The organism is Exiguobacterium sp. GL_137, assembly GCF_057834585.1.
This window is the reverse complement of record NZ_CM174406.1, coordinates 611,594-726,284: the sequence shown is the minus strand read 5'-3', so window position 1 is coordinate 726,284 and position 114,691 is coordinate 611,594. Positions and strand designations below refer to the sequence as shown.

The following is a 114,691-nucleotide window of genomic DNA, read 5'->3' as shown; positions in this document are numbered from 1 at the left end:
ACTGCTCTCATGAAGGCAGGATCTGCATTCGGCATAATCGGACGTGCGTAATGAATACCCAGTTCGTCACAGACGACTTTACACTCATAATCATTATCGAACAGGACTTCCAAGTGATCGGCAACGAATCCGACAGGAACGTAGACGAATGCTTCATACCCTTTTGCTTCATAAACGTCACGCGTCAAATCTTGTACATCTGGTCCCAGCCAAGGTTCTGGCGTTTGTCCGGCTGATTGCCAGCCTGTGATCATATGTTTGACACCGGCACGTGCCGCAATCAGGTCTGCTGTCTCTTTTAATTGTTCCGGGTACGGATCACCGTTCGCGATGATTTTTTCCGGTAAACTGTGTGCGGACACGACCAAGACCGCTTTTTCTTCCGGTACCGGTAATGCATCAAACGTTTTCCGGATTTCTTTACCCCACCAGTCAATGAACGCTTCTTCTTTGTACCATGACTCAACAGAAGCCAAATGAATGCCGTGTTTATCTGCCACTTCTTTCGCCCGACCGTTGTATGAACGGATGCTGAACGTCGAGTAGTGCGGTGCAAGTACGACAGTGACTGCTTCTGTGATGCCGTCTTTCGCCATTTGTTCTACAGCATCTTCGACGAATGGTTCGATATGCTTCAGACCCAAATACAGCTTGAATTCGATTTCACCCGCATATTTTTCCGACAATTGGCGGTGTAATTCTTCCGCTTGATCAATCGTGACTTGCGCCAGTGGTGAAACACCACCGATTGCTTCATACCGTTCTGTCAGTTCAGCCAATGCTTCTGGAGACGGTTTGCGTCCACGACGGATGTGTGTGTAATAACGTTCGATGTCTTCCGGTTTATACGGCGTACCATACGCCATGACGAGTAATCCTAATGTTTTCATTTCGCTACCTCCATTTTTTCTTTCGAGTAATCATGGATATATGCAGTGAGACGTTTTAAGACTTCCGGATCCACCTCCGGGAAAATTCCATGTCCTAAGTTAAAGATGAAACCGGGACGTTTCATTCCCATATCAAGGATTTCTTTTGTTTTTGCTTCGAGAATCTCCCATGGGGCAAGCAGGTAAGATGGATCAAGATTTCCCTGTAAGGTTTTCGTCAGTCCGCGTTCACGTGCTGCATCTACCGACAACCGCCAGTCGAGTCCGACGACATCCAGCGGCAGATCGTGCCACTCTTCCGCCAAATGACTTGCTCCAACGCCAAACATGATCATCGGAACGCCCGTTTCTTTCAATTCCGTGAAAATACGCTCCATCGTCGGTTTGATATACAGAACATAATCATTCCGGCTCGTCGTACCAACCCACGAATCGAAGATTTGGAATGCCTGGATGCCGGCATCGACTTGTGCTTTGATATAATCGATGACCATATCTCCGAGTTTCTCCATTAAAGCATGCCATACATCAGGATGACCATACATCAATGCTTTCGTTTTATGGTAGCCTTTTGACGGACCACCCTCGATCATATAGCTGGCCAATGTAAACGGCGCCCCCGAAAAACCGATTAACGGCACTTCGAGACGTTCACGCAACAGTTTAATCGTCTCGAAAATGTAGGGAATATCTTCTTTTTTGAATGGTTGGAGCGCTTGAACATCGTCCATTGTCCGAATCGGATTTGCAATGACAGGACCAATGCCGCTTTTAATCTCTACGTCGACACCCATCGAAGGCAATGGCGTCATAATATCTTTATAGAGAATCGCTGCGTCGACTCCCAACTGCTTCACTGGTAGTTCTGTGACATATGCGCATAACTCAGGATCATGTGTAATCTCAAACAGTGTCCGTGTCTTCTTGATTTCACGATACTCCGCTTGATACCGACCTGCTTGTCGCATATACCAGACCGGTACATGGCTTACCTCTTCGCCACGAATGGCCCGCAAAAATGTATCATTAAATTTTTTCATCATAACTACCCCTTTATACTCGTTCTAACGCCCCAAAATAACGCACGATAAGTTTGTGAACACAGAAACATTATATCTGAAATTCAGAACGGTGTGCCAATAAATCGTTTACAAAATTACAGTTCTGTTACCCGTTCATCAAATGTTCACCGTTTCTTATAGAGTCCGAAAGCAGCATTCAACTGTCCACGGATCAAATCCGAACGTTGTTGTTCCGTTACTTTCCGTTCTTTTTCACGGATTTCGTGTGTCCGCCATCCGTCTTCGATCTTTTCCGCAACTTCTACCAATCGTTCAATGTCTGTAAACGAGTACTTTCGTGTTTTTCCGTTCGTCCGCTCTGGAAAAATCAATTTCCGTTCTTCATAGTAACGAATTTGACGTTCCGACAAACCGGTTAATTCGCAGACAATCCCAATCGTCATCACCTTCTTCTCCCGGTAATTCATCTTCGTCACTCCTTTCCTTCAAAATACCATGTCAGATTTTCTGACACAAGACGTTTCTTGGAAAGGATTTCCGTCTAAAGTAAACACATACTTTAAATTGATAAAGGAGGAACGATGATGAATTTAGAAGAAATGTTAGTTTCGGTTGATACGTTTTATGTCTTATTCGCTACCTTACTCGTCTTTACAATGCAGATTGGATTTTTATTACTCGAAACAGGAATGTTGCGGGCTAAAAATGCCGGGCATGTCGCGGTTAAACAATTAATCAGCTTCTCCGTTGCCGCCCTTGCCTTTTGGGCGATCGGCTTCGGACTGACGTTCGGAGATGGTCCAGGTTTAATCGGAACAGAAGGATTCTTCCTTCAAGGAGGGTTTTCAAGCCTTGACTGGTCAAATGTAACAATCGATGTCAAGTTCCTCTTCCAACTGTCATTTGTCGCCGTATCCCTCGCGATCGCTTGGGGTGGTTTTGCGGAACGGGCAAAACTATCCGTCTACTTGTTGTTCGGGACGTTCTTCGTCGCCATCATCTATCCGATCATCGCCCGTTCGGTTTGGGCCGGCGGCTTCCTTGGTTCTCTCGGAATGCAGGATTTTGCCGGTTCGACCGTCGTCCACTTACAAGGTGGGATTGCCGCTCTCGTCGCTGCTCTGATCCTGAAAAAACGGATTGGTGCGGAACAAACACCTTTACTCGGTCATAACGTCATCTACTCCGTCGTCGGGGCTTTCATTCTTTGGTTATGTTGGTTTGGATTCAATGCCGGTTCGACGTTAACGATCGCTGACGGATTCTTCAGCTATGTCGCCTTGACGACATTACTTGCGACAGCTGCTGGTGCTCTTGGTGCGCTCGCCATTTCCTTTTGGCACCGCCGGGTCGCAGATATCCCGTCGATCATCAACGGTGTCTTAGCCGCCCTTGTTGCCATCACTGCGGCTTGTGCCTTCGTCGAGCCCTGGGGAGCCGTCGTCATTGGCTTCCTGGCCGGAGTCATCACGTACGGAACAAGCATCCTGCTTGCCCGTCGTGTCGATGATCCATTGTGTGCTTTCTCTGTTCACGGTGTGGCCGGAATTTGGGGCACACTCGCTACCGGATTCTTCGCTTCGCCGAGACTGGTTGAAATCACAGGAATTGGACAAGCCGGACTGTTTTACGGCGGTGGATTTACACAACTTGGGGTTCAAGCCCTTGGTGTCGTCTTCGCAGTCGTCGTAGTCAGTGTCTTAAGTTATGCCTTCCTCAAGTTGCTCGACGTAACCATCGGTCTCCGGATCACACGGGAAGACGAACTGCGTGGACTCGATGTTGCCGAGCACGGACAGGCTTCTTACGACCTTCCTGCACCGGTCAACAAAGAGTTGCATCCTGAGTATGAACAGGAAGAATCGACCGAAAAAGTCAATTGAGCGGTATCCTCAAATCCCCCTTTGCCGTAATGGCAGAGGGGGATTTTTTCTTTGATACTACAGTTATTTTTTTCTGGCGTAATATTCAGCAACAACGAGTGCCAAAACAGCACCTGCGACGACGGTCGGAAAACCGCTGATCAGATACCCGATCAATGTCAAAATCAACACTTGTAAAAACGACATAATCCGAAGAACTTTCCGTTTTGAAGCCGTCGCATCTCCAAACGGCAGTAAGCGGGTCAACAGATGCGAGTCGATCGCCCGTGTAAACGGAGCCAATTGAAAGCTCGTCAGTCCGTTGAAGGCTGGTACAGCAAGAACGACTAACCATTCATTGTCTTTTCCAAGCCACATAAAGACGGCTCCGATTAAGGTCAAACGAACAATCAAACCGATCCCGTCCGTGCTTCGAATGAATTGTTTCATGTACAGATAGTCAAATGTCCGGTTACGGTCAAACCCGATTTTTTCTACCAAAAGACTTAGGAGACGTCGGCGCTTATATGTCGTCGACAATCGTGGGACATCGACAAACCAGTTTGCGATGCGGTAAAAACGGTCACGTGATTCCTGTTCCAGTGCAATCCAGTCCATCAACGGTAACTGATCCTGTTTTTTCAAATGAAGTGTCAGCAATAACAAACTCGTCACCACGATGCTGAATGAACCCATTCCCAGCATGACGAGAACGCCGGCACCGGTTGCATATAAGAGGACTATTCGATGACCGACCCCTTCGAGTTTCGATAAGTTAGCTGCGGCACCAATCATGCTTAGGGCTGCAAACAAACTGAACAATCCGATCGGTGAAGTTTCTTCTGTCCGAACGTATAAGACTGCGACAGCGAGAAACGGGATGACTGCCCGGATCATGCCAAATAGAGCATTATAGGTTCGAACCCGCTTCATGTAACCGGTAAGATGTGGCAGACTCGGAAGCAAAAAGACTTGGTCCGCTTCGGTTAAAAAGGTTCGTGTCGAGCGATAAAAGGCTAAGAAGATGAACAGACTTCCCATGACCAGATTTCCGGGGAATGACGGATCCAGTTGATCTAAAAATCGTCCGTACACGACAAGGCCGTACAAGACGACGAAATAGACGGTAAACAGCAACCCGCCGTTCGCCATATACCGGGTATATTTTGTCATTTCCGCCATAGCAGCCTGGTATCGTGTACTCCATAAAACGGAACTTGTCATCGTTCGGCCTCCTCGATGGCCGCGACATAGATATCATCAAGGGAGCCGTCCTTCAAATCGTACCGGTCTCGAAGTTCTCCGGTTGTTCCTTCTGCAGCGATTCGCCCTTCATGCAGTAAGATGAACCGATTGCAATGACGTTCTGCCGTCTCCAGGATATGCGTCGACATCAGGATTCCTTTCCCATCTGCTTTTAATTCACTGAAAATCGTTAACAATTCACGAATGGCGAGCGGATCCAGTCCGACGAACGGTTCATCGACGATCAACAACTCACTGCCCGTCACCAAAGCGCAGAGAATCATTGCTTTTTGTTTCATCCCTTTGGAAAAAACACTCGGAAACCACTCTAACTGTTTAGTCATTCGAAGCCGGGTTGCATAATGATCGATTCGTTCCTGAGCTTTTTTTTCCTCAACTGCATATCCTTGCGCCATCAAGCGCAAATGTTCACGTAAAGTCAATTGTTCATACAACATCGGTTGCTCTGGAATGTAGGCGACTTGTTTCCGGTATGTTTGTTCATCCTGTTCTAAACTGACACCGTTGATCAAGATTTCTCCTGACTTGACCGGCAACAAACCGAGGATATGTTTAATCGTCGTTGATTTTCCGGCACCGTTCAGACCGATTAAGCCGACCAGTTCTCCTTGGTTTACCGATATATTGATATCATGGAGGACTTTTTTTGCTCCATATCCTCCTGATAACTCATTTATTTTTAACAACACTCTCATCGACTCCCTTCATTAACCATCCTAGACAATTCAATCTCACTTTTCTAGTTTGAGTCATTTTTTTATTAAGAAAAGGTTTGAATACATCTTTTTACGGTAATTACTCTAAGTGTAATCGTTACATCAATATATGAAAACGACTTACAAAAATTGAAAGTAGCATTTTAAATACGAGTTTCTCTAAGAAGTAACTGGTATAATCGTCTAGCCATTTTAATTTTAACGTTTTTACCTCGCTGGTTGAAATGATTATTTTAAATGCTTTTATCTTTCAATGTGTTTACAACTGCCTGAAAACAGGTAAATCTAAAGTAAGAAAAGGAGGGTTCCAAATGGGATTCTTATGGGCTTTAATCGTCGGTGGATTAATCGGTTGGGTAGCTAGTCTAATCATCGGAAAAGACGTACCAGGTGGTATCATCGGTAACATCGTTGCTGGTTTTGTCGGAGCAATGATCGGTCAAGCAATCTTCGGTACAATGGGACCAGATATCGCTGGTTTCGCTATTATTCCAGCTATCTTAGGTGCTATCATCTTAATCTTCATCGTGTCATTGATTCTTCGTTCAGTACGTCGTAAATGATTTATTGAAATAATGATTAGTATGTAAATTTTATTGAAGGAGTGTTTTTAAATGGGATTCTTATGGGCTTTAATCGTCGGTGGATTAATCGGTTGGATCGCTAGTCTAATTATTGGTAAAGATGTACCGGGCGGCATCATTGGTAACATTATCGCAGGTTTTGTTGGTTCAATGATCGGACAAGCTATTTTCGGTTCAATGGGACCTACTATCGGCGGATTTGCAATCATTCCAGCTATTCTTGGTGCAATCATCTTAATCTTCATCGTATCGTTGATTCTCCGTTCAGTACGTCGTAAATAATTTAAACTACTAAAACTAAAAGGAGTGTTTTAAATGGGATTCTTATGGGCTTTAATCGTTGGTGGTATTATTGGTTGGTTAGCAAGTCTTATTCTCGGTAAAGATGTACCAGGTGGAGTTATCGGTAACATCATCGCAGGTTTTGTCGGTTCAATGATCGGACAAGCTCTTTTCGGAAGTTGGGGACCGTCAGTTGCCGGTTTCGCAATCGTACCAGCTATCCTTGGTGCAATTATCTTAATCTTAATCGTTTCGTTCATCCTTCGTGCGGTCAACAAACGATAATCTGATTTACTGCAAAAAAACCACTAAAGACGTCATGTCTCTAGTGGTTTTTTTGTTTGATCTGCGGATTTTTTTTAGTTACGTAACTCCAGCCACATTTTACCTGATCGTTCAATGACACGTTTTTCTGACTTGATATTCAACCACCCTAACAAATCGTCAAAAAAGCTTGATGGGTATTTCCAGACCGTCCCGACTGATTCCGTCGATTTAGATTCCGGCTTGCCGGCGACTGCTTCGAGCTCAGACGTTGTTTTATTCAAATCAATTAAGATACTTTTGACTTCATGATTCTCATACACCATTTCAAATCCGTCATATATCGTTTTGTTGGCCATCTGGTTTGTCGGAGGGCCAAATGATTTTTCTACTTCGGATTGGCTTCGGCCGATATAATCCGTCATCTGTTCGACCGTCTTACCGGTTCTTGCCTTCACTTCCGCTTCGAGCAGCTTCTCGATATCGACACCGTATTGTTCCTTCTTATCCGGTGCAATCTGTTGTGCCAGTTTAAAGACAACCGTTGTCGTTCTCTGATCTCCTATTTGAACGGTCTCAGTCGCCTGTCCCGTCTTTCCGTTCGCTTCCACGCGGGCTGACACCTCATACTCGCCCGGAAAACGTTTAATGGTTAAGGGAGCCTCTTGATCCGCATTACCTGCTGGCGCATCATCGATTGAAATGGACGCCGTTTCCGTATCAACCTTCACTTCCAATGTCTGTTTATTCAAATGCAAAGTGTACGTGTCGAACCAAAATCGTCCCGGCTGTTTTTTTAATGAAAATAAATCTTGTTGCTTAGTTCGTTTTGTTTCTTTCGGATAATTGTTTTGATCAGATTTAATTTCGGCTACAGTTCGTTCAAGCCGTTCCGGGTCTGCCTTAAACCATTTCATGAGCTGATTTGTTTCCGCAAGCTTTAACGGTTTGTTGTTGAGATACACTAATTGTTGAAACGTTTCCCCGTCTTGTTCCTGTACCGTTTTTTGAAACACTTGATCTGTCTGTTGCCGTTCGGCAGCCGGTTTGATTTGACTCCATCCAATCCAAGCAATCAGACCAGCGAGTACAATAATTCCCACGATGAGTCCGATTCGCTGATTTCGTCTTTTCTTTTTTTCATATACAGTGATGCGAGACGGCATCTTCGTTTCCCCTACCTTCTTTTTTAGGATTTCCTTTAGTTTAGAAACCCTTCATATCCTTGTCAATTGCCCGCAAGACCGATTCAGTCGAGTATACTGAAGCTATATCCATCTGAAGGAGTGAGTCCATTGCAAAAAGAAAACTGTATTTTCTGTAAGATTGCCAACCATGAGATCCCAAGCCATAAAGTTTTTGAAAATGAAGAAGTTTTGGCTTTTCTCGATTTATCACAAGTAACGAAAGGTCATACGCTTGTCATTCCAAAACAGCACGCTGATAACGTCTACGATTTATCCGCAGAAAGTGCACAGGCTGTTTTTGCAACCATTCCGGAAATCAGTCGTGCTTTACAACAGGAAACAGGCGCTGCCGGAATGAACCTTTTATCGAACACCGGGAAAGTTGCCGGACAATCTGTTTCTCACTTCCATCTCCATCTCATTCCGCGCCACGACAAACACGATGGCTTTGGTGCGAAATGGGAAGTGCACAATGAAGAGTATACGGCTGAAGAATTGGCAACAATCGCCGAATCCATTAAAAATCGTCTCTGACGGTACCCAAAACCGTTCAATTACTGACTCATTTTAGAAATATTGCCGAAATAGGTTTCTAATATCGAATTTTCGGTAAAATAATACGAAACAAATATTTTAATATCAAAAGGAGGTAAAACTATGTCGAAGCGTCCCCATCGTAACTGGGTCGCTTTTGGTGCTACGCTGTCGCTTGTGACTTTTTACGGTTTGAAGGCGCTTCGCCAAGGTACTAAAAGTGACTCTTCGAATGGTAAACAACGTCGAAATTCTTATTCTACAATCGTAACGAACGTGCAGGATTTGACGCAAGAGGGAAAGAATCTAATAGAGACAGCCAAACTTTCTGGTACGACTTTTAAAGAGGAAGTTACAAAAGATGTCTCCCAGTATCAGTCAGAGGTTCAAGAATCACTCGCACGTCTTCAGAAATTTGCTGATGAGGCAAAACAAGACGTCGATCATCTTACTCCCCAACAATAACGGTCCGCTGCTTCGATTTGTTTTTGTATAGTTTGCATTTTGCGCGTTTGAGCCATTGTCACCTTTCGAAAGGATGAGTCAGATATGGAACACGAAAAATTATATCCTGGACAAGAAGCACTGTTATACAGTCATAAAATTGTCCAATTGAGCAAAGCACTATGGAAAACGGTAGAAAAAGATTGGCAAAATTGGATCAAACCCTTTGATTTAAATATTAATGAACACCATATTTTATGGATTTCCCATGCACTGGGTGGTGCCTCGATTTCTGAAATCGCCAAATACGGTGTGATGCACGTCTCGACTGCATTCAACTTCTCTAAAAAATTAGAAGACCGTGGACTTTTGACGTTTTCAAAAAAAGAGACGGATAAACGAAATACCTACGTCCAACTGACCCCGGAAGGCGAAAGTCTGTTACTTGAGACGATTCAAGCATTCCGCCCAGAAGAGAACGGTGTTTTCCGTGCTTCGTTACCACTCCAGGAACTTTACGGTAAATTCCCAGAGCTGACAGACATATCAGCAATCGTTCGCCGTCTTTACGGCGACAGCTTCATGGACATTTTTGCCGAGACATCAAAAATGATTACAGAAGAAGCAGACCGGCGTCCACAAGACCCGGTGATCGACTCGATCAAAAAAGCATGACCTTTGCATGAATTCTTCGAGTTAACGTTCTAAGCCTTGAGGCCTAGGACGTTTTTTCTGTCTTTTGAAAGTAACGTTCCCTTTACCGTTCTGTCTCAAAACGTTGCGATGCCTCACAATTTCCCACAAAAATAGTCCTCCCCTCCTGTACTTGATGTGATAGCATGGTGTAAGAGCAAATCACTTTCGATTTTGCGGAAAGCTGTCAAGATAACGAAGATATGATATGATAGAACGGTTGAAATAAATGGTAAATTAGGGGTGTATGTATGAAAAAGAAACTTTTAAGTGTAGCAGCAGTGGCAAGTGTATTCACATTAGCAGCATGTGGTTCAAATGACGAAGCTGTCATCAACTACAAAGGTGGAGAAGTCAATAAAGCGGACGTCCAAGACGAGGCGTACCAAAAAGCAGGCGCACAAATTGCTTTCCAACAAACGATGAACAAACTGCTTGAAAAAGAATACGGTAAAAAAGTAACAGATAAAGAAGTAGAAGCTGAAGTCAAGAAAACAAAAGATCAGTTCCCAGATAAAGAACAGTTCAATACGACACTTCAAACAGCCGGTATTAAAAGCGAAAAAGAATTCGAAAAAGTGCTTCGGACACAAATGCTCTTAACAGAAGCAAAATCAGCAAAATCAAAAGTTACGGATAAAGAAATCGAAGAGCGTTTCAATCAGGAAAAAGTGGAAGTAAAAGCGAGCCACATTCTTGTTGAAAAAGAAGCAGATGCAAAAGCAATCAAGAAACAACTTGATGAAGGCGGCGATTTTGCTAAAATCGCTAAAGCTAAATCAACGGATACTGGTAGCGCAACAAAAGGTGGAGATCTTGGATACTTCACAAAAGGTAAAATGGTCGAGGAATTCGAAAATTATGCGTTCAAGGATGGCGTTGAAGGTAAAATTTCTGACCCGATCAAAACACAATTCGGATATCACATCATTAAAGTAACAGACCGTAAAGAGAAAAAAGACTTTACGCTCGAAAAAGAATCCGATCGAATCAAAAAGGCATTAGCTGAAGAAAAAGCAGCTCAAGTCAATCCAAACGACATCTACCGTTCATTGATGAAGAAGTACGACGTTAAAATCGAGAACAAAGACTTCAAGGATGCGTTTGACCTCGATAAGCAAGAACAACAACAAATGCAACAACAGATGCAACAGCAACAACAATAAGCGTAAAAATCCCTGCTTCCATCATGGAAGGCAGGGATTTTTTTGGTTATGCTTTTATTCCTATTAACGAATCGGAGCCCGTTCATATTGTTTCGGTAAACTGACCTCGTCTTTGAGTTCTGCTGCCGCATGGTAGACCCAGTACGGTTGACGCAAAAGTTCACGGGCAAGCAGGATGACATCCGCCCGTTCACTGCGAATGATTTCTTCTGCAAGCGTCGCCGTCGTAATCAGACCGACGGCTCCTGTCTTGATTCCAGTGGCTTGTTTGATTTCAGCTGCATACGGCACTTGATAGCCGGGATACACATCCGGAACTGCATTGGCAACAACCGCTCCAGAACTGCAATCGAGCAAATCGATCTTTCGTTTTAACAGTTCCTCGGCTAACGGAATATAATCCGTCGCCGTCATCCCGCCTGTTGCATGGTCTGCTGCTGAAATCCGGACCCATAATGACAAGTTGGTTTTTGCTTGAACTTCATCAATGATTTCAAGCAAAAAGCGCATCCGATTTTCCATTGATCCACCGTATTGATCTTGGCGTTTATTCGACAACGGGGATAAGAATGTATTAATCAAATAGCCGTGCGCTCCATGTAATTCGATGAAATCATAACCCGCTTGTTCGACACGAAGTGCCGCCTCGACGAATTGTTGTTTGATGACATCGATTTCCTCCACAGTCAGTTCATGCGGATGGTCGTATGAATCATCAAATCCGATTGCTGATGGTGCGACAGGCGGTTTAGCCGTCGTACTTTTCCGCCCGGCGTGCGCCAGCTGAATGCCTGCTTTTGCCCCCGCCGCTTTCACTTGATCTGCAATGCGACGAAGTCCGTCGATATGTTCATCCGACCAAACACCTAGATCACCTGCTGAGATTCGTCCGTCCGGTGTGACAGCCGTTGCCTCTAAGATGACACCTCCAACGCCCCCAACAGCACGTGAGGCATAGTGTGTGACATGCCAATCGGTTACAAGGCCATCGTCTTTCGCACTATACATACACATTGGTGCCATGATGACACGATTCCGGAAGGACAGTCCCCCGATTTGGATTGCTTCGAACAGTTTGGTTTTCATGAAGTTCACTCCTCTGATCAATTTCAAATTCTTTTGAATCACTTCAAGTCATCTCTTCATAGCTTGGGACGATAAAACGATCGATTATCTAACGCAAATGACCGTTCAGAAAATTGTCCGGGCTCGACATACTCAAGCAAACGGTCCATCATCGTCATTCGCGCATCCAGATTATCAATCAAAAATAATACTTCGGCTTCACGCATCTGTGGTGCGACAGCCGATCCCCACTCCGGACGGCCATGGTGACTCAGGACTAAATGTTGTAAGACCGTCAATACTTCTGCATCGATGTGTAACTCCGCCCCGACTTTTTCCAGTTCTGCGACCATTAATGAGATATGTCCGACAAGCTTTCCGGGAAGCGTGTATTCCGGTGTCACAGGATCAGACAGCTCCTTGATTTTTGCGTAGTCATGCAGGACGACACCTGCAATCAACAAATCACGATTTAACGTAGGATAAAGACGGGCAATTTGGTCAGCCAGTTTTAGCATCGACAGGACATGATACGATAAACCGGAATAAAATGCATGGTGGTTTTTGACTGCGGCTGGATGTGTGAAATACGCATCGAAGTCCTTGATGACCAGATGCTTGACCAGCTTCTTCATCTCGGCATGTTGCATCGATTCGATGAAGCCAAGTACTTCCGTTTCAATCTGTTCCCGCGGAAGAGGAGCCGATTGAATGTAGTCTTCCACATTCGTATCGTCCAGGACAGTAATTTGCTTCAGTTTCAATTGTGTTCGTCCTCGGTAATCCATCACTTCACCTGCCGCGTGGACGATAAACTTCGGTGCATATTTTTCAAGATCACTCGTATCCCACATCTTTGTTTCAATTTCTCCCGTTTTATCTGCTAAAATCAATGTCAGATAAGGTTTTCCGTTTGCAGCAATTCCTTTTAATGCCTGCTTGATCATGACCCGTTGATCGAGCATTTCTCCAACTGCTAACTGACCGATACCTTTCATTTCACAACACATCCTTTTTATTTATCTAGACTCATTTTGATTTGGAACTGTTACATAGTTCTCTGACTGTCAGACGTCACTCTACCATTCTACTATATAGGAGCTCAAAACATGGAATCCGACTCACTCTTTACATGGCATCGTTTTTTAACACTTGCTGAATTTGAAGAATACTTTCATTCTGAAACACCAACCGATGCCTTTAAGTTGGACTGGCTGAATCAACTCTCGACAAAAGATATGAACTTTACACGTGTCGAACTCGATTTATTGTACGGCTCCATCGTAACCTGGCAAAATCCGGCTGATAAAAGTGACCGCCGCTCCATCTGTTATTATCTTTCACCTACGGAACTGATTACAATCGGCTTATCGGAACATACGGTTTCCTTAATTGAACCGTTCGAGACTACGACCCCCTTCGAAGCTTTTTATGCCCTGTTATCACTTCAAATGAATACCTATTTCCCGGGAATCGATGCTTTTGAAACCGAACTGTTTTTGAGACAAGATGAGCTTCGGGGAAGCATCGACGAAAATTCGCTTGATAGCATTTTTGGCTTACGCGATACCATCGAAAACTGGTCCGACTTGGTCGTCCCGTTCCGTGAGCTTGTTTTAGCAGGTCCCGAAGCTTTCGTTCGGCAAAATACGTATACGGAGGCTTTACCTTACCAACTGGCTGAAAAACGGGTGCAACGTCTGTTGATGCTGATTGAACACTATCAAAAAGATATTGAAGTATTGCTCGATCTGTCGACAACCGTTTCGAACTTCAGAGGAAATGAAATCATGAAAGCTTTGACGATTTTCACAGCCGTCGCCACACCGATGATGGCGCTCGGTGCGATTTGGGGAATGAATTTTAAAAACATGCCCGAACTTGACTGGAAATACGGATATGCCAGTGCCCTCTTTTTGATTTTCCTTACGACCGGCGGAATCTTTTATTGGATGAAACGCCGCGGCTGGTTAGGAGCGCTCGTCCGGATGCCGAATAAAAAATCGCGACTAAAAAAATAGATAACAGAACATAAGTTCGTTATACTAAGTGTAACGAATTAACGGATTGAAAGAAAGGAGGAGACGATGATGGGACGAAAAATCATTCATGTCGACATGGACGCGTTTTATGCTTCTGTCGAACAGCGCGATCGACCACATTTAAAAGGTGTTCCTGTCATCGTCGGTGGTCCTCCTCATGCGCGGGGTGTCGTTGCGACCTGTTCGTATGAAGCACGCAAATACGGCATTCACAGTGCGATGCCGTCACGGCGAGCGTTTCAGCTCTGTCCGCGGGCCGTTTTTCTGCGTCCCCGTTTTGAAGTGTACCGTGCGGTCAGTGCCCAAATCATGGAGTTGTTTCTTGAGATCACACCTCTTGTCGAACCGCTGTCGTTAGATGAGGCCTATCTGGACGTCACAGAAAACAACCTGCAGATGACAAGTGCGACGCATATTGCCCAGTACATCCTGGCTGAAATCAAACGACGGACAGGTTTGACTGCTTCCGCCGGCGTATCAAACTCAAAGCTTGTCGCTAAAATTGCTTCCGGCCATCAAAAGCCAAACGGATTAACCGTGTTGCCTCCGGATGATGTTTTACCTTTTTTATCCGGATTAAAGATCGGGGATTTACACGGAGTCGGAAAAGTCACGGAGCAAACACTTCAGAAACATGGTTTCCAAACGGTCGCAGATATTCAACAATCGCCGATAGCTGAACTGCGGGGATTGCTCGGTCGGGACCGGGGAACCGAACTGTATACGATGGCGCACGGTCAAGACGAGCGAATGGTCCGTCCGCACCGGGAACGGAAATCCATCGGCTCTGAAAGTACCTTCGAAGAAGATACAGAAGATATCGATACCATTTTCGAAACGCTAAAACGCGAAGCACTGTCCGTCGTCAAAACACTGAACCAAAAAGAACTGGTCTGCCGGACCGTCACGATTAAATGGAAGACTGAAGATTTCCAGTCGCGTTCTAAACGTTATACGTTTTTAGAAGAAACGGCTGATGAAGAAACGTTACTCCGGGTGACGACCAAACTGTTTAATGAAATTGAATTTAAAGGTCCGATCCGCCTGATTGGTATGAGCGTCAGTCATCTTGAAACCCCACCCCTCTCCAAACAGTTAACGTGGCAAGACATTGATTCCTACTTGTAAAATGAATATCTATTCATTACACTTAAGTTAGTCATTTCGGATAAGGAGGAATCAGCCATGCTTTATACGATTACCGCATTTTCAGATCGAGGACAAACGTTACTGGATGATACCTTTGACGCTCCCTCCGATTCTGAGGCACGTCAAGAAGGTATCCGCCGCCTGAAAGAAGCAGACTTGGAGCACCGCGGGGCACGTGTGACCCGCGCCGGACAACTGATTCATTTTGAACGGGCTTACCTCCCACGCCTGGTTCCAACGGAAAAAACATTATAAAAAAAGCCTCGTTCCGATGAAACGGAAGCGAGGCTTTCTCATGATGTTACTGAACGTCGTCTTGATTTTGTTCCATCATCGGTGCGTATAGTTCTTCGAGTGGCTTCATGATAATCTGTGTCACTTCCGTCAACATCGTGTGCATACGTTGTTCTTCCTGCATCAGTTGACCAATCAATGGATTGTTTTGGACTTCCAGCATCTTCGCTTGTGCCGATGCCATATCCTCAGGTGTGATTTCTTCACCTTGCATTTGTTTTTGTTGTAACTCAAGTTGCACGTTGCGGAATGAAGCGAATAGCTCATTTGACATTGGATCCGCATTGACTTGCGCGTACAAATCCTTCAGTGTCGTGTATTCTGATGTTTCGCGTAGTGCACGTTCTAGCGTGTAAGCATGATCGTATAAGTTTGTTTCAGACATCTTTGAACCCTCCAATTTTGTTAAACGATAAGAAGTATCGCTTGTATCATTCCAATTAAACCACCTAATAGTCCTCCAAGCCAAGTGATAGCCCGGAATTCTCTTCTTGAAATCGACAAGACGATTTCTTCCAGATACGCGGTATCGAGTAAATCGACTTCCTCCCGAACAATCGTTTCGAGATCAAGTGTCGCCATGATTCGTTCGACTTGTTCGACTAGACGGACTACCACTTGTTTAGAAAGCATCGGAACCATTTCTTGACTGATCCGGGCTTCAAGCGGTTGCAGTAGTTGATATAATTGCGTATCCCATAATTTCGTCAATGGAATACGCGTTAAGATCTCTGATTTCATCCGCTCGATGATTTGTCGTTCCGTCTCCGCTCCAAGCAGTTCTTCAACCGGCCGCTCTAGTAACACACTGATTTCTTGTTCGACCATTTCACTGATGAACTGGTGTGTCGACTTTCCTTGTATTACCCGTTTGAGTTCCGGTTGAATCATTTCCACGAGATTGACATTAGCCAGCAACATCCCGAACATGCCTCCGCCTAATTTACTTTGAATGAACTGAGCGACTGTTTCTTCCAGTTTCATTCTTCCGGCAGGACTGTCAAAGTACTGTTCGGTCTGGTGAAGTAATGCTTCAACAATCCCGGGAACCGCTGCCTTGATTTTTGTCGTTCCGCCATCCCCGATGACTTCTGTTAAACGTGCTGTTTTAATCGAAACAGCCATCGTTGCTAGTTCCTGATCAATCCGCTGTTCCATTTGATGTTGTAACTTACCTTCCGGATTCGTGACAAATCGTTCAGCAATTTCGCGAATCGTTTTCGTCGAGCGCGTCCACTTCTGTAACTCCTGCTGAATCATCCGGGTAATGGCTTCATATACGACCGGTTGCTGAAGCCGCTTGCTGATTCCTTCCGGAGTCAATAAATGTTTGACGACTGTTCGTCCGAGATTCGCCGCTAGTTCGTCACGACGTTTTGGAATTAAACCCGGTGTAAATGGAATGCGGTACTTGCCGATATACTTTGCTTCAAGCGGACGAAATAACATCCGGATTGCAAGATGATTAGTGATTGCTCCAATCAATGCTCCAATGATGATCATTCCAATCATCTTTATGACCAAATCAACTTCTACTTGCATAGATCCTCGTTCCTTCCGATTTTGGTATTGTGGTAAAGTCTTAGTAGAACTTTTTAGGGAGGCGCCTCGTATGTTACATCAATTAACCGTCTTATTTAAGGATCATCTCTCCACCGATCCTACCGTGTACTGTACCGATAAGTATACCGTATATCAGTTAGCCGATGGACTTCGTTTCGGGATTGAAAATATGATTCTTACCCCTCGTGAACTCGACTTACTCGACCTGATTGCAGAACGGGTCGTTACGTCTGATTCCGATCAGATTGTCACGTGGCGTCATCGGTTGGAACAACAGCACAGTGAAGAAGCAGACCCGTTTCGGATGATTCATTTCTTATTTGAACAACTTGACGTCCGGACCGGCGAAGATTTGCAACAACTGCTGACTTCTTTTTTTCATCCGTCGAGTTGGATCATCCCGTTAACATCCAATCGTCTTGTCGTCATTGAACGGGAAGAGTCTGTCACAGAAAATGATTTACATGATTTTTTTACAGCTCTCCAGTCTGATTTTCTGATGGACGGCAAGGTCTTGATCGGCCAACAACGCCAATCCGGAGACCTGGCAGCTCAATTCCGGTTAGAGCAGGCTGCTTTACGTGAACTTCCCTTATTACACATTGAACGGTTCCTGCCTGCCCTGATGCGGTTGACGTTACTGTCGACAGATATCCGCGATGACTTGATCGAACGGTTCATCACACCGCTCGAACGCGAATCACGCGAGACGATTGATGCCTTTTGCCGCGCCAACTTGAATGTTTCACTGACGGCTAAACATCTCTTTTTACATCGAAACAGTCTTCAGTACCGGCTCGACCGGCTCACGGAACAGACGGAAATCGATATCCGGTCGTTCGAGGGTGCGATGTTTCTTTATACGCTTCTTCTTGTAGCATAGTGACCAAATGATAACGTTTACATTCAGGCATGTTGTCCATATGATTTTCGTACCAGTTCTCCTATACTAAGTCTTGTAAGCGTTATAGTAACCGATTACTTAATTTACAGGAGGATGTACACATGGCAGATATTCGTCTTGAGCATATTGATAAAGTTTATTCAGGAACAGCAAAAGCAGTGGATGATTTTAACCTTCATATTAAAGATAAAGAATTCATCGTTTTCGTCGGACCATCAGGTTGCGGTAAATCGACGACATTACGGATGATTGCCGGTCTCGAAGAAATTTCAGGCGGAGATTTCGTCATCGATGGAAAACGAATGAATGATGTAGCACCTAAAGATCGCGATATCGCAATGGTCTTCCAAAACTATGCCCTTTATCCACATATGAACGTATATGACAACATGGCATTTGGTCTGAAACTTCGGAAGTTCCCGAAAGACGAAATCAAACAGCGTGTCGACAATGCAGCACGTATTCTCGGACTCGAAGAATATTTGGAGCGTAAACCGAAAGCCCTCTCTGGTGGACAACGTCAGCGTGTCGCAATCGGCCGTGCCATCGTCCGTGATGCGAAAGTCTTCCTGATGGATGAGCCGCTCTCGAACTTGGATGCTAAACTACGTGTTCAGATGCGTAAGGAAATCATCCAGTTGCACAAACGTCTTGAAACGACGACGATTTATGTGACGCACGATCAGACGGAAGCGATGACCCTTGCGACTCGGATCGTCATCATGAAAGCCGGACTCATTCAACAAGTCGGAACACCAAAAGAAGTATACGACCACCCGGATAACATGTTCGTTGCTGGTTTCATCGGTTCGCCGTCAATGAACTTCCTGACAGGTAAACTCGCGGAAGACGGTCTCTTCCATGTCACAGGTACAGAAGAGAAATTTGAAGTTCCTGAAGGTAAGATGAAAGTCCTCCGCGAACGTGGCTACACAAGTAAAGATCTTGTTCTCGGAATCCGTCCGGAAGATATTCATGCTGAGTTGATCTATCAAGATACACAGACAGCTCACCGTTTCCCGGCACACATTGAAGTATCTGAGCTCATGGGAGCCGAGTCTTACCTCTATTCAAAAGTCGGTAACCAAGCGTTCACAGCACGTGTCGACTCGCGTTCACACGTCGAGATGGGTTCAGATTTAGACCTCTTCTTCGACATGACAAAAGCGCATTTCTTCGATGCAGCAACAGAAGCAACAATCCGTTAATCTTTAAGAGTTCAGTAACCGCAGTCAGGCTGTCCATTCGTGGGCAGTCTTTTTTATTGACAGACGTTCCTGTAACTTTGTATGATACTGCTTGTAGTCTTAAATTAATCCTATTCGAAAACTAGGAATTGAAATCATTTATTCATTAAAAGGAGAGAGCGCTATGAAACACGGACTAAAGCTAGCAGTAGCAGCACTATCAACAGCGGGGGTGTTAGCGGCGTGCGGCGCTTCTAACGAAGAAGCAAACAAAGACGAAAAAATCGTAACGGTCGGAACAGAAGCAACATACCCACCATTTACGTATAAAGAAAAAGGCAAACTGACAGGTTATGATATCGATGTCATGAATGAAGTCGCAAAACGTGCCGGCTATAAAGTCGAGTACAAAGCGATGGACTTTAAAGGATTGATCCCGGCACTTGATTCAAAACGGATCGACGTCATCGCAAACCAAATGGGAATCACAGATGAGCGGAAAGAAAAATATGCGTTCTCTGATGCCTATACAGTTTCCGGTTCAACAATCATCGTTAACAACAAAACAAATGACATCAAGACGCTTGACGACTTAAAAGGAAAAACAGTCGGTTCGACACAAGGTTCACTCTACGCGAAAACAGCGGAAAAAGCCGGTGCGAAAGTCAAGTACTACAAAGGTGCAAACCAAGTCTTAAAAGACCTTGAAGCAGGTCGTGTCGACGCTGCGATGAACGACCGTCTGTTTGTCCTGACAGAGCTTAAAAAAGCAGGATACAAAGTAAAAGCCGTCGGTGAGACGTTTGACAAAAACGAATCAGGTCTGATGATGGCGAAAAACAGCAAGTATGCAGAGGACTTCAACAAAGCACTCGCAGAGATGCAAAAAGACGGCACACTCGCAGATCTTGGGAAAAAATACTTTAACGAGGACATCAGTAAGTGATGGAATTGTTTACAATCGTCCGCGATAATGCGGACGTTTACGGAAAGGCGATTGGCACTACACTTCTTGCAAGTGGATTTGCCATCGTCTTTGCGCTTTTTCTTGGTCTGATTCTTGCCGTCATGCGGGATAGTCGTTTTGCCGTCTTAAGCGGCTTCGCAAGATTGTATGTTTCATTTTTCCGAGGAACGCCACTGTTACTGCAAATTCTGATTTTATACAATGGTCTCGTCGTCCTTCAACTGACCGGCTTCCAAGCGCTAGCATTTGGCCTGTCACTTCACTTCTCGGCCTACATCTCGGAATCGTTCCGGGCAGCGATTTCGTCTGTTGATCGCGGACAATGGGAAGCTGCGGATTCACTCGGAATTCCACGCCGGAAGACGTTTAAGGATGTTATCCTCCCACAAGCTCTTTCACGTGCCATTCCTCCCCTGTCGAACTCGGTTATTGATATTATCAAATCGACTTCACTCGGGACAATTGTAGCCGTTGAAGAACTGACGTATGTATCGGATCAGATTTCAGCAACAACCTATCTCGTCATGCCGTTGTTACTGTTCTCAGCTGCGATTTATTGGATCATGTCGACATTAATTCAAGCGGTGCAACATCGTCTTGAAGCCCGATTCAGTATTCCGGAATAGAATAAGTACACTTGGAATCGTTACACATTCCAAGTGTTTTTTTTAATCTTTTTCAGGTTTAATACTAGCCAACACGGGAATAATCAAGTATACTAATAAAAATCAGAATTATCTGATAACTTTAAAAGGAGCGTGGCCGAGATGAAACAAGTAATTGAAGCTTTCCGTAGACAAGATGCAGAGCAGCGGATTCCAGTGCTACGCCTCGAAATCGATTATGAGCTCAGTACGCTCTTCGATGCTATCCAGGTCCATGATCAAGCAGCTGTTACAGCCAGCAAAGAACGTTTAGATAAATATCGTCAGGAAATGCTTCGCCTCGAAGCATAACCCTATAGATACTCCCATCTCAACTCCCCCTTGAGATGGGACTTTTTTTGTAAAAAAAATAGCCCGAAGGCTATTTTTCAATCGACATCCCGTCCACGGGAAGCTTTTAAGATTTCAAACCACTGTTCACGTGACAGTTCGAGTCGGGTCGCCCGAACAGCTGATTCAATGCGGTCAATTTTTCCAGAACCGACGATTGGCATGATCCGTGCCGGATGTTTGAGCAACCAAGCATAGGCTACTTCATCGATTGCTTCTGCACCGATGTCATGTCCGATTTCCTCGAGCTTGTCGCGAAGCGGCGCAAACTGCTCATCTTTGAATAATCGCCCTCCAGCTAGTGGACTCCACGCCATGAGCGGCATTTCATTTTCGTGGCATAGATCAACAGAACCGTCTTCGAAGTGCTTCAGTTCTGCAACAGACAGTTCAAGCTGATTTGTGACGAGCATGAACGGCAGTCGTGATTGAATCAGACTTTGCTGTGCCGGTGTATGGTTTGACAAACCAAACGTCCGGACTTTTCCTGACTCTTTCAGCTCAACGAAGGCTTCTGCAATTTCGTTAGGATCCATCAATGGATCCGGACGATGGATTAATAACGTATCAATGTAGTCGACACCCAGTTCCTTTAATGAACGTGTCGCGTGTTCAATGATATGTTCTTTTGTTGTATCATAAAATGATAGTTTTTGATCCGAGAAGTAGTTTCCCTTCATCTTGATTCCTGTTTTTGTGACGATTTCCATCCGTTCGCGGAGTTCAGGTTTGAGAGCCAGTGCTTCACCGAACAACCCTTCGTTCGTATAATCGCCGTAGATGTCGGCGTGGTCGAATGTTGTGATGCCGAGAGCCAAACATTGTTCAATCAGTTCAAGACGCTGCTCTGCAGTCATTTCCCATTCGTTTAATCGCCATAAACCATGTATGACCCTTGAAAATGAAAGATCTTCTGTTAACTGTATCCGTTCCATCATTACTCATCTCCCTATCTCTATATGATGCTTCATCGTTCACTTTACATGAAATTGGTAACGGTTGCACGAGTTACGCCCTCTCATAAAAAAAACCGGCAAGAGTTTCCTCTTTACCGGTTTTTAATTGGAACGCAGGCCTTACTGAATCTGTTCCACTTCTTGCATGACTTCATCTTCAATCATCTGACGTTTACGTGTTGTCTCTGCAGCATCGGGTGATGTCACACTGAAATAGAATTTAATTTTCGGTTCAGTCCCGGATGGGCGAAGGCAGAACCACGAACCGTCTTCTAACGTAAATTTCAAGACATTTGATTTTGGAAGGTTAATCGGTGATGGTGTATGCTGTACCAAATCATGCGAAATGCTTGCATCATAGTCTTCAAATAAGACGACTTTTTCACCGGCCACTTGTTTTGGCGGATGCTCACGGAATGTATCCATGATCCGGCCGATTTGTGCTACACCGTCTTTCCCTTTTAGTGTCAATGAACGAAGTGACTCTTCAAAGTAACCGAACTGTTCATAGATGGCTTGTAACGCCTCATAGAGCGTCCGTCCTTCTTTCTTGTGATACGCTGTCATCTCAGCAGCAAGCAGGCAGGCCTGGACGGCATCCTTGTCACGGCAGAAATCTCCAATCAGGTAGCCATAACTTTCTTCATAACCAAACAGATATTCATATTCTCCGGATTCATTGTATTGTTTGATTTTTTCACCGATGAATTTAAATCCTGTTAACGTATTCTCAACATGCAAGTCGTAATGTCTTGCAATCAAAGCACCAAGTTCCGATGTGACAATCGTTTTCGCGACAAAACCATTTTTCGGTAATGTGCCTTGTGCCGCTTTTTGAGACAAGATGTAATCAAGCAGTAACGCACCTGTCTGGTTTCCCGTGAGGACGACCCATTCTCCATCCGCATCACGTGTCGCAACACCGACACGGTCGGCATCCGGGTCTGTCGCAAGCAACACATCCGCATCGACACGATCTCCGTACTCGATAGCCAACTTAAATGCCGCATGCTCTTCCGGATTCGGAGAAGATACTGTCGGGAAGGCGCCATCCGGTTTCGCTTGTTCTTCGACGACCGTTACATGCTCAAAACCATAATTCTTTAATCCTACCGTGACCGGTACAAGGCCTGTCCCGTGAAGCGGAGTAAAGACAATCTTTAAAGGTGCTGTCAACTCGTCCTGAATCGTCGGTAACACACGAATTGTTTTTAATTGTTCCTGGTACGCGTCATCCAGCTGTTCTCCGACACGAACAATCAATCCGTTCGCGCGCAAGATTTCTTCCGCTTCAAGCTCGATTAAAAGTTCGTCCTCGACTTGATCGACGTAAGAGACAAGATCATCCGCTTCTTTTGGCGGCAACTGTCCACCATCATTCCCGTAGACTTTGTAGCCGTTATATTCCGGTGGATTGTGACTCGCCGTAATGACGATTCCGCCTGCTGCCCGGAGTTCGCGCACGGCAAATGACAATTCAGGTGTTGGACGGAGTCCGTCGAACAAGTACGCTTTAATCCCGTTACTGGCAAGCGTCTTCGCTGCTTCTAATGCAAACTCCGGAGAGTAATGACGGGAGTCATGTGCGATGACGATTCCCTGCGCGACTGCTTCCGCTCCTTCTGCCTTGATAAAGTCAGCAAACCCTTGTGAGGCTTTACGCACCGTGTAGACATTCATCCGGTTCGTCCCGACACCGATCTCACCACGCATACCGCCTGTCCCGAATTCCAACTCTTTGTAAAAGGCTTCTTCGGCTGCTTTGTCGTCTGCCGCAAGCGCCGTCATTTCTTCTTTTAGTTCAGTTTCTAATCCTGCAAACTGATTCCATTTTTGATACGTCTCTTTCCATGACATGTAGTGTCCACTCCTTTAAGTTTGTTTGTACGAGATATTTGTTACGACTTGCGATAAAACGGTACCTTTCATATGATTACTTTAGAAAGGGTCAAGGTGATGTTCATGTTTCCAACCATTCAAATGACTGACTTGCAACAACTTGTCCATACGGATCAGATTCGCTGGTTTGATTGTCGCTATGATTTGCAGCAACCCGATTATGGTCGTGATGCGTTTAGGGAAAGCCATGTCGCGGGCGCACAGTATTTAGATTTATCTACTGATTTATCAGGACCACGTTCCGAAACGGGCGGACGCCATCCACTGCCTTCAAAGGAGCAATGGATCCACACGTTGGAGTCACTCGGGGTCCAGCGCGATGATTTCATCGTCCTTTATGATGATGGCTTCCCTTACGCAGCACGTGCCTGGTGGCTCTTTAAATGGGCCGGGCATGAACGTGTCGTCGTCCTTGAAGGCGGACTGTCATCTTATCTCGCATTTGACTTCCCCATGAGTACGGAATCAACTGTTTTAAAAAAATCAACTTATCAAGCCGACTTTAAAGACGACATGCTGATTCAATATGAAGAGGTTAAAAATCGTCCGGCAGAAACCTATCTCGTGGATTCCCGGTCACCGGATCGATTCCATGGTCAAAACGAAACGATTGATCCCGTCGCCGGTCACATTCCGGGGGCCGTGAATTGCTTCTTCGAAAAGGCAATCTCACCAGACCGCCGCTTGAAAGATGCGGAAGATTTGAAGGAATTGTACGCTGATCTGCTCGAAGCGGAATCTCCAATTCTTTATTGCGGCAGCGGCGTGACCGCTTGCGTCAATGTCCTTGCCTTGCACGCTTTAGGGAAAACCGATGTCCGGCTCTATGCAGGATCGTACAGCGACTGGATCAGCCAAACGGATGAAGTCGCACGATAACGTACACGAAAGTCCGATTTCCATCGGACTTTTTTTAGATTTGTACCTGTTTGATGTTCCAAATGGCATTGGCATATTCTTTAATGGTCCGGTCGCTCGAGAAGACGCCCGATTTCCCGATATTCATGATGACCATCTTGTACCATTTTTCAGTGTCCTGATAGGCACGCCCGATTCTTTCCTGTGCTTGTTGGTACGATAAGAAATCTTTTAAAATCAAGTATTCATCATTGTACGTCAACAGTGAATCATAAATTGCCTGGAACTCACCTGTCGGGAAAAGCGATCCGTCCACAAGTCCGTCGATTACGCGACGAAGTTCAGGTTGTGCACTGTATTGATCGTACGCACTGTAGCCGCCATATTTTTTATAGTTCATGACTTCTTGTGGGGTCAGTCCAAAAATGAAGATGTTTGGATCTTCCACCTCATCGCGAATCTCAATGTTCGCACCGTCCAGTGTCCCGATCGTCAAGGCGCCGTTCATCATGAATTTCATGTTTCCCGTTCCTGACGCCTCATAGCTCGCTGTCGAAATTTGTTCACTGACATCACTTGCCGGGAAAATCTTTTCTGCAAGCGAGACACGATAATTCTCAAGGAATACGACTTTCATATAAGGGCTGACATCCGGATCCGAGTTAATCAGTTTCGCTAAAGAATTGATATAACGGATGACTTCTTTGGCATAATGATAGCCCGGGGCCGCCTTTGCCCCAAAAATAAAGGTCCGTGGCGTCATTTGGAACGATTGATCTTCTTTTAGACGGTAGTACAACGAATGAATATGAAGCGCGTTAAGTAATTGTCGTTTATACGCATGAAGCCGTTTGACTTGCACATCAAAAATCGAATGTGGATCTACAACGATTCCCGTCTCATTCTCAATCAACTCTGCCAATTCTTTTTTACTCGCCAACTTGATTGCCTGGATATCCTGTTGAAGCGTGGTATCCTCTGCGAATTTCGTCAGTTTTTGTAAATCAGACGGATGATTGATCCAACTGTCCCCGATTGCTTCCGTTACACGATTTGCAAGTGCCGGATTCGATAACAGGAACCAGCGTCGATGTGTGATTCCGTTCGTTTTATTATTGAAGCGAAGCGGGAACATCTCATAAAACAAACGCATTTCGCGTTGCTTGAGGATTTCCGTATGGATTTGGGCTACACCGTTCGTCGAGTGGGTACCGACGACGGCTAAGTTCGCCATGTTGATCATCCCGTCCGCAATAATGGCAATTTCACGCATATTCGCTTCCAGATGTGGATAATTATCAAGGACATCCTTACAGAATCGACGGTTGATTTCTTCGACGATTAGATAAATGCGCGGCAATAGATTGCGGAACAGATCAACCGGCCAGCGTTCCAAAGCTTCCGAAAGCAATGTATGGTTTGTAAAGGACATGACACTTTTCGTAATCCGCCATGATTCCTCCCAAGAATATTCCTCTTCATCAATCAAAATCCGCATCAATTCAGGAATCGCAACGACCGGATGCGTATCGTTGATATGAATCGCAATTTGATTTCCTAAATGCTTCAGCGATGTGTTTCGTTTTTTATGTGACAATAAGATACTCCGGAGTCCTGCCGAGACGAAGAAATACTGCTGCTTCAGACGTAAGACTTTGCCTTCATATGTCGTATCATCCGGATATAAGAATTCAGAAATCGTCTGAATGGCTTGTTTGTGACTGAGTAAGTCTTTGTAGTTGCCGCGGTGTTGGCTTAACAGTTCATCGTCGTCATACGGTGATTCAGCACTCCATAGACGTAAGTTATTGACGATGCCGTTCTGATAACCGACGATCGGCATGTCATACGGAACAGCACGAACGATTTCTGCCGGTTCATGATGAACACGATACTTGCCGCCTTCCACTTCCTCCAACCACACGTTTCCTCCGAACGGAATATCGACCGCTTTGTCGGAACGACGGATTTCCCACATGTTGCCGTTCTTCAACCAGTTATCCGGAAGTTCGACTTGGTAGCCGTCGATGATTTTTTGCTTAAATAATCCATATTGATAGCGGATGCCGTTTCCATGGCCCGGTAAGCCGAGTGCTGCGAGTGAATCAAGGAAACAGGCTGCTAAACGACCGAGTCCTCCATTCCCAAGACCCGGTTCCGGTTCTTCTTCCGTCAAATCAGCCAAATCATAGCCGAGTTCTGAAAGACCGCTTCGTACCTCTTCTAACACATCGAGACTCAACAAGTTATTGTAGAGGAATCGACCAAGTAAAAATTCAAGTGAAAAATAATAGACTTGTTTACTTTTTTTATGAATGTAAGCTTCTTTCGTCCGCATCCAATCCGTTGTGACGTATTCCCGTACCATATAGGCTAACGTTTGATAAACGTCATTTTCTGTTGCATCATCCAACGCTTTACCATGCATGGAAATAAACCGCTCATTAAACCTCTTCTTGAACTTCTCTTTGTCTTGGAACATCTAAAAACCCCATTTCCCGTAATCCCCTTCAGTCAACAGACGGTGCGATTAAACGATAGAGCGCCAAATATTCATCAGCGGAGCGAATCCAGCTAAAGTCTTCTTGCATCGCTGTTTCGATCAGATGTTTGAATACAGGTTTATCATGATACGTCTCAATCGTCCGTTTAATTGCATCCAGGAACTCTTGCGCATTATAATTCGAGAACGAGAAGCCATTTCCCTCTAAAGTGAACTGATTAAATGGTTGGACAGTGTCACGCAAGCCACCGGTTTCCCGAACAATCGGCAACGAACCGTACTTCATCGAGATCAATTGACTAAGGCCACACGGTTCGAAACGTGACGGCATCAAGAAGGCGTCACTGCCGGCATAAATCCGTTGGGCGAGTCCGACATCAAAACCGATGTAGGAAGCTACCTTGTCCGGACGAATCGTTGACGCATGCTGGAACAACCCTTCATACTCCGCTTCTCCCGAACCAAGAATGATGAACTGTGCATCGAGTTCGAACAGATCAGGCAGGATATGGGCGAGTAAATCGATTCCCTTTTGATCGACAAGACGTGAGACAAAGCCAAATAACGGAACATCCGGATTGACCGGTAAGCCAAGTTCCTGTTGTAAGGCTGCCTTGTTCACTGCTTTACCTTCTTCAACCGTCTTCACATCATAGTTTTCTACCAGATGTTCATCCGTATCCGGACTGAACTGTCTGTAATCAATTCCGTTCAAAATTCCTCGGACGTCGACGGCACGGTGTTGTAAGACCGGTTCCAATGTTTCCCCGTAGTAGGGATCCATGATTTCATCACGGTAAGACGGGCTGACAGTAGTAATTTGATTGGCATGGACAAGACCAGCCTTCATATAGTTGACGAGACCGTTATGGGCAATTCCGTCTGCAGTGAAGTGTTCGTGACTGAGACCAAGCAGATCACCCAGTACTTCTTCCGGGAAGACACCTTGATATTGCAGGTTATGGATGGTAAAGACCGTTTTGATTTCCTGATAACGGTTGAGATGCTGATAATGAATCCGTAAGAAAGCCGGTAAGACGCCGGTTTGCCAATCATGACAATGGATGACATCCGGTACTTCCTCTGCATCGACACGTTGAATCATTTCAAGGACCGCTCTTGAGAAGTACGCAAAACGCTCCGCATCGTCATAATGACCATAAATTACACCATCGCGCTTGAAGTAGTATTCATTGTCGATGAAATAAAACGTCACACCGTCTTGTTTTAGACGCAAGACTGCTCCAAATTGTTGACGCCATCCGACCGGGACGATGAAATCAAATAAAAATTCCATCTCTTGTTTGTATTGTTCTTTAATTTGACTGTAGTTCGGTAAAATAACCGAAACTTCCGCACCCTCTTCAGCAAGCGCTAAAGGGAGCGAGCCGACGACGTCAGCTAGCCCCCCTGTCTTGATGAATGGTGTCGCTTCTGTGGCAGCAAACCATACCTTCATAATGACATCCCCTTTTAAACGATTGTTTGTTTCTTGATGACAATTGGTTCTTCAGCCGTTCCACGGATGACTTGTCCGCGTTTCACTGTTACCTCTTTGTCAAGGATCGCGTATTCAACGACTGCGCCTTCTTCGATGACTGATTTTTGCATGATGATCGAGTTTTTAATACGCGCATGTTTTCCGACTTTGACACCACGGAAGAGGATGCTGTCCGTTGCCGTTCCCTCTAGCTTACATCCGTTTGCAACAAGTGAATTCTTGATTGTAGATCCCGGTAAGTAACGTGTCGGTGGTTCGTGTTTGATTTTCGTGTAAACGTGTTGGAAGTCGTTGATTGCTCCCCACTGTTCGAGTAACAGCATACTTTCACGGTAGTACGAACGAAGGGAATGAATCACTTGTGATGTACCTGTGTATTCATAACCATGGACATGAAGTCGGTTTAATTGAGAACGAATGATGCTTTGAAGCAAATCATATTCCCCGCGACCGATTGCTTCGTCAACGAGACGGACGAACAAGTTTTTTGACAGGACAACTGTTTCCATGTAGAACGTCTCATCCGATGGTTCATACCCGCGTGAACCGATTGCCGTCACACGGTTCTGTTCACTAAAACGAATCGGACGACAATAGTTACACGGCAAATCACGCTTCGTATAAACGACCGTAATATCGGCATTGGATGATTTATGTTCACGCAGCACATCGCGATAATCAACAGCGGATAAAATATTTGATCCTGTAATCACGACGTAGTTCTCTTTACTGCGTAAAAAGAAGTCGCGGTGTAAATGGAAGTTTGATAAATCACCACGGAATTCATGGGCATCTTGTGATAAAGCCGGCGGGAAGATGTATAATCCGCCGTTTGACCGGTCCAAGTCCCACTCTTTGCCGGATCCAAGATGATCCATCATGGCCCGGTATTTTTCAAGTGTAAAGACACCGATATTCGCAATCTCATTTTGAACCATGTTTGTTAATGTGAAATCGATGAGTCGATAACGACCTGCGAATGGTACGGCAGCCAAGTTGCGGTGTTCCGTCAATTCTTTAAAGAATCCTTCTTCACCGCTCAGATTGATGACTCCTAGTAAATCTGTTTTCATCGGTACTTCCCCCTTATTGGATCGCTTCTTTGATGACTTCATTTTTCGGAATGACACTGTTCGCTTCGATGACAAAGACTTCGCCGTTCGGTGTTCCGATTGTTGCCCCGTCTTCTACGACGACGCCGTCTGCGAGAATCGCCCGGTGAATCGTGACGTCTTTACCGATCTTAACGTTCGGGAAGATGACCGAATCCTTCACAAGTGAACCTTCTGCGACGTCAACGCCGTAAAAGAGAACCGAATGATTGATTTCGCCTTCGATATGGCATCCTTCGTTGATGATCGAAGTATCGATTGAAGCATTGTTCCCGATGTACTGTGGTTGTTGATTTGGATTGACGGAGTGTACTTTCCAAGACGGTTCATACAAATCAAACTCCGGATCCGCTGCAAGTAAATCCATGTTGGCTTCCCAAAGTGATTGGATTGTTCCGACGTCTTTCCAGTATCCCTTGAATTTATAGGCACGAATATTTAGGTTTTCAAATAGCATGTTCGGAATGATGTTTTTCCCGAAGTCAAAGCTTGATTCTGCATCCCCGGCATCTTGAATCAAGTGACGTTTCAAGACATCCCAGTTAAAGACGTAAATTCCCATCGAAGCCAGGTTTGATTTCGGATTTTCCGGTTTTTCTTCAAATTCATTGATTCGAAGATCTTCGTCCGTATTCAGGATCCCGAAGCGCGGTGCTTCTTCCCAAGGGACTTCGCGAACAGAAATCGTGACGTCTGCTCCCCCTTGACGATGTTCCTCAATCATTTTTTCGTAATCCATTTTGTAGATGTGATCCCCTGACAATACAAGCACATAATCTGGATCGTATTGGTTGATGTAACTCATATTCCGGTAGATGGCATTCGCCGTTCCTTCATACCAGTTTTTCCCGTTTTGGGCTTGGTATGGTGGCAGGATCGTTAATCCACCGTTACGGCGGTCAAGATCCCAGGCACTTCCGATTCCAAGATAGCGGTTCAGTTCAAGTGGTTCATATTGCGTCAAGACTCCTACTGTGTCGATTCCTGAGTTCGTACAGTTAGATAACGGGAAATCAATGATTCGATATTTCCCTCCAAACGCGACCGCCGGTTTTGCAGTGTGTTTCGTAAGTGCTCCTAGACGTTTTCCTTCTCCGCCAGCAAGCAACATCGCGACGACATTCTTTTTAGCCATTTCGTCCCCTCCAGTTTGTGCTCTTTTTGTCCATCAATCATGTGTTTTAATTTATACAGATACTCTTATATACCCACCTTTTCTCTTTTTAATATAACATTCCTGCAAAATAGGTTTATTAAAATACAAATTTCTTAAATTTTTCTACTGTTTTCTCCATAAAAGACCGATAATAGGAATGAAATGCCGTTTGAAAGGAGTTTTCATGAGAATCACGACCGGATACACCTTAGTGTTGGCTTTAGCTTTTAGTTTAGTACTAACACTTTTTTCAGTTCGTAATCAGTTGGATCTTGCCCAGGATTTATTCCGTTGGGCAGATCAAAAAACGACTGATCGCCCCCTCGCATCGTATCAACCGATTACTGTCACGTACCAAAAAGAACGCCTCGAGCTTTATGACGGGTTACGCCGGAATGATTTGAAAGCAAATGCTTTACCGCCAAAGGTCGAGCAGGCTTTCATTGCAATTGAAGACCGGCGATTTTATCAACATGACGGTTATGATATCACCGGTATTTTGCGAGCGTTTACAGAAAATCAATCCGGCGATAACAAAGGTCAAGGCGGGAGTACCATCACCCAGCAACTGGCACGGATGACTTATCTTTCCACAGAAAAAACCTATACTAGAAAAATAAAAGAAATTTTGATTGCGATCGAATTGGAACAAAAATATTCAAAAAAAGAGCTTTTAACGGCGTATGTCAATCAAGCTTATTTTGCGAATAATATCTACGGCATCGAACTCGCAGCAACATCCTATCTTGGAAAACATGCAAAAGATTTAAACTGGGCGGAAGTCAGCTATTTGGCTTCGATTCCAAACAATCCGTCTCTTTACAATCCATTGCGGTTTCCGAAAAATACAAGCAAGCGCCAACAACGCATTTTAAAAGCTTTGCAGCAGACGCAAAACATTTCAAACAAAGCCCGGAAGCAGTCGGTCAACCTTTCGTTTCATAAGCCGACCATCCGGTATCCTGATTACATTGATGCCAGCGTATCAGAAGCAATCCGCCAAACAGCCGCTTTAAAAAATTTGAGCATGTCACAGGCTGAACAGTATTTACATCAACATGGCGCCGTCATTCAGACTTATCTTGATCCGGCAGAACAGACGCGGGCCAAACAAGCGATTCAACAACTCCCCCAACCGATTGAAGGCGCTTACGTCGGAATCGATGGAGATACACGTGGTGTAACAGCACTTGTCGGCAACAAGTCCAATGTACCGGGACAGCTCAACCGGGCGGTTCAGTCTTACCGTCAGCCTGGGTCAACGTTGAAACCATTACTTGTTTATGGTCCCTACCTTGAAAAGACGAAAAAAACATTAACGAGTCGATTGGACGGAAGTCCTGTTTGTTTTGACGGGTACTGTCCGCAAAACAGTAGCAACCGGATTCTCGGAAGCGTGACGATTGCTGATGCGATTGCTTACTCCTACAATACACCAGCCTTACGTGCTTTTTCTGTTTCGTTTAATGAAGGATTGAAGACGATCCGACCGTTCCGGTTCAGTCAATGGACGGAAGAAGATAATTCCTACAACAGTGCATTAGGCGGGTTGAAGTATGGCGTCAGTCCACTTGAACTGACTAGTGCCTATACAACCTTTGTCAATGATGGACTTTACAGTCCCTCTTCGATGATCCGCACCATCACGACGGATCAGGGAGCACTTTACCGGCATACGATGTCAACGGACCGGATCTGGTCGAGCCGGACAAACCAATTACTGCGCAAAGGGCTCCACAACGTCATGACCTATGGAACAGGACGCTTGGGTTATGATTCTAATCCTGCCTATACAGGAGGCAAGACCGGTACGACAAACGACAATAAAGACATGTGGTTTGTCGGCATAAAGAATCAACATGTCGGAGGAATCTGGCTTGGGGCAGATATTCCCCGTGCCTTCCCAAGCGAAGCGAACAGTACATTACAGGTCAGAACGTGGGCTTCGATTGTCCAATGACTTATTTCGTAAACAAAACGGCTTGTCCTAGCGAATTGAACAAGCTCAGTCCGACCCAGGTCAATCCGGCCAGTAACATGCCCCATGCCAGAAAAAGAAATACCACTAGTCCGATGGCTCCTGCAGTGGAGGTCATTTTACTGATTTGAAACACGTAAAAGAAAAAATAGATTAAAAAAGAACTTGCCAGTACGAGACAAACTAACGGGAACGATGTCATGAATGCAAAACTGATGCATCCTCCGATCAACAGGAGAATACTGCCGGGGCGTAACATACTCAATGTCGTTCCCACCTGTTCTTTGATGAAAAACGCAAACCCAAGCTGATTAATCGTATCGGAAATCAGTTTCAAAGAACTGAAGATCATGAAATAAATGATTAAAAAGCCAAGCCATACGAGCAACTTCGTGTTACGTGCACTAAGTATTTGTAGTAGCTCGTCGTACACCCCGACGTCATTCAACCACGTCAGTGCAAGCTCAGACGTAGCAATCGCAAGAGACGTACTGAACAGCAGGATGCTGATCAGAGGGGCATAACTCAATAAGTAGACGTTCGTCCGCATTTCGAATCTCCATTCATAGAAATTTCATATGTAGCACACAATTACACTTACAAGTATACTATAATAGATTATATCGGTTATTGAGACTAAAGGGGGAAGCAAAAATGGCATTTATTTTAATGGTAGGCGTTAGCCTCGCTTTCTTGACAGCGATTTTTACTGCAGGTTACAACAAAAAACCTGAAGGTAACGAATAAAACAAATCCCCCTGCCCGTTCATTCGGGTCAGGGGGATCTGTTGTTTTACAGTAGATTCGCATATCCTTGTTGCCGGAGTGCTTCATACACGATGATGGCAGCCGTGTTCGAGACATTGAGCGAACGAACAAGATTCGATTGCGGAAGACGGATGCAACGATCCAGATTCTCATCAATGACGTTTAACGGTAATCCTTTTGTTTCGCGTCCGAAAACAAAAAAGTAGTCTTCTTCAACGTTCGATAAATCCACTTGGCTTGGATATTTTTCGCCATACTTCGTGATATAGTAGAACGTCCCATCCGGATGTTTATCCCACAACTCTTCCAACGAATCATGATACCTTACATCAACGAACTCCCAATAATCAAGACCTGCCCGTTTCAACTGTTTATCATCCGTTGAAAACCCAAGCGGTCGAATTAAATGTAAGACTGAATGCGTCGCTGCGCATGTCCGTGAAATATTACCTGTATTTTGTGGAATTTCTGGTTGATACATGACGACGTGAATGGCCATTAATTCTTCTCTCCTAACTCATGCGCAAGCAGCGCTTCTTTATGGGCAATGCCACTGGCAAAACCCGTCATTTTACCGGATGCCCCAATAATCCGGTGACAGGGATAAATCAAAGCGATTGGATTCCGATTCAAAGCACCTCCGACTGCACGGGCCGCCTTTTCGGAACCAATCATTCGTGCCAGTTGTCCATAACTTGCTGTCTGGCCGAACGGAATCAATCTCAATGCTTCCAAGACACGCTGCTGGAAGACGGTCACTTCTAGCCGGCAAGGAACGTCATCCAATGCGCCCGGCTGTCCTCGTTCATATGCTTCAAGTGCATCGGCTAGAAAATCAGGCAACGGTGCCTCATAATAGGCAGCTTCGTCAAGATATTGCTTCAGACGATTCATGTCATGTCCAAAATCGAGATAGACGACTTCCTCTTCTTCCCACCCGATAACCAACTCACCAAACGTATAGGTCAATTTTTTATACGGCATGCCCGCTCCCCCATTCCTCAAGCAAACGATTCCCTTCCACTTGAACATCTTCCGCAGAATCAGTCAACAGACGCCCTTGGATATAGTCTTTTGCTTCTTGACCGGCAATCCGACCAATTGCCCAGACGGCAAGGGCTCGCATATCTTCCCGCTGATCGGTTTCAGCCATCACTCGCAAAGCCTCGAGTGCCGTCTGGTCTTGATAATGTACGAGCGCACAGACGGCGTTACGTTGAATTGGTTTTTTCCCACGCCATGCACCCGATAATGAACCAAACCGTGTTTTAAATTCACGATTACTAAGAGAAAGCAACGGAATGAGTAACGGTTTGACCTGTTCCGGATCAGGTTGCAGTTCGCTGTGTTGTGTGGCATGTTTTTTCCGGTTGTATGGACAAACTTGCTGACAGGTATCACAACCGTATAAACGATTTCCGAGGGCATATCGGAAATGTTCAGGAATCAGAGTCTTCGTTTGCGTAATGAACGAGATGCAACGTTTCGCATCGATGACACCCGGTTCAATCAGTGCATCCGTTGGACAAGCATCGAGACATTTATTGCAGGAACCGCACAACTCTTCGACCGGCTCATCCGGAGGCAGATATTGATCTGTAATCAATTCTCCTAAATAAAGATAAGAACCATGTTCCTCGCTAATGATGGAACAGTTTTTCCCGCTGAATCCGATCCCTGCCCGTTCGGCGACCGCACGATCGACCAGTTCTCCCGTGTCGACCATCGAACGTGATCGAGCTCCGGGGATCAGTTCTTGAATTTTTTCTTCCAGCAATTTCAATCGCTGCTTCAGAGCCTGATGGTAGTCCAGTCCCCAAGAAGAACGTCCAAAGATTCCGCGCCGTTCCCCTTCTTTTCCACGCGGAGCATCCTTGAGCTTACTTGGATAAGCGACGGCGATTGCGATGATGGAGACGGCATCATCCAGTAACAGCGTTGGTGTCGTCCGCCGTTCAAGATCGGGTTCTTCAAATCCGGAAGCATATCCTTTTTCTTGTTGTTGAATGAGACGCTGTTTCATCACCAAAAAAGGATCCGCTGTCGTAATACGGAATTCATCGATACCAATTTCTTTGGCATACCTCTGCAATTCTTTTTTCAACAATTCCCCCTGCATCGTATCTCTCCTTTCGCTTGTTTATCTCCATGCTAAACAAAAAGAGCAAAGTGTCAATTAAAAACGACACGTTGCTCTTTTCAGGTAAGCGGGTGAAGGGAATCGAACCCTCATCATCAGCTTGGAAGGCTGAGGTTTTACCACTAAACTACACCCGCATAATCAGGTGAATCTTAAATGAGATCGTACAAAGGTAAAAGCGGGTGAAGGGAATCGAACCCTCATCATCAGCTTGGAAGGCTGAGGTTTTACCACTAAACTACACCCGCAAGATACCGGTGGTCGGAATCGAACCGACACTCCAAAGGAACACGATTTTGAGTCGTGCGCGTCTACCAGTTCCGCCACACCGGCACAATCTCTTGCAAAACTATTCAATTAAGAATTATTGGAGGCGCCAGTCAGAATCGAACTGACGATAGAGGAGTTGCAGTCCTCTGCCTTACCACTTGGCTATGGCGCCATTTATTGGAGCGGAAGACGGGATTCGAACCCGCGACCCCGACCTTGGCAAGGTCGTATTCTACCACTGAACTACTTCCGCACAAAAAGCTGGGCTGGAAGGGATCGAACCTTCGCATGCTGGAATCAAAATCCAGTGCCTTACCACTTGGCCACAGCCCAATAATAAAAGGGCGACTGATGGGAATTGAACCCACGAATGCCGGAATCACAATCCGGTGCGTTAACCACTTCGCCACAATCGCCATAATAATAAAACAGGGGCAGCAGGAATCGAACCCGCGCTGACGGTTTTGGAGACCGTAGTTCTACCGCTAAACTATGCCCCTAAAGTGGTGGGGGGGGGCGGATTCGAACCGCCGAACCCGAGGGAGCGGATTTACAGTCCGCCGCGTTTAGCCACTTCGCTACCCCCCCACAAATGGGAAAACATTAAAAATCATATGGTGGCTTTGGACGGAATCGAACCGCCGACACGAGGATTTTCAGTCCTCTGCTCTACCGACTGAGCTACAAAGCCTTAATAATGGCGGTCCTGACGGGATTCGAACCCGCGATCTCCTGCGTGACAGGCAGGCATGTTAACCGCTACACCACAGGACCGTATGTAATAATTGCGGGGGCCGGATTTGAACCGACGACCTTTGGGTTATGAGCCCAACGAGCTACCAGACTGCTCCACCCCGCGATGATAAAAAATGGTGACCCGTACGGGAATCGAACCCGTGATACCGCCGTGAAAGGGCGGTGTCTTAACCGCTTGACCAACGGGCCATTTTATAATTGAAAATGTTATGGCGGAGAGCAAGGGATTCGAACCCTTGAGACGCTTATGACGCCTACACGATTTCCAATCGTGCTCCTTCGGCCACTCGGACAGCTCTCCATTGCATGTGGTGAAGAAGTAATAAATGGCTCCGCAAGTAGGATTTGAACCTACGACCTACCGGTTAACAGCCGGTTGCTCTACCACTGAGCTATTGCGGAACGATCGCCTGGCAGCGTCCTATCCTCACAGGGGGAAGCCCCCAACTACTTTCGGCGTTCAAGTGCTTAACTTCCGTGTTCGGCATGGGAACGGGTGTGACCACTTGGCTATCGCCACCAGACATCTATCATCTTAACATTATGTTTCCATAACGTCAAGCGCTTTTTTGAAAGGCTCGCGCCCTCAAAACTGAAGTCATCAACAATGCATCTGCTAGAACAAGGCCTCGACCGATTAGTATCACTCAGCTCCGCATGTCGCCATGCTTCCACCCGTGACCTATCTACCTCATCGTCTCTGAGGGGTCTTTCTTGATTACTCAAAGGGAAATCTCATCTTGGAGGGGGCTTCATGCTTAGATGCTTTCAGCATTTATCCCGTCCGCACGTAGCTACCCAGCGATGCTCCTGGCGGAACAACTGGTACACCAGCGGTGCGTCCATCCCGGTCCTCTCGTACTAAGGACAGCTCTCCTCAAATTTCCTGCGCCCACGACGGATAGGGACCGAACTGTCTCACGACGTTCTGAACCCAGCTCGCGTACCGCTTTAATGGGCGAACAGCCCAACCCTTGGGACCTACTCCAGCCCCAGGATGCGATGAGCCGACATCGAGGTGCCAAACCTCCCCGTCGATGTGGACTCTTGGGGGAGATCAGCCTGTTATCCCCAGGGTAGCTTTTATCCGTTGAGCGATGGCCCTTCCATGCGGAACCACCGGATCACTAAGCCCGACTTTCGTCCCTGCTCGACTTGTAGGTCTCGCAGTCAAGCTCCCTTCTGCCTTTGCGCTCTACGAATGATTTCCAACCATTCTGAGGGAACCTTTGGGCGCCTCCGTTACTGTTTAGGAGGCGACCGCCCCAGTCAAACTACCCGCCTGACACGGTCCTCCAGCCGGATGACGGCTGCGAGTTAGAGACTCTATGCATGAAGGGCGGTATCCCAAGGGTGACTCCTCCGAAGCTGGCGCTCCGGTCTCGACGTCTCCCGCCTATCCTGTACATCATGCACAAAGCCTCAATATCAGGCTGTAGTAAAGCTCCATGGGGTCTTTCCGTCCTGTCGCGGGTAACCTGCATCTTCACAGGTACTATGATTTCACCGGGTCTCTCGTTGAGACAGTGCCCAAATCGTTACGCCTTTCGTGCGGGTCGGAACTTACCCGACAAGGAATTTCGCTACCTTAGGACCGTTATAGTTACGGCCGCCGTTTACTGGGGCTTCGGTTCAAAGCTTCGCTTGCGCTAACCCATCCCCTTAACCTTCCAGCACCGGGCAGGCGTCAGCCCCTATACGTCATCTTGCGATTTAGCAGAGACCTGTGTTTTTGCTAAACAGTCGTTTGGGCCTATTCACTGCGGCTCTACTCATGTAGAGCGTCCCTTCTCCCGAAGTTACGGGACCATTTTGCCGAGTTCCTTAACGAGAGTTATCCCGCGCGTCTTAGAATTCTCATCCCGCCTACCTGTGTCGGTTTACGGTACTGGCACCTTCCACCTCACTAGAGGCTTTTCTTGGCAGTGTGAAATCGTGACCTTCGTCCCTACGGGACTCCGCATCGTTCCTCGACTTTGATGCCTGACGGATTTGCCAATCAGACGGTCTCGAAACTTACACATGCACTTCCATCCGCATGCGTCACTATCCTCCTGCGTCCCCCCATTGTTCAAACGGTGGATCGGTGGTACAGGAATATCAACCTGTTATCCATCGCCTACGCCTTTCGGCCTCGGCTTAGGTCCAGACTAACCCTGAGCGGACGAGCCTTCCTCAGGAAACCTTGGGCTTTCGACGGAGGGGATTCTCACCCCTCTTTTCGCTACTCACACCGGCATTCTCACTTCCAAACGCTCCACTGCTCCTTCCGGTACAGCTTCACAGCGGTTTGGAACGCTCCCCTACCATTCCTTACGGAATCCGCAGCTTCGGTGGTATGTTTAGCCCCGTTACATTTTCGGCGCGGCGCCACTCGACTAGTGAGCTATTACGCACTCTTTGAATGGTGGCTGCTTCTAAGCCAACATCCTAGCTGTCTAGGCAGCGCCACATCCTTTTCCACTTAACATACACTTTGGGACCTTAGCTGGCGGTCTGGGCTGTTTCCCTCTTGACTACGGATCTTATCACTCGCAGTCTGACTCCCGAGTATAAGTTGCCGGCATTCGGAGTTTAACTGAATTCGGTAACCCTGTGGGGGCCCCTAGTCCAATCAGTGCTCTACCTCCGGAACTCTCAACCTCGAGGCTAGCCCTAAAGCTATTTCGGGGAGAACCAGCTATCTCCAGGTTCGATTGGCATTTCACCGCTACCCACACCTCATCCCCGCACTTTTCAACGTGCGTGGGTTCGGACCTCCAGTCAGTGTTACCTGACCTTCATCCTGGACATGGGTAGATCACCTGGTTTCGGGTCTACGACAACGCACTATGGCGCCCCTATTCAGACTCGCTTTCGCTACGGCTCCGCCTCATCAGCTTAACCTCGCGCGCTATCGTAACTCGCCGGTTCATTCTACAAAAGGCACGCCATCACCCATTAACGGGCTCTGACTACTTGTAGGCATACGGTTTCAGGATCTATTTCACTCCCCTTCCGGGGTGCTTTTCACCTTTCCCTCACGGTACTGGTTCACTATCGGTCACTAGGGAGTATTTAGCCTTGGGAGATGGTCCTCCCGGATTCCGACGGGGTTTCACGTGTCCCGCCGTACTCAGGATCCACTCTGGAGGGAAAACAGTTTCAGCTACAGGGCTGTCACCTTCTTCGGCCGACCTTTCCAGGTCGTTCACCTACTGTCTTCCTTTTTGACTCCGTATAGAGTGTCCTACAACCCCGGAGAGCATGCTCTCCGGTTTGGGCTGTTCCCGTTTCGCTCGCCGCTACTCAGGGAATCGCATTTGCTTTCTCTTCCTCCGGGTACTTAGATGTTTCAGTTCCCCGGGTCTGCCTCACGCTACACTATGTATTCATGTAACATGTCCCATCCCATTACGGATGGTGGGTTCCCCCATTCGGAAATCCTCGGATCAAAGCATACTTACTGCTCCCCGAAGCATATCGCTGTTCGTCGCGTCCTTCATCGGCTCCTAGTGCCAAGGCATCCACCGTACGCCCTTCATACCTTGATCTAGCATTTTGGTATTCTAAGAACACACGTCTAATGACATGGTTATAAAAAATTTGATGTCTTGTTGATGTCTTCAGTTTTCAAGGTGCGAGTGTCTCTTTCGAGACTGAGAGACGAGCTCTCAAAACTGAACGATGGGCATGTCCCGTAAGGGACGTTTTCCTTAGAAAGGAGGTGATCCAGCCGCACCTTCCGATACGGCTACCTTGTTACGACTTCACCCCAATCATCTACCCCACCTTCGACGGCTGGCTCCTTGCGGTTACCTCACCGGCTTCGGGTGTTGCAAACTCTCGTGGTGTGACGGGCGGTGTGTACAAGACCCGGGAACGTATTCACCGCAGTATGCTGACCTGCGATTACTAGCGATTCCGACTTCATGCAGGCGAGTTGCAGCCTGCAATCCGAACTGGGAACGGCTTTCTGGGATTGGCTCCACCTCGCGGTCTCGCTGCCCTTTGTACCGTCCATTGTAGCACGTGTGTAGCCCAACTCATAAGGGGCATGATGATTTGACGTCATCCCCACCTTCCTCCGGTTTGTCACCGGCAGTCTCCCTAGAGTGCCCAACTAAATGCTGGCAACTAAGGATAGGGGTTGCGCTCGTTGCGGGACTTAACCCAACATCTCACGACACGAGCTGACGACAACCATGCACCACCTGTCACCCTTGTCCCCGAAGGGAAAACTTGATCTCTCAAGCGGTCAAGGGGATGTCAAGAGTTGGTAAGGTTCTTCGCGTTGCTTCGAATTAAACCACATGCTCCACCGCTTGTGCGGGTCCCCGTCAATTCCTTTGAGTTTCAGCCTTGCGGCCGTACTCCCCAGGCGGAGTGCTTAATGCGTTAGCTTCAGCACTGAGGGGCGGAAACCCCCCAACACCTAGCACTCATCGTTTACGGCGTGGACTACCAGGGTATCTAATCCTGTTTGCTCCCCACGCTTTCGCGCCTCAGCGTCAGTTACAGACCAAAGAGTCGCCTTCGCCACTGGTGTTCCTCCACATCTCTACGCATTTCACCGCTACACATGGAATTCCACTCTTCTCTTCTGTACTCAAGCCTTCCAGTTTCCAATGACCCTCCCCGGTTGAGCCGGGGGCTTTCACATCAGACTTAAAAGGCCGCCTGCGCGCGCTTTACGCCCAATAATTCCGGACAACGCTTGCCACCTACGTATTACCGCGGCTGCTGGCACGTAGTTAGCCGTGGCTTTCTCGCAAGGTACCGTCAAGGTACGAGCATTACCTCTCGTACTTGTTCTTCCCTTACAACAGAGTTTTACGATCCGAAAACCTTCATCACTCACGCGGCGTTGCTCCATCAGACTTTCGTCCATTGTGGAAGATTCCCTACTGCTGCCTCCCGTAGGAGTCTGGGCCGTGTCTCAGTCCCAGTGTGGCCGATCACCCTCTCAGGTCGGCTATGCATCGTCGCCTTGGTGGGCCATTACCCCACCAACTAGCTAATGCACCGCAAGGCCATCCCAAGGTGACGCCGGAGCGCCTTTCATCATCAGACCATGCGGTCTGAAGAACTATTCGGTATTAGCTCCGATTTCTCGGAGTTATCCCAATCCTTGGGGCAGGTTCCTTACGTGTTACTCACCCGTCCGCCGCTCATTCCCTTCACTTCCCTCCGAAGAGTTCCGTGAGCTTCCTGCGCTCGACTTGCATGTATTAGGCACGCCGCCAGCGTTCGTCCTGAGCCAGGATCAAACTCTCCATAAAGTGTTTGACTTGCTCGTTGTTGTGACTAGATGTCACATTGACGAAGCTTGCGCTTCATTCATTTTTTGTATCCGAAGATACGTTTTTTGCCTCATCGTTCAGTTTTCAAAGTTCGTCGTGTCGTTTTCAGCGACTTTAATAAGATATCACGGAATAGCTTATGCGTCAACCGTTTTTTTCTCGTTTTTTTCATCGCGTCAATGGCGTGTGCCTGTCGACATGTATTAATATACTATCTCGAGATAATAACGTCAATGCTTTTTAATCATTTTTCTTGTTATTATTTTTTTCTTCTATATATGCTTACTTTATTTAATTTTAAAAAACAAAAAACCGGTCTGTCAAACGACCGGTTCATATGTCACGAGTTCAACTCCAAGTCCTTTCGTACGTTGGTACGAAATCCGGACTAACCCTTTCCGGATGAAGAAATCAATCAAGCTACCTAAATCAACTTTCAATTCTGTCAAACGGCTTTCTTCCATCAATTCTTGCATCGTCCAAGGATGGTCGTGCTCTCGCATGACTTCGAATAAGTATCTGCCACCGGACAATACTTTCGATTGCAGTAAATGCTCTAGTCCGATCAGCGCTAAATGAATCCGTTGTTCCAATGTTTCTTCACTTAACAGTAGTTGTTCATATAATTTGTAGACATCCGGATCGTCCAGTCGCGCCTGCTCCCAAACGACGACTTCCGGATGCGCTCCTTTTTCCAATACGGACAACCGGGCCAAATGATGCAGTGCATGATGGACATGCGTATAGGCATCATAATAATTCCCGCGACTGAACAGATTTCTTCCGTCCTGAAAACGGCGCAGTAGTTTTGCGAATGACAGCGACATCTGTAAACAGCGTTCCGTTTCCGGGAAATTGAGCAGTTGTTTTTTTAAATCTGTCAAATAGTCATTCCGTTCAAAAATGATGGTCCCTTCCGACACCCAATGGACAGCGCGGCGATTCGCATTTAAAATCAACCAACGGGAAAGGACTTGTTCATGCACAAGATGTAATGAAACCCGAAGTGTATCCAAACGATAATGTTTCACTGTCCACTCGATAGAAGGATCTCGGGTAATTACTAAAAGTAAAACATCAAATTGATCGGTCAAAGAGTCTCTCGGTTGCCTTTTTTCAACAGAGATAATGCCTTGCGTCTCCGGATAAGCCGCATATTCTGAATAAATCGTTCGTGTTGCTTGTTCCATTTCCTTCTCACCCTTCTCTACTCCATACTCGTTACTCTGATCATTCGTCCGTTACCATTTTCGACAAAAAATCAATCGTTCCTGCTTCTGACTCGATCCAACAATATGCTAGACTGACTACAGGGGGAATTCATGTGAAAAAACAACGCAAGAATAAAATAAACCGCGCCCGTAACTTGGCAATGTTCCTTGTCTTTGGTGGAATGCTTGTCATGTATGGCGGTCTTTTGTTAAAACAATTCGAAATCATCATGGTCATCCTCATGCTTGTCGGATTTATAATGGTCCTCGCCAGTACGGCTCTCTATTTTTTGATCGGACTCACTTCGACGAAAGCAGCAGTCGTCACCTGCCCAAACTGCGGCAAGGAGACGAAAGTCCTCGGGCGAGTCGATTTATGCATGCACTGCGACGAACCTCTGACGATGGATCGTAACCTTGAAGGAAAAGAATTCGATGAAAAGTACAATAAACACAGTAAACGAGCTCCCCGTTAAGGAAGCTCGTTTTTTTAATGCACGTTTGATTGACACTCCGGACAAGTCCCGTAAACCTCAAGACGATGACGATCTACTTTAAAACCTGTTAAATGCGCCGCAACCGTCTCAACGTCATCTAAAACAGGATAGTTGAAGTCAACGATTTTCCCGCATCCTTCGCAAATCATATGGTAATGACGCGTCGTAACGAAATCAAAACGGCTTGAAGCATCTCCATAATTCATCTCTTCTACGATCCCTTTTTCTCTAAAAACCCGTAAATTATTATAAACTGTCGCCACACTCATATTTGGAAAACGATGTTCGAGCGCACGATAAATCTCATCTGCCGTCGGATGTGTATGTCCCGTCGTTAAATATTCCAAAATCGCATGACGTTGTGGTGTCATCCGAACGCCTGATTCACGTAAAGAGCGTACTGCATCATCTAGCATTTCGTTCGCCACGTCATCCCCTCATTTCTATCTTTCATTGATTATTAGATTGTAATCTTTATAATTAGTCTACCTACATTCTCTCTTTCCGTCAACGGCTCTGCTCCACGTTTGACGGACATGATACAATCATATCGTGATATTTTTCACGTATCAAGGATTGGAGGAATCATCATGTCAACTCATGCAAATCGCCCGACTTCCGAAGCATTATATGAAGTAGCACAACAATGTATCGTCGGAGGTGTGAACAGCCCATCCCGCTCTTATAAAGCAGTCGGAGGTGGTGCACCCGTTTATATGGAGCGTGGAGAAGGAGCTTACTTTTATGATGTCGACGGCAATCGTTACATCGATTACTTAGCAGCTTACGGTCCGATTATCACCGGTCACGGTCATCCACATATTACGGAAGCGATCACGAACGCTTCGCGCAACGGTTTGTTATACGGAACACCCCACCGTCTCGAAATCGACTTTGCGCACAAACTCCAACAAGCGATCCCTTCTTTAGAAAAGGTGCGTTTCACAAACTCCGGAACAGAGGCCGTCATGACGACGATCCGCGTCGCCCGCGCCTATACAGGACGTGAACTTGTCGTCAAATTCAGCGGTTGCTACCATGGTCACTCGGACTTAATGCTGATTGCAGCCGGTAGCGGTCCTGCCACACTCGGTTCACCTGATTCGGCCGGCGTCACTAAAGCGACAGCCAAAGAAGTCATTACCACACCGTTCAACGATATCGAATCTTACCGTCAAATCATGGCAGAATGGGGCGATCAAGTCGCCTGTGTGCTTGTCGAACCGATTGTCGGAAACTTTGGAATCGTGGAGCCTCAACCCGGTTTCCTCGAAGCGATCAACGACATCACCCATGAACACGGTGCTCTTGTCATCTATGATGAGGTCATCACTGCTTTCCGTTTCATGTACGGTAGTGCACAAGAACTCTTGAACATCCGCCCAGACATGACAGCGCTCGGAAAAATCATCGGCGGCGGTCTGCCGATCGGGGCTTATGGCGGACGCCAAGATATCATGGAACATGTTGCGCCACTTGGTCCTGCCTATCAAGCAGGTACGATGGCGGGAAATCCGGCTTCGATGGCAGCTGGAATCGCCTGTCTCGAGTTGCTCGAACAGCCCGGTGTATACGAAGAGTTCGACCGTCTCGGTGCAAAACTCGAACAAGGAATATTAGAGGCTGCTGACACACATGACGTCACGATTACGATTAACCGTCTTAAAGGTGCATTGACGGTTTACTTCACGGACGAAACAGTCATCGACTATTTAGGTGCTGAACGTGCCGATAGTGAAACGTTCGGTCGTTTCTTCAAGTTAATGCTTGAACAAGGCGTCAACCTCGCTCCTTCTAAATACGAAGCCTGGTTCTTGACGACGGCTCACACGGAAGCAGACATTGACGAAACAATTGTTGCTGTCAACCGTGCTTTCGCCCAACTGTAAATCAACCATTCATACAAAAAGGCTGTTCCGATTTTTTCGGAACAGCCTTTTTTCATTCAACGAGTTCTAGATTTTGAATCGCATACAGTTCAAAGTAGGCGCCACGTTTTCGCATTAATTCTTCATGACGTCCCATTTCTGTAATCTGACCGTTTTCAATGACGACAATTTTATCGGCATCGGTGATGGTCGAGAGACGGTGGGCGACGGTAAACGTCGTCCGTCCTTTTGCAAGACGGGCAAGCGAATCCTGAATCATCGATTCACTTTCCAAATCAAGTGCACTCGTCGCTTCATCCAAAATCAAAATCGGTGGATTTTTGAGGAATACCCGGGCAATTGCCAGACGTTGTTTTTGTCCGCCAGACAATTTGACACCCCGTTCGCCGACCGGTGTTTTATAGCCGTCCGCCAAACGTTCAATGAACTCATGGGCATTGGCCGCTTTCGCTGCCGCGACCACCTCTTCATCCGTTGCCTCGGGATTTCCCATCTTAATGTTCATTTCGACCGATTCACTGAACAGAATCGATTCCTGCATGACCATACCGATTTGATCGCGAAGACCACGTAACTTCAAATCACGAATGTCGACGCCGTCAAGCGTGATTCGCCCTGATGACACGTCGTAAAAACGGGGTATCAGACTGACCAGTGTTGATTTCCCACCGCCCGACATCCCGACAAATGCTATCCGTTCTCCCGCCTGAACATCGAGCGTCAACCGGTCAATCGCCCGTTCGCCGCCTTCTTCGTATGAGAAGCTGATATTTTCAAACTGGACGTTCCCTTTGACAGCAACCGGATTTTTCGCATTGGCTTTTTCCGTAATGTCATACGGCTCATCCAGGAATTCAAACATCCGGTCCATCGAGGCAATCGACTGGGTCAGTGTCGTCGAAGAGTTCACGAGACGACCGAGCGGTGCGTACAGACGATCAATGTAGGCAATAAAGGCGACCATCGTCCCAAGTGATTCCTGTTCGTTCAGAACGAGGAAGGCTGCTGCTCCGAAAATCAAAATCGGTGCAAAATCGGTAATCGTCGAGACGACGACGTACGTCCGGGCATTCCAATTCGTTTGGCGTAAGGCCGCTGTCAAGAATCCGTCATTTTGTTTTTTGAACGCCTGGTTTTCATGGGGTTCAAGCGCAAAACTGCGAATGACTGCCATTCCGTTGACCCGTTCCGTCAAGTGTCCTTGAAGCTCAGCAAGAGCTGCGGAACGGTCCCGTGTCAGACTGCGGAGTCGTCCGTAAAAGAACTTGACCGCGAGTGCGTAAAACGGCAACGGAATGATGGCGACGAGTGTCAGTTTCGGATCAATCGTCCACATGATAGCGATGGCAATCAAAATCGTAATCATATCGAGCCATAAATTCATGAGTCCGGTGACGACAAAATCTTTTGTCTGTTCGACATCATTGATGATCCGGGAGATGACTTCACCGGTTTTCGTATTTGAATAAAAGCGGAGTGACAATTTCTGAACATGATCGAACAGACGGTTCCGGACATCAAATAAAATTTTTGACGCCGACCACTGGGCCAGATACTGCCGAATGTATTCAAGCGGCGGTTTGATGACAAGGAATACGAAGAATCCGGCTCCGATCAAGTAGGCCAGCTCTTTACTGCGCTCCGCCAGCGGAACGGTCTGATTATCAAGTAAATTGTCAATGATGTACTTGTAGAGCAGCGGCAATCCTAACGGAATCGAAAACTTGATGATCCCGACGAACACCGTTAAGAGAATTTGTTTTTTATACGGTTTGACGAATTCCATGTACCGCCGGATGGAACCCTTCTCTTTTAACTGTTTTTGTTTTGCTTTACCCATGTATTTCCCTTCTTTCCACTAAAAAAAGACGATGGCGAACCATCATCTCCGATATCTTGTTTCGTATTCACGATACCACGTTTCCACGAAAGCTGGATTGAATGGACCTTTGCGACTGCGGATCCATTGAATCAAAATCTGAACGTTGTCCTTCAGAATACGATCAATCGCTTTCGGATAGTTCATCTCCCGGCGATGTTTTTCGTACTCGTCCTCATCCAAAATCATGTAAGACATGTCCGGATAGACTTTAATATCTAAATCATAATCAATGTACTTGACTGCTCGATCCTTTTCATCAAACGTCGAAGGTGACCCTAAGTTGCAGTAATAGTAGATTCCGTCTTCACGAATCATACAGATTACATTAAACCAGAGTTCTGTCGAAAAATAACAAATCGCGGGTTCTCGTGTCCGCCACTGACGACCATCCGATTCACTGACCATGATCCGGTCATTGAATCCAATCAATTCTTCTTCCGTCGATTTAAGCACGAGCGTTTCTTCCCAAACTCTGTGTAAGCTGCCGTTATGTTTGAAACTTTGAATCTCAATCTTGCTACTTTCTTTTGGGAATCGACTCATGTGCTACTCCTTTCTGAAGCTTTTTATTCAGTTTTTTCTATACTCTCGTGCTTATTATACCCATTTTCAGAACACATGAAAAACGAAAGGCTACTTTTTCAGGAAAATGACTGGTATTTAACTTGAAAAATGATGCAACATCGCCTGTTTCCGCTGCTGAAACATCGGCTTCAGAATAAATAAGTCCACCAACCCTTTTGGTAAATACGATTTATAGACCAAGTCATCAATCATGTAGACCCCGTCCGCCCGTTCCTCGACACGGTGAAGATGACACCAGGCTGTAAAAGGAAATGGCACCTTGACTCCGACATCCACGAACAAGTCGCTCCCGACCATTGGAATGATCGAATCCCACTTTACAAAAACCGGTGGAACACCGACCTTCAGCTGAATCGTGTTCCCCGCATATGTCCGTGTATCCCCGTTCGTCTGTACTTTCGGAAACGTCGTCATCCCCGTCAGGGCTTTGGCATCACTTAAAAAGGACCAGGCTTGCTCCTTCGTCGTCGGCACTTTCGTTTCTGTATAAAAATGATCCATTAGAGTTCCTCCTTTAATAAACGATCAATCTTCATCTGAGCAACGGAAATCGGTTGTTTTTCATATGTCTGTTCATCCATTAAAATAGTTCCTTCCGGTTGTGTCGTAACACGGTACACCGTGATATCCCAAATCCGGTGCGAAAAGATATGTTTGACACTGCCAACGCATATTCCGGGCTGTTCTTCCGTCGATTCAATCAAAGGGTACTGCCACATACCGGCCAAGAGTCCTGTATCCGGACGTTGCATGACTGCGACTTGTCCATTTTCCTCATAGACAAGGGCATCATACTGGATCGTCTGGGTTTTGCCTTTTTTGGTTTTAACGGGAAGTTCTGCTTGAACGGACCGTTCGTAAGCAAAGCAGACATCATTGACGGGACAAAGTCCGCACATCGGTGATTTGGGTGTACAGACCATCGCGCCGAGTTCCATCAAACCTTGATTGAAGCTTGACGGATCCGCGTGATCAATCAATTCATGAACAGCCGCTTCAAAGACTTTCCGTGTTTTCGGCGCCGCAATGTCGTCATAAATCCCGAGAACCCGGGATAATACACGCATGACATTCCCGTCAACAGCCGGTTCCGGATGGCCGTAGGCAATCGAAAGAACGGCACCTGTCGTATAGGGACCGACTCCCCGTAAACTTTCAAACCGTTCTTTTTCATCCGGTACGATTCCATCATATTTTTCAACAACTTCCTGAACGGCGATTTGAAGGTTCTTAACCCGGGAATAGTACCCTAAGCCTTCCCAATATTTTAAGACTTCACTTTGGTCGGCTGCCGCCAAATCATGGGGGGTTGGAAACCGTTCCGTGAACCGGTGGTAATAAGGAATGACCGTATCGACCCGTGTTTGTTGCAGCATGATCTCACTGATCCAGATGTGATAGGGGTTTTTCGTTTCACGCCACGGTAATTGTCGTTGTTCCCGTAAAAACCACTGAACCAATTCCGTTGTAAAATGCCGTTTATTAAAGTTTGTGAAATATTCTGTAACAAGAGTCAAAATATTACCTCTTTTCTATTTGATACGTTATAGTAAGTTCAATTAACCTTAAAATCAATTTACGTTTTTTATGATCCTGAATACTATGATAGAGGAGCGAATTCGCATTGGATACTGGTACGCATATCGGAATGGGACTTTGCCTCGCCGCCATTTCTACACTTGAACCGGATGTCGCTGCAAGCGCTACGCTGTTTGCGGCTGTCACGACGACGGCGTTGGTCGGTTCCCATGCTCCAGACTTTGATACTGTATTTAAATTTAAAGGTAACAGTGCCTACCTGAGACAACACCGTGGTAAATCCCATGGTTTGATTGCCTTGATTGCCTGGCCGTTGTTACTGTCGATTGTCATCGGCGCCCTGTTCGGCGTTCCACCAACTTCATTATGGCTGATGGCACAGATTGCTGTCGCCCTTCATGTCTTCGTCGATCTGTTTAATGCTTACGGTACGCAGGCACTTCATCCGTTCAAGAAGACCTGGATTGGGTGGGGCGTCATCAATACGTTTGATCCCTATCTGTTCACGATGTATTACGGTGCGTTCGGTATTTGGTTATTGACCCGTGCAACAATCGTCATTTTCCCGATTCTGATTGCGATCGTCATCATCTATTACGCGGTTCAATTTAAGTTGCGAAATGATGCCTTGGCAACGGCAGCCCGTTATTATGGCGGTGCCCACAAACTGTTTATTTCTCCCGGAATGAAATGGGACGAATGGCATGTCGCCGCACGTCTTCGAAATGAATATGCGGTCGTCAAAATCAATTCCGGGACCGTCGTCGAATGCGGCAATTTCCGGATCAAGAATGAACCGCACGGTGACGAATTATACGACATCGTCAAAGAGAACGCCGATTTACAGGCTTTCCTTGAGTTCTCTAAAATTCATACGTATACCGTTTCCCGAAAAGACGGAATCGTTGAATATCGTTTCACGAATTTACGTTACTTCACGAAAGAAGTCTATCCGTTCGTTGCTGTCGTAAGGGTCGATGCGACGTCACGTCAAATCGTCAGTTCTTACACAGGATGGGTCTTCAGTGAACGGACGTTGCAAAAAAAATTATTCGTTCCCGCTTTATGAATAAAGGACTCGCCATGCTCGGAAGACATTCTTCCGAACCGCGAGTCCTTTTTTAATTTAATGACTGGTCGTCGCGCCCGATCATCAAATGCTTGAATTTCTCATTTGTCGTATTGAAACGGTGAAGCATCGAACCGTGTTGCTTGATTTGTTGCTGAACGAAACGGACGGCAACTGCCTCACCTTGGTATTTTTCTCCCGCTCGTGCAAGTGTCGCTTCAAAATCTTCCCATAAGACTTCCACCCACGTCAAGGCTTCAAGCGGTGTCAGCGTCTCATTGACTTCTTGTAATTCTTCCGACAATCCTTTTAATGCTTCTGAACGATTTTGATCCATCGTCATTCCTCCTCTTCTTGAATCAACGCGAGTGGAATCGCCACTTCGTTGACTGTCCCTTCAAAATGCCCCCAGCCCATGACACCGTTGACGAAATGCAGTTCGAATCGTGCATCTTCTCCGGCAATCCGGTAAAAACGCCCCGTCTCAAACCGGCTGGCGTCGACTAAATAACTTTGGGCAATCGCAATCTTACGGATAATCACCTCGACTTCACTCATGTTGCCATGTTGCTCGGCTTTACGTTTCTGCTCATTTAATTTCGTCACGAGCATCTCTAATTCATATTTTGATAACTGACTCATACGTGTCTCCATAAAAAAACTCCCCCTCTTCGTCATTAGTATATACGAAAAGAGGAAGAAAAATGATGGAGTTAGCTTGATTTCAGTTCGAGATTCCGTTTACTTTGTAACGCATACATTTTGCCATAGATTTTTTGTTTTTTGAGTAACTCGTCATGCGTACCGCGTTCGGCAATCCGTCCTTGGTCGAGGACGATGATTTCGTCGGCGTCTTTGATCGTTGACAAGCGGTGGGCGATGATGAACGTCGTCCGCCCTTTCGTCAAGGTCAACAACGCTTCTTGAATCATCGCTTCCGTCTCGGAATCGACACTCGCTGTCGCCTCATCGAGCACTAAAATGGCCGGATCAAATGCCAGTGCCCGGGCAAAGCTGATTAACTGCCGTTCACCGGCCGATAAGGTCGCCCCTTTTTCGATGACCGGTTCATCAAGTCCCTGAGGAAGCCGGTCAATGAACCGGTCTGCTCCAACAGCCACGATCGCTTCCCGGATCCGCTCTTCCGAAATTGCCGGATTTCCGAGCGTGATGTTCGACCGAATCGTTCCGGTGAATAAAAATGGATCCTGCAGGACGATGCCCATGTGGTCACGAACCGCCTGTTTTGGCAGCGACGTAACATCTTGTCCGTCAATCAACAATTGACCGGATGACGGATCATAAAAACGCATCAGAAGATTCATGATCGAACTTTTCCCGCTTCCGGTATGTCCGACGAGAGCGACGGTCGCACCGGGACGGGCATCAATCTCGATTTCTTGTAAGACAGGATGGCCCGGATCATAACTGAAGCCGACCTGTTTGAATTCCACGCGACCGGCGAAACGGGGTAAACGTCCTTTTCCGACTTCTTCGCCTTTTTCATCGAGCAGTTGGAACATGCGGTCTGCCGAAACGAGTGCTTGTTGCAGTGGTGATAGTTGATTCATGATTTGAGTCACCGGTTCAAATAACCGGGAGACATAATCGATATAGGCGTATAAAATACCGAGCGATAAAAACGTCCCATCGGTCAGACTTTTTCCGGCGACGACCCAGATCAACAAGGCAAGCGTCAGGTTTTTTAAGAAATAAGATAAGTTATGCGACATCAAGGCATCGAGCCGCAATAACTTGGAGCGGGTTTGATAGTTTTCTTCATTTTTCTGCTCAAATTCCGCCAACACTTCTTTTTCCCGCGCATACGCTTGAATGATTGGCATCGTTTGAATATTCTCATTCAATTGACCATTCATATCAGCAACAAGCGACCGGACTTTGAAGTTATTTTCCGTCGCGAGCTTCTGGAACAACTGAATCCAGAAGTAGACAATCGGAATAATCAGCAACGAAACTAATCCCAAACGGACATCAAGGAAAAACATTGCTACTAAAATTCCAGCCATCGTAATCAGTCCTGAAAAGACCCGTGCCAACACACCCAAATACAAATCACGGATTGTTTCCGTATCGTTCGTTACACGACTGACAATCTTCCCAATCGGTGTTTGGTCAAAATAGCGGACCGGCAACCGTTGTAAATGTGTAAAGACATCAAGCCGCATCCGTTTAACGATTTTATGCGCCGACCGCTGAAGCAGGATTTGTTGCACCCAGTTCAGACCGGCTGCGATTAACAGCAGGATGATATACATCAAGGATAGCCAGCCGACTGCTTTTAAGTCGGAAGCATAAAAATCATACACTTGTCCTTGTGTGAGCTTCGCGACGTTTGCGTAACGAAATACCTCATCGCCCCGCGTGACGGTCAACGTCCCATCCTCCACACTGCGTTCTCCACCGCTCACGACTTGTTTCGGTACAAAATAATAACCGTCTTTTGACTGGACAATCGAAATGGATTGAATGACGGCAGAGGACGGGACGTCCTGCTTCTTCGCAAATTGACGCCCGTCATACTCGACCCGTCCTCCATCTTTCACTTCCACCCAGTCCTTTTCAATCGCAACGATATGCTCATCGATGATGACTTTCGCAATATAAGGTCCGGTCAGTTCTGCTCCGACTGCTAAAATCAATAGAAATAATCCTAGGAAAATCGCTTGTTTTTCATACATCGCATAACGGACAAGCGATCGAATCGTCGTTTTCCGACGAACGGGATCTAATAAATACAATTCTTCTTCCTTCACGTTCGACACCTCCTACCTTACGTTTCTTCACTTTGCCGTTCGAACTGTTCGGCATACCATCCTCTATGGTTCATCAGTTGTTCGTGCGTGCCCCGTTCGGTCACTTGACCATCCTGCAGGACAAGGATTTCGTCCGCATGGGCAACAGCAGACAAACGGTGTGCGACAATCAATGTCGTTGCCTGCTCGCGGTTGGTTCGAATCGCTTCAATGATGTGCGATTCGGTTTTCGCATCGACCGCGGATAACGAATCGTCAAGCAATAATAATTTTGGTTTTTTCAACATTGCCCGGGCGATCGACAGCCGTTGTTTTTGTCCACCGGATAACGTGACACCACGTTCGCCGACCAACGTCTCAAGACCTTGATCGAGCATCGTGATATCTGTCGTGAACGAAGCGAGACGAATCGCTTCCTGCAATTCAGCTTCCGTTGCCGTTCCGGCACCGAACAAAATATTGTCCCGTACCGTTTTCGAGAATAAAAGATGTTCCTGCGAGACATAACCGGTCCAGCCGCGGACCGTTTCCAAGGCGACGTCTTCATACGGAATCCCGTTGACTTGCAACATCTCGCGCCCCAGCGGATATTCGCGTAAAAACTGCCGCAACAATGTTGTTTTTCCGGCGCCGGTCGGACCGACGATCCCGATTGTCTTGCCTTGTTCGATTGTCACGTTAATATCGCGTAAGGCGGGCTGTTTCGTTCCCGGATACGTAAACGTTAGATCAGATAAAACGATTGTTTCCGGAAAATCCACATCTGCGACCGGTGTTGACGTAATCAACGGTTTCACCCGCATCGTCGCTTGCAGACGATCGAGGCTTGCTGTTCCGCGTTGGATGACGTTAATCAATTCCCCGAATGCATACATCGGCCAAATCAACATCCCGAGATAAATATTAAAGGCAACGAGTTGCCCAAGCGTGATGTCGTTCGTAAAGACAAGATAAGTCCCGAACGATAAGCCGATCAGATAACTGATTCCGACGAGTAATTTGATAATCGGCTCGAATAAGACATCAATTTTTGCGACGTGCATGTTTTTATCAAATACATCACTCGTCACAGCATCAAATTTTTTGACATCGATGTCTTCCTGAACGAATGAACGAATGACCCGCAGACCGGAAATCGATTCCACGACTTGGTCATTCATCGTGCCAAACGCATCCTGCGCCGTCATGAACCGTCCATGAATCTGGCTGCCGAGTTTATTCATCGCGTAAGCGAGAATCGGCATCGGTAACAATGCCGCAAGTGTCAGTTTCCAATCGATTGCCACTCCCATGACGACAAGTGTAATGGCCGTCATGTTTAACGAGTCGACGAGCGTCAGGACACCAAAGCCGGCTGTCCGTTCTACTGCCTTCAAGTCATTGGTCGCAAGTGCCATTAAATCCCCGGTCCGGTTGCGTTGGTAAAAAGTTGGCGTCAGCTTTAATAAATGCGTAAAGAATTGGCTGCGCAACGTCCGTTCGAGTAAAAAGGCTGTCCCGAATAATTTCGCAAGCCACAAGTACGTCAGAATAAAAGACGTAATGGAAATAACGGTCAGACCTACCACATATTGAATCAATGTCGTCCGGTCCATGGATCCGGAACGTAGTCCGTCAATCACTTTTCCGATCAACCACGGTGGTGTCAAGTCAATGAAGCCGGTCACGATCAGTAGTAACACGGCAATCAAATACGATTTTTTATGTTCTTTCAGAAACCAACTGAGTTGGCGAAATAATCGCACGATGGCTCCCCCCTTTGTCGTTCATAATGGTGTTACACGTTTCCAAGCACGCAAAAAAGGCAGACGGATTTCCGGAGCAGTCCGAGAATCCATCTGCCTTTCTAAAGACGATGTGAATCGACGATATGGTCTGCGTGCTCGGGGAACGGATTCCCTGTCAATCGCACACTGAAAGTAGTGTTTATACGAGTTCGAGAGTCTCCGCCATATTCAGCTGTTTAATAAGTGCGTTTACAATTGGCTGTTTCATTTGACGGTTCCTCCTTTTCTTAATCTGAGCGTAGAATAGCATAATTATCGAACAATTGTCAATTTTGTGTCTAATCTTTTAAAATGAAGTGAAAACTTATATTCCGTCCGCTTCTTCCTGCTTAACCTGTTCGATCACTTCCGAAACGAGTGCATACGGAAATCCTTTTCGAACCAATGCTTGTTGTGTTTTTTGAACCCGGGCGAACGGTTCCAGGTTCCGATACTTCGGATAATATTTTCGTGCCTGGTACAAAGCGGCAGATTCTTCTGTGTCAGCTTCCACCTCTTCGAACACTTGTTGAATCCCGAGCTTCGAGACCTCCGATGAAAATCCGCGTTGCATCAGGGTTTGTTGCAGTTTCTGCTTTAGTTCCCGAACCGATCGGCGGGCCAGTTCTTTTTGTTTTTGCCGAAGAAACTTCAACACCTTTTCCAGCTCTTCTTCTTCCGTGAATGCTGTCAATGCCTGATCAATATACGTCTTTTGAATCTTCAGCATTTCTAAATCCCGGCGGATTTTACCCGGTCCTTGCGGTGTCGTCGCTTTTTTTGTCGCGGTATACGCTTCCGCAAATTGTTGATCGTTCAAATATTTTTGGTCGGTCAATCGTTTGATGGCATGCTTGACGGCATGTTCCGGCGTCTCTTTTTCGATCAAATACGATTCCACTTCGCTCGTCGCCCGCATCCGATATGACAGATGATTGAGTGATAAGCGGTACGCTTTTTGTTGTTCTTCCGCCGTCAGCACTTCCTTGACGAAATCATCGTCCAGCTCTTTATCCCGTTGCAGATTGTATTTGATTAGGATATCGGCATCAACGGCAAACGCATATTCTTCCTTCCCTTCACGCTCGATGTAGATATTAAAGCGTTCCGTATTTTTCTTTTGGGTTGAAATCCGTGTGATTTTCAAGTCGGTTCCTCCTTTTTCATCTTCTCCTGCAACGATAACATGTTGAATGAGGTTTGAGTGAAATGGACAAACGGGAACATATGTACAAGTATTCATATAGATTGAACGAAAGGATGACTCTAGTTATGAAAATAGCGATTACAGGCGGAACCGGAATGATTGGACAGGCATTAACAAAACGATTACTTAACGAAGGCCACCAGATTGTCATTTTAACCCGTTCACCGAAGGCAACAGAAGGTGCTGTCTCTTACGTTGAATGGCTGACGGATACAGCAACACCCGAACATCACTTAAACGATGTAAATGCCTTCATCCATTTAGCAGGTGCTTCCATCAATGAAGGGCGCTGGACAGAAGAACGTAAACGCGTCATCCTGGAGAGCCGGATTGACTCGACGAAAGAACTCGTCCGGATTATTCAGGCCCTCGATTCAAAACCGGATGTCGTCCTATCGGCTTCTGCCGTCGGAATTTACGGTCAGGACCGCCATCAGACGTTTACGGAAGAAACGACTATCCCCCCGACTGCCGACTTCCTCAGCCATGTCTGCGTCGCATGGGAAAATCTCGCTCAACCGATTGCCGACAGCGGTGTGCGTCTCGTTCATCCGCGAATTGGTGTCGTCCTCAGTACAGAAGGCGGTGCTTATCCATTGATGCGCCTGCCGTATACATTATTCGGCGGCGGCACGATGGGCGACGGGAAACAATGGGTTTCCTGGGTCCATATCGACGATCTTGTCGAACTGTTCCTGTTCGCACTGACGACACCGTCTGTCAACGGTCCGCTCAACATTACAGCCCCTCATCCGGAAACGATGCGCCGGTTTGGTCAAACGATTGGAAAAGTGTTGCACCGTCCGCACTGGTTACCGGCTCCACGCTTTGCCCTCGAGCTCGCTCTAGGAGAAAAAAGTGTTATCGTACTCGAGGGTGCCCGTGTCATTCCAAAAAAAGCTCTCGAAAACGGCTACAAGTTTCGGTATGCTGAATTAAAGGATGCACTTCAGAATCTCGAGCACACAAACTAATACAGGGGTTGAACAATGTTGGATGTTTTAATACGTAATGCACATATTTTTCCGATTACGTCAGATAATTTTTATGGCGATATCCGAATCAAAGATGGAAAGATTCATGAAATCAATGAATTGTTGGATGCCAAAGAGAACGAACGTGTCATCGAAGCAGAAGGCCGCTTCCTGCTTCCCGGTTTCATCGATGCCCACACCCATCTCGGTTTGTACGATGAAGGAACCGGTACAGTCGGAAACGATGCCAATGAAACCATTTTCGCGATGACGCCCCACTTGCGGGCAATCGACGGCGTGTATCCACTCGACGAAGGATTCAAAGAAGCGATCGAACATGGTGTCACGACGGTACAAGTCATGCCGGGCAGCATGAATATCATCGGTGGTGTCACAAGTGTCATCAAGACATATGGCCGCTTCATCGATGATATGATTTTACGGAAGTATGCCGGATTAAAAATTGCGCTCGGTGAAAATCCAAAACGTGTCCATAGTGCCGGTCGTGCCGGTGAATTGACGCGCATGGGAATCATGGGTATGTTGCGGGAAGCGTTTCTTGAAGTGAAGATGCAACGGACCGCAGATACATTTGCGCACCGGATGATTGAACGGGTCCTCAAAAAAGAAATGCCGCTCCGTGTCCACGCCCATCGAGCCGATGATATTTTATCAGCGATTCGTTTTGCAGAAGAGTTTGAGCTCGATGTCCGAATCGAACATTGTACAGAAGGTCATCTCGTTGCCAAAGAACTGCAACAATTACCGATTGAACATGTCACGGTTGGTCCGACCTTTACACGAAAGTCAAAAATCGAACTCAAAAATAAAACATGGGAAACGTATCGTGTCCTGCATGAACATGGTCTTGAAGTATCAATCACGACGGATCATCCGTACACACCGGTTCAATATTTAAATTTATGTGCCGGTCTTGCCGCCCGTGAAGGACTGCCGGTTGATATCGCGCTTCGTGCCATCACGATTAATCCGGCCCGTTCGATTGGCGTTGCGGATCGTGTCGGTTCCATTGAAGTTGGAAAAGATGCCGATCTTGTTCTTTGGAGTCACTTCCCGCTCGATTATCTGGCGAAGCCTTTGATGACCATGATTGACGGAAAAGTTATTTTTGAACATACCCATCTGACATCGATGTCTTAAGAAAAAAGCCTACGATTTTAACGGAAATCCGTTGAAAATCATAGGCTTTTTTTGTTATGAAAGTGAGGCTTTTTCGTTTGCAAGAAATGTCTTATTTTCGTATGTTTTTTCACAAAAATTATTTGCTTGCTTTTTTAAAAAAAGAAGGTAATATTATCTTATCCGACAACTGAAGAAGGCATACCATGCGCGGTTCAAACGAGTCAGACAGGTAGCTTTCGACAATCATTCTAGCGGTCTTAAGAAGGAGGAATGGAAGTATGCTCAAGCAACGGGAGCTGAGCGACTGCGCTGATTTGTTCGAACTGATGCAGCATCAAGACGTATATCCGTACGTCCGCCAAAAAACACGGTACTTTGATGAATTTCTGTTTACTACAAAGCAGGCAATCGAAGAGGAAGAACGCGGTGAGCTTGTCTCACGCACAATCCTAGACGAATTTGACCAACCAATCGGTACAATCAGTTTACTCGATATCGAAGGACAGTATGGGTTTCTCGGTACATGGTTAGGTAAACCGTATCATGGGAAAGGTTATAACAATCTTGCAAAAGAAGCATTCTTTGCAGAACTATTTTTTGATCTCGAATTCGAAAGTGTCTTCATGAAAATCCGGAAGACTAACATCCGTTCACAAAAAGCAGCGGAAAAACTGCCTTATGCTTTTTGTGCCGATGAATTACGACCAGCATTACTTGAACAGCTGAACACCGGGGAAACTCAATTCACGTTGTACGAAGTCTCGAAATCAAGTTTTCAAATGTATATCCATGGCCGCGAATTCGAAACGGTCTACGAACAACAACTCGAAGCATGAGAGGCACCTGCCTCTTGTGCTTTTTTGTTCGTACATTTGATGCGGATCGAAAGCTTCAAATGGTATGATAATAAGGAAAATTCACCTGTCGGGAGAAGCCGTCACCTCTTCCTATATGAAATGGAGTGATTACTGATGCCAGAACAATCCTTTAAAATACTTGTCGTAGATGACGAAGCACAAATGCGTGATCTGCTTGTCTCGAATCTTCAAAAAGAAAACTATCAGACGACAACCGCTTCAAACGGTCAAGAAGCGCTTGATCAAATGCAACGCGATACGTTTCATCTTGTCTTGCTGGATGTCATGATGCCGGAAATGGATGGTTTAACGGCCTGCATGCGCATTCGTGAATTCTCGAATGTCCCGATCATCATGTTGACGGCTCGTTCTGACGAACTCGACCGGATTCATGGTCTGAAAATCGGTGCTGATGACTATATCACGAAACCGTTCAGTCCCCGTGAACTGTTGGCCCGTATCGAAGCGACACTCCGTCGGTCGCATCGCTTTACGGTCGATCAGTCGGCGACATTGACGATTGGTAAACTGGAACTCGATACAGAAAGCCGCAGTGTCCATGTCAGCGGAAAACCAATCAGTTTAACACGCAAGGAATTCGATTTACTTCATTTGTTCGTCCAAAACAACGACAAAGTCTTTTCCCGTGAACAATTGCTTGATCAGATTTGGGGAGCAGACTACATCGGAAACTTGCGGACGGTCGATACTCACATCAAAACACTTCGCCTGAAACTCGGTGAAGCCGGCGGCTCGATTCAGACGGTCTGGGGCATCGGATATAAATTCGAGGAGGTATGATTAAGCGGTATACCATTCGTCGCCGGATTTGGATTACGATTTGGTTCACAAGCGTTTTTTCTGCCGTCTTATTCGTCTTATTAACCTTTTATCTGTATGACCGGTTTTACCTTCAAACGCAGGAAGACCTGTTGCTCAACCGGGGTGAAAAACTGATTAACATTTATGAATCAGAGGGATTGTCCGGTGCCTTTTACGATGGGATGACCTATACGAATGAACTGACCGAATCCAAGGTGTTTTTCATCGATTTTCTGAAGAAAAATCCGGCCGGTCTCCGGTTCCTGACGAATGCGGATATCGAACAGTTGCGCAATGGTGAAACCATCGTTTCAAGCCGGACCCATCCGATCGAAGGAACAGATATCTTAATGACCGGTTTCCCGATCATTGAGAACAACCGACTTGTCGGGACACTGATTCTGTATCTGGAACTCGGTCAAATCAGTGAACCGTTCCGCCCGCTTCGTCTGATGATCTTCTTTATGATTGGATTGATTGTGCTGAATCTTGTGATTTTCGGCCGTCAAATCATCGATACGATCATTCGTCCACTGATTGATATGAAACGGGCTTCCACCGTCTATGCTCAAGGGGACTTTGCTTACCGGATTCCGATCCAATCGGATGACGAAATCGGGGAACTGGCAGAAACCTTAAATAAGATGGCCGAATCTCTCGGTGAAGTGGATGAACAGCGGAAGGAATTTTTAGCGAACGTCAGTCATGAATTACGGACACCACTCTCCTATATCCGCGGTTATACGGAAATGATGCAAGACAAAGCATTGGATGAAAAAACGCGGGATCAATATTATCAGATCATCGAGCGGGAAACGGAACGGTTGCAACGCCTCGTCAATGACTTGCTTGATCTCGCCCAACTGGAACGAGACTCGTATCCGATGACGAAGCAACCGCTTGTTTTCAGCCAAGTCCTGGAAGATGTCGTTTACCGGATGGAACCGATTGCGAGAGCAAAAGGCGTGTCCATCGTCACCGATTTTGATCCAAGTCAAATCGTTCTCGGTGACAATGACCGTTTGGAACAAGTCATCGGAAACCTGTTGGACAATGCTTTACGCTACACCCCTGCTTCAGGACATATCTATCTGTCGACGAAAACAGAAGGTGATCATACCGTCTGTACAATCCGGGACGAAGGAGAAGGCATTCCGCCGGAACACTTGGAGCGCTTGACGAAGCGATTTTACCGGGTCGATAAATCAAGAACACGAAAAGATGGCGGAACAGGTCTTGGACTTGCCATCACGAAACACATCATTGACCGGCACGACGGAACCATTTCATTCGAATCCGCTCTCGGTCAGGGAACAACCGTCCTGATCACGTTACCGTTGTTACCGGACGAGGACGACGGGTTCTCTTAATGTCACGGTTTTTGATTGGTTAATGGAATAGCATTGATTGCTCTACGCCTGAAAGGACGTTTTATTATCGAAGCAACACTCCTTGGTTGGTTGCAGCAAGCGGATATGTTTGCTGTACCAATCAGTCTTTTAGTCAGTATCGTCATCAGTCTGTTCGGCGTTGTGCCAAGTGCCTTCGTCACGGCAGCGAATTTACTTTATTTCGGTTTTTGGGATGGACTGCTTTTATCTTTTCTTGGCGAAGCTTTAGGTGCCGGTGTGGCCTTTTATGTCTATCGTCATGGTTTCCGGCGTGTTGAACCGCTGATTCAGTCCCCGTTCGTCTTGAAGTGGCTCGCCAGGTTAACGAAGCAAACCGGTTGGGATGCCTTTTGGACAATTCTTTTTTTACGGCTGTTGCCGTTTGCGCCATCCGGACTCGTCACATTTTTAAGTGCGACAAGCGGTGTCTCGGCACTTGTCTTTTTAACTGCCAGTACGATTGGAAAAGTTCCCGCATTGGTCCTCGAAGCTTTCGCCGTCAATGAATTGATCGAACGGGATTCGATGATCCCGTGGCTGATTGTTGGACTGTTTTTGGTGTTTTATCTGATTTATCTTTATAAAAAACGGTTGCATCCATCGAGGGATATCGATTGATGCAACCGTTTTCTTCGTATAGTGTAGAGAAGTAAACAAAGGAGGAACAAGCATGGAATTACGTTCATTTGGCAACACTGACATCCAAGTCTCCCCTCTCGGATTTGGTGCCGGTCATATCGGTTCCGATGATTTATCCGATCAGCAAGCAAGCTATATCCTCCATCAAGCGTTGGATGCAGGCATCCGTCTATTTGATACCGCCCGCGGTTACGGTTTATCTGAACAACGGCTCGGTGACTTTTTGAAGCAGCACCGCCATGATGTCGTCCTGTCGACGAAGGTCGGGTATGATGTCCCGCGTACGCAAGACTGGACATTCCAAGCTGTTGCCGGCGGGATTGATCAAGCCCTTTTGACGATGAAAACAGACTTTATCGATATCGTCCATTTGCATTCCTGCAGTAAAGAGATACTGGCTCAAGATGACGTCATCGAGGCGCTCGAGCGGGCGAAACAGGCCGGAAAAGTCCGATTGATTGCTTATTCAGGCGACCGGGAAGATCTCGACTATGCCATCACGACGGGACGATTCGACAGTTTTCAAACGTCCGTTAATCTGTATGATCAACGGGCATTGAATGATTCAATCCCGCTGATTCATCATCAACAAAAAGGTATCATCGCCAAACGTCCGATTGCCAATGCACCATGGCGGTTTGAGTCCCGGCCGGCCGGGCAATATGTCGAACCTTACTGGGAACGGGCACAGCAACTCGATTTCCCGCTTGAAGAAGCTTCTTGGCTTGAAACCGCACTCCGGTTTACCGTTTTTGAACCCGGTGTCACAAGTGCCATCATCGGAACAGCCAATCCGGAGCATCTGGTCCAAAATATCCGCTTGTTGGAAAAAGGACCTTTACCGGCAGAACGGGTCGCTGATCTCAAACGGTGTTTTCAAGAACAGGATGAAAATTGGTTACAACAAACTTAAAAAGTCGTGAGACGGAACAAAAAGGAAAACGGCTTCAGTCGCCGTTTTCCTTTTTTTCATATAGAAATCACTTCATATATCCGTTCGATCTGTTTAAAACTTTTTCTTTTTCTTTTTCTCTAGTACAACGATGGCTTCGACATGCGCCGTTTGCGGGAACATGTCGTACGGCTGGATGTAGCTGACTTTGTAGCCGGCTTTCATCAAATGATCGCAGTCACGTGCCAACGTTTGTGGATTACAGGAAACATAAATGATTTTTTTCGCTTTTGACGAAATCATTGCGTTCAACAGTTGCGTATCACATCCTGAACGAGGCGGATCGACGATGAAGACGTCTGGAATCCATCCTTCTTTCACCCAGCGCGGAATCCAAGTTTCTGCTTTCCCGACCACGTACTGTGCGTGGTTAAATCCGTATTGTTTCATGTGTGCCGTCGCATCTTCGACCGCTTCCTCGACGATTTCCATTCCACGGACTTCTTTTGCACCTTTTGCAATCCAAAGACCAATCGAGCCGACACCTGCATAAGCATCAACAACACGTTCTTCGCCCGTCAAGGCTGCTGCTTTAACGATTTCACCGTACATCCGTTCGGCTTGTTCCGGATTCAACTGGAAGAAGGCACGCGGTGACAATTGATACGTGAACTCACCCATCTGTTCCTCTATTCGTTCCACACCGCGCAAAATTTCCGTTTGTTCACCGAAGACACGTGACGTCAATTTATCATTAATGTTCAAGGCGACTGAAATCACACCCGGAATATCATAGATATCGCGTGACAAACCTTCAAGATCCTTAAAGCCGTCTTTGAACGCGACTAACACGACTTGAATTTCACCTGTCTTGATGCCTGTCCGAACGACGATGTTCCGGATGACACCGTCTTGTTTGGCCGAATTGTAGACCGGAACGTTGTAGTCATTCAAAATTTTCGTCACGGCTTTGTTGACGCGTAACGTCTCTTTGTTTTGAACGATACACTCGTCGATTGCAACGAGACGGTTCGAGTTCGCTGAGTACAATCCACTGACGATTTGTGTTCCTTCTTTTCCGACCGCAAACTGTGATTTATTCCGGTATTCCCATTCCGTCGTCCCGATTGTCGGACGAATATCCGATTTCTCGACATTCAGCTTCGTCGATTTCGTAAAGGCATTTCGGACCATGTCTTCTTTATAACGGAGTTGCCCTTCGTAGCTCATATGTTGGAGCTGACATCCGCCGCACTGGCTGTAGATCGGGCATAACGGTGTCACACGGTCCGGTGAACGGACATCACGTTTCAAGATTTTTGCATTCGCAAAGTTATTATGGATTTCTGTAATCTCGATTTGAGCCGTTTCCCCGACAAGCAGACCTGGAATGAAGACGATTTGTCGTTCGAGTGTCGCGATTCCTTCTCCGTTGATTCCCATGCGTAAGCAGGTTACGGAACGAATTTCGCCTACCTGTAGTTTAATTTTAGTTGTCATCTGATTCATCCTTTCCATGATCCAAATCAAAAAGCGGTCATTTCGAACCGCTCTCTGATTCCTCATGTTCCTTCATATCTTTTGCATAACGAAGCACCTTGGCTTTCAACTGATCCAAGGAGACGGCTAAACGTTCCAAATCCTCAATATCTGATGTTTCATCCAATGAATCGATCGTATGGCATAAAAGCTGCATTCTTGATTTTAGCACATTCATCTGCCCAAGTTTATCAGTTCTTGCTTTTCCCATTATTCTGACTTCCTTTCTTGTTCTTTATTCCTGTATACATTTAGCATACGATACGTAGTGAAGCTTTAAAAAGGAGGAAAATGTATCATGTCATTAAAATCACCCATCACCATCAAAAATGATCCGTGGGAAGCGTACCGTGATATCGAACAGTACGGACAAGCCCGACTGACGAACATCGAAGTCACGACGACGACCCTTTGTAACATGCGCTGTGAACATTGTGCCGTCGGCTATATGTTGTCGAACAGTGAAACACCTACCATCCCGGTCGAACTGCTCATCAAACGACTGGACGAGATTGAACATCTGCGTGCCTTCTCGATTACAGGCGGAGAACCGATGCTGTCGATGAAATCGGTCCGGGAATACGTCGTGCCCTTACTTAAGTATGCCCACGAACGGGGAGCTAAAACCCAAATCAATTCAAATTTAACACTTCCCCTTTCGCGGTACGAGCTGATCATCCCGTATCTTGACGTCTTACATATTTCACATAACTGGGGAACTGCGGACGACTTTATTGATGGCGGCTTCGCCATGATGGAACGGAAACCCTCTCGTGAAGCACGGACGAAGCTGTTTGAACAGATGAAGGAAAACGCCCGGATTCTGAACGCACGTGGCGTCCTCGTTTCAGCAGAAACGATGATTAACAAGCGAACACTGCCACATCTAGAAGCCATCCACCAGGAAATCGTTGAGATGGGATGTGTCCGCCATGAAGTTCATCCAATGTATGGAATGTATGGAATTTTGCATATTTTAAAAACAACTTCCTTCCTAATGTAAATATAAAAAAACAGTCTCTCTGTAATGAATTACAAAGAAACTGCTCTTTCTATCACCCTCTTAATACTAAATTTACCCTCCACAAAAAAATTCTCCATTAATTTCTATTATTTTTAGGTTATTCCATCCCAAACATTTCAGATATTTTTGCAAAAGATTTGTTATTTAATGTTAACTTCATTATATATCCCCCTGTGTTGTTATCATATTCAACGCTATAATTAAAAAAAGTATTTTAATTGTGATACTGTAGCTATTATTTTTTTATTTTTCATAACATATTTTGAATAATATTGTAAAATTTATAATGTATTCATAAAGGCGGTGTAATGATATATGTCCATCAGAAAAAAACTAACTTCAAACCAAAATGCCATATTACTTTCAGAAGTTGAAAATATGTGCCCTCTATGTTCTAAGACACTTATATATGATAAACATGGTAAAAAACACAAACTGTTTGAGGGTGCTCATATTTATCCTCTTAACCCTACTGAAAAAGAAATACAATTGTTAAAAGATGAGAAAAAGTTACATGAAGATGTGAACAATCTTAACAACTATATTGCTCTTTGTATCGAGTGTCATACAAAATTTGATAACCCAAGAACTGTGGAAGAATATAGAAAACTGTACAATATAAAAAAAGAGATTATATCTAAGAGTAAAACTAGAGAGAAGTATTCTGACTATCAAATCGAATCAGAAATAAAGAAAGTTATAGGAATTTTAGTAGAAGACTTTGATGAAAGTAATTTAAAACCACTAAATTTAACAGCTCTGAGATTAGATGAAAAAGCTAATGACACTTTAGTAGGTATAACTAGAAGAAAAATCAGAAATGATATAACTGAATATTACTATTATATTCAAGATCAATTTGCTCAGATTGATACTCAATATCCACAATCATTTAATGCAATAGCCTCACAAGTCAGCACCTTTTACATTATTTTAAGTAAAAGTGAGCCTTCTCAAGAAGTTATTTATCACCAACTTGCAGAGTGGCTTTCCAAAAAAACTAATAATAGTTCATTAGATGCATGTAAAATTGTAATTTCATTTTTTGTTCAAAATTGTGAGGTTTTTTCATGATAGTACCTAACAAAGTAATTAGATACAGCGAATCCATTATTGGAAAAATGACAATTATTTTAGACTACATTTCAGAAGAAAAAGTAATGACAATTAAAGATTTGTTTTTATCTACACAAGATTCTTTTGAAGTAATAGATGAGTTTATATACTCACTTGATGTTCTATTTTTACTTGATGCAATAAAAGTGGATTTTGATAAAGGAGTAGTTACATATGTTGAAAATGATTAGAAGCACCATTTTTACTGAAGAGAGCATTTATTTTCATAAAGGATTAAATGTTGTATTAGGAGACAATGAAGGTTCCAACTCTATTGGTAAGTCGACATTACTCATGATTATTGATTTTATTTTTGGAGGTAATACTTATATCAATCACAACAGTGATATGATAACTAATTTAGGACATCATGATTTTTTCTTTACCTTAGATTTCAATGGTGTCGAATATCATTTTATTAGAGGAACTGAAAATCCAAAAGCTGTTTATATCAGCAATAACAAGTTAGAAAAAGTTGAGAAAATAGAAGACAAAGATTTTACAAGCAAACTTAAGTATTTTTATGAAATAGAAGCAACTCAGCTATCTTTCAGATCAGCTGTTAGTACATTTTCTAGAGTATGGGGCAAAGAGAATTATGATGTTAAAAAGCCTTTACATAACCATCCTCAAGAAAAGTATCTTTACACTGTCACAAAATTAATTCAGCTCTTTAATAAGTATGATTCTATTGAATCCAAAGATAGAGAATTAAAGAGTTTAAAGGAAAAGAGCGCTACTTTAACAAAAGCAGTAAAGTACAGCTTGGTTCCTAAAATCACTAAAAGAGAATACACAAAGAATTTAAAAGAAATAGAGAAACTTATAAGCGAGATAGAAAGAATAGGTAAAAACGCATACAGTACTTCAGGTGATATTAATGAACTTGTTTCTGATGAAATGATTCATTTAAGAGAGAAAAAGAATGAATTATTAGAAGAAAGAGAATACTATAAATCAAGATTAAATAGAACATCAAGAGCTATTAAATCTTCTAAAAGCGCAGGATTTGAAAACCTTTTAGAGTTTTTCCCTGGTGTAAACTTAAGCAAAATAAATGAAATTGAATCATTTCACAAAGGAATTATTTCAATTTTAAGTGAAGAATTAGAGCTAGCAAAAAAAGAATTATCTCAAAAAATAAATGACATTGAAAAGGATATTGATGCTGTAATTGCAGAACAAGATCAAATACTAAAACCTGACGAAGAGCTTACTTTATTTGTAGAGAAATTAATAGAATATTCTTCAAAGTTAAAAAAACTTCAACAAGAGAATGATTACTACAAAAAATCATTAGATATAAAAAGCGATATTACAAATAAAAAAGAAAAACTTGAAGAACTAAAAGAAAGTATTATTGATGAAATTAATAATACTATTAATGATAAATTAAAAATAATAAATGACATAATACATCAAAACAAAAGGACTGCACCTGATTTTAACTTGACTTCCACTAGATATGATTATACTTTCTTTGAAAATACAGGAACAGGGAAGGCTTATACAAACCTAATTATTTTTGATTTAGCCCTCTTCACCATAACTAAAATACCTTTCATAATTCATGACTCATTCCTCTTTAAAAATATTGAAAATGACGCAGTAGAAGAAATTGTGAGTTTCTGTAGTTCAATGTCAAATCAGGTATTTATAGCGATTGATAATATTCACATGTATAACAAAAAAACTCAAGAAACTTTGTTACACAATCAAGTGATTAAGCTTTCTAAAGATAAATTGCTAACAAAAAAAGATTGGAGAGATAAGACTAATAAGTCTAAAAAGTAAGGGAGCTAAAGCAGCTCCTTTTACTTTCTTTTTAATCAGGTTGAATTAAGAAATCACCCTGAAGAGACTTATCAGGTGATCCATCTTTTCTATTTATCTTGCCCTGTACTTTCACACAAGTCTGTAAATGACACAGGCTCAATATTCTTCTTAAGACTTGTCTCTGTTGATAATGCCCATGAAAGAGGCATCTATATTCAGATCCACAGTAATCTCACTTTAAAAGTTGAGAGATACAAACTGATTGCCATTACTTTGATGTATTATATATCTCACACAACTGGATAACAGCTGGTAAGTTTATAGATGTAAGCTAATGGATATAAAGTCATCTAGAGAGCAGAGAAAGGCATTGTTTCACAAAATGATTAGAAATTCTAAATCACTGCCTAAAATGGAATTAATAGTGTCTGCTGAAACAATTATAAATAGCAGAACCATTCCAATCCATAAGCAAAATGTAGAGGATATAGACTGTTTTAGACATGAAATTCACCCAATTCATGATTCAGGGTTTGCTAAAAATACATTCACAGACAGTATATAAGATTCTTTACATTCAATGTACGCTGTATGAAATACTGCATCTAAAGGAATCTAAAAAAATAAAGGCTTCCCTCTTACAGCTCCAAGGCTTTCCTCACTAGCTTCTCAGTATCTAATTCTCCTCTAGTAGCCACAGTTACTCCCTTCTCAGTAATCCTAACAGTAGTAGCCTGCTTGCCTATCATCTTTAGTACCTTGTCCATTAGCTCCTGCTCTTTACTCATCTTAACAAAACTTCCTAGTATTATTTCAGGAAGTATTTAGATAGGATCAGTAAACTGTGACAAAATGAACATTTTACTTAACTAAAGTCCAAAATATTTTTTAGTGCGTGTATTTTCAAGGCACTTCTCCCAAAGACTTAGGACAGGGTAGCCCCATGCCACTCCCCTAACTCAGACAAAATTTATCTGGTGATCTGTTCACTAGCTGAGTAGTCTGGTCTAAGAGTGCATTTAACTTTTCTTAATTGCACAGTTGAGAGACAGATGAATGATGACATAACATCAAGGCTTTAAGTTGTGCAATATCTTTGTGCATAAAGTTAGGCAAGCAATCAGATATAAATGCACAAATAAAAAGAGAGACAACAGCAGTCAGCCATTGTCTCAGTGTCTTACATCTTATTCAGTTCAGATAACAATTCATTCAGTGACTTATCTTCTACTACTTGAGTCACTTCTTGTACATCCTTGAGTCTACCTTGGTTCTTGAGTACCATCTCAATAGCCTTTAGTTTGTTCCCTGTTTGTACCTTATCATTGTTAATAATCATCCTGAGCTGAGTGTAGGTATCTGCTAGGAAAGACCTCTGTACCTCCTCTGATTGCTTGATAAGCTCCTCATTAAAGTATCCCTGCTTCTTCCACTCATACAGGGTAGAAGGATTGACCCCTACCTCTTTTGCAATCATGTCATTAGTCAGCCCATTAACATCCTTATACACCATCAATGCAATAGCCTTGTACTGCTCAGGCTTGAGTGCTGTCCTCTTGGTATTAGCCATGCTGTAAAACTCCCCTCTGTAAATAATTTTTATGTCACGCTCACTCCTCATTTCTTGGGCATATCAGCACATCAACAGCATCATCCTGCATAACATCCCTCTGTGACTTAACAGCCATCTATCAGGCATTACACAGCAATTAGCAGTCCAGATACTTAATGACCCTCCCCCCTGTAATTTTCCAATGCCCACTCAAAGTAAATGACCTCTATCAGCAGGCTTAATACTGCTAATAATCAAAGACATTCACTCTGATTGACTTGGGCTATTAGGTAAATAAAAAAGCCTGACAAGAAGCATCTTACAGCCTCCTATCAGGTAAAGCCTGACTTTCATCAGGTCAATATAAAGCCCTAGTCAGATGAATTACAGGGAAAGAGAGTGAGAATTTCTATCTGTAACTAGGACATTACTTGCATTACTTTCTTACATACAATAGCTTAACTACTCTCAACAATATTAAGTAATTCACTACTATTCTTTATAGTTCTTCTTACAGCTATCCTTACAGTTATTCTTAACTGTTTATCCTTACTGTTATAACTGTTATTAACAATAAGCATTTTCAAAGCTGTTAATTAAAATCAATTAACTCTCCTACATATATATGTACAGCTAGTACAAAAGAGATTAAAGTATGAGATTGTAAATACTTTTAAAGAAGCTCTAAACCATTGGGGCTGTAAGGCTCAGCCTCCTAACTATTTTTCAACTGATGTCTAACTGACCTCTATAATGCTCCTAGTTGTTATCCCCACTGGTACAACTTTTTGAAATAGTATCATTTTTAGTGTCATAGAAACCGAGACAGAAGGTGATATTTAGGCTCCTAACAGCATATATGAGTCCCTCTTAGACTTGAGCAGGACTTCTTAACCTATCTCCAGACACAAAAAAAGAGGCTTACAAAGCCCCTTCTGGAATATTAACTTCTACATCAACAAGTAACAGGCTTGCATAGTCAGATAGATGAGGCAAGATGTCCTTGACATGGCTTGGAGGGTTGATCTCATCCCCATCCTCAAGCATTGACTCTAACATTAACTCTAGTACATCATTGGCATTTTCAACAGCCTCAATCATTGTCTCTCCATCAGTAAAGACATTATCTAAATCAGGAAAGGAAACAATAAAGGCTCCTGTATTTTCCTTTGGATTCTCTCGCTCAATAACAGCATGGTATTTATACATAGTCATCAGATGAACCTCCCTGACAGGTATTTTTAACATTGTAACATTATCATAAAGAGCAGGGAAGCTCATAAGAGCTTTATCCCTGACTGCTTTTCAATTTTTTCTACTGTACGCCTTAGAATGTCTTTCCCACCATGGTTAGCAACTGGAAACTTTTGATTAGTGATAGGTGATTTCCAAACCATGTGAGAACCTTTGCCACTTCTTACAAAGGTACATCCATTAGCGGAAAGTATCTTAGTTACTTCCCTGTAATTCATCTTGTTCCTCCAATCTGCTGACTGATTTATGTATTTTTTTATATATTTTAATTTACCCTTTTATATTTAAATTACACGCTTCAACTTCCATCATTGACATTAGAATAATTAGTTATCCATAATTGTTGAGTATTCAAAACAGAAGGAGTTTTTATAATGTCAGTAGTTAAACAGAAACAGACCCCCCAAACAGATGCTTGGGAGGCTTATCAAGATGTAGTCAAGTATGGCAAAAGCGTACTGAGTAGCATTGAATTTACCACAACAAACCTCTGTAATATGAGATGCGCTCACTGTGCTGTAGGACATAACCTAGCACTTAAAGACCCTGATGCTTTACCTATTGAACTGCTCATCAAGAGATTAGATGAGGTTACTACCCTGAGAACCATCAGCATTACAGGTGGAGAGCCTATGATGAGTATGAAGTCAGTTAAGGGCTATGTCCTCCCTCTGCTGAAATATGCCCATGAGAGAGGTATCTATACTCAGATTAACTCAAACCTCACATTAGACTTAGAGCGTTACAAGATGATTGCTCCTTACCTTGATGTACTACATATCTCTCACAATTGGGCTACTGTAGATGAGTTTACAGATGTAGGCTTTGCTATGGCTGAGAGAAAGGCAAGCAGAGAGCAGAGAGAAGCACTCTTTCAAAAGATGATTAGCAACTCTAAAGCTCTATCTGAAATGGGAGTTATGATCTCAGCAGAGACAATGTTGAATGGCAGAACCCTGCCTCACATTGAAAAGATCCATAAGCAAGTAGTGGAGGAAATGGGCTGTGCAAGGCATGAGATACATCCTATGTATGATTCAGGATTCGCAGGGATTACAGCCTTTAATAAGATGCAGGATTCAAAACAGCGCATGTACCCGGCAGATTTCGCCTCGATGATTGAAGCCGCCAGTCTGGATGAAATCCGTGACGGCATCCATCGTCTTCTTGATGTCCGGGATCCAAATGTCTGGATGTTATTCGGTACCCTGCCATTTTATGCCTGCTCGATGAAAGAAGAAGATTTAGAGCTCCACCGTCGTTTACGTCAGGAACCAAATGTTTCCGTCCGTAATGACCCTGACGGCCGATCACGCCTGAACGTCAATATCTTTGACGGTGAAATCATCGTGACGGATTTCGGGGATGAACTTGCCTCACTCGGGACGATTCAGGACACTTCCTTCAACGATGCGTATGCGATGTGGCAAAAAACTGAGCTCAATCAAAGTTTGTCCTGTCACTGTCCCGCCGTTCAATGTCTCGGTCCAAATGCACTCGTCAAAAATGCCTATTATCCGGAAGTCGATTTCCTACAGCAATCCAGCCGCCTCTGACCAGGTTTGAGTCTCTTTCAAAACGGGAAAAGTCTGTCACAAAGTTGACACACTTTCCTTGTTCGAAGGGGGTTTCAAAAATGGAATGGCTCGTCGGGATTGTCGCGATTATCGGAATGTTCAGTATGGTACTTGGAATCATGATGATTGGCATTCGAGCGTCTCACAGTATCGAACACGATGAAGTGTTCGACCAAACGGATTGGGACGAACATCTTTTGCATATGCCACGTCCAACACGGTTCGAACCAACTGAACAAAAAGAACAATAAGCATAACATGTCCCGGATGTACAGACGTACATCCGGGACATGTTATGCTTATATAAAAAAGGAAAGGCAGTTGTTTGATTTGTCGCGTCGCTTTGCTTTGATTCTTTCGATTGTATTTATTTCAGGTTTCACCCAAGGATTACTCATCCCGCTGCTTTCCATTTTGCTCGAACGTCAAGGAACACCCGCTTACATAAATGGACTGAGTGCTGCTGTACTATATATTGGTGTCATCGTCGCAGCACCCTTGATGGAAAAACCGTTGCGGCGCCATGGGTATGTTCCTGTCATCTCGTTCGGTCTTGCTTTAGTGGCTGTTGCCGTCTTTGCTTTCCCGCTCATCCCAAGCGTTCTCGCTTGGATGGTACTGCGATTCGTCGTCGGCTTCGGGGATCAGACTCTCCATTACGGTTCTCAAGTTTGGATTACCTCCATTACACCGAACCATAAGCTTGGTCGGACGATGTCTCTGTACGGCATGGCATTTGGACTCGGTTTTGCCCTTGGACCACTTGCCGCACCACTCGTCGACTGGATCAGTTGGCTGCCGTTCGTCTTGACCGGAACACTGACTGTCCTCGTCCTGATTGCCTTAAGACGAGTACCGAACGAGAAGCCGTCTGATGTCATGCCGGAAGAGCTTCAGTCTGCGGCTTCCCGTTATCGTCTTGTCTTGACGAGTGCTTGGTTTACATTGTTGCCCGGCTTCACATACGGCTTTTTAGAAGCGACATTGAACGCCAGCTTTCCTGTATTTGCAACACGAAACGGCTATGAGCTATCCCAGACGAGTACGTTGATCACAACTTTTGTCGTCAGTTCCTTATTGATGCAATTACCGCTTGGACGTCTCGCCGATCATTTCGGAAAACGGCGGACGCTGATCACTGTCCTCAGCATCGGATCTTTCGCATTTTTGACAGCCTGTTTTTTATTCCAAAGCTACGGTGCATTGTTCCTGATTTTTGCAATCAGCGGCATGGCTCTAGGTTCGACGTATTCTTTAGGCGTCGCTTATATGACCGAACAGCTGCCAAATCATCTGCTGCCGACCGGGAACCTGCTTGCCGGGATTTCGTTTAGCCTCGGTTCGATTCTAGGTCCGATTTCCGGTAGTTTATTCGTCATGTTGCCCCCAGGATTCTATTTCATTTTATTCGTACTGGTTCTCGCAACACTCGCTTATCTTCTTTTTCGTTCAAAGCCTGTATCCCGGTTGCTGTAAATAAGCAAAGACGGTCGTCCCATATGGAACGACCGTCTTTTTATTTTACGATTCCTTCTTGCCGAAAACTGTGCCAGAGCTTATCGTCGATTGCGTACGGCTGTTCTTTTGCACGTTTCAATTCTTCCGTTTCCAATAAGACGATGACCTCTCGACCGTTGATTGACCAAACGGAGTCGTATCCTCTTTCCGCCTCAACGATTTCCACCGCGACATCCCCATGCGTCTCTTTTAGTTGTTGACTGACACTGGTGACGACAAAGCGAGCAAACTCATCCCGCGGACGACGGTTGGCAATGATCTTTCGAACGATCTCATTCCGTTCCACTTCTCTCATCTCCTTTCGTTTTTTGGTTGCACTAGCCTTTATGGCAAGGCCGAATCGGTGGTTTTATGACCGTACAGAAAAAGCCGAACGAGTCGGCTCAGCAACAAACGATTAAAAATAACAGATTGATTGAGACTATTTTTGCATGATTCAGAATCTTCGTCAACTCCGCTTTTGAAACCAAATCGGAAGGTACGTCGATACAAGAATGCCTGCAACGACAAACAACAGACCGATAAAAGCTTGCGGTGGAATGGATTCCCCGAGAATGAGCGCAGATAACGTCACGCCGTAAATCGGGACAAAAAACATGAACAGTGACACGCGGCTGACCGGATTATATTTCATCAAAAGATTCCATAACGTGAATCCAGTCGCTGACAAAAATGCTAAATAAACAAGCATCCAGACCGTCGTACTCGTGAAGCTAAACGGGAACCAGTCCCCATTTAAGACGGCTCCGACGATGAATAAACCAATTGATCCGATGACCATGGCCCAACCCGTCATCGGTGCGACCGGGTAACTTGCCGAATATTCCTTAGCGATTAAATTTCCGAATGCGCCGGAAATCATGGCGAGAATCAGTAAGACTTCACCACTCCCAAACGATACACCGGCTGACCCTTGCGGCCAGTTGGCTAAAATCACGCCCGTAAATCCTAAAAACAAGGCCAGTCCTTTGAATCGATTCAACCGGTCATCTTCATACCGGAAATGGGCGAGCAACATTTGAAAGAAAGAAGTCGATCCGGCAATGATCGATCCTTGAACCCCGGTCGATAAGGAAAGCCCGATATAAAAGAACACATATTGAAGAAACGTCAAAAAGAAGCCAAGCCGGCTGTACGCGAGTGTCCGCTTTTTTAATGTAATCGGTTGCTTAAAAATCAGGACGCTGACAATAAGCAATAAGACGCCGGCGATAAAAAAGCGGTAACTGGCAAACAACAGTTGTTCTCCGTATTCCGTTGAAGTAATGGCAAGCAGCGTATAACTTTTTTTGATGAAGGGAAACGCACTTCCCCAAAGGAAGGTCGTCACTAAAGCGAGCACAACCATACCAAATCGATCGGTCAATATTTTTTTCATTTTTGCTAATTCCTTTCCTGTTCCTTTTGACATAGACATGGTATAGTAGTTTTACAGATAATAATTATTATAATCTAGCGACAATGAAACTCATTATCATTCACGAGAAAACGTTGGTAATCAACATTCTCATTGTTTTAACATAATGATTTCTTTTCTCATTTAGAATTGAAAGGAGCTTTTCCATATGACTACCTCTACTACTACTGATGTCCATCAGCGTTCCGCTCTCCGTCATGCTTGGGAGGAACATCACGAATTGATTTTAGCACTCTTTAGCGGAATATTGATTTTAATTGCCTATACGCTCGAAAAGATCAACATTCCAGCCACAGGCTATGTCACGCTTTATCTCTCCGCTTACTTAATCGGAGGTTATGCGAAAGCAAAAGAAGGATTAACGGAAACCTATCATGACAAAACCTTGAATGTAGAATTATTGATGATTTTGGCTGCTATCGGTGCAGCAGCTATCGGATACTGGATGGAAGGTGCTATCTTGATTTTCATCTTCGCTTTATCCGGTGCTCTTGAAACCTACACTATGAATAAAAACGAGCGGGCACTGCAAAGTTTAATGTCCTTACAGCCGGAAGAAGCCACGCGATTAAATGCCGATGGTAAGCTTGAAGTCGTTGGTCTTGAGCAATTGGTCGTCGGAGAACTCGTCTACGTCCGCCCGGGGGAACGTATCCCTGTCGACGGAACCATCATCCGTGGTCAAGCTGCGATTGAAGAAGCATCGATTACCGGCGAATCAATTCCGGTTGAAAAACAAGTAGGCGATACCGTTTACAATTCAACGGTCAACATGAACGGTGTGTTGACGATCGAGATGACAAAAGCCGCAGACGAGTCCCTGTTCCAAAAAATCATTCACATGGTTCAAAACGCTCAAAGCGAACAATCACCATCCGCACAATTCATCGAACGGTTCGAAAGCCGTTACGTCAAAATCGTCTTACTCGTCGTCGCCTTGATGATGGTTGTCCCCCATTACTTAATTGGTTGGACATTTGAAACGAGTATCTATCGGGCCATGATTTTACTCGTCGTCGCTTCTCCTTGTGCTTTGGTCGCTTCGATCACACCGGCTGCTTTAGCAGCAATCGCCGCTTCTGCTAGAAACGGTGTCTTATTTAAAGGTGGGGCACATATCGAGACACTTGGACAAGTCGATACGATCGTCTTTGATAAAACCGGGACATTAACGACCGGGAAACCTATCGTCACGGAAAGCCATTATGCTGACGAAATTGATGCATTCGCCGTCAAACAAGCGGTCGCATCCATTGAAGCACAATCGAATCATCCGCTGGCACAAGCGATTGTTACACACTTAAAAACGGATATCATCGAACCATCCGCTTTCAAGGATGTGACAGGCTACGGAATCGAAGCTACAGTTTCCGGTCAAACGTACCGGATTGGAAAATATGCGTTCCACGAAGGATTGACCGATCCTTTCCTATCGATGGAGCAAACGTTAAAAGAACAAGGAAATACAATCGTCTATGTCAGTAACGGACAGTCAATTATTGCGCTCTATGCATTACGGGATACGATTCGTCCTGAAGCCAAGACAGCTATCGCGTCGTTAAATGCACTTGGGATCACGACAATCATGTTGACAGGAGACAACCCTGTGACTGCTGCTGCGATTTCGAAGGAAGCGGGCCTGACAGATTACGTTGCCGAATGTCTTCCTGAAGACAAAGTACGTTATATCAAGCAGTACCAGACTGAAGGAAAAACAGTCGCTATGGTCGGGGACGGAATTAATGATGCTCCCGCTCTTGCACTTGCACATGTCGGTATCGCAATGGGTGAAGGAACAGATGCTGCTCTTGAAACAGCCGATGTCGTCTTGATGAAAAATGATTTAGGACGCCTGGCTTATGCCGTCAACAAAGCGCGTAAGATGAATCGTGTCGTCAAACAAAACATCACACTCGCAATCGGTGTCATTCTTCTGCTAATCATTTCGAATTTGTCACAGTTCCTCATCATGCCGTTCGCAGTTGTCGGTCATGAAGGTTCGACCATTCTTGTCATTTTGAACGGATTACGCCTCCTTCAAAAAGATATGCCTCTCCCGGCAACTCCTGCAACTTTTTCAAAACAAGCAGCAGCGTAATCCAATCAAAAAGCATCTACCGTCGATTACCGACAGTAGATGCTTTTTTGGTGTGACGTTCAAAGAATAGATGGAGCTTGAAATCAACCAAATGTATTGGTTGGAATCGAGTCCAGATCCGCTTGCTCTTTTAATCGTTTTTCTTCCATCTTTTTCGGATCTGCTTTTTTCATGAAACGTTCCCACGACGCATTCAGTTCAGAGCCGAGTAAAATGATCAACCCTGTAAAATACAACCATAACAACACGATGACGACACTTCCGAGCGAACCGTACGTTTGATTGTAATTTGAGAAATTCGATACATAAAATCCGAACCCAACCGATAACAACTGCCATACGATGACACCGAAAACAGCCCCGGGAATCGCTTCTTTAAAGGAAATCGGACGTTTCGGAGCGACACGGTAGAAGATCGACAAAATCAAAATCAGCAAAATAGTCGAAATGGCATATCGCAAGACCGTCAACAGGATTTTTTGCCCCATATCAATCGGTAGGACAAAGTTGGCTAAGTAACTGATGATCGGCCCACCTAATACGTTCAAGACAATCAACAAGAGCATTCCGATTCCGAGCACAACGGTCAGAATCAATGCGATTCCACGTGCTGCGACGAATCCACGGGGTGAAAAATCACCATAGGCATGATTGGCTGTCGTAATCAGACGATCGACGCCTTTGGAAGCCGACCAGATCGCTAAAATCGCCCCGATTGACAAGAGACCGCCTTGCGGTTCCTTGATTGCTTGGAAAATGACATCCGTAAACGTATTGACCGATCCACCCGGCGCTAAATCACGAATTTGTGATTCAAGCGTCTGTTGATCAATATCAAAGAATGATAATACTGAAATAACAAAAATAATGCCTGGAAAAATCGATAAGAACCAATAATAAGCTAACGTTCCTGCGTAATCCGTAATGTTGTGATCGGACATGCGTTGCTTTAGATTAAGGGCTAACCCTTTAGGATCACGTGTATGCGCCATCATCATCTCCCCTTCATAAAAAAGAGGCAGTCCAGGACTACCTCATTGTCTTACTATACTTTTTCCCTGTTTATTTCAACTAAAACCTCAATTATCTATAAGCTCGATATCATAAAAACGTTCCGTCATCTTCGTCAATTTTTGTACAAGCGATGTCGGACGAACCGGTAAATGAATCAGCTCTTCACGTTTGATCCAGAGCGGTGTATATCCGGACGACAGATCCTCGAATTCTTCTCCCGTCCCTGTTCCAAATATACCACCCGTCATTTTTGCCCAGTAATACGGATTGTCCAATCCGTTAAATCGAACATTCGCGGCAACTCCCTCAAGTTCCACGTCCACTCCAAGCTCTTCATGCGCTTCCCGGATGGCGGTTTCTTCTAATGTTGCGCCTGCTTCTCGTCCGCCGCCCGGAAACACATAGTAGGTCTCACCCGGCTTATCCCGACGAATCAAGGCAACTTCATCTGCTTCATTGATTAGAATAATGGCACTTCTTTGAATCGGCATTGATTTTCACTCCTCCTCATCATCTGAGGACTCAACGAATGGTCTCAAGCATTTCTGGAATCAATCCATTTTCCGTGGATGCAATGACTTGTGCGGCAACCTTCATTCCAAGTTTAAGTGCATCTTCTGCCCGTTTGGATTCCGTCAATTCGGAAAGCACGGCAGAAAAGAATGAATCTCCAGCACCTGTTGAGTCAACTACTTTCACTTTTTTCGTCCCAACATGACCAGAAGTCGCTGTCCGGCGGTCCACATAGACAGCACCTAACTCACTCATTGTGACAACCGTGAAGGGTGCTCCTTTTTTCGCCAGTTCGTTCGCTACATGAATGGCGTCTTCTACCGTTACAATCGATAGGTCCGATAAAATCTCAGCTTCTTCACGGCTACAGATGAAGCCCGTAAATCCTTGTAAGAGGTGGCGATTACGCTCAATCACACTCAAATGTCCACAGACGCCGTAAAGCGGTAACTCCATTTTGCGACAGATATGAATCAACCGTTCGAGAACTGTCACCGATAAATCCAAATCGATCGCAACTGCATCCACTCCGTCAAGCGCATAGACGGATTGACGAAGAATGGCTTCTTCCAGGAGTTTAGCGTCCGGTTGTTTAGAAATCGACGTCTGTAAATCTCCTTCATTGTCCATGACTGCAAGCCACATCCCCATTCCATGATCTTCGAGCATCTCTACATGATCGACGTTGGCCCCGTAAGATTTTAACTCTTCGAGTACCCCGACACCGATTTGATCGTTCGTAACCGTCGAGATAAAACGAACATCATTTCCGAGAACAGCGAGATTTTGTGCTACGTTCCGTCCTGTACCACCATTCGAGAAGGTGATATCCCCGACGTTTTTCGCATCCTTATGCAAGGGTGCAAACGAAGTTCCTTTTATGTCGACGAATACTTTTCCGATTACCGCAATTTTATTCATTCCTGTTCCACCTCTAAAAAAATTTCATGAACCCGAAGGATTTATACGCGTTCTAGGCACATTGCCTCCATTATAGTAAAATTTCAAAACTGTTACAACCAATCAGACCCTTCATGATCCCAACAAAAAAATCCCGACGATGACAGTTTTGTCTGTCGATCGTTCGGGATTCCATTCAAAAAAGCGTTATTGTTTCCATCAGAGATTGGCGATGGTCAAACTGATCGCAAGCAATAATCCAAAGATTGTATTGACCTTCCCCGTCTGCGCCATACCCGGCATTAATTCCTGCGGCGGCAGGTCACGCCAGAACAGTTTCACGGCTTTAATCATCAGTGGAATGCTTAAAAGAGCAAGCAGTGCCCACCATGTGACGTTAAAGGCCAGTACGGCAATCAACAGCGACAGGACGGCAGCAGCAAAAAAGGCGATCAGCACATAGACTGCTTTTTGGTGACCGACTAAGCAGGCAATCGTCTTTCGTCCATTGACTTTGTCATTGTCGAGATCACGGATATTGTTCGCGAGTAGAATCGATCCAATTAAAATGGATACCGGAATCGAAATTGCGACTGCTTCTGTCGGAACATAACCGATTTGCAGATAAGCTGAGATCGCGATGATGACATACCCCATGAAAAAACCGGCGACGATTTCTCCGAACGGTGTATAAGCGATCGGTAATGGTCCTCCTGTGTAGATGTAACCAACGAACATCGAAACGATTCCAATCAAAAGCAACCACCATGTTGTTTCAAGGCACAAATAGATACCAAGCAGGGCCGAGATGCCGTATAACGAGAAGGCAAACGCTAAAATCGTTCCCGGCTTAAAACCGTCGCGGACAATCGATCCTCCGATCCCCACCGATTCTTCCGTATCGAGTCCCCGCTTGTAATCATAATATTCATTAAATAAGTTCGTCGCAATCTGAATCAGCATCGATGCGATCAACATGGCAAAAAACAGATCCATCCGTAACGATTCGATCCGTGGTGCCACGATAGCCGTTCCTACGACGACCGGCACAAAACTTGCCGTCAACGTATGCGGTCGTGTCATTCGCCAATATACAGCGATTGATTTATTCATATAATAAACCCCTTTCCTGTCTAAGTGTATCGGGTTTCGTTTTTTACTGTCAATGCTCAATCCCAGATAGCTTATTCCTTCTTTTTTTCAGATAAAAAGTTTACACTGAGAATAAGTGAAACGTATCACAGTATCTTTAGACTAGGGGGCAATGAGCGGTATGGCTTACGCTCAACATGAGCTTAAACAATGTATTGAACGTGCTGTTGGTCATGCAAATGCATATCAACGGTCTATTATCGCCGCGTATTCGTGGAATGTCGAGACGCAGGATGTCAGCGCACTGTCATTCGGAACAGAAGAACGCTTTTATTTTACGACACCTGATCGGTCCATGCGTGCCATTGGTTTTGGCATTACGCAACAACTAAAGACGGCAGGACACGATCGTTTCTTACGGATGCAGTCCATGTGGTCAAATTTGAATCGGGATCATGTCGGCACCGATTTATTTGCCTTTTGCGGCTTTTCTTTTTCTGAACTCAAGCATACTGAATATCGTTGGTCTTCTTTTGGAGAAGCGTCGATGACCATTCCCAAGTATCTTTACTTGGAACAGGATGGACGAACGACGGTAACGGTTTTTGCGTTCGTTGAACCGCAATCTAACGCAGAAAAGATTCTCAACCAGTTGGCAGTAGAATATGCAGAATTGCATACACCGAAGTCCACTCCATTCGTGACACGGATTCGTCTGACGCGTGACGGAAATGATGCTTTTGAAGCCTCGTTTCATCAAGCGGCACAACTCTTAAAAACGTCACTTAAAAAAATCGTCTTAGCCCGTGAGGTCGTCTATGAGCTCGATCAGCCAATTGATTTGGCAGGACTCGTCGAGGAACTCGAGTCTTCGCAGCCGGGCAGTTATATCTTCTTCTTTCAACCGACGACAGATGAAGCTTTCCTTGGTGCGACGCCGGAACGATTGATTTTAAAATCCGGTCTTGAGCTCAAAACAGCCGCCGTTGCCGGATCCGCTCCTCGACACGCGATTGAGACGACAGATGCCGCACTGGGACAGTCATTGTTACAGGATGATAAAAACCGTGTCGAACACGCGATTGTCGTCGACTCGATTGAAAATACACTTCAAGGACTCTCGACAGCGATCACCAAACCGGATGAACCGATGTTGCTGAAGAATCGCCATATCCAGCATCTCTATACGCCGATCAATGCAACACTTTCACCTGAAGTCAGTCTGTTTCAGCTGATCGAGAAGCTTCACCCTACACCTGCACTGGGTGGAGAACCCAAGGAGGCGGCCGTCGCTGCAATCCGCGAAATCGAAACGTTCGAACGTGGCTGGTACGGTTCTCCCGTCGGTTGGATGGACGGACAGGAAAATGGTGAATTCATCGTCGCCATCCGCTCCGGTCTGTTTACCGACCGCTCGGCTGTTCTTTATGCGGGTTGCGGGATTGTCGAAGGATCTGTTCTCCAAAGTGAACTGGAAGAAACCGATACAAAACTATCACCGATGTTACAGGCCCTGTCGCATCTTTGTACGATAGAAAAGGATGATATTTATGTTGACTAAATGGATGCATGCATTAATCGATAATTTAGTGAAAGGCGGAGTCCGGGATTTTGTCATCAGTCCCGGATCTCGTTCGACCCCCCTTGCCATCGCTGCTTTTCTTCACCCTTTTAGCCGTACCCACGTCCTCGTTGACGAACGGTCGGCTAGTTTTTTTGCCCTTGGTTTAACACGTGCGGAAGATACATTGCGTCCGGTCGCTTTGATTTGTACGAGCGGAACGGCAGCCACGAATTATTATTCTGCCGTGACGGAAGCAAACATCTTCGAGTTGCCGTTAATCGTATTGACGGCGGATCGCCCCCATGAATTACGTGGAGTCGGTGCCCCCCAAGCGATTGATCAAGTCGGTCTATACGGGAAGCAGGTACGGCATGCCTTTGACCTGCCGCTGCCGGAAGATACTGCTCTTCCGTACGTACAGCACGTAGCGGAACGCGCCGTTCTTCTCGCCCTGGCAGAGCCTGCTGGTCCGGTCCATATCAATATTCCACTTCGGGAACCATTGATTCCAGAACTGGATTTACTGCAAACGGGTCAGCCGGTCGGACAACCGCATCAACCGGCAGTAGAAAAACATACACAAAAATGGATTGAAATTTTATCAATTCCGCGTCTTTTGATTGTCATCGGACCTCAACTTTCTCTTGCGGATACACAAATCATCCTTGACTATGCCGACCGTGCGCGGATTCCGGTTTTAGCCGATCCATTGAGTCAAGGCCGCCGTTCTTCTAACGATACGGTTTTCAGCTATTACGATACCTGGTTAAAAGAAACAGCGATTCACGATGATATCCGACCGGATCATATTTTACGATTCGGTGCGATGCCGACATCAAAACCATATCTTCTTTGGTCAAAAGGTATTCCAACGACAGTTGTCGGGCATCCCGGAAATTGGCGTGATCCCCAGTTGCAGGCCCACTTTTTAAGTGGTCATCCGAGCCAAATGAAGACTGTCCCCGTCATAACGCATGATGTATCTTATCTCAAGACCCTTCAACGGGCAGAGCACATCGTCCAGACTGTCTTTTCTTCTTTGGATGCAGACCAGCTGACGGAATACAACGTCGTCCGGGCATTAAATGATTTAACGGAAGGCAGTCTATTTGTTTCGAACAGTATGCCGATCCGCGACCTCGATACGTTTTTACCGACGCGTACGCCGCTGCGTATCCTCGCCAATCGAGGAGCCAATGGCATTGACGGGATTCTTTCAAGTGCCCTCGGCGCAACATATGAAGCCGACAATCGTTACCTCCTGGTCGGTGATCTTGCGTTCTTACATGACATCAACGGATTGATGATGGCACGATCTGTCCCGATCACGATACTTTTAGTGAATAACACCGGCGGCGGTATCTTTAGTTTTCTACCGCAACAAAATCTTGATCCTGCTTTGTTTGAACCCCTTTTTGGAACGGCACAAGACGTTGATTTCAGCCACTTGGCTGCCGGTTACGGGGTAGAATATGAACGGATTTCATCGATTACGCAGCTCAAGTCGACGTTGCAGCAACAAGCGACTGCGACACGTGTCTTGGAAATCGTCACCGATCGTCCGGAAAACGTTCGTCTCCACCGCTTGATTTGGGAACAGACGAATCAGGCATTGCAGGACGCATTCCGATGAAACTGCGGCATCAGGAATACCATGTCGAGATGACAGGAAGCGGTCCGCCTTTGTTGCTGTTACACGGTTTTACCGGGAGCAGTGCCACATGGGATCTGCTCGAAAGCCGGTTGCAATCAGACTATACCGTCTATCGGATTGATTTGCTCGGACATGGTCGGACAGCTGCTGCTCCTTACCAACGGATGCGCCTGACGGAACAGGTAAAGGATTTGCAGACCTTACTTGCGACCCGTGACGAAGACTGGTCGGTGTTAGGCTATTCCATGGGCGGTCGAATCGCCCTTCTGCTTGCTGCGACATCGAAACAGGTGAAACAGACGATTGCCATCAGTACGACACCAGGCATCCGCTCGGCACATGAACGACGGTTACGTCGTCAAGCCGATCGCCGTCTCGCCGATCGTTTATTGACGGATGGTCTGACAGCTTTCATCGATTACTGGGAGTCGCTCCCGCTTTTTGCAAGTCAACGTCATTTACCGGTTGAAATACGGGAGTCGATCCGCCGTGGACGACTGGCACAATCACCGGAAGGACTGGCCGCTTCTTTGATCGCTCAAGGAACAGGCAATATGGCTCCGGTCTGGCACTTACTCGACCCTTCTTCGATTGACTGGATTGTCGGGACCGAGGACAGTAAATTTAAAAAAATTGCTATCGAAGCTGCTTTACCCGAAAAAATTCATTTAATTGACGGTGCATCACACGCCCCACATATCGACCAACCGGAAAAGTTTGTTACAATAGTAGAGAAACTACTCTTAATTAATTAAATGGGGGAATTGAAATGAGATACGTTCCAGAATGGGCATCTGCCCGTAGCTACGAAGACATCAAGTATGAAAAATGGAATGGGATCGCTAAAATTACGATCAACCGTCCCGAAGTCCGCAACGCTTTTCGTCCGAAGACCGTCCACGAACTGATTGACGCTTTTTCACGTGCACGTGACGATCAAAACGTCGGTGTCATCGTCTTGACTGGTGAAGGCGATCTTGCTTTCTGCTCAGGCGGCGACCAAAAAGTCCGCGGGCATGGTGGATATGTCGGTGAGGATGAAATTCCACGCTTGAACGTTCTTGATTTACAACGCCTGATCCGTGTTATTCCGAAACCGGTCATCGCAATGGTTGCAGGATATGCAATTGGTGGCGGACATGTTCTTCACCTTGTCTGTGACTTAACGATTGCAGCTGACAATGCGAAATTCGGTCAAACGGGTCCTAAAGTCGGATCATTCGATGCTGGATATGGTTCTGGTTACCTCGCTCGCGTCGTTGGTCATAAAAAAGCACGTGAAATCTGGTACCTCTGCCGTCAATACGATGCCCAACAAGCACTTGACATGGGCCTCGTCAATACGGTCGTTCCACTGGCTGATCTGGAGCAAGAAACAATCCAATGGTGTTCTGAAATCCTTCAGCACTCACCAACAGCACTTCGTTTCTTAAAAGCTGCATTTAATGCCGATTCAGACGGTCTTGCAGGTATCCAACAACTTGCGGGTGATGCAACATTACTGTATTACACGACAGACGAAGCAAAAGAAGGACGCGATGCGTTTAAAGAAAAACGTGATCCTGACTTTGGACAGTTTCCACGATTCCCATAATACAAAAAAGGTTCAATGTCGAAAGACGTTTGAACCTTTTTCTTATCATCATCCAGAAAGGAAGTGGTAATCCGTGTACCCTTGGATTTACACACGTGCTAAAGAACAACCGGATGATCTTGCTCTCATCACGGTCAGCGAACGTTTGACCTGGTCCGCGCTCTACACAAAAGCACATGAACTGGCAAGTTCCTGGGCTCCCCTGCTTTCCCGTGGTGATCGTATCGCGTTATACGGTCCTTCCAGCAGCAGTTATATCATCGCCGTTCACGCCGCCCAGTTGCTTGAATTGACGATCGTTCCAATCAACATCCGCTTGAGTCAAACGGAAGTGCAGATGCAACTTAAACAAGCTGATGTCCGGTTCGTCATCTCAGACCGACCGATTGATGCACCGGTCAAACGGCTCCCGTTTCAAGTGGTCAATCCGGCGCCCGAGGTTCTCGTGCGTCATATGCCGAAACATTATATCCAGTCGATGTTATTTACGAGCGGAACGACCGGACGGCCTAAAGCGGTCGAACAAACGATGCTCAATCACTTTTCGAGCGCCATGAATGCGGCCCGTCATACCGGCTCTTATCCGGATGACCGTTTCCTTGTTGTCACACCGTTGTTTCATATGAGCGGTTTAGCTGTCGTCTACCGTTCCGTCATCTATGGCGTCCCACTTATCCTTGAACCTCATTTTTCACCGAACAAGACCATTACATGGATCAAGACAGAACACATTACACACATTTCTCTCGTCTCAGTCATGTTGGATCGTTTGCTTGAAGCCGGACTGCGCCGGTTTGATTTGCGTGTCGTCCTGACCGGCGGCGGTCCCGTACCTTTACCGATTCTGACCCGCGCGTTAGACCGTGATATTCCCGTCATGCAAACGTACGGCATGACCGAAACTGCTTCCCAAGTCGCGACGCTCCTGCCGGAAGAAGCGATTCGAAAGATTGGTTCTGCCGGTAAAGCCATTGCTCCGACGGAAATCCGCATCAACCGTTACCAGGAAATTGAAGTCAAAGGCCCGACTGTCATGAACGGTTATTTTGCTAATCCAGAGGCGACTGCAGCCGCCTTTACAGCGGATGGCTATTTGAAGACCGGAGATCTCGGACGAATCGATGCCGATGGTTACTTGTATGTATTGGATCGTAGAAGTGATTTAATCATTTCCGGTGGTGAAAATGTTTATCCGGCCGAAGTCGAAGCTGCCCTATTATCGATCTCAGGTATTACGGAAGCCGGTGTCGTCGGACGTTTTGACCCGATCTGGGGGCAAGTGCCGGTCGCATTCATCGTCAGTACGATGCCAGAGACCGGTATCCGCGAAGAAATGGGACGTTTACTGGCAAAATACAAATGTCCCGTCACTTATTTTTACCGTGATACATTACCGCGTAACGCCAACGGCAAACTGATTCGGCGTCAGCTGAAGGAGTCACTATGACGGCAATCACCCTTCGCAGCGCCGAACTATTTGATGTGGATTTGACGTTTCGTCAGCCGATGCAGACCGCCATCTCCACGTTGTCAAAACGACGGACAACGATTCTCCGGTTGACCGATCAAGAAGGTCGAATCGGCTACGGAGAAGGTGTCGCTTTTGAGACACCTTGGTATACGGCAGAAACACAAGACTCACTTCGTGCACTGTCACCGCTCCTTTACCGTTTGCTTGCGGCACAACCTTTATCTTCACCCGCTGACGTCCCTGCACGCTTTCAGCCGATCAAAGGAAATCAGATGGCAAAAGCGATGTTTGACGGGGCCGTTCATGAACTGTTTGCACAAGCGGAACATATCTCCCTTGCGACCTATTTGGGTGGTGATGCGACGCTGGCAATTCCGTGTGGAAAAGCACTCGGACGTTCCTCTGCCGATCAGACAATTGAAGCTGTAGGTCAGGCATTGACTGATGGATTCGAGCGGATTAAATTGAAACTGGCTCCAACGGATACAGCTATTCTTAAACAGGTTCGAAAGACTTTTCCGGATGCTCCGTTGATGTTTGATGCCAACGGAAGTTTTGATTTGTCGGATTTACCACTCCTTCAAGAGTGGGATACGTTCTCTTTGCTGATGATGGAACAGCTGTTTCCTGCTGATGACTGGTTAAGTCATCAGCAGGCTGTCTCGTTACTCAAGACACCGCTTTGTCTCGATGAATCTATTCAGACGACGCAGGATGCCTTGCTGATGCGGACACTGCAGGCAGGTCAAATCATCAACATCAAACCGGCTCGTCTCGGCGGTTTGACAGCAGCGCTCGATGTCCGAAGCATGGCGCCATCGTACTGGCTAGGCGGCATGTTTGAGAGCGGGATTGGCCGACGCCAAACGTTGGCATTCGCCACTTTACCGGGACTTGCTTATCCGATTGATATGTCCGGAACCGATCAATACTTCATTGAAGATTTGCTAGAACAGGACTACATCGTCGAAAACGGCTCGATCCGGTATGCGGAACATCCGGTTTCCCGCGAACGCCTTGAACGATTAGCCGTCTCAACAAAAATGCTCTAAACAAACAGGAGTATCACATCCCGCTCGAATCGAGGGACTTGATACTCCTGTTTGGTGTAATCGATTGACGATTCCTGACTCAATCGACTTTTGTTAAGATTTCATACCCGTCTTTTAAGACGATGACGCTATGTTCAAATTGAGAAACCAAACTTTTATTTGGTGTGTATAATGTCCAACCGTCCTTCTCGTCTTCCATACAAAATTCGTCGCCTGTTGAGATGAACGTTTCAACGGCAATGACTTGCCCTTCTTTTAACAAGTCGTTTTCCTCACGGCTGAAGTAGTTCGAAATCGACTCCGGTTCGCCGTGCAACGTCTTCCCTAACCCGTGACCCGCCAAGTTCCGGATGACGGTAAATCCGCTCTTGCGTGTCTCGGCATAAATCGCTTTGCCGATTTGATTCACCTTTGTCCCGGCTTTCACTTTCTCTAATCCTTTTTCAAGGGCAGACAACGAGACTTCAACTAAGCGGACATCTTCCGGACGACGGGCTTGTCCTGCGATGACGGTTTTGCCCGTGTCGGAGTAGTAACCGTTTTTCACAGCGGAAACGTCGACATTCACGATATCTCCCTCTTGAATGACATACGCACCCGGAATACCGTGTGCTGCCACTTCGTTCACACTGATGCAAGTTGCTCCCGGAAAATCATACATGACGATCGGTGCGGATTCCGCTCCTTGTTCTTTCAGGATAAGTGCCCCGATCTCGTCCAGTTCCTTTGTCGTAATCCCTGGTTTGACGGCATTTGCCATCTCATCGCGGGCGATCGCGACAATCCGTCCAATTTCACGTAGTGCATCGTAATCATAATCCAACATCATTCATTTCCTCCTCATTCACTCAATCGTTCTTGATATAAATAGTCTGCTGAAATATCAGCAAATAAGAACATCCCATTATTCAGCGGCATACTGAAGGTCCGTGTCTGTTCACCTGAACTGAAGTCGACGTAACGGTCGGATAAGTAACCGGTATGCCGTCGTTCCATTGCGACCGTCGTTCGGATGAAGTACGGCCGGAAACTCCAATTGTACCCTTGGTAAAACGAATACCGTTTCCAGTCCCCACTTTTTTTACTGATATTCGATGACTGCTGGAAGCCGTTCGCGTCCGTGATATAAAAGCGGATAAACTCCGGTTCCATCTTTTTCGCAAGCATCAACAGCCAACTGTCGAGGTCTTCCTCTGCTTTGATCGACTGGCAATATTCGTTAAAACGAATCGTCCAATCCTGCTCCAGCTGAAACAGCCGGTTCATCTGTTCCCGGTCATATTTATAAAACATCGGGACCTCGTGAAGAAGAATCTCCATTCCCGGACATGTCGTTACCCAGTCCGGTGTTGTTTCACCGAGTAAATTTCCCATATAGTATCGTCCGCCGTGCTGCCAGGCATAACGCAACTGACCAAGATGGCTGATATTTTTGTACAACAACGGCGCGCCGAGTTGATCACAGAGATGTTCCATCGTCTGCAGTAAATGCGGATAACTGGCCGACACAGTCTTTTTCTCAATCATCGATGCCAAATCGACAATCAACATATCCGGCGACATCGAAAAGACTCGTTCCAGACTGGTCGCTTCTGCCCGGTCTAATGCGACCTTCAAACCGGAGTTTTGATAATAGGCGACAATCCGGCCGAGTCGATCAAAATCATCGACTTGCACATCCGTTAATGTGACATATAACCGGTCTTCCGGAAAATCGATTTGTGCATCACGCAAGATGCTTAAAAAATCTTCTCCTCCGTTCTCAAACAGCCAGGCCGGTCGGCAGCGGATTAAAACAAACGAATGCGCATCCGTCGGTACTTTTTGAAACGCATGTCGAATGACATGACTCATCACTTCGAGCTGATACTCAATCGGTACATCGTCTTCTTGAAAAAACGGTTTTAATGGTTCTCCCCGGAAATGGGATTGAATTTCATACCCTTCCACTTTAAAAGGCGCCGCTCCGACAATCGGCTGAAACCAAGCTTCAATTTGTTCGGGATGAACAATGACATCTAAGGCATCCATTCTTCTGCCCCCCTTTTCTCTTGTTCCATCTTATCAAAAAAAGAACCCCTCTGTAATCAGAGAGGTCCTGTCTTTAAAATAAGGTCGTATCTTTTCTGATTGCGATGTACAGATAAACACCAAATGTCGCTGTAAGATAAATGATGCTGAGGACTCCGTATTGAATGCCGGTCGCCCCGCCCTTGCCAATCGCCAAGACAAGAAAGATAATTCCGCCAAATAACAAAGTCGCCAAAGGAATATAACGGAAGTGCCCTTTTGTCGTCTGTTCACTAATTCGTTTCGTTGCGACGACTAGCACTATCAGACAAATGAATGCCAAAGCGTAGGTAATATACACAAGATTCCGCCCTCTCTATATCGTTCATTGCTCATTTTAGCACGAGATTTCATAAAAAAGAACCGACTTGTCTGTGACAAATCGGTTCAAACTTCTTACTTTTCAAAACGTGGTTTACGTCCGCCACGGTTACGATCACTTTCACTGCGGTTACGACCAGCGTATCCACCTTCACGACGATCTGAAGAAGAAGATGTGCTGCTGCTACGGTTTCCTTCAGAAGGACGACCGCCTTCACGGCGCTCCCCACCACGTGGGTTACTGCCACGGTATCCGCCACTGCTACGGTTAGAAGAAGAACCAGAACCTGATCCACCTTTGTTACCGTAAGGACGACGGTTACCGCCGCCACCGTTGCTACCAAAACGTTTCACACGGATTGGTTCGATTGACGAAATTTGAACTGGCGTTGCATCCGGCTCTTTCGTTAATCCTTTAAGTGCTGCTGAAATCAATTCAACTGCTTCGTACTCTTCAAGAAGTTCCTGAGCGAGTGTTGTATACTCTTGAGCATTTTTCGCTTCTACACGTTTGATTAATTCTTGTGCAGCAAGTTTCAAGTTACCTTCTAGGATTTCATCAAGTGTCGGTGCATGACGACGCGACATTTTTTTGTTTGTAACACGTTCGATCGTTTTGATCTGACCGAATTCACGTGGTGTAACAAAAGTAATCGCTGATCCTGTTTTACCAGCACGACCAGTACGGCCGATACGGTGAACATAGCTTTCCGGATCTTGCGGGACATCAAAGTTATAAACATGTGTAACGCCTGTAATATCAAGACCACGTGCCGCTACGTCTGTAGCTACAAGGATATCGATTGTTCCTTTTTTGAAACGGCGGATAACTTGGTCACGTTTTGCTTGTGTTAAGTCACCGTGTAAACCGTCAGCCGTGTATCCACGTTGGACAAGTCCTTCTGTCATCTCATCAACACGTTTTTTCGTACGACCGAAGATGATTGAGAGTTCCGGAGAATCCGTATCAATCAAGCGGCAAAGCACATCGAATTTTTGGTTTTCTTTTAATTCGATGAATGATTGGTCGATGTTTTCGACAGTCATTTCTTTTGCTTTTACTTTGATGTGAGTCGGAGTCGTCATGAAACGATCTGCGATTTTACGAATCTGCGGCGGCATTGTCGCAGAGAATAAAAGTGTTTGACGAGTCGGCGGAAGTGTACCCAAGATTTTTTCGATATCTTCCACGAATCCCATGTTCAACATTTCATCTGCCTCATCCAAGATAACTGTTTGGACGTGGTCGAGGTTTAATGTTTTACGGTTCATGTGGTCCATTAGACGACCAGGTGTCGCGACGACGATTTGTGGGTTCTTACGAAGCGCACGAATCTGACGGTCGATTTGCTGACCACCGTATACTGGCAAGGCATGAACGCGTTTTACTTCACCAATGCGGTTTAGTTCTTCTGCAACTTGAATCGCAAGTTCACGAGTTGGTGCAAGGATTAATGCTTGGATATGGCGTGATTTTGCGTCAAGACGCTCGATCGTTGGAATACCGAATGCAGCTGTTTTCCCTGTTCCTGTTTGCGCTTGACCGATTAAGTCAACACCGCTAAGACCGACTGGAATTGTTTCTGCTTGGATTGGAGTTGCTTCTTCAAAGCCCATTTTTAGGACACCTTTGATAAGTGCCTCACTAAGATTTAATTCACGAAATGTTGTCAATGCTAAATACTCTCCTTTGTCATATGAAAAGCGTCTGCCACTAAACAGACGCTACCGTAACGAATACAATCGACTACCTATTATAGCAGAACCTCTTCCTTAAAGATAGGGGCTATTTCTGCGTATAATAATGTTTAGGGAAGTCACCATCATAATCGTTGCCATAAGGGCGAGGGAAAGGCATGATGCCCGGACCGTACAACGCTCGAATTCGCGCCGCTTGCCCCCACTAGTGATGGGGTTTTATTTGGAAATGGTCGCCGGTAAGTACCAGCCGCAACCACCAAAATGATGAATTCCTAACTATTTATTCGAAACGTAGGCTTAAGTTGGTCAACTTATTTCGTTAACCGAATACCCGTTTCATGTTTTTCTATTTTTTTGTCTTTCAACAATCGACCTAAAGCACGTTTGAAGGCAGCCTTACTTAGGCCAAATACCTCATCAATCGTCTCAGGAGGTGTCTTATCACCATACGCCATCTGACCGTCATGTTCAAGCAGATGATTCATGATTAAATCCGCATCGATGTCGATTGCCTCGTGAGCACGTGGTCTTGCTGAAAGTAATACTGTACCATCTGGCTTCACATTTGTCACCCGTAATTTCATAACTTCTCCAAGTCGCGGCCAGCGTTCCATCTCTTGTTCATGGAGAAAACCAATCGTCTGTTCATTGACCCAGACGTTTACACCAGGGTCCCGTTGAGCAAAAACAAGCCCTTCAACGTCCATGTTATTCCACTCTTCCGGTGCCGGTTTTGCCTGTAAGTTGAAATAAGCATACGGAGCGGGATCTCCGAGTAAACGAAGTTTCTGGTCATGCTTCAGGCGGATATAAAGCTGATCTCCTTCTTCCGGCCAGAATGTCCGGCGCTGTGGCAAATCATCGAGTGATACTAACACGTCTTTTTGAATTCCGATATTGGCGAATACACCTGTATTGTAACGCGTGCCGTTGATCGTCGTTTTGACGTAATCTTCAAATGACGCTTCTGGAATCGTCATCGAAGAGGCGAGTCGTCCTTCATTGTCCTGATAAAGAAAGACCTCTACTTCTTCATCAAGTTCCAGTTTTTTCGTTTGTTCATTATTATGAAGTAAGATGTCCTCTTCCCCGTTGCTTAAGAAAACACCAAACTCTGCTTCTCGTTCTACTTTTAATGTGACAACCTGTCCTGCGCGTAATGCCATGAGTGGTCATCTCCCTTCTGTCGTTTCCATCATTTTTTCCCGGTTTCTGCGTATCACCTATCATACTATACTCTTTTTCCTCCCCTCTCTGACATGAAGCAAAAGTGAACAAATATGACATTTTTGTGAACGGTTCTGATTTGAGTGATTTTTTTGAAAAAAAGAGATATGATAAAACAATAGGAAAAAGAAGGTTTAGTTTAGTTAAATATGGGGGAAAAACATGTTTCATAACATTCAATCGCGTTCTTTCGCAAGACGCTTCACAAAAACATTGGTATTTGCTTTTTTTGCGTTCCTCGCAACGATCGGAATCGTCTTTGCAGAAGGTTCGAAAAGTACAGATCTGTCTCCAAAGACACCTGCACTCCAACATATCGATACTCCATAAAATCTACACTAAGCGTGTGGATTTTTTTATTTTTCCCGAAGTTTCACAGGGTGATACAGGAAATCCTGGTTTTACCACGAATTCCTTTAAAGATGTATATCATCTAAACAAGGAGGGCATGTCATGTGGTTTTACCTTTTCACGACGTTTACGGGTCTCATCAGTACATATTTGAGCTATACGACCGGCTATTATACAGATTCAATCGGTGTATTCGTTTTCACACTTGCCATCTGCTTATCGCTCTCTTCTTTCAGACAACTCATTCGGACATCTCACCAGTCTTATCATGAATATGTGCAACACCGTCGAGTCAAAAAGCAGTATGAACGGATGAAAAAGCGGGAACAATCGTATCAATTATCTTACGAGCAACGGGAATCCATTCCACCACTTGCATTATCAGCGACAGAACAGCATGATAAATAAAGAACCGCTTTAACTTCGTATTACTAGGAGGAACTGAGTCACTATGAATGAAATTCCCTTATCCAACGGTTGGACCCTTCGTTACTCGCCTGTCATCGACCTGTGGTTAAAAGAAGACGGTGTCTTGCTTGTCGATCACGAAGATAAGGTCCGACTGACATTAATCCTTGACGAGGAAACGATGGAAATCAAACAGATTGATAATACTAACGCCTCTTTCTCGATTAATCCGACGACCCGTCGCTTGACGTTTGAACTTGGAGAGACCGAAGAAGAGTCGGAACCTCGTTATTGGGAATGATGACGAAGACTGGGTGCGATACCCGGTCTTTTTTTGTACAATAATAATTAAAGTAGAAAAGGAGTCTGATGCCACTATGTTACGCACAATCATCTGGTTCATATTTTTCGGACTGGTTCTACCCCTTACATTACCGTTTCTCCCGGGGGCAAAACGTCGAACACACGCTGCACGATATGTATACACACAAAAAGTTGCCCATGCCTGGGCAAACTCACTGCTCCGTCTTGCCGGAGTCAAAGTCCGGATGACCGGTCAGGAAAACATTCCGGCCGATCAACCGGTTGTTTTTATCGCCAATCACCAAGGAAATTTTGATGTTCCGATTCTACTCGGGAAAATTGATAAACCAAAAGCGTTCATCTCAAAAATCGAAGTTAATAAGATTCCCATCGTCAATGTCTGGATGAATCTGATGGGATGTGTCATGATTGACCGCAAAGATCGACGACAATCGTTAAAGGCCATCCGGGCCGGAATCGAGACGATTAAAGATGGTCAGTCGATGATTATTTTTCCGGAAGGCACACGTTCTAAAGGCGGTCCTGTCGCCGAGTTCAAGGCAGGGAGTTTTACACTGGCCACATCCAGTGGTGCACTTGTCGTTCCGATTGCGATTTCGGGCAGTTATCGTGTCATGGAGGAAACCGGACGCATTCGTCCGGCGACCGTCGATGTTACGATTCTAAAACCGATTGATCCTAAATCATTGTCGCAAAAAGAATTAGTCGTTCTCGTCGAACAGCAAATCAAGGAAATTGTAGAAGGAGTCTGACATGTTACTTAAAGTCGATCAACTAAAAAAAGAATTTGCCGATAAAATCGTATTCGAAGACGTGACGTTTTCCGTCAGTCCCGGTGACCGGATTGGAATCATCGGTGTCAACGGTACAGGAAAATCAACGTTACTCCATATATTAGCCGGACAAGAAACACCGGACGCAGGTGAGCTTCAACATCCGAATGATTACCGGATCCGTCTGCTGTCCCAGTCAACGGATTATCCGGAAGATCAAACGGTCATGCAAGTCTTGTTATCCGGTAATACCCCCACTATCAATGCACTTCGCCATTATGAGGTTGCGCGCCTGGCGCTTGAACAAGACCCGAGCAATGAAACGTTATTGACACGGTTCATCAGTGCACAAACAGAAATTGATGCTGCCAATGCCTGGGATACAGAATCCCGTCTCAAAATGATTTTAAACAAACTCGGTATCACGAATCTTGAAGCGACTATCGGTTCGTTGTCAGGCGGACAACGCAAGCGTGTCGGACTGGCTGAAGCATTGCTCGACGAAGCTGATCTCTTGCTACTCGATGAGCCGACCAATGAACTCGATGCCGAGACGATTACTTGGCTCGAGTCACAAATCAAGGAATACCGCGGGGCGATCTTACTCATCACCCATGATCGCTACTTCTTGAACCGTGTCACGAACCACATGATGGAAATCGCGAATGGAACAGCCTACTTCTATGTCGGTAATTATGAATCGTTCTTAGAAAAGCGTGCGGAACGCCGGGAACGGACTGCCTCTATGGAGGAAAAACGTCAAAATATTCTCCGCCGGGAACTCGCCTGGTTACGTCGCGGAGCGAAAGCACGGACAACGAAACAAAAAGCACGGATCCAGCGTGTCGATGCCTTGCAGGAACTTTCATACGAAGAAGACGAAGCATCACTCGAAGTTCAGGTCGGTTCAACACGACTCGGCAAAAAAGTCATCGAGGCTGTTGATGTCAAGCATCAGTTTGGCGACCGGACGTTGTTCAGCGACTTTAATTGGCTATTCGGTCGTAAGGAAAGATACGGAATCGTCGGCCGCAACGGGAGCGGCAAGTCCACTTTATTATCCATCCTTGCCAAACGTCTAGAATCGACGAGCGGTGACATTATTCATGGCGAAACCGTCAAAGTCGGATTCTACGGCCAGTTCGCAGAATTCAGTCACCCTAACCGGCGCGTCATTGAAGAAGTCGAACGGATTGCCCAAGTCATCACGACGTTGGACGGTCAAGAAATCACAGCCGGTCAGATGTTGGAACAATTTTTATTTAAGCCAGAAGCACAATATAAACCAATCGGTAAATTATCCGGTGGTGAAAAACGACGGTTAAAACTGCTGACCATCCTGATGGATGAACCAAATGTTCTGTTTCTTGACGAGCCGACCAACGATTTGGATACGGAAACATTATCCGTATTGGAAGATTACCTCGATTCGTTCCCCGGAACGGTCATCACGGTCAGTCATGATCGCTATTTCCTCGACCGTGTCGTGAATCGGTTATTGGCATTCGAAAACGGCGAGATCGTGTCTTATTATGGTCAATACACTGATTATTTGGAGCAACGGGAACTCCCGTCTACGACTATCGAAACTGTGCCTGTCGTCAAAGACGCTACACCTGTCGAGACACCGCCTGCCGAGACTCCTAAGAAATTGAGTTATCAAGAACAACTCGACTGGAAAACGATTGAGTCTCAAATTGAAGAAGCCGAACTTCATGCCGAATCCCTTGAACAGAAGCTGGCTTCTTCCGGGAGTGATTTAGGTCAGGTCAACGATCTCTATCAACAAATCGAACAGGCGAAAGCAAAAGTCGATCAGTTGATGGAATACTGGACATACCTGTCCGAAAAAGTGGAAGCGTACGAAAGCCACAAAAAGTAATCCTGCCTTTTTATAAATCGTATCCTTTCGTCAACATGACGGACGGATACGATTTATTTTTTTGAATCACATGAACCGGACAAAAGCAGTGTATGATGAGAAAAAGACAGACCAATTCATGTGAGGAGGCAGTTTCGTGCAGCAATCTCCCTATTTCATAAAATGGTTTCCACCCTTACTGATCATTTCCACGGTCTTGATGGTAATTGCTTCTGCAAACGAATCGATTCCAAATCTTATCGTTGAGCAAATCCTACAATACCTATCGTTGGTATTGATTACTTTTTTTATCCTGGTCGCCTATAAAAAAGAACAGCTTCTGATCGTTCCAAGACGAAATTTTTGGTTGTTCACTCTTGGCTCTTTATGTTTATCTGTCATCGGATCGATCTTAGAAACAATTCATTTATTCAGTCCTGCTGAAAGCTTTTCCGGACTCTACAGCATGGTCTTGTTTTCGTTGTCCCATTACTTGTTTTTATATGCTATTTTTTACCGGATTGCATCTAAAAAAAGTTTTGGTCAACACCTCTTGGCTTTTATGGATGCCATCATTTTGGTCATTTTTTTCGCACTTGTTGCGTTTCATATTCTGAATGAACTGGTTAATCCTGCAGTCAATCCGTTTCCATACTCACTTGTCGTCATCATCAACACGTCACTCGGTTTGTTCGTCTTCTTTTATTTTTTCTTTATCCAGGACACGCATTGGGTATCACGAACAACTTTGCTTCTGCTCTTTTTATCAATTTTCATTCGTGGAATTTACGAAATATCATCCGTCTACTTTCCGGCGTTCACGATGCAGTATCTGATTTTCTCACCAATTCTTATCCGTTTGGCCCAAAGTGCGGCCATCCTTTGGCACATTGATCACATCTTTGAAGGGACTAACAAATCATCTATCGTCCAACGCGCTTGGCTACCGTTGTTATCTTTGCCGTTATTCTTTCATTATTTCCTCGATGAAGACGGACAAAAACGGGATGTCTTTGTCATCTTATTGTTATTGATTGTCCGCCAAATTTTCATCACACGGCAACATACATCCATCGTCCATCAGTTAGATACCCGGAATGAGCAGTTGGCGATACGGGTTGAGCGGCGAACAGAACAAATTAAAGTAAGTGAACAACAAGTCATCCCATTGTTCCTCGGACACCCTGACCCCATCGTTCGTTTTAATAAGCTTCAAGAACCCATTTTTGCGAATCGGGCTGCTCAACGAATTTTGGGTCTCCCCGCCATGACAATTGATCATTTGACAGATAAATTAAAACATGTTCAGACTGCCTTGAAAACGAAAAAAAATCATTATCAAAATGAAGCGAATCAACAATTCGAATTGATTCTGATTCCTATCAAGATAGCCGATACTGCCGTTGGTCACTTCCTGATTCTCCATGATGTGACAGAGCGAATGGCACGACAACAGCAAATCGAATACCATGCCTATCATGATGGATTGACGCACATCGGCAATCGCCGTTCTTTAGAAAAAATGTTTAATGAAAAAACATCTAACTTGAATTATCTGGCTTTGATTGACTTGGACGGCTTCAAACAAATTAATGACACGTACGGCCATGAAACCGGAGACTATATCTTGATAGAAGTGGCACGACGTCTTGCGTCCGAATTATCCGCCGACGAATCCGTCTACCGGCTTGGCGGGGATGAATTTGCTTTACTGACCTCGGCGAAGGATGAAGTTTCCTTAAGACGACGCTGTAAAGTCTTTTTGAATCAGCTGTCGAAACCCTATCATTATCGCGGAGAACTGCTACGCGTTTCTGCCAGTGTCGGCGTCGCACGCCACGATCCGGAAACTGATTTAGAACAATGGCTCAAACAGGCCGATTTAGCAATGTATCGTGTGAAACATCAAGATAAAAATGGGGTTAGGATTTATCGTTCCGAGATTGAATGAGTGTACCTGTCCAAAAAAACCGGCCCTTCCGTAAACATTCGGAAAGGCCGGTTTTGATTATTCTGGACGTGGTGCGATGTTTCCTTCTTCAATATCGAGTAATAAATCAATCAACTCGGCACAAAATTCGGGATACTGACGTAACAAGGCATCTTCTCCTACTTCGTCTACGAAATCAGCTAAAAGAATCCGGACTTCCGGAACTAATGCTTTGGCGACTTTCATGTAAGCAATCGCAAAACGCCATTTCCCCGAGATATAAAGAAGTTTACCGACCAACAAATCACCGGGCTCGACTTCAATTTCTGCTAACTCCGTCTGATACGTCTGTTTTGACATGATGTCGACGACCCGCTCTTCCTCAACAAGAAACAACGAGGGAACCGGATCCGCCAAACCTCTCAGCGCACGGTACAGACTCGGTGACATGTCTTCCTTGACCTGTTCTAAAAAACGGCCGTGCGGCGTTTTCCCTTGTTCATCGGTTTCATAGAAAATTGCCCAATCTACGAATAAATCACGGAACAGTTCAGCGTCTTTCAAATACCAACGTCCTTCCGTTGCGATTTCTTCGATGAAGGCCACCCAGTCTGTACTTCTGGCCGTTGCGGCTTCTTGATACATCTTCTTAAGCGCCGTATTCATCTCCGCTTCCGATACGGTCGTTGGAAAAGGGATTATTTTTCGCTCGCTTTTCATCGTGTCGGTCCTTTCCGGTGTGGGTTCGCCGGTCGTTTGATTGTTTCGGGTTCCGTGTGTTCCCGTTTCGGAATCACTTCGCCACGATAAATTTCCATCTCTTCCATTTCCACACCCATTTGCTTAGTCAGGGTCTTCAGGTGTTTCAAATCGTGATCCGTGACAAGGGCAAGAACCATACCAGATGCATTCCCGCGTCCTGTCCGTCCAGAACGGTGAACGAAATCATCGAATGACTCAGGTAAATCATAATGGACGACATGGGTAACCGCCTCGATGTCGAGGCCACGAGCTGCGAGGCCCGTCGTCACGAGCAATGGGAACTCGCCCCGTTTATACGAACGGAGTGTCTCCATCCGTTCCCGTTTTCCTTTTTCGGCGTCAAGAATGCGGTATTTTAATGAGAATTTACTGAGTTCGCCGTTTAACGGTCCAAGGAATGAGCGGTTATTGATGAACGTCAATACTTTCGCTCCCTGCATGTTCGCCAGGCGACGCAAGTATTCCGGTTTAAGACGGCGTGACATTTCGATATAACCGAATTTCACTTGCGTACTCATGACACGTTCTACTTTAATCCGTGCAGGCTCGTTCGCAAATAATGTTTTTCCCCATTCAGCTGTTCGTTCCGGCAATGTCGCCGAGATAAAGGCCAGCTGACGATCCCGCAGTGCACTGTTGGCAATTCGTGTTGCCGACGCGCTCATGCCGCTCTCATAAATTTGATCGGCTTCATCTAAAACTATCAGTTTTACTTTATGCATCTTCATTTTTTTAGAATCAATCAGTTCGACGAGTCGTCCCGGGGTTCCGACGATGATTTGCGGTTTTTTCTTCAATCGTTCATGCTGGCGTTTGAGTTCGACGCCACCAATGAAGGCACCTGATTTTATGCCGCTTCCTTGCGAAAACAGTTGAATGACTTGATGGATCTGCATGACCAGTTCACGTGTCGGTGCTGTAATCACGACTTGGATATGCGGTTCATTTTCATCAATCAATTCTAATGCAGGAATGACATATGCTAATGTTTTCCCGGTCCCGGTCGGTGCTTCGACCAAAACATCTTTTCTTTCGCGTAATAATGGAATCGCCTGTTCTTGAACCGGCATCATTTTTTCGAAGCGGGCGCGTTCCCATGCTTCTGTAATAAAAGGTTTCATAAAGTCCATAACGTGTATTCTCCTACTCTCTTCTGCATCATTCTGTGACATATTCAAATTGATCGGTCGTTTCGTCACGCAGACCACGTAACGTTTGTGTGTATTCGTTCCCTGCGTCGATGAGCCGGATGTGATATACCACTTCCTGGTCATTCTTTATTTCTTCCGTCAAAATATCAAACCCTTGAATGACCCGGTCTTGAAGTTCATCCGCCAGTTTCGGAAACTGACTGAGCACCGGGTAATCGGATCGGACATCATTCGGGCGACGAATCAGCTTCACCAAGTATTTTTCTTTATATCCGATGAAGTCTTCAAAATCAAAGTCATCTTCAAAACGAATCCAAAAGCCGTCTTCCTCAAACTCCGTAATCATTCCCGTTCGCGGTGTTCCTTCAGTCGATACTTTTAACGTCACCCAATCACCTGCTCTATAATCGGCACGGTCTTCCAACATCGAAAAATCCATTTTATGCACCTCCACGGTCTATATTCCCTTTTTCATTGTCAACGATACGTCATAAAAATACAAGATAACCCGGTGTGACTTTTATCACGATTCGAACTGTCTTGTTTAGATACATATAAAAATAGTGATACAGAATTTAAAATATGGCTTTATTTCGCCCTTTTTCTGTTTTTTAAGCATATTCCAATCACTGGTACACATTTAACGGATTCCTTATGTACCAACGTTTTTCAAGTCCTTTACGCTTTCACCGGGATGTAAAACTCTTCCCCCCTAATGTTTGTTACACTATTCACATAGGGGATGTATCTTGGACTGTTCACCTTAAAAAAAAAGGAGTGTTCGTGATGTTACTTGAAAAAACACCAGCATGGCAACAATTCGAAACAGGCGCATGGAACAATCAAATTGACGTAGCTGATTTCATCCGTCGAAACCGGACAGAATACCGGGGAGACGATCAGTTTCTTGCAGGACCAACCGTGGCTACGGAAACACTGTGGCAACAAATCATGAATTTAACAAGTGAAGAACGTTCACGTGGTGGCGTCTATGCCGTCGATGCTTCGATACCTTCAACGATTCTGTCACACGGTCCAGGATACCTCAACCGCGAACTCGAACAAATCGTCGGTCTGCAAACCGACGAACCATTTAAACGTTCCATTCATCCGAACGGCGGGATTCGAATGGTCAATGATGCTTTAGAAGCCTATGGTTTCCAAGCCGATCCCCTCGTAACAAAAACATTTAGTGAATATCGTAAAACACATAATCAAGGCGTGTTCGATGCTTATACGCCTGAAATGCGTGCTGCCCGTAAAGCGGGTATCATCACAGGTCTTCCGGATGCCTATGGACGCGGTCGGATTATCGGAGACTATCGCCGTGTTGCGCTGTACGGTACAGCCTTCTTGATTGCAGGACGGAAACAAGATTTAAAAGACCGCGGCGGCTTCTTATCCGAATCGATGATCCGGGACCGTGAAGAGATGAACGAACAAATTCGGGCGTTACAAGAACTGACCGAGCTCGGTCAACGTTATGACTGCGACTTATCCCGTCCGGCGGAAACCGCCCAAGAAGCGTTCCAATGGGTGTACCTTGCTTACCTCGCTGCAATCAAAGAACAAAATGGGGCTGCGATGTCACTCGGCCGCGTCTCGACGTTCCTTGATATCTATATCGAACGCGATTTACAGTCAGGACGTTTGACGGAACAGACTGCCCAGGAACTTGTCGATCATTTTGTCATGAAGCTGCGAATCGTCAAATTCCTCCGGACACCGGACTACAATGATTTATTCTCCGGTGATCCGACCTGGGTCACGGAATCAATCGGCGGGATGAGTGAGGACGGTCGCTCCAACGTGACAAAAAGTTCGTTCCGCTTCCTGCAGACACTTGTCAATCTCGGTCCGGCTCCAGAACCGAATCTGACGGTCCTCTGGTCCACACAACTACCGCGCGGCTTTAAAGAATTTTGTGCCAAGATGTCGATTCTCTCCAGTTCGATCCAGTATGAAAATGATGATCTGATGTTGCCGATTTATGGCGACGACTACGGCATCGCGTGCTGTGTTTCCGCCATGAAAATCGGGAAGCAAATGCAATTTTTCGGAGCACGGGCGAACTTAGCAAAAGCATTGCTCTATACGTTAAACGGCGGCATGGATGAAAAACTTAAAATTCAAGTTGCTCCAAAGACGAACTTGATTTTAGATGATGTCTTAGATTATGAAACGGTCATGGCTGCTTACGACCGTCAGCTTGACTGGTTGGCGGAACTCTATGTCAATACATTGAACGTCATTCACTTCATGCATGATAAATACAGTTACGAACGCATCGAAATGGCGTTGCACGATCCGGAAATCTTACGGACGATGGCTTGCGGTATCGCCGGACTCTCTGTCGTGGCCGACAGCCTGTCCGCCATTCGTTACGCTAAAGTCTCCCCGATTCGTGATGCTGACGGAATTGCGGTTGATTTTAAAATCGAAGGTGACTTCCCGAAATTCGGAAATAATGATGAACGGGTCGATCAGATGGCGGTTGATCTCGTCAAACTGTTTATGGAAAAAATCCGGAAACATCCGACGTACCGTGATGCTTTACCGACTCAATCCGTCTTGACGATTACTTCAAATGTCGTCTACGGCAAAAAAACCGGCAATACGCCGGACGGACGACGTGCTGGTGAACCATTCGCACCGGGAGCCAATCCAATGCATGGTCGGGATACGAAGGGTGCCGTCGCCGCATTGACTTCCGTCGGGAAATTACCGTATGAACATGCCCTTGACGGCATTTCCTACACGTTCTCCATCGTCCCGAAAGCACTGGGGAAAGATGAACCGACACGAATTCGAAATACAGTCGGACTGCTTGACGGCTACATGGGCGGAACTACTTCAAAAGGACATCACTTAAACGTCAATGTCTTCGACCGGGAGACATTACTCGATGCGATGGAACATCCGGAACTTTATCCCCAATTGACGATCCGCGTTTCCGGTTACGCCGTCAACTTCATCAAGTTGACCCGCGAACAGCAAATCGACGTCATCAACCGGACGTTCCACGGTGCACTTTAACTGAAAGAAAGGACTGAAATGGCTATGACAATCGGAACGATTCATTCTGTTGAATCCTGCGGCACGGTCGACGGACCGGGTATTCGCTTCATCGTCTTCACGCAAGGCTGTCCTTTACGTTGCCAATACTGCCACAATGCGGATACGTGGGAATTCGGATGTGGTCGTTCCGTCTCGGCAACGGAAATCATTGAAGAAGCGGAAAGTTACCGATCATTTTTTGAAGCAACAGGCGGTGGTATCACATTTTCCGGCGGAGAACCCCTTGCCCAACCGGAATTTTTGGAAGCAGCACTTCGGGAAGCAAAACAAAAAGGCTTGCATACCGTCATCGATACAGCCGGTTCGGTCGTCCCTAAAAATATCGACCGGATTCTCGATTACACGGATCTCGTGTTACTCGACATTAAGCATATTGATGATGCGACCTGCCGGATTCTGACGGGGCGCAGTAATGCCAATACGCTTGCCTTTGCCAAACGGTTGGCAGAACGGAACATTCCCGTCTGGATCCGCCACGTTCTCGTGCCCGGTTTGACGATGACGGAGACGTTCCTGCGCCAGACCGGTGAATTCATCCGGACACTCGGTAATGTCGAACGGATCGAAGTACTTCCTTATCATCAGCTTGGCGTCTACAAATGGGAAGCGCTCGGTCTCGATTATCCATTAGCGGATGTTCTGCCGCCAAATCCAGAGGAAGCTGCTGCGGCTCAAGTATTGCTTGATTCTTACTTGTCTTGCTGACGACAAGTTGCTACACTGAACACATAGTCTATGAATAGGAGGTACAATACCGAAATGAAGCATTCACTCGCTACTGTCTAATGATGAAAGAATTCATCACTTTCGCAATGAGTTGCGGATGACTGACGCTACGAGTCTGCTCATTTTCGGTATTTCCGTCATTCGGAATATACCTTCTTTGATCTGCCCTCCTGCACACCATCCGCTCGCTTTCGGATGGTGTGTTTTCATTTCATCAATGCTGAAATGAACCCAAAAGGAGCTGAACATATGCCTGCAGAAATCTTATCTTTTCATGATGTACGCTTTGATCTTCCACAACAGACGTTGTTTCAACACGTGTCATTTTCCATCCGTCCCGGTGAGCATATTGCTTTGGTCGGTTCCAATGGTGTCGGTAAAACGACACTCTTCCAGCTGATTTTAAAACAGCTTCAGCCGACGGAAGGAAACATCTTCCGCGGCTATACGAACGTTGGACATGTCGCCCAACATCTCACTTCCAGTACACCGGCCATTCGGCTTGTTGAACAGGCTGACCGAGTACGTTACGAAGCAAGGGAAGCGGCTCTCCACTCATCGTCACTCGAAAACTACCAAGCTGCGCTCGATCTCGATGCTTTTTCACTTGAGACAGACGCCGCTCGGGCGTTAAAAGAAGTGCAATTGCCGGAACACGTCTGGACACACCCATTCGATACACTGAGCGGCGGCGAGCAGACACGCATTCAACTCGCCTGCCTGTTGGTCCAACAGCCGGATTTCATTCTGCTCGACGAACCGACCAATCACCTGGACTCGGATACGCTGGATTGGTTGATTCACTGGATGCATCAAACGCCGCTTACCATCCTGTATGTGTCACATGAGCGGGCTTTTATCGATGCGACAGCCGAGGCTGTCCTTGAACTGACTCCGAGTCAGGCAACGCGGTATAAAGGAAACTACCAAGCGTATTGTGAGCAAAAAGAACAGGAACGCCTGACGCAGGAACGCGAGTATGAAAAGCAGGAAAAAACGCGAAAGGAACTCAAACGGATGATTACCCAGTATCAAAATTGGCATCAGCAAGCTGTCGCTCACGCCAGTGAACGGAATCCTTACGCCAAGAAAAAAGCAGCAAAACAAGCTAAAAAATTTAAGGCGAAAGAAAAACAACTCGAGCAGGTGCTCGACCGCCGTGTCGCTAAACCGGAATCCCCGTCCTCCGTTCATGTAGCCTTTGAAGCGGCATCGTTTGCCGCCAAGCAGTTGCTTGCACTGGACGCCGTTTCCTTTTCGTACGATGACCGGACATTGTTTCAAAAACTGAGTTTTTCCATACAACAAGGCGACCGGATTGCCGTCATCGGTCGGAATGGTTCCGGCAAGACGACTTTGCTCCGGCTAATTCGAGGGGAGCTCAACCCGACGGAAGGAACGGTGACACGCCATCCTGCTCTGACAGTCGGTTACTTTTCGCAGGCACTTGCGGATTTACCGACTTCCGGCTCTCTGCTCGACACGTTGATGCAGGAAACGACGATTTCTGAGACCGATGCCCGGACGCTGCTCGCTTGTTTTCTATTTCGCCGGGATCAGGTATATAAACCAATTACTGAAGCAAGCATGGGTGAACGGTGCCGGATTGCGTTCTTACGCCTTTACTTTTCCGGTGCCCGTCTGTTGATTCTCGATGAGCCGACCAACTACCTTGATTTGACGACCCGCGAACAAATCGAAGCCGCCCTCGATGTCTTTCCGGGTGAATTGTTGTTCGTATCACATGACCGTTACTTTAACGACCGTCTTTCGAACCGGACCATCTCGCTCGATCCACATGAACATGCGACCGTTCATCCGGTCGGGACAAAACAATTGCGCGAACAGCAGCCGAGTGACATTGAGGTCATTCAAAATGATTTGAAACGTCTTGAAGATTTGACGGGTACGATCGATTTTGACCGTGATTAAAGATCTTTTCAACAAAAGGAACGACACCTTCTCTGATTCGTCAGAAAGGTGTCGTTCCTTTGTGATTTTAAATAAAATCATCGTTTTTGATACTTCAGTTTCGTCCGTGCCTGGGCCTGTTTGTGAATCTTTTTCCACTTCTCTTTTTCTGCTGCCTGAAGAGCTGCATTTTGCTTTCGTTCTGCATAAGCGACTTCACGTTTCAGCTTCAGGAAACTGTCCCACCGTTCGCGCGACAGCTTTCCATCTGCCAAAGCGGCTTGGACAGCACAGCCTGGTTCTTCTACGTGCTGACAGTCCCGGAAACGGCAGGATTCCGCCAGCTCCTCAATATCCGAGAAGGTCGCTGCCAGTCCTTCTGTTCCGTCCCATAATCCGAGTTCCCGCATTCCCGGTGTATCGACGAGTAACAGACCGTTCGACAATCGTTTTAACTCCCGGTGTGTCGTCGTATGCCGGCCCCGTTCATCATCTTCCCGGACACCGCCCGTTTCCATCAGCTGTTCTTCTGCCAACGCATTGACGAGTGTCGATTTCCCGACGCCGGATGAGCCGACCAGGACAATCGTCTCCCGTGGGTGCAACGCGTCTCTTAATTCGGTCACCCCGTCACCCGTCAACGAATCCACAGCGAAATACGGTGTCCCAAAGGCGACGGTTTCCATCTCCGACAGGAACTCGTCGACCGAATCCACTAAACTTTTTTTCGTCAAGACGATAAGTGGTGTGACCCCGGCTTCCCAGGCGACCGTCAGATATCGTTCCAGGCGACGCACGTTAAAATCATGTCCAAATGCCATGACGAGCAATGCAATGTCGACATTCGCACAAATAACTTGTTCCTCGGTTTCCGTTCCGGCTGCTTTTCTGGAAAATTGCGTACTTCGCGGCAAGACACGTTCAATCCGTCCCTTACCGGCTTCCCGTCCGCTCTGAATCACCCAGTCCCCGACTGCCGGCAATTCGGATTTCGTCATGGCTTCAAATCGCAGCTTTCCGGATAACTCACTTAATGCTTCCCCGTCAGCCGTCATCACACGGAACTGTTTTTGAAAGACTGCCGTGACACGACCTAACTGTTCATTTATACCGACTTCATGTGCCGGTACTTTACCCCATTCGTTCAAATGGTCTCCTCCTCTGATTTAAGGGAGGGAAACCCCTCCCTGTGTTCCGATATGGTTTTCTGTTATGTGGCTGATTGCATACATAAAAACACCACTCCTCTCGTTTCTTATAGTCGAATTTTACCATATTCTATTCAGCTGACCTAGTAGACTCATTAAAGTCAGACTTCCCTCCTCCGCCTCAAGTCGGAGATGATTCCGGTCCGAAGGGCGTCGTGATTGCGGATTCACTTCGGTAAGATAAGAGTATCAAGAAAAAGGAGGCTTCATCATGAAGCAATCAAAAGGAAAACAGGTCTTGATGGCACTTGCCGGTCTCGCCCTTCTCGCTGTCGTCATCGGTACATTACCGCATATGATCGGACTCGGGCTCGGCGCGCTACTCGCTTTTTACGCCATCAGTAAGTTTATCCAAACATCAAGCGTTTTCGCGAAAATCGGATTTGGACTGTTCGCAGCAATCGGAATCGGTGTTGCCCTATCAAACATCTGGGCTGTTGTCGGGATCGCTGCCGCACTTGCACTCTACATCGGATACATGCGTATGAAACTGCAACGTGTTGATTTGAATCAACTGTTCGCCCGCCGTCGTCCGGCCGCATCGTCCCACTTTGAAGCCGATTGGCAAAATCTCGATCAAAAACGCTAACAAATGGACAGTACATCACGAACCGATACTTTGTAGATTTAACATCCAAGGAGGAATTTTTGATGAAAAACGTATTCGATCAATTAAATGAGTTTGCCAATCAAATGATGACAGAAGTAAAAAAAGCCGCCGATCAGGGAGAAGCACCTGCTAAAAAGCTGGTCCGCCACATCCGGACAACCGAATCGGACTTAAAAGAAATCGACCGTTTACTGGAACGTCAACGGACGTTGCTTGTTGAACTGACACAAAAACAGGATGAAGCGAAGGAACTCGCAGATAAACGTTTTACACAAGTTGAAATCGCCAAAGAAGCAGGCGAACAAGAACTTGCAGAACGGGCGGCCATCGAGTCGAAACATTACGGGGAACAGTTCCGCTTCTTTGAAGAACTGATTGTCGAAACGAAACGTGAGCTCAATCAGCTCGAACGGGAAGCACTGGAATTGAAACTGAAGCTGGAAGACTTACAAAACAAACGGTATGAATGGATGATGCGTGAAAACGTCTCGAATTTAAAATCGAAGATGAACCAGGTGCTAGAACGCGAACCAAATGCTACTATTAAACAAGAACAACATCCATTCACAACAAACGAACCTGAAACGAAAGAAGAGGAAGCGCCGATTGCAGAAGATGATATTGATGCGCGGATTGCCGATCTCGAACGTCGTTTCCAAAAATAAGTATTCGGACGAAGGAGGCATTCTTGCCTCCCTTTGTCATGTCAGGAAGGAGATTGCCCGTGCGACGATTAAGTACAAAACAACTAGTCGGCTACGTGTCGATCCTGTTTGCTCTCGGACTATTCTATGATTTGATGACAGGCGCGGGAAATGTATTATTCGGAGTGCTTTTCCCCTTCCTCCTGTATTATGTCGGGATTCATTTCCGAAAAAGAAATCATGAAAAACTGGCTATCCTGTTTTACATCGTTGGTACAATCATCTTAGCCGGTGTCGTCCTCAGTTCGGCAGCGATCGGATTCGTCATCGCCGGTATTCTGCTGTATCTCGGAATCATTCTCGTAACCCGTCACTCTGTCCGGGAATTTTTCTTCTCAAAAATTTCACCGAGCTTATATGAGGAGGAAGGCATTAAGATTCAACCGGCCTATTCTTTTGCGACACAACAGGAACTTCCCTACGTTTTAAAAGATTTGAGCGAACAATTCATCGTCCGTGATCTCGAAATCGACTTGACGCATGCTTATGTTCCGGAAGGCGAAACACTGATCGTCGTCAGTGGTGTCGTCGGTGATGTCCGAATCCTGTTACCGTCCGGTTACGATTACACGCTCGATACATCGATTGGTTTCGGGAGCGTCAAGACAGATGTCCGTCGTATTCCGACTTTCTTTAATCGCCGAATCCAGTACCGTGCCCCCGAATATGACGAGGCTGTCCGAAAAGTCCGGATTCATGTCATGCTTGGAATCGGGAACGTGGAGGTGACCTCGATATGAAACGTGATCAATTTCCGCTTGGTGTCATCGCACTCCAGGTCATGACCGGTTTTTTGACGGCTGTGATGACGACGTTATTATTTCTAAGTACACGCCAAGTCAATTGGCATGTACTTTTCGTCCGTCAACAGGACTTTCCTGTTTTTCTGCTCGTCATCGGTTTATCGCTTTTATTACCGTTAGCAGTTGGCAGTATCCACTATTTCTTTTTACGGCGCGATTTCAAGAGAGTCACAACGGCCATCATTGAACTGGAGCAAGGAAAAGAAGTGACAATTGTCAACGGTCCTTATTTCCACACGCTGACACGTCTGTCGCGGATCGGGAAACGGATTGATGAACAGGTCGAAACCGTTCAAAAAATCAGTACCCGTCCCCAACACATCGAACAAGTCCGTGTCCAGGCCATTACAGAAGAGCGAAAACGGCTGGCCCGTGATTTACACGACTCTGTTTCCCAGCAGCTGTATGCCATCTCGATGATGACGACAGCAGCGAAACAGACGATTCTGACGCAACCTGAAACAGCTGCCAAACAAATCGATTTGGTCGAAACAATGGCCCAGACGGCACAGTCAGAAATGCGTTCCCTGTTATTACAATTACGCCCGGTCGAACTCGAAGGCATGACCCTTCAGCAAGGCCTGACTCAATTGTTGGAAGAGTTATCAAGAAAGCAGTCCACCGAGCTGAGTTGGAAGCTTGAATCCATCGAATTACCCCGCCCGATTGAGAACGAATTGTTCCGGATTGTCCAAGAAGGACTGACCAATGCATTGCGCCATGCCAAAGCGTCACATATGGACATCGAACTTCGTCAATTCAATGATACAGTCATCTTAAGCATGAATGATGACGGCGTTGGTTTTATCGTCGATGAAAAAAAACTCGCTTCTTACGGCATCAATTCGATGCGGGAACGGACAGCTGAGATGGGTGGAGCGATTCGTCTCGTCAGTGTTCCGGGACAAGGAACGCAAATTGAAGTAAAATTAAGAAAAGATCGGATGGTGCAAGTATGATACGTGTGTTATTAGTCGATGATCACGAAATGGTCCGTGCAGGTGTTTCTGCTTTTTTGTCCACTCAACCAGATATCGAGGTCGTAGCAGAAGCATCGGACGGACAAGCAGGTGCTGAGCTTGCATTGAAACATCGTCCGGATGTCGTTTTAATGGATTTAGTCATGGAGCCGGTCGATGGCGTTGAAGGAACACGGTTGATTCGAAAAGAATGGCCAGATGCCAAAATTCTAGTCGTCACCAGCTTTTTAGATGATGAAAAGGTCTACCCTGTCATCGAGGCCGGTGCAATGAGTTATGTCTTAAAAACAGCAAGTGCCTTTGAAATTGCGGAAGCGATTCGAAAAACAGCAAGTGGTCAATCCGTCATGGCGGCCCAAGTCACGGGGAAAATGATGGAACGTTTACGAAAACCAACGAGCCATCTCCATGATGATTTGACAGAACGCGAACAGGAAGTATTGCAACTGATGGCACGCGGAATGGCGAACCAGGAAATTGCCGACGAACTGTTCATCTCTTTGAAGACTGTCAAAACACATGTTTCGAACATCTTGTCGAAGCTTGATGTCGTTGACCGGACGCAAGCTGTCGTTTATGCGTTTAAACACAACATCGTTAAGTAATCTTCAGCATTTTTCTATACTTACAATTGCTCTCATACTCAATGAAAATGACCGGGTTCCTCCTGTATCTCAGAGGAACCCGGTCATTTATTTGTTTTCGTTCTGTCACCACAATTTCCAGCCTGGTGCTCCAGGCGGCGCATTCTCAATCATATGCCAAATTGGAACCGTATAGGCAAATGCAATTAACGCAAACGTCACGAAAATCCAAAGCTTCCAATTTTCGAAGAACAGCGGTGTTTGCATCGCTGCTTTTTCTGTTTCAGCAACCGGGAACTCTTCCATGCCTTTCGGTGCCCGGAAAGCGAGTTGGAACATCGCAAATAAGAACAACAGAATGGAAAGGAATAAAATCGTTCCGCCAATTGCCATCGCAACATGATACGGAATCCAGTCGGCAACAAGCGAATCTTTGAAGTAAGCTGCCGGACCTGTTCGTCTCGGATTACCGAGTAACCCTGAAATATGCATCGCTGTCGACATGAACAGCATACCGACCGTCCACAACATCGTTTGGATCAGTCCGATCCGGTTGAGTTGTTTCGTCAGCGTCCGTCCTCTGAGCAAGGGGACCAACCAATAGGCAGTTCCAAAAAACGTTAAGGCAACGGCAGCTCCGACCGTGATATGAAAATGACCGGTCACCCACAGTGTGTTGTGGACAACAATGTTTAATTGATGCGACGCATTGATGACTCCACCTGCTCCCGCCGGAATGAAAAATAACATTCCGACAAACGGTGCTAAAAAGCGGACATCCCGGTACGGCATCTTCTTGATCCAGCCGAACAGTCCGGTTGCGCCTTGACGCCGCCCTGCCAGTTCAAAAGTCGCAAACATCGAGAAGGCTGTCATGAGTGACGGGATGATGACCAAAAACGTGAGAACGACCTGAATGTATTTCCAAAAGGCTGAGATACCCGGTTCCAACAATTGATGATGGAATCCGACCGGGAAGGAAAACAGTAAAAATAATAAAAAGGACATCCGGGCCAATGCATCTGAAAAAATCTTTCCGCCGACGATTTTCGGAATCACGGTGTACCAGACGATATATGCCGGCAACAGCCAAAAATATACAAGCGGATGACCAAAGTACCAAAAGAGCGTCCGTGACAACTCAATTCCGACTTTATCCGTCCAACCGAGTGACAACGGTAAGAGTTGAAACAAAATCGTAGCAGCGACTCCGAGTGTCGCGACGACCCATAACAATACCGTCATGATACTCATGTATGCCTGAAGCGGTGGATGAACACCTTTGTGCTCCCGTTTATAGTCCGCGTACATCCGGAACATCGCACCGGAAGAAATCCACGTTCCGACAACAAAGATGACAAGTCCGATATAAAACACCGGGTGAGCCTTCAATGGTGCATAAAAGGTATATAAAACAGAAGCTTCTCCTGCGAGGACCATCCATGTGACGAGGACGACACCAAGCATCATAAACCAAAATCCGACCCAACCGAGCCGTCTTGGAAATTCTTCGAAACGCCCAAACGATTGTCCTAAAAAAGAAAATAGTAAGCCAAAAATAAATAATGTCGTAAATACAATCGCCAGCATCAACCCGTGGGCCGTCAATAATTCATAATAGCCGACGCCTGCAATTTCCGGAATCACACCGGTCCGCACGAGTGTCTGCAGTAACCCGCATAACCCGCCAATCAACAAGGCGACGAGCGAAAAGCTGACATGGGCAAAAGCCAGTTTCGCTTCTTTTAAGCCAATTGCCGTCGCCGGCATTCCCCGCTCCATCTCAAATTCTTTTAATTTTCTCGAAATGGCATTCATTTACTCCACCACCTTAATTTTTGTCGACATCATATGGTGACCGCTTCCGCAATACTCATTACAGACAATCAAATACTCTCCGGCTTTTTTAAAGGTATATTTGATTGAATTGATATGACCGGGTACGACCATCATGTTGACATTTGTCTTTACGATTTCAAAACCGTGAACGACATCTTTTGACGTCACGAGAAAGTCTACCGTTGCCCCTTTTTTAATTACCATATCTTGTGGCGTGAACTGAAACGCTTGCGACACCATGACTGCTTCATA

Annotated in this window: 109 protein-coding genes, 15 tRNA genes, 3 rRNA genes and 1 pseudogene (2 of these 128 cut by a window edge); 56 read left to right on the top strand and 72 right to left on the bottom strand. The window is 45.7% G+C overall.

Annotated features, from left to right (window positions below; genetic code table 11):
* From hemH to AC3IRK_RS03830, 3 genes are all read right to left on the bottom strand, one after another.
* Positions 1-890, bottom strand: the 5' portion of a protein-coding gene (gene hemH, locus AC3IRK_RS03840) for a ferrochelatase (protein ID WP_131503870.1). It extends 43 nt beyond the left edge of the window; only the first 890 of its 933 coding nucleotides appear in the window; its start codon is at positions 888-890; its stop codon lies beyond the left edge, outside the window.
* On the bottom strand, positions 887-1,933 hold the full coding sequence (gene hemE, locus AC3IRK_RS03835) for a uroporphyrinogen decarboxylase (RefSeq protein WP_131503869.1): 1,047 nt from the start codon (positions 1,931-1,933) through the stop codon (positions 887-889). Before hemE ends, hemH begins: the two co-directional genes overlap by 4 nt.
* Before the next feature lie 143 nt (positions 1,934-2,076).
* The gene (locus AC3IRK_RS03830; protein ID WP_012369603.1) at positions 2,077-2,379 is read right to left on the bottom strand and encodes a MerR family transcriptional regulator; all 303 of its coding nucleotides are present in this window, start codon (positions 2,377-2,379) and stop codon (positions 2,077-2,079) included.
* Positions 2,380-2,496: 117 nt separating this feature from the next.
* Between AC3IRK_RS03830 and AC3IRK_RS03825 the strand changes: the two genes are divergently transcribed.
* Positions 2,497-3,795: an ammonium transporter gene (locus AC3IRK_RS03825; RefSeq protein ID WP_165871663.1), complete on the top strand. Its 1,299-nt coding sequence runs from the start codon at positions 2,497-2,499 to the stop codon at positions 3,793-3,795.
* A 63-nt stretch (positions 3,796-3,858) separates the two neighbouring features.
* Here the strand turns inward: AC3IRK_RS03825 and AC3IRK_RS03820 are convergent, their stop codons facing one another.
* Both AC3IRK_RS03820 and AC3IRK_RS03815 read right to left on the bottom strand, forming a co-directional pair.
* Entirely contained in the window at positions 3,859-4,998 is a 1,140-nt protein-coding gene (locus tag AC3IRK_RS03820; protein WP_489170418.1) for an ABC transporter permease, read from the bottom strand.
* On the bottom strand, positions 4,995-5,735 hold the full coding sequence (locus AC3IRK_RS03815; RefSeq protein WP_114596501.1) for an ABC transporter ATP-binding protein: 741 nt from the start codon (positions 5,733-5,735) through the stop codon (positions 4,995-4,997). The genes AC3IRK_RS03820 and AC3IRK_RS03815 overlap by 4 nt, the downstream gene beginning before the upstream one ends.
* A 332-nt stretch (positions 5,736-6,067) precedes the next feature.
* Between AC3IRK_RS03815 and AC3IRK_RS03810 the strand changes: the two genes are divergently transcribed.
* The 3 genes from AC3IRK_RS03810 to AC3IRK_RS03800 are packed head-to-tail and all read left to right on the top strand — an operon-like array spanning position 6,068 to position 6,907.
* Complete coding sequence (locus AC3IRK_RS03810; protein ID WP_026829092.1) at positions 6,068-6,319, top strand: GlsB/YeaQ/YmgE family stress response membrane protein; 252 nt, start codon at positions 6,068-6,070, stop codon at positions 6,317-6,319.
* Between the two features lie 51 nt (positions 6,320-6,370).
* The gene (locus AC3IRK_RS03805) at positions 6,371-6,622 is read left to right on the top strand and encodes a GlsB/YeaQ/YmgE family stress response membrane protein (RefSeq protein ID WP_012369598.1); all 252 of its coding nucleotides are present in this window, start codon (positions 6,371-6,373) and stop codon (positions 6,620-6,622) included.
* 33 nt (positions 6,623-6,655) lie between these two features.
* A complete protein-coding gene (locus AC3IRK_RS03800; RefSeq protein WP_012369597.1) occupies positions 6,656-6,907 on the top strand; it encodes a GlsB/YeaQ/YmgE family stress response membrane protein in 252 nt (83 codons plus the stop codon).
* 74 nt (positions 6,908-6,981) lie between these two features.
* On the opposite strand, the gene AC3IRK_RS03795 is transcribed toward AC3IRK_RS03800, so the two are convergent.
* The gene (locus AC3IRK_RS03795; protein WP_489170417.1) at positions 6,982-8,052 is read right to left on the bottom strand and encodes a TcaA second domain-containing protein; all 1,071 of its coding nucleotides are present in this window, start codon (positions 8,050-8,052) and stop codon (positions 6,982-6,984) included.
* Between the two features lie 129 nt (positions 8,053-8,181).
* On the opposite strand from AC3IRK_RS03795, the gene AC3IRK_RS03790 reads away from it, so the two are divergent.
* The 4 genes from AC3IRK_RS03790 (at position 8,182) to AC3IRK_RS03775 (ending at position 10,910) form a co-directional block, all read left to right on the top strand.
* Positions 8,182-8,607: an HIT family protein gene (locus tag AC3IRK_RS03790; RefSeq protein ID WP_131503865.1), complete on the top strand. Its 426-nt coding sequence runs from the start codon at positions 8,182-8,184 to the stop codon at positions 8,605-8,607.
* A 123-nt stretch (positions 8,608-8,730) separates the two neighbouring features.
* Positions 8,731-9,072, top strand: a complete 342-nt coding sequence (locus tag AC3IRK_RS03785; RefSeq protein WP_214765690.1) for a hypothetical protein — start codon at positions 8,731-8,733, stop codon at positions 9,070-9,072.
* Between the two features lie 84 nt (positions 9,073-9,156).
* Positions 9,157-9,726, top strand: coding sequence for an HTH-type transcriptional regulator Hpr (locus AC3IRK_RS03780; RefSeq protein WP_012369593.1), 570 nt, complete (start codon positions 9,157-9,159; stop codon positions 9,724-9,726).
* Between the two features lie 269 nt (positions 9,727-9,995).
* Positions 9,996-10,910 carry a peptidylprolyl isomerase gene (locus AC3IRK_RS03775; protein ID WP_131503863.1) on the top strand — a complete coding sequence of 305 codons (915 nt, stop codon included), beginning with the start codon at positions 9,996-9,998 and terminating at the stop codon, positions 10,908-10,910.
* A gap of 63 nt (positions 10,911-10,973) precedes the next feature.
* Here the strand turns inward: AC3IRK_RS03775 and namA are convergent, their stop codons facing one another.
* The gene (gene namA / locus AC3IRK_RS03770; RefSeq protein ID WP_131973264.1) at positions 10,974-11,996 is read right to left on the bottom strand and encodes an NADPH dehydrogenase NamA; all 1,023 of its coding nucleotides are present in this window, start codon (positions 11,994-11,996) and stop codon (positions 10,974-10,976) included.
* Positions 11,997-12,052: 56 nt separating this feature from the next.
* Complete coding sequence (locus AC3IRK_RS03765) at positions 12,053-12,973, bottom strand: HD domain-containing protein (protein WP_131503861.1); 921 nt, start codon at positions 12,971-12,973, stop codon at positions 12,053-12,055.
* A gap of 111 nt (positions 12,974-13,084) precedes the next feature.
* Between AC3IRK_RS03765 and AC3IRK_RS03760 the strand changes: the two genes are divergently transcribed.
* From AC3IRK_RS03760 to AC3IRK_RS03750, 3 genes are all read left to right on the top strand, one after another.
* Positions 13,085-13,996, top strand: a complete 912-nt coding sequence (locus tag AC3IRK_RS03760; protein WP_131503860.1) for a magnesium transporter CorA family protein — start codon at positions 13,085-13,087, stop codon at positions 13,994-13,996.
* Between the two features lie 66 nt (positions 13,997-14,062).
* A complete protein-coding gene (gene dinB, locus AC3IRK_RS03755; protein WP_131503859.1) occupies positions 14,063-15,145 on the top strand; it encodes a DNA polymerase IV in 1,083 nt (360 codons plus the stop codon).
* Between the two features lie 57 nt (positions 15,146-15,202).
* Positions 15,203-15,421, top strand: a complete 219-nt coding sequence (locus AC3IRK_RS03750) for a YhzD family protein (protein ID WP_131503858.1) — start codon at positions 15,203-15,205, stop codon at positions 15,419-15,421.
* 46 nt (positions 15,422-15,467) lie between these two features.
* On the opposite strand, the gene AC3IRK_RS03745 is transcribed toward AC3IRK_RS03750, so the two are convergent.
* Complete coding sequence (locus AC3IRK_RS03745; protein WP_012369586.1) at positions 15,468-15,845, bottom strand: YlbF/YmcA family competence regulator; 378 nt, start codon at positions 15,843-15,845, stop codon at positions 15,468-15,470.
* Between the two features lie 20 nt (positions 15,846-15,865).
* On the bottom strand, positions 15,866-17,002 hold the full coding sequence (locus tag AC3IRK_RS03740) for a DUF445 family protein (protein ID WP_131503857.1): 1,137 nt from the start codon (positions 17,000-17,002) through the stop codon (positions 15,866-15,868).
* Between the two features lie 70 nt (positions 17,003-17,072).
* Here AC3IRK_RS03740 and AC3IRK_RS03735 point away from each other — a divergent pair, with 70 nt between their 5' ends.
* The 5 genes from AC3IRK_RS03735 (at position 17,073) to AC3IRK_RS03715 (ending at position 21,037) form a co-directional block, all read left to right on the top strand.
* On the top strand, positions 17,073-17,906 hold the full coding sequence (locus AC3IRK_RS03735) for a PucR family transcriptional regulator (RefSeq protein ID WP_188005199.1): 834 nt from the start codon (positions 17,073-17,075) through the stop codon (positions 17,904-17,906).
* Positions 17,907-18,028: 122 nt separating this feature from the next.
* Entirely contained in the window at positions 18,029-19,135 is a 1,107-nt protein-coding gene (locus AC3IRK_RS03730; protein WP_026829104.1) for an ABC transporter ATP-binding protein, read from the top strand.
* A gap of 163 nt (positions 19,136-19,298) precedes the next feature.
* Positions 19,299-20,060, top strand: a complete 762-nt coding sequence (locus tag AC3IRK_RS03725; RefSeq protein ID WP_131973266.1) for a transporter substrate-binding domain-containing protein — start codon at positions 19,299-19,301, stop codon at positions 20,058-20,060.
* Positions 20,060-20,707 (top strand): amino acid ABC transporter permease, encoded by a 648-nt coding sequence (locus AC3IRK_RS03720; protein WP_114596516.1) that lies wholly within the window; start codon positions 20,060-20,062, stop codon positions 20,705-20,707. Before AC3IRK_RS03725 ends, AC3IRK_RS03720 begins: the two co-directional genes overlap by 1 nt.
* 141 nt (positions 20,708-20,848) lie before the next feature.
* Positions 20,849-21,037 (top strand): hypothetical protein, encoded by a 189-nt coding sequence (locus AC3IRK_RS03715; RefSeq protein WP_012369580.1) that lies wholly within the window; start codon positions 20,849-20,851, stop codon positions 21,035-21,037.
* A 77-nt stretch (positions 21,038-21,114) separates the two neighbouring features.
* Here the strand turns inward: AC3IRK_RS03715 and AC3IRK_RS03710 are convergent, their stop codons facing one another.
* Positions 21,115-22,011: an aldo/keto reductase gene (locus tag AC3IRK_RS03710; RefSeq protein ID WP_165871667.1), complete on the bottom strand. Its 897-nt coding sequence runs from the start codon at positions 22,009-22,011 to the stop codon at positions 21,115-21,117.
* Between the two features lie 141 nt (positions 22,012-22,152).
* Positions 22,153-23,889: a phospho-sugar mutase gene (locus AC3IRK_RS03705; protein WP_131503853.1), complete on the bottom strand. Its 1,737-nt coding sequence runs from the start codon at positions 23,887-23,889 to the stop codon at positions 22,153-22,155.
* Positions 23,890-23,994: 105 nt separating this feature from the next.
* Between AC3IRK_RS03705 and AC3IRK_RS03700 the strand changes: the two genes are divergently transcribed.
* The gene (locus AC3IRK_RS03700) at positions 23,995-24,810 is read left to right on the top strand and encodes a sulfurtransferase (protein ID WP_251138686.1); all 816 of its coding nucleotides are present in this window, start codon (positions 23,995-23,997) and stop codon (positions 24,808-24,810) included.
* A 34-nt stretch (positions 24,811-24,844) separates the two neighbouring features.
* On the opposite strand, the gene AC3IRK_RS03695 is transcribed toward AC3IRK_RS03700, so the two are convergent.
* From AC3IRK_RS03695 to AC3IRK_RS03680, 4 genes are read right to left on the bottom strand one after another with little or no spacing between them, the layout of a single operon-like run.
* The gene (locus AC3IRK_RS03695) at positions 24,845-27,271 is read right to left on the bottom strand and encodes a glycogen/starch/alpha-glucan phosphorylase (RefSeq protein WP_489170416.1); all 2,427 of its coding nucleotides are present in this window, start codon (positions 27,269-27,271) and stop codon (positions 24,845-24,847) included.
* 28 nt (positions 27,272-27,299) lie between these two features.
* A complete protein-coding gene (glgA, locus tag AC3IRK_RS03690; RefSeq protein WP_489170415.1) occupies positions 27,300-28,751 on the bottom strand; it encodes a glycogen synthase GlgA in 1,452 nt (483 codons plus the stop codon).
* Positions 28,752-28,765: 14 nt separating this feature from the next.
* Entirely contained in the window at positions 28,766-29,866 is a 1,101-nt protein-coding gene (glgD, locus tag AC3IRK_RS03685; RefSeq protein WP_131973269.1) for a glucose-1-phosphate adenylyltransferase subunit GlgD, read from the bottom strand.
* 13 nt (positions 29,867-29,879) lie between these two features.
* Positions 29,880-31,040 (bottom strand): glucose-1-phosphate adenylyltransferase, encoded by a 1,161-nt coding sequence (locus AC3IRK_RS03680; protein ID WP_131503848.1) that lies wholly within the window; start codon positions 31,038-31,040, stop codon positions 29,880-29,882.
* A gap of 205 nt (positions 31,041-31,245) precedes the next feature.
* On the opposite strand from AC3IRK_RS03680, the gene AC3IRK_RS03675 reads away from it, so the two are divergent.
* A complete protein-coding gene (locus tag AC3IRK_RS03675; protein ID WP_214854244.1) occupies positions 31,246-33,021 on the top strand; it encodes a transglycosylase domain-containing protein in 1,776 nt (591 codons plus the stop codon).
* Position 33,022: 1 nt separating this feature from the next.
* Here the strand turns inward: AC3IRK_RS03675 and AC3IRK_RS03670 are convergent, their stop codons facing one another.
* The 23 genes from AC3IRK_RS03670 to AC3IRK_RS03560 all read right to left on the bottom strand — a co-directional run bounded on the left by AC3IRK_RS03670 (position 33,023) and on the right by AC3IRK_RS03560 (position 43,445).
* Complete coding sequence (locus tag AC3IRK_RS03670) at positions 33,023-33,589, bottom strand: DUF5366 family protein (protein WP_131503846.1); 567 nt, start codon at positions 33,587-33,589, stop codon at positions 33,023-33,025.
* 243 nt (positions 33,590-33,832) lie between these two features.
* A complete protein-coding gene (trmL, locus tag AC3IRK_RS03665) occupies positions 33,833-34,306 on the bottom strand; it encodes a tRNA (uridine(34)/cytosine(34)/5-carboxymethylaminomethyluridine(34)-2'-O)-methyltransferase TrmL (protein ID WP_026829115.1) in 474 nt (157 codons plus the stop codon).
* On the bottom strand, positions 34,306-34,791 hold the full coding sequence (locus AC3IRK_RS03660; RefSeq protein WP_489170414.1) for a methylated-DNA--[protein]-cysteine S-methyltransferase: 486 nt from the start codon (positions 34,789-34,791) through the stop codon (positions 34,306-34,308). The genes trmL and AC3IRK_RS03660 overlap by 1 nt, the downstream gene beginning before the upstream one ends.
* Positions 34,781-35,926 carry a tRNA epoxyqueuosine(34) reductase QueG gene (gene queG, locus AC3IRK_RS03655; RefSeq protein WP_489170413.1) on the bottom strand — a complete coding sequence of 382 codons (1,146 nt, stop codon included), beginning with the start codon at positions 35,924-35,926 and terminating at the stop codon, positions 34,781-34,783. Before queG ends, AC3IRK_RS03660 begins: the two co-directional genes overlap by 11 nt.
* Positions 35,927-36,013: 87 nt before the next feature.
* A tRNA-Gly gene (locus AC3IRK_RS03650) sits at positions 36,014-36,084 on the bottom strand.
* Positions 36,085-36,124: 40 nt separating this feature from the next.
* Positions 36,125-36,195: transfer RNA gene (locus AC3IRK_RS03645), tRNA-Gly, on the bottom strand.
* Between the two features lie 4 nt (positions 36,196-36,199).
* Positions 36,200-36,280 (bottom strand) — tRNA-Leu (locus AC3IRK_RS03640).
* A gap of 35 nt (positions 36,281-36,315) precedes the next feature.
* Positions 36,316-36,389: transfer RNA gene (locus tag AC3IRK_RS03635), tRNA-Cys, on the bottom strand.
* Positions 36,390-36,395: 6 nt separating this feature from the next.
* Positions 36,396-36,470: transfer RNA gene (locus AC3IRK_RS03630), tRNA-Gly, on the bottom strand.
* Between the two features lie 8 nt (positions 36,471-36,478).
* A tRNA-Gln gene (locus AC3IRK_RS03625) sits at positions 36,479-36,550 on the bottom strand.
* Positions 36,551-36,560: 10 nt separating this feature from the next.
* Positions 36,561-36,633: transfer RNA gene (locus AC3IRK_RS03620), tRNA-His, on the bottom strand.
* 13 nt (positions 36,634-36,646) lie between these two features.
* A tRNA-Trp gene (locus tag AC3IRK_RS03615) sits at positions 36,647-36,717 on the bottom strand.
* 4 nt (positions 36,718-36,721) lie between these two features.
* Positions 36,722-36,805: transfer RNA gene (locus AC3IRK_RS03610), tRNA-Tyr, on the bottom strand.
* 27 nt (positions 36,806-36,832) lie between these two features.
* A tRNA-Phe gene (locus tag AC3IRK_RS03605) sits at positions 36,833-36,908 on the bottom strand.
* 7 nt (positions 36,909-36,915) lie between these two features.
* Positions 36,916-36,991, bottom strand: a tRNA-Asp gene (locus AC3IRK_RS03600).
* An 11-nt stretch (positions 36,992-37,002) separates the two neighbouring features.
* Positions 37,003-37,076 (bottom strand) — tRNA-Met (locus AC3IRK_RS03595).
* Between the two features lie 11 nt (positions 37,077-37,087).
* Positions 37,088-37,162: transfer RNA gene (locus AC3IRK_RS03590), tRNA-Glu, on the bottom strand.
* 21 nt (positions 37,163-37,183) lie between these two features.
* Positions 37,184-37,274, bottom strand: a tRNA-Ser gene (locus tag AC3IRK_RS03585).
* A gap of 26 nt (positions 37,275-37,300) precedes the next feature.
* Positions 37,301-37,375, bottom strand: a tRNA-Asn gene (locus AC3IRK_RS03580).
* 6 nt (positions 37,376-37,381) lie between these two features.
* A 5S ribosomal RNA gene (gene rrf / locus AC3IRK_RS03575) occupies positions 37,382-37,497 on the bottom strand.
* Between the two features lie 93 nt (positions 37,498-37,590).
* Positions 37,591-40,506 (bottom strand): 23S ribosomal RNA (locus AC3IRK_RS03570).
* A gap of 166 nt (positions 40,507-40,672) precedes the next feature.
* Positions 40,673-42,234 (bottom strand): 16S ribosomal RNA (locus AC3IRK_RS03565).
* The 16S, 23S and 5S rRNA genes sit together here with 15 tRNA genes alongside, the layout of an rRNA operon.
* 341 nt (positions 42,235-42,575) lie before the next feature.
* Positions 42,576-43,445 carry a nucleotidyltransferase-like protein gene (locus AC3IRK_RS03560; protein WP_131504170.1) on the bottom strand — a complete coding sequence of 290 codons (870 nt, stop codon included), beginning with the start codon at positions 43,443-43,445 and terminating at the stop codon, positions 42,576-42,578.
* Between the two features lie 134 nt (positions 43,446-43,579).
* On the opposite strand from AC3IRK_RS03560, the gene AC3IRK_RS03555 reads away from it, so the two are divergent.
* Positions 43,580-43,942 (top strand): YgzB family protein, encoded by a 363-nt coding sequence (locus tag AC3IRK_RS03555; protein ID WP_489170412.1) that lies wholly within the window; start codon positions 43,580-43,582, stop codon positions 43,940-43,942.
* A gap of 14 nt (positions 43,943-43,956) precedes the next feature.
* Here AC3IRK_RS03555 and perR read toward each other — a convergent pair whose 3' ends face one another.
* Positions 43,957-44,379, bottom strand: a complete 423-nt coding sequence (gene perR / locus AC3IRK_RS03550; protein WP_251138800.1) for a peroxide-responsive transcriptional repressor PerR — start codon at positions 44,377-44,379, stop codon at positions 43,957-43,959.
* Between the two features lie 174 nt (positions 44,380-44,553).
* On the opposite strand from perR, the gene AC3IRK_RS03545 reads away from it, so the two are divergent.
* Positions 44,554-45,852 (top strand): glutamate-1-semialdehyde 2,1-aminomutase, encoded by a 1,299-nt coding sequence (locus AC3IRK_RS03545; protein ID WP_131504171.1) that lies wholly within the window; start codon positions 44,554-44,556, stop codon positions 45,850-45,852.
* 52 nt (positions 45,853-45,904) lie between these two features.
* On the opposite strand, the gene AC3IRK_RS03540 is transcribed toward AC3IRK_RS03545, so the two are convergent.
* From AC3IRK_RS03540 to mutY, 4 genes are all read right to left on the bottom strand, one after another.
* Positions 45,905-47,692, bottom strand: coding sequence for an ABC transporter ATP-binding protein (locus tag AC3IRK_RS03540; protein WP_131504172.1), 1,788 nt, complete (start codon positions 47,690-47,692; stop codon positions 45,905-45,907).
* Between the two features lie 42 nt (positions 47,693-47,734).
* Positions 47,735-48,277, bottom strand: coding sequence for a nucleoside tri-diphosphate phosphatase (gene ntdP / locus AC3IRK_RS03535; RefSeq protein ID WP_012369561.1), 543 nt, complete (start codon positions 48,275-48,277; stop codon positions 47,735-47,737).
* 117 nt (positions 48,278-48,394) lie between these two features.
* Complete coding sequence (locus AC3IRK_RS03530; protein ID WP_214855390.1) at positions 48,395-48,820, bottom strand: hypothetical protein; 426 nt, start codon at positions 48,818-48,820, stop codon at positions 48,395-48,397.
* A complete protein-coding gene (gene mutY / locus AC3IRK_RS03525; protein ID WP_489170411.1) occupies positions 48,820-49,836 on the bottom strand; it encodes an A/G-specific adenine glycosylase in 1,017 nt (338 codons plus the stop codon). Before mutY ends, AC3IRK_RS03530 begins: the two co-directional genes overlap by 1 nt.
* A gap of 107 nt (positions 49,837-49,943) precedes the next feature.
* On the opposite strand from mutY, the gene AC3IRK_RS03520 reads away from it, so the two are divergent.
* Positions 49,944-50,927, top strand: coding sequence for a metal-dependent hydrolase (locus tag AC3IRK_RS03520; protein WP_131504175.1), 984 nt, complete (start codon positions 49,944-49,946; stop codon positions 50,925-50,927).
* A gap of 52 nt (positions 50,928-50,979) precedes the next feature.
* Here AC3IRK_RS03520 and AC3IRK_RS03515 read toward each other — a convergent pair whose 3' ends face one another.
* The 5 genes from AC3IRK_RS03515 to AC3IRK_RS03495 all read right to left on the bottom strand — a co-directional run bounded on the left by AC3IRK_RS03515 (position 50,980) and on the right by AC3IRK_RS03495 (position 56,614).
* Positions 50,980-51,264, bottom strand: coding sequence for a YfhJ family protein (locus AC3IRK_RS03515; protein WP_131504176.1), 285 nt, complete (start codon positions 51,262-51,264; stop codon positions 50,980-50,982).
* 2 nt (positions 51,265-51,266) lie between these two features.
* A complete protein-coding gene (locus AC3IRK_RS03510) occupies positions 51,267-51,581 on the bottom strand; it encodes a DUF1811 family protein (RefSeq protein WP_214855392.1) in 315 nt (104 codons plus the stop codon).
* A gap of 59 nt (positions 51,582-51,640) precedes the next feature.
* Positions 51,641-53,701 (bottom strand): ABC transporter ATP-binding protein, encoded by a 2,061-nt coding sequence (locus tag AC3IRK_RS03505; RefSeq protein ID WP_489170410.1) that lies wholly within the window; start codon positions 53,699-53,701, stop codon positions 51,641-51,643.
* A gap of 17 nt (positions 53,702-53,718) precedes the next feature.
* Positions 53,719-55,446, bottom strand: a complete 1,728-nt coding sequence (locus AC3IRK_RS03500) for an ABC transporter ATP-binding protein (RefSeq protein WP_131504179.1) — start codon at positions 55,444-55,446, stop codon at positions 53,719-53,721.
* A 346-nt stretch (positions 55,447-55,792) separates the two neighbouring features.
* A complete protein-coding gene (locus AC3IRK_RS03495; protein ID WP_131504180.1) occupies positions 55,793-56,614 on the bottom strand; it encodes a RecX family transcriptional regulator in 822 nt (273 codons plus the stop codon).
* Positions 56,615-56,739: 125 nt separating this feature from the next.
* Between AC3IRK_RS03495 and AC3IRK_RS03490 the strand changes: the two genes are divergently transcribed.
* The 7 genes from AC3IRK_RS03490 to AC3IRK_RS03460 all read left to right on the top strand — a co-directional run bounded on the left by AC3IRK_RS03490 (position 56,740) and on the right by AC3IRK_RS03460 (position 63,413).
* Positions 56,740-57,648, top strand: coding sequence for a TIGR01777 family oxidoreductase (locus AC3IRK_RS03490; protein ID WP_214855396.1), 909 nt, complete (start codon positions 56,740-56,742; stop codon positions 57,646-57,648).
* Between the two features lie 15 nt (positions 57,649-57,663).
* Positions 57,664-58,809 (top strand): amidohydrolase, encoded by a 1,146-nt coding sequence (locus AC3IRK_RS03485; RefSeq protein ID WP_131504182.1) that lies wholly within the window; start codon positions 57,664-57,666, stop codon positions 58,807-58,809.
* A gap of 260 nt (positions 58,810-59,069) precedes the next feature.
* Positions 59,070-59,627: a GNAT family N-acetyltransferase gene (locus AC3IRK_RS03480; protein ID WP_114596802.1), complete on the top strand. Its 558-nt coding sequence runs from the start codon at positions 59,070-59,072 to the stop codon at positions 59,625-59,627.
* Between the two features lie 135 nt (positions 59,628-59,762).
* Positions 59,763-60,449 (top strand): response regulator transcription factor, encoded by a 687-nt coding sequence (locus AC3IRK_RS03475; RefSeq protein ID WP_114596803.1) that lies wholly within the window; start codon positions 59,763-59,765, stop codon positions 60,447-60,449.
* On the top strand, positions 60,446-61,840 hold the full coding sequence (locus AC3IRK_RS03470; protein ID WP_489170409.1) for a sensor histidine kinase: 1,395 nt from the start codon (positions 60,446-60,448) through the stop codon (positions 61,838-61,840). The genes AC3IRK_RS03475 and AC3IRK_RS03470 overlap by 4 nt, the downstream gene beginning before the upstream one ends.
* Before the next feature lie 33 nt (positions 61,841-61,873).
* Positions 61,874-62,479, top strand: coding sequence for a TVP38/TMEM64 family protein (locus AC3IRK_RS03465; RefSeq protein ID WP_489170408.1), 606 nt, complete (start codon positions 61,874-61,876; stop codon positions 62,477-62,479).
* A 52-nt stretch (positions 62,480-62,531) separates the two neighbouring features.
* Complete coding sequence (locus tag AC3IRK_RS03460; RefSeq protein ID WP_131504185.1) at positions 62,532-63,413, top strand: aldo/keto reductase; 882 nt, start codon at positions 62,532-62,534, stop codon at positions 63,411-63,413.
* 93 nt (positions 63,414-63,506) lie between these two features.
* Here AC3IRK_RS03460 and rlmD read toward each other — a convergent pair whose 3' ends face one another.
* Complete coding sequence (gene rlmD / locus AC3IRK_RS03455) at positions 63,507-64,892, bottom strand: 23S rRNA (uracil(1939)-C(5))-methyltransferase RlmD (RefSeq protein WP_131504186.1); 1,386 nt, start codon at positions 64,890-64,892, stop codon at positions 63,507-63,509.
* 37 nt (positions 64,893-64,929) lie between these two features.
* Complete coding sequence (locus tag AC3IRK_RS03450; protein ID WP_012369544.1) at positions 64,930-65,142, bottom strand: SE1561 family protein; 213 nt, start codon at positions 65,140-65,142, stop codon at positions 64,930-64,932.
* 87 nt (positions 65,143-65,229) lie between these two features.
* Here AC3IRK_RS03450 and yfkAB (AC3IRK_RS03445) point away from each other — a divergent pair.
* From yfkAB (AC3IRK_RS03445) to AC3IRK_RS03430, 4 genes and pseudogenes are all read left to right on the top strand, one after another.
* Positions 65,230-65,883 (top strand): annotated as a pseudogene (yfkAB, locus tag AC3IRK_RS03445) (radical SAM/CxCxxxxC motif protein YfkAB); the annotation flags it as partial.
* A gap of 387 nt (positions 65,884-66,270) precedes the next feature.
* Positions 66,271-67,029, top strand: a complete 759-nt coding sequence (locus tag AC3IRK_RS03440) for an ABC-three component system protein (protein ID WP_489170407.1) — start codon at positions 66,271-66,273, stop codon at positions 67,027-67,029.
* Positions 67,026-67,262: an ABC-three component system middle component 7 gene (locus AC3IRK_RS03435; protein ID WP_489170406.1), complete on the top strand. Its 237-nt coding sequence runs from the start codon at positions 67,026-67,028 to the stop codon at positions 67,260-67,262. Before AC3IRK_RS03440 ends, AC3IRK_RS03435 begins: the two co-directional genes overlap by 4 nt.
* Positions 67,246-68,865, top strand: a complete 1,620-nt coding sequence (locus AC3IRK_RS03430) for a DUF2326 domain-containing protein (protein ID WP_489170405.1) — start codon at positions 67,246-67,248, stop codon at positions 68,863-68,865. The genes AC3IRK_RS03435 and AC3IRK_RS03430 overlap by 17 nt, the downstream gene beginning before the upstream one ends.
* Before the next feature lie 620 nt (positions 68,866-69,485).
* Here AC3IRK_RS03430 and AC3IRK_RS03425 read toward each other — a convergent pair.
* The 4 genes from AC3IRK_RS03425 to AC3IRK_RS03410 form a co-directional block, all read right to left on the bottom strand.
* The gene (locus tag AC3IRK_RS03425; RefSeq protein WP_489170404.1) at positions 69,486-69,635 is read right to left on the bottom strand and encodes a hypothetical protein; all 150 of its coding nucleotides are present in this window, start codon (positions 69,633-69,635) and stop codon (positions 69,486-69,488) included.
* A 392-nt stretch (positions 69,636-70,027) separates the two neighbouring features.
* Complete coding sequence (locus AC3IRK_RS03420; RefSeq protein ID WP_489170403.1) at positions 70,028-70,417, bottom strand: phBC6A51 family helix-turn-helix protein; 390 nt, start codon at positions 70,415-70,417, stop codon at positions 70,028-70,030.
* 903 nt (positions 70,418-71,320) lie between these two features.
* Complete coding sequence (locus AC3IRK_RS03415) at positions 71,321-71,614, bottom strand: type II toxin-antitoxin system HicB family antitoxin (RefSeq protein ID WP_489170402.1); 294 nt, start codon at positions 71,612-71,614, stop codon at positions 71,321-71,323.
* 62 nt (positions 71,615-71,676) lie between these two features.
* On the bottom strand, positions 71,677-71,871 hold the full coding sequence (locus AC3IRK_RS03410) for a type II toxin-antitoxin system HicA family toxin (RefSeq protein WP_489170401.1): 195 nt from the start codon (positions 71,869-71,871) through the stop codon (positions 71,677-71,679).
* Between the two features lie 156 nt (positions 71,872-72,027).
* Between AC3IRK_RS03410 and yfkAB (AC3IRK_RS03405) the strand changes: the two genes are divergently transcribed.
* The 3 genes from yfkAB (AC3IRK_RS03405) (at position 72,028) to AC3IRK_RS03395 (ending at position 74,706) form a co-directional block, all read left to right on the top strand.
* Positions 72,028-73,209 carry a radical SAM/CxCxxxxC motif protein YfkAB gene (yfkAB, locus tag AC3IRK_RS03405; RefSeq protein WP_489170400.1) on the top strand — a complete coding sequence of 394 codons (1,182 nt, stop codon included), beginning with the start codon at positions 72,028-72,030 and terminating at the stop codon, positions 73,207-73,209.
* Positions 73,210-73,289: 80 nt separating this feature from the next.
* On the top strand, positions 73,290-73,481 hold the full coding sequence (locus AC3IRK_RS03400; protein WP_114596808.1) for a hypothetical protein: 192 nt from the start codon (positions 73,290-73,292) through the stop codon (positions 73,479-73,481).
* Positions 73,390-74,706, top strand: a complete 1,317-nt coding sequence (locus tag AC3IRK_RS03395) for an MFS transporter (RefSeq protein WP_370528990.1) — start codon at positions 73,390-73,392, stop codon at positions 74,704-74,706. The genes AC3IRK_RS03400 and AC3IRK_RS03395 overlap by 92 nt, the downstream gene beginning before the upstream one ends.
* Before the next feature lie 40 nt (positions 74,707-74,746).
* Here AC3IRK_RS03395 and AC3IRK_RS03390 read toward each other — a convergent pair whose 3' ends face one another.
* Together AC3IRK_RS03390 and AC3IRK_RS03385 are read right to left on the bottom strand one after the other, a co-directional pair.
* Complete coding sequence (locus AC3IRK_RS03390) at positions 74,747-75,043, bottom strand: hypothetical protein (protein WP_426354793.1); 297 nt, start codon at positions 75,041-75,043, stop codon at positions 74,747-74,749.
* A 153-nt stretch (positions 75,044-75,196) separates the two neighbouring features.
* Positions 75,197-76,126: a DMT family transporter gene (locus tag AC3IRK_RS03385; RefSeq protein ID WP_131504190.1), complete on the bottom strand. Its 930-nt coding sequence runs from the start codon at positions 76,124-76,126 to the stop codon at positions 75,197-75,199.
* A gap of 187 nt (positions 76,127-76,313) precedes the next feature.
* Between AC3IRK_RS03385 and AC3IRK_RS03380 the strand changes: the two genes are divergently transcribed.
* Positions 76,314-78,263, top strand: coding sequence for a heavy metal translocating P-type ATPase (locus AC3IRK_RS03380; RefSeq protein ID WP_131973602.1), 1,950 nt, complete (start codon positions 76,314-76,316; stop codon positions 78,261-78,263).
* Positions 78,264-78,346: 83 nt separating this feature from the next.
* Here AC3IRK_RS03380 and AC3IRK_RS03375 read toward each other — a convergent pair whose 3' ends face one another.
* From AC3IRK_RS03375 to AC3IRK_RS03360, 4 genes are all read right to left on the bottom strand, one after another.
* The gene (locus tag AC3IRK_RS03375; RefSeq protein ID WP_131504192.1) at positions 78,347-79,255 is read right to left on the bottom strand and encodes a YihY/virulence factor BrkB family protein; all 909 of its coding nucleotides are present in this window, start codon (positions 79,253-79,255) and stop codon (positions 78,347-78,349) included.
* 87 nt (positions 79,256-79,342) lie between these two features.
* Positions 79,343-79,768 carry an NUDIX hydrolase gene (locus AC3IRK_RS03370; RefSeq protein ID WP_131504193.1) on the bottom strand — a complete coding sequence of 142 codons (426 nt, stop codon included), beginning with the start codon at positions 79,766-79,768 and terminating at the stop codon, positions 79,343-79,345.
* Between the two features lie 31 nt (positions 79,769-79,799).
* Positions 79,800-80,711 carry a guanosine-inosine kinase gene (locus tag AC3IRK_RS03365; RefSeq protein ID WP_114596815.1) on the bottom strand — a complete coding sequence of 304 codons (912 nt, stop codon included), beginning with the start codon at positions 80,709-80,711 and terminating at the stop codon, positions 79,800-79,802.
* Positions 80,712-80,909: 198 nt separating this feature from the next.
* Positions 80,910-81,803, bottom strand: coding sequence for a 1,4-dihydroxy-2-naphthoate polyprenyltransferase (locus AC3IRK_RS03360; protein WP_114596816.1), 894 nt, complete (start codon positions 81,801-81,803; stop codon positions 80,910-80,912).
* 160 nt (positions 81,804-81,963) lie between these two features.
* Between AC3IRK_RS03360 and AC3IRK_RS03355 the strand changes: the two genes are divergently transcribed.
* The 6 genes from AC3IRK_RS03355 to menC all read left to right on the top strand — a co-directional run bounded on the left by AC3IRK_RS03355 (position 81,964) and on the right by menC (position 89,117).
* Positions 81,964-83,343: an isochorismate synthase gene (locus tag AC3IRK_RS03355; RefSeq protein ID WP_131504194.1), complete on the top strand. Its 1,380-nt coding sequence runs from the start codon at positions 81,964-81,966 to the stop codon at positions 83,341-83,343.
* On the top strand, positions 83,333-84,979 hold the full coding sequence (gene menD / locus AC3IRK_RS03350) for a 2-succinyl-5-enolpyruvyl-6-hydroxy-3-cyclohexene-1-carboxylic-acid synthase (protein ID WP_188005188.1): 1,647 nt from the start codon (positions 83,333-83,335) through the stop codon (positions 84,977-84,979). Before AC3IRK_RS03355 ends, menD begins: the two co-directional genes overlap by 11 nt.
* Positions 84,976-85,755, top strand: a complete 780-nt coding sequence (gene menH / locus AC3IRK_RS03345; protein WP_131504196.1) for a 2-succinyl-6-hydroxy-2,4-cyclohexadiene-1-carboxylate synthase — start codon at positions 84,976-84,978, stop codon at positions 85,753-85,755. The genes menD and menH overlap by 4 nt, the downstream gene beginning before the upstream one ends.
* Positions 85,756-85,769: 14 nt before the next feature.
* Complete coding sequence (gene menB, locus AC3IRK_RS03340; protein WP_026829150.1) at positions 85,770-86,594, top strand: 1,4-dihydroxy-2-naphthoyl-CoA synthase; 825 nt, start codon at positions 85,770-85,772, stop codon at positions 86,592-86,594.
* A gap of 73 nt (positions 86,595-86,667) precedes the next feature.
* Positions 86,668-88,041, top strand: coding sequence for an o-succinylbenzoate--CoA ligase (gene menE, locus AC3IRK_RS03335; protein ID WP_489170399.1), 1,374 nt, complete (start codon positions 86,668-86,670; stop codon positions 88,039-88,041).
* Positions 88,038-89,117, top strand: a complete 1,080-nt coding sequence (gene menC, locus AC3IRK_RS03330; RefSeq protein ID WP_489170398.1) for an o-succinylbenzoate synthase — start codon at positions 88,038-88,040, stop codon at positions 89,115-89,117. Before menE ends, menC begins: the two co-directional genes overlap by 4 nt.
* Positions 89,118-89,196: 79 nt before the next feature.
* On the opposite strand, the gene map is transcribed toward menC, so the two are convergent.
* The 5 genes from map to AC3IRK_RS03305 form a co-directional block, all read right to left on the bottom strand.
* The gene (gene map / locus AC3IRK_RS03325; protein WP_489170723.1) at positions 89,197-89,943 is read right to left on the bottom strand and encodes a type I methionyl aminopeptidase; all 747 of its coding nucleotides are present in this window, start codon (positions 89,941-89,943) and stop codon (positions 89,197-89,199) included.
* A gap of 14 nt (positions 89,944-89,957) precedes the next feature.
* A complete protein-coding gene (locus tag AC3IRK_RS03320; protein WP_131504200.1) occupies positions 89,958-91,148 on the bottom strand; it encodes an EAL-associated domain-containing protein in 1,191 nt (396 codons plus the stop codon).
* A gap of 73 nt (positions 91,149-91,221) precedes the next feature.
* A complete protein-coding gene (locus AC3IRK_RS03315) occupies positions 91,222-91,488 on the bottom strand; it encodes a hypothetical protein (protein WP_131504201.1) in 267 nt (88 codons plus the stop codon).
* Positions 91,489-91,583: 95 nt separating this feature from the next.
* The gene (gene cshA / locus AC3IRK_RS03310) at positions 91,584-93,182 is read right to left on the bottom strand and encodes a degradosome RNA helicase CshA (protein ID WP_131504202.1); all 1,599 of its coding nucleotides are present in this window, start codon (positions 93,180-93,182) and stop codon (positions 91,584-91,586) included.
* A gap of 338 nt (positions 93,183-93,520) precedes the next feature.
* A complete protein-coding gene (locus AC3IRK_RS03305; RefSeq protein WP_114596826.1) occupies positions 93,521-94,375 on the bottom strand; it encodes a S1-like domain-containing RNA-binding protein in 855 nt (284 codons plus the stop codon).
* A 223-nt stretch (positions 94,376-94,598) separates the two neighbouring features.
* Between AC3IRK_RS03305 and AC3IRK_RS03300 the strand changes: the two genes are divergently transcribed.
* From AC3IRK_RS03300 to AC3IRK_RS03275, 6 genes are all read left to right on the top strand, one after another.
* A complete protein-coding gene (locus AC3IRK_RS03300) occupies positions 94,599-94,766 on the top strand; it encodes a hypothetical protein (RefSeq protein ID WP_489170397.1) in 168 nt (55 codons plus the stop codon).
* Positions 94,767-94,889: 123 nt separating this feature from the next.
* Positions 94,890-95,195 (top strand): hypothetical protein, encoded by a 306-nt coding sequence (locus AC3IRK_RS03295; RefSeq protein WP_131504203.1) that lies wholly within the window; start codon positions 94,890-94,892, stop codon positions 95,193-95,195.
* Between the two features lie 43 nt (positions 95,196-95,238).
* Positions 95,239-95,496, top strand: coding sequence for a hypothetical protein (locus AC3IRK_RS03290; RefSeq protein WP_131504204.1), 258 nt, complete (start codon positions 95,239-95,241; stop codon positions 95,494-95,496).
* 76 nt (positions 95,497-95,572) lie between these two features.
* Positions 95,573-96,271, top strand: coding sequence for a lysophospholipid acyltransferase family protein (locus AC3IRK_RS03285; RefSeq protein ID WP_131973605.1), 699 nt, complete (start codon positions 95,573-95,575; stop codon positions 96,269-96,271).
* Between the two features lies 1 nt (position 96,272).
* Positions 96,273-98,174, top strand: a complete 1,902-nt coding sequence (locus AC3IRK_RS03280; RefSeq protein WP_489170396.1) for an ABC-F family ATP-binding cassette domain-containing protein — start codon at positions 96,273-96,275, stop codon at positions 98,172-98,174.
* Positions 98,175-98,310: 136 nt separating this feature from the next.
* Positions 98,311-100,104, top strand: coding sequence for a GGDEF domain-containing protein (locus AC3IRK_RS03275; protein WP_489170395.1), 1,794 nt, complete (start codon positions 98,311-98,313; stop codon positions 100,102-100,104).
* 57 nt (positions 100,105-100,161) lie between these two features.
* On the opposite strand, the gene AC3IRK_RS03270 is transcribed toward AC3IRK_RS03275, so the two are convergent.
* Genes AC3IRK_RS03270 through AC3IRK_RS03260 form a run of 3 tightly spaced genes read right to left on the bottom strand, consistent with a single transcriptional unit; the run spans position 100,162 to position 102,435 of the window.
* The gene (locus AC3IRK_RS03270; RefSeq protein WP_131504208.1) at positions 100,162-100,803 is read right to left on the bottom strand and encodes a hypothetical protein; all 642 of its coding nucleotides are present in this window, start codon (positions 100,801-100,803) and stop codon (positions 100,162-100,164) included.
* Positions 100,800-101,975: a DEAD/DEAH box helicase gene (locus AC3IRK_RS03265; RefSeq protein ID WP_131504209.1), complete on the bottom strand. Its 1,176-nt coding sequence runs from the start codon at positions 101,973-101,975 to the stop codon at positions 100,800-100,802. Before AC3IRK_RS03265 ends, AC3IRK_RS03270 begins: the two co-directional genes overlap by 4 nt.
* A 28-nt stretch (positions 101,976-102,003) precedes the next feature.
* Positions 102,004-102,435, bottom strand: a complete 432-nt coding sequence (locus AC3IRK_RS03260; RefSeq protein ID WP_131504210.1) for a hypothetical protein — start codon at positions 102,433-102,435, stop codon at positions 102,004-102,006.
* Positions 102,436-102,782: 347 nt separating this feature from the next.
* On the opposite strand from AC3IRK_RS03260, the gene pflB reads away from it, so the two are divergent.
* The 3 genes from pflB (at position 102,783) to abc-f (ending at position 107,732) form a co-directional block, all read left to right on the top strand.
* The gene (pflB, locus tag AC3IRK_RS03255; protein ID WP_131504211.1) at positions 102,783-105,032 is read left to right on the top strand and encodes a formate C-acetyltransferase; all 2,250 of its coding nucleotides are present in this window, start codon (positions 102,783-102,785) and stop codon (positions 105,030-105,032) included.
* Between the two features lie 24 nt (positions 105,033-105,056).
* Positions 105,057-105,779 (top strand): pyruvate formate-lyase-activating protein, encoded by a 723-nt coding sequence (pflA, locus tag AC3IRK_RS03250; RefSeq protein ID WP_165871685.1) that lies wholly within the window; start codon positions 105,057-105,059, stop codon positions 105,777-105,779.
* 270 nt (positions 105,780-106,049) lie between these two features.
* On the top strand, positions 106,050-107,732 hold the full coding sequence (abc-f, locus tag AC3IRK_RS03245) for a ribosomal protection-like ABC-F family protein (RefSeq protein WP_214855412.1): 1,683 nt from the start codon (positions 106,050-106,052) through the stop codon (positions 107,730-107,732).
* Positions 107,733-107,809: 77 nt separating this feature from the next.
* On the opposite strand, the gene rsgA is transcribed toward abc-f, so the two are convergent.
* Entirely contained in the window at positions 107,810-108,859 is a 1,050-nt protein-coding gene (gene rsgA, locus AC3IRK_RS03240; protein ID WP_489170394.1) for a ribosome small subunit-dependent GTPase A, read from the bottom strand.
* Between the two features lie 271 nt (positions 108,860-109,130).
* Between rsgA and AC3IRK_RS03235 the strand changes: the two genes are divergently transcribed.
* From AC3IRK_RS03235 to AC3IRK_RS03215, 5 genes are all read left to right on the top strand, one after another.
* Complete coding sequence (locus tag AC3IRK_RS03235; protein WP_214855414.1) at positions 109,131-109,508, top strand: lmo0954 family membrane protein; 378 nt, start codon at positions 109,131-109,133, stop codon at positions 109,506-109,508.
* 62 nt (positions 109,509-109,570) lie between these two features.
* Positions 109,571-110,194 carry a PspA/IM30 family protein gene (locus AC3IRK_RS03230; protein ID WP_131504216.1) on the top strand — a complete coding sequence of 208 codons (624 nt, stop codon included), beginning with the start codon at positions 109,571-109,573 and terminating at the stop codon, positions 110,192-110,194.
* A 59-nt stretch (positions 110,195-110,253) separates the two neighbouring features.
* Complete coding sequence (gene liaF, locus AC3IRK_RS03225; protein ID WP_012369506.1) at positions 110,254-110,973, top strand: cell wall-active antibiotics response protein LiaF; 720 nt, start codon at positions 110,254-110,256, stop codon at positions 110,971-110,973.
* Entirely contained in the window at positions 110,970-111,995 is a 1,026-nt protein-coding gene (locus AC3IRK_RS03220) for a sensor histidine kinase (RefSeq protein WP_131504217.1), read from the top strand. The genes liaF and AC3IRK_RS03220 overlap by 4 nt, the downstream gene beginning before the upstream one ends.
* Positions 111,992-112,621: a response regulator gene (locus tag AC3IRK_RS03215; RefSeq protein WP_131504218.1), complete on the top strand. Its 630-nt coding sequence runs from the start codon at positions 111,992-111,994 to the stop codon at positions 112,619-112,621. The genes AC3IRK_RS03220 and AC3IRK_RS03215 overlap by 4 nt, the downstream gene beginning before the upstream one ends.
* Before the next feature lie 105 nt (positions 112,622-112,726).
* On the opposite strand, the gene AC3IRK_RS03210 is transcribed toward AC3IRK_RS03215, so the two are convergent.
* Positions 112,727-114,418 carry a b(o/a)3-type cytochrome-c oxidase subunit 1 gene (locus AC3IRK_RS03210; RefSeq protein WP_131504219.1) on the bottom strand — a complete coding sequence of 564 codons (1,692 nt, stop codon included), beginning with the start codon at positions 114,416-114,418 and terminating at the stop codon, positions 112,727-112,729.
* Positions 114,419-114,691: the 3' portion of a cytochrome c oxidase subunit II gene (locus tag AC3IRK_RS03205; protein ID WP_489170393.1), read on the bottom strand. It continues 198 nt past the right edge of the window; 273 of the gene's 471 nt are visible here — the last part of the coding sequence; the start codon falls outside the window, past its right edge; it ends in the stop codon at positions 114,419-114,421. It lies immediately after the preceding gene.

What these genes read in the sequence shown, in the direction of transcription:
- hemE (WP_131503869.1), bottom strand. Translation starts at nt 1,933, where the DNA reads ATGATGAAAAAATTTAATGATACATTTTTGCGGGCCATTCGTGGCGAA.
- AC3IRK_RS03830 (WP_012369603.1), bottom strand. Translation starts at nt 2,379, where the DNA reads ATGAATTACCGGGAGAAGAAGGTGATGACGATTGGGATTGTCTGCGAA.
- AC3IRK_RS03825 (WP_165871663.1), top strand. Translation starts at nt 2,497, where the DNA reads ATGAATTTAGAAGAAATGTTAGTTTCGGTTGATACGTTTTATGTCTTA.
- AC3IRK_RS03820 (WP_489170418.1), bottom strand. Translation starts at nt 4,998, where the DNA reads ATGACAAGTTCCGTTTTATGGAGTACACGATACCAGGCTGCTATGGCG.
- AC3IRK_RS03815 (WP_114596501.1), bottom strand. Translation starts at nt 5,735, where the DNA reads ATGAGAGTGTTGTTAAAAATAAATGAGTTATCAGGAGGATATGGAGCA.
- AC3IRK_RS03810 (WP_026829092.1), top strand. Translation starts at nt 6,068, where the DNA reads ATGGGATTCTTATGGGCTTTAATCGTCGGTGGATTAATCGGTTGGGTA.
- AC3IRK_RS03805 (WP_012369598.1), top strand. Translation starts at nt 6,371, where the DNA reads ATGGGATTCTTATGGGCTTTAATCGTCGGTGGATTAATCGGTTGGATC.
- AC3IRK_RS03800 (WP_012369597.1), top strand. Translation starts at nt 6,656, where the DNA reads ATGGGATTCTTATGGGCTTTAATCGTTGGTGGTATTATTGGTTGGTTA.
- AC3IRK_RS03795 (WP_489170417.1), bottom strand. Translation starts at nt 8,052, where the DNA reads ATGCCGTCTCGCATCACTGTATATGAAAAAAAGAAAAGACGAAATCAG.
- AC3IRK_RS03785 (WP_214765690.1), top strand. Translation starts at nt 8,731, where the DNA reads ATGTCGAAGCGTCCCCATCGTAACTGGGTCGCTTTTGGTGCTACGCTG.
- AC3IRK_RS03780 (WP_012369593.1), top strand. Translation starts at nt 9,157, where the DNA reads ATGGAACACGAAAAATTATATCCTGGACAAGAAGCACTGTTATACAGT.
- AC3IRK_RS03775 (WP_131503863.1), top strand. Translation starts at nt 9,996, where the DNA reads ATGAAAAAGAAACTTTTAAGTGTAGCAGCAGTGGCAAGTGTATTCACA.
- namA (WP_131973264.1), bottom strand. Translation starts at nt 11,996, where the DNA reads ATGAAAACCAAACTGTTCGAAGCAATCCAAATCGGGGGACTGTCCTTC.
- AC3IRK_RS03765 (WP_131503861.1), bottom strand. Translation starts at nt 12,973, where the DNA reads ATGAAAGGTATCGGTCAGTTAGCAGTTGGAGAAATGCTCGATCAACGG.
- AC3IRK_RS03760 (WP_131503860.1), top strand. Translation starts at nt 13,085, where the DNA reads ATGGAATCCGACTCACTCTTTACATGGCATCGTTTTTTAACACTTGCT.
- dinB (WP_131503859.1), top strand. Translation starts at nt 14,063, where the DNA reads ATGATGGGACGAAAAATCATTCATGTCGACATGGACGCGTTTTATGCT.
- AC3IRK_RS03750 (WP_131503858.1), top strand. Translation starts at nt 15,203, where the DNA reads ATGCTTTATACGATTACCGCATTTTCAGATCGAGGACAAACGTTACTG.
- AC3IRK_RS03745 (WP_012369586.1), bottom strand. Translation starts at nt 15,845, where the DNA reads ATGTCTGAAACAAACTTATACGATCATGCTTACACGCTAGAACGTGCA.
- AC3IRK_RS03740 (WP_131503857.1), bottom strand. Translation starts at nt 17,002, where the DNA reads ATGCAAGTAGAAGTTGATTTGGTCATAAAGATGATTGGAATGATCATC.
- AC3IRK_RS03735 (WP_188005199.1), top strand. Translation starts at nt 17,073, where the DNA reads ATGTTACATCAATTAACCGTCTTATTTAAGGATCATCTCTCCACCGAT.
- AC3IRK_RS03730 (WP_026829104.1), top strand. Translation starts at nt 18,029, where the DNA reads ATGGCAGATATTCGTCTTGAGCATATTGATAAAGTTTATTCAGGAACA.
- AC3IRK_RS03725 (WP_131973266.1), top strand. Translation starts at nt 19,299, where the DNA reads ATGAAACACGGACTAAAGCTAGCAGTAGCAGCACTATCAACAGCGGGG.
- AC3IRK_RS03720 (WP_114596516.1), top strand. Translation starts at nt 20,060, where the DNA reads ATGGAATTGTTTACAATCGTCCGCGATAATGCGGACGTTTACGGAAAG.
- AC3IRK_RS03715 (WP_012369580.1), top strand. Translation starts at nt 20,849, where the DNA reads ATGAAACAAGTAATTGAAGCTTTCCGTAGACAAGATGCAGAGCAGCGG.
- AC3IRK_RS03710 (WP_165871667.1), bottom strand. Translation starts at nt 22,011, where the DNA reads ATGGAACGGATACAGTTAACAGAAGATCTTTCATTTTCAAGGGTCATA.
- AC3IRK_RS03705 (WP_131503853.1), bottom strand. Translation starts at nt 23,889, where the DNA reads ATGTCATGGAAAGAGACGTATCAAAAATGGAATCAGTTTGCAGGATTA.
- AC3IRK_RS03700 (WP_251138686.1), top strand. Translation starts at nt 23,995, where the DNA reads ATGTTTCCAACCATTCAAATGACTGACTTGCAACAACTTGTCCATACG.
- AC3IRK_RS03695 (WP_489170416.1), bottom strand. Translation starts at nt 27,271, where the DNA reads ATGTTCCAAGACAAAGAGAAGTTCAAGAAGAGGTTTAATGAGCGGTTT.
- glgA (WP_489170415.1), bottom strand. Translation starts at nt 28,751, where the DNA reads ATGAAGGTATGGTTTGCTGCCACAGAAGCGACACCATTCATCAAGACA.
- glgD (WP_131973269.1), bottom strand. Translation starts at nt 29,866, where the DNA reads ATGAAAACAGATTTACTAGGAGTCATCAATCTGAGCGGTGAAGAAGGA.
- AC3IRK_RS03680 (WP_131503848.1), bottom strand. Translation starts at nt 31,040, where the DNA reads ATGGCTAAAAAGAATGTCGTCGCGATGTTGCTTGCTGGCGGAGAAGGA.
- AC3IRK_RS03675 (WP_214854244.1), top strand. Translation starts at nt 31,246, where the DNA reads ATGAGAATCACGACCGGATACACCTTAGTGTTGGCTTTAGCTTTTAGT.
- AC3IRK_RS03670 (WP_131503846.1), bottom strand. Translation starts at nt 33,589, where the DNA reads ATGCGGACGAACGTCTACTTATTGAGTTATGCCCCTCTGATCAGCATC.
- trmL (WP_026829115.1), bottom strand. Translation starts at nt 34,306, where the DNA reads ATGGCCATTCACGTCGTCATGTATCAACCAGAAATTCCACAAAATACA.
- AC3IRK_RS03660 (WP_489170414.1), bottom strand. Translation starts at nt 34,791, where the DNA reads ATGCCGTATAAAAAATTGACCTATACGTTTGGTGAGTTGGTTATCGGG.
- queG (WP_489170413.1), bottom strand. Translation starts at nt 35,926, where the DNA reads ATGCAGGGGGAATTGTTGAAAAAAGAATTGCAGAGGTATGCCAAAGAA.
- AC3IRK_RS03560 (WP_131504170.1), bottom strand. Translation starts at nt 43,445, where the DNA reads ATGGAACAAGCAACACGAACGATTTATTCAGAATATGCGGCTTATCCG.
- perR (WP_251138800.1), bottom strand. Translation starts at nt 44,379, where the DNA reads ATGCTAGATGATGCAGTACGCTCTTTACGTGAATCAGGCGTTCGGATG.
- AC3IRK_RS03545 (WP_131504171.1), top strand. Translation starts at nt 44,554, where the DNA reads ATGTCAACTCATGCAAATCGCCCGACTTCCGAAGCATTATATGAAGTA.
- AC3IRK_RS03540 (WP_131504172.1), bottom strand. Translation starts at nt 47,692, where the DNA reads ATGGGTAAAGCAAAACAAAAACAGTTAAAAGAGAAGGGTTCCATCCGG.
- ntdP (WP_012369561.1), bottom strand. Translation starts at nt 48,277, where the DNA reads ATGAGTCGATTCCCAAAAGAAAGTAGCAAGATTGAGATTCAAAGTTTC.
- AC3IRK_RS03530 (WP_214855390.1), bottom strand. Translation starts at nt 48,820, where the DNA reads ATGGATCATTTTTATACAGAAACGAAAGTGCCGACGACGAAGGAGCAA.
- AC3IRK_RS03515 (WP_131504176.1), bottom strand. Translation starts at nt 51,264, where the DNA reads ATGGATCAAAATCGTTCAGAAGCATTAAAAGGATTGTCGGAAGAATTA.
- AC3IRK_RS03510 (WP_214855392.1), bottom strand. Translation starts at nt 51,581, where the DNA reads ATGGAGACACGTATGAGTCAGTTATCAAAATATGAATTAGAGATGCTC.
- AC3IRK_RS03490 (WP_214855396.1), top strand. Translation starts at nt 56,740, where the DNA reads ATGAAAATAGCGATTACAGGCGGAACCGGAATGATTGGACAGGCATTA.
- AC3IRK_RS03485 (WP_131504182.1), top strand. Translation starts at nt 57,664, where the DNA reads ATGTTGGATGTTTTAATACGTAATGCACATATTTTTCCGATTACGTCA.
- AC3IRK_RS03480 (WP_114596802.1), top strand. Translation starts at nt 59,070, where the DNA reads ATGCTCAAGCAACGGGAGCTGAGCGACTGCGCTGATTTGTTCGAACTG.
- AC3IRK_RS03475 (WP_114596803.1), top strand. Translation starts at nt 59,763, where the DNA reads ATGCCAGAACAATCCTTTAAAATACTTGTCGTAGATGACGAAGCACAA.
- AC3IRK_RS03470 (WP_489170409.1), top strand. Translation starts at nt 60,446, where the DNA reads ATGATTAAGCGGTATACCATTCGTCGCCGGATTTGGATTACGATTTGG.
- AC3IRK_RS03460 (WP_131504185.1), top strand. Translation starts at nt 62,532, where the DNA reads ATGGAATTACGTTCATTTGGCAACACTGACATCCAAGTCTCCCCTCTC.
- rlmD (WP_131504186.1), bottom strand. Translation starts at nt 64,892, where the DNA reads ATGACAACTAAAATTAAACTACAGGTAGGCGAAATTCGTTCCGTAACC.
- AC3IRK_RS03450 (WP_012369544.1), bottom strand. Translation starts at nt 65,142, where the DNA reads ATGGGAAAAGCAAGAACTGATAAACTTGGGCAGATGAATGTGCTAAAA.
- AC3IRK_RS03440 (WP_489170407.1), top strand. Translation starts at nt 66,271, where the DNA reads ATGTCCATCAGAAAAAAACTAACTTCAAACCAAAATGCCATATTACTT.
- AC3IRK_RS03435 (WP_489170406.1), top strand. Translation starts at nt 67,026, where the DNA reads ATGATAGTACCTAACAAAGTAATTAGATACAGCGAATCCATTATTGGA.
- AC3IRK_RS03430 (WP_489170405.1), top strand. Translation starts at nt 67,246, where the DNA reads ATGTTGAAAATGATTAGAAGCACCATTTTTACTGAAGAGAGCATTTAT.
- AC3IRK_RS03425 (WP_489170404.1), bottom strand. Translation starts at nt 69,635, where the DNA reads ATGAGTAAAGAGCAGGAGCTAATGGACAAGGTACTAAAGATGATAGGC.
- AC3IRK_RS03420 (WP_489170403.1), bottom strand. Translation starts at nt 70,417, where the DNA reads ATGGCTAATACCAAGAGGACAGCACTCAAGCCTGAGCAGTACAAGGCT.
- AC3IRK_RS03415 (WP_489170402.1), bottom strand. Translation starts at nt 71,614, where the DNA reads ATGACTATGTATAAATACCATGCTGTTATTGAGCGAGAGAATCCAAAG.
- AC3IRK_RS03410 (WP_489170401.1), bottom strand. Translation starts at nt 71,871, where the DNA reads ATGAATTACAGGGAAGTAACTAAGATACTTTCCGCTAATGGATGTACC.
- yfkAB (WP_489170400.1), top strand. Translation starts at nt 72,028, where the DNA reads ATGTCAGTAGTTAAACAGAAACAGACCCCCCAAACAGATGCTTGGGAG.
- AC3IRK_RS03400 (WP_114596808.1), top strand. Translation starts at nt 73,290, where the DNA reads ATGGAATGGCTCGTCGGGATTGTCGCGATTATCGGAATGTTCAGTATG.
- AC3IRK_RS03395 (WP_370528990.1), top strand. Translation starts at nt 73,390, where the DNA reads ATGAAGTGTTCGACCAAACGGATTGGGACGAACATCTTTTGCATATGC.
- AC3IRK_RS03390 (WP_426354793.1), bottom strand. Translation starts at nt 75,043, where the DNA reads ATGAGAGAAGTGGAACGGAATGAGATCGTTCGAAAGATCATTGCCAAC.
- AC3IRK_RS03385 (WP_131504190.1), bottom strand. Translation starts at nt 76,126, where the DNA reads ATGAAAAAAATATTGACCGATCGATTTGGTATGGTTGTGCTCGCTTTA.
- AC3IRK_RS03380 (WP_131973602.1), top strand. Translation starts at nt 76,314, where the DNA reads ATGACTACCTCTACTACTACTGATGTCCATCAGCGTTCCGCTCTCCGT.
- AC3IRK_RS03375 (WP_131504192.1), bottom strand. Translation starts at nt 79,255, where the DNA reads ATGGCGCATACACGTGATCCTAAAGGGTTAGCCCTTAATCTAAAGCAA.
- AC3IRK_RS03370 (WP_131504193.1), bottom strand. Translation starts at nt 79,768, where the DNA reads ATGCCGATTCAAAGAAGTGCCATTATTCTAATCAATGAAGCAGATGAA.
- AC3IRK_RS03365 (WP_114596815.1), bottom strand. Translation starts at nt 80,711, where the DNA reads ATGAATAAAATTGCGGTAATCGGAAAAGTATTCGTCGACATAAAAGGA.
- AC3IRK_RS03360 (WP_114596816.1), bottom strand. Translation starts at nt 81,803, where the DNA reads ATGAATAAATCAATCGCTGTATATTGGCGAATGACACGACCGCATACG.
- AC3IRK_RS03355 (WP_131504194.1), top strand. Translation starts at nt 81,964, where the DNA reads ATGGCTTACGCTCAACATGAGCTTAAACAATGTATTGAACGTGCTGTT.
- menD (WP_188005188.1), top strand. Translation starts at nt 83,333, where the DNA reads ATGTTGACTAAATGGATGCATGCATTAATCGATAATTTAGTGAAAGGC.
- menH (WP_131504196.1), top strand. Translation starts at nt 84,976, where the DNA reads ATGAAACTGCGGCATCAGGAATACCATGTCGAGATGACAGGAAGCGGT.
- menB (WP_026829150.1), top strand. Translation starts at nt 85,770, where the DNA reads ATGAGATACGTTCCAGAATGGGCATCTGCCCGTAGCTACGAAGACATC.
- menC (WP_489170398.1), top strand. Translation starts at nt 88,038, where the DNA reads ATGACGGCAATCACCCTTCGCAGCGCCGAACTATTTGATGTGGATTTG.
- map (WP_489170723.1), bottom strand. Translation starts at nt 89,943, where the DNA reads ATGTTGGATTATGATTACGATGCACTACGTGAAATTGGACGGATTGTC.
- AC3IRK_RS03320 (WP_131504200.1), bottom strand. Translation starts at nt 91,148, where the DNA reads ATGGATGCCTTAGATGTCATTGTTCATCCCGAACAAATTGAAGCTTGG.
- AC3IRK_RS03305 (WP_114596826.1), bottom strand. Translation starts at nt 94,375, where the DNA reads ATGGCATTACGCGCAGGACAGGTTGTCACATTAAAAGTAGAACGAGAA.
- AC3IRK_RS03300 (WP_489170397.1), top strand. Translation starts at nt 94,599, where the DNA reads ATGTTTCATAACATTCAATCGCGTTCTTTCGCAAGACGCTTCACAAAA.
- AC3IRK_RS03295 (WP_131504203.1), top strand. Translation starts at nt 94,890, where the DNA reads ATGTGGTTTTACCTTTTCACGACGTTTACGGGTCTCATCAGTACATAT.
- AC3IRK_RS03290 (WP_131504204.1), top strand. Translation starts at nt 95,239, where the DNA reads ATGAATGAAATTCCCTTATCCAACGGTTGGACCCTTCGTTACTCGCCT.
- AC3IRK_RS03285 (WP_131973605.1), top strand. Translation starts at nt 95,573, where the DNA reads ATGTTACGCACAATCATCTGGTTCATATTTTTCGGACTGGTTCTACCC.
- AC3IRK_RS03280 (WP_489170396.1), top strand. Translation starts at nt 96,273, where the DNA reads ATGTTACTTAAAGTCGATCAACTAAAAAAAGAATTTGCCGATAAAATC.
- AC3IRK_RS03270 (WP_131504208.1), bottom strand. Translation starts at nt 100,803, where the DNA reads ATGAAAAGCGAGCGAAAAATAATCCCTTTTCCAACGACCGTATCGGAA.
- AC3IRK_RS03265 (WP_131504209.1), bottom strand. Translation starts at nt 101,975, where the DNA reads ATGGACTTTATGAAACCTTTTATTACAGAAGCATGGGAACGCGCCCGC.
- AC3IRK_RS03260 (WP_131504210.1), bottom strand. Translation starts at nt 102,435, where the DNA reads ATGGATTTTTCGATGTTGGAAGACCGTGCCGATTATAGAGCAGGTGAT.
- pflB (WP_131504211.1), top strand. Translation starts at nt 102,783, where the DNA reads ATGTTACTTGAAAAAACACCAGCATGGCAACAATTCGAAACAGGCGCA.
- pflA (WP_165871685.1), top strand. Translation starts at nt 105,057, where the DNA reads ATGACAATCGGAACGATTCATTCTGTTGAATCCTGCGGCACGGTCGAC.
- abc-f (WP_214855412.1), top strand. Translation starts at nt 106,050, where the DNA reads ATGCCTGCAGAAATCTTATCTTTTCATGATGTACGCTTTGATCTTCCA.
- AC3IRK_RS03235 (WP_214855414.1), top strand. Translation starts at nt 109,131, where the DNA reads ATGAAGCAATCAAAAGGAAAACAGGTCTTGATGGCACTTGCCGGTCTC.
- AC3IRK_RS03230 (WP_131504216.1), top strand. Translation starts at nt 109,571, where the DNA reads ATGAAAAACGTATTCGATCAATTAAATGAGTTTGCCAATCAAATGATG.
- AC3IRK_RS03220 (WP_131504217.1), top strand. Translation starts at nt 110,970, where the DNA reads ATGAAACGTGATCAATTTCCGCTTGGTGTCATCGCACTCCAGGTCATG.
- AC3IRK_RS03215 (WP_131504218.1), top strand. Translation starts at nt 111,992, where the DNA reads ATGATACGTGTGTTATTAGTCGATGATCACGAAATGGTCCGTGCAGGT.
- AC3IRK_RS03210 (WP_131504219.1), bottom strand. Translation starts at nt 114,418, where the DNA reads ATGAATGCCATTTCGAGAAAATTAAAAGAATTTGAGATGGAGCGGGGA.